Raw genomic sequence first — 98,052 nt, 5'->3', positions numbered from 1 at the left:
GCGTCGTTGGATCTGCCGGGTCTGGTGGCGCGTCCGGTGGACGGGGAGGCGGGTGCGGCCAAGTTCGACCTCGGCTTCAACTTCGTCGAACGCACCGACCTCGACGGTTCCCCGGCCGGCATCGACATCACGCTGGACTACAGCGCCGATCTGTTCGACGAGGACACGGCCCGGCGGATCGGCGAGCGGCTCGTGCGCTTCCTCGGCGCGGGCGTCGCCGACCCCCAGGCGCCGCTCAGCGGGATCGACCTGCTCGACCCCGCCGAACGCGACCGGTTGCTGACCGGGTGGAACGACACGGCGCGGGTGCTGGAACTGCCCTCGTCGCCGGGGGAGGGTCCTGCCGGGGAGACGATTCCGGCGTTGTTCGCCGCGCAGGCGGCCCGGACGCCGCAGGCGCTCGCGCTGGTCGCGGAGGACGGCCGGTTCACCTACGCCGAGGTGGAGGCCCGGTCCGCCCGGCTCGCCGCCCGCCTCGTGGACCACGGGGTACGCCCCGGAGACGTCGTCGCCGTCGCCGTGCCCCGCTCCGCCGCCCTCACGGTCACGCTGCTGGCCGTGGTCCGGGCCGGTGCGGCCTACCTGCCGATCGAACTGGACTACCCGGCCGAACGGATCGCCGCCATGCTGGAGGACGCCGCTCCGGCAGCCCTGATCACCACGAGCGAGGCCCGCGGCGGCCTCCCCGCGGGCGGGGAGGACCTCGCCGCGCGGCTGATCGTGCTCGACGGTCCCGGCGCCGACGCGGAGCCGGTGACCCGGCCGGACGCGCCGCCCGGACCGCTGCCGGACTCCCCGGCCTATCTGATCTACACCTCCGGTTCGACCGGCCGCCCCAAGGGCGTTCTCGTGCCGCACCGGGGCATCGTCAACCGGCTGCTGTGGATGCAGCACGCCTACCCGCTCGGCCCGGACGACCGCGTGCTCCAGAAGACGCCTTCCGGCTTCGACGTATCGGTCTGGGAGTTCTTCTGGCCGCTGCTGGCCGGAGCGGTGCAGGTGGCGGCCCGGCCCGGCGGACACCGGGACGCGGGCTACCTCGCCCGGCTGATCCAGGACGAGAAGGTCACCACGGCGCACTTCGTCCCGTCCATGCTGGAGGTGTTCCTCGCCGATCCCGAGGCCGCCCACTGCACCGGACTGCGTCGCGTCCTGTGCAGCGGCGAAGCGCTGCCGTCCGGCCTGCGCGACCGCTTCCGGGCGGCGTTGCCGGCCGAGCTGCACAACCTCTACGGGCCGACCGAGGCGTCGGTGGACGTCACCGCCTGGGACTGCTCCGCCGAGTCCGACGCGGCGGTGGTCCCGATCGGCAGGCCGATCTGGAACACCCGGACCTATGTCCTGGACACCGCGCTCGCCCCCGCACCGGTCGGCAGCAGCGGTGAACTGTATCTGGGCGGTGTCCAGTTGGCGTACGGGTACCGGGGCAGGGCAGGTCTGACCGCCGAGCGGTTCGTGGCCGACCCGTACGGGCCGCCCGGGTCCCGGCTCTACCGGACCGGCGACCTGGCCCGGGTCACCCGCGACGGCGTGATCGAGTTCCTCGGCCGCACCGACGACCAGGTGAAGATCCGCGGCCAGCGGGTCGAACCGGGCGAGATCGAGCACGCCCTCGCCCAGCACGCCCTGGTGGGCAGCGCGATCGTGACGGTGTACGCGGCATCCACGGGCGACGCTCGCCTCGCCGCCTACGTCACGCCCGCGCGGCCGGAGGACCTTCCGGACCCGGCCGTCCTGCGCGACCACCTGGCCGGAACACTGCCCGCGCACATGGTGCCCGCCTCCTACACGGTGATCGACGCCGTGCCCGTCACACCCAACGGAAAGGTCGACAAGAAGGCGCTGCCCGCGCCACGGCAACTGGAGCGGCAGCCGGTCCGTGCTCCGCGCGACGGGGCCGAGGCGGAGCTCTGCGCGATCTTCGCGGAACTCCTCGGGCACGACACGGTCGGCGTCGACGACAACTTCTTCGAACTCGGCGGCCACTCGCTGCTCGCCACGAGACTCATCAGCCTGGTACGGGACCGGCTGGGCGCCGAGATGTCGGTGGTGGCGATCTTCGAGGCGCCGACCGCCGCCGCCCTGGCCGTCCGTCTCGCCGCCGCCGATACGACGGGCCCGCTCAGTAGGCTGCTGCCCCTGAACGCCGGGGGCCCCGGCACGCCGCTGTTCTGCGTGCACCCGCTCGGCGGACTCAGCTGGCCCTACGCCGGACTCGCCGAGCATCTGCCCCCGGGGGTCGGACTGTACGGCCTTCAGGCGGCCGGTCTCGGCGACGACGAGCCGCTGCCGGACACCGTCGAGGAGATGGCGGCCGACTACGTCGAACACATCCGCACCGTGCAGCCCGATGGCCCCTACCGGCTCCTCGGCTGGTCGCTCGGCGGCCGGGTCGCCCACGCCATGGCCGGACGGCTGGAGGCCGCGGGGCAGGAGGTCGAACTGCTCGCCCTGCTGGACGCCTACCCGCGCGCCGCGGCGGACCCGGTCGCGCCCTTCTCCGAGCGGGACTTCCTCGAAGGGATCCTCGTCGCCATCGGCGTGGAGGCATCCGAACTCGGCGGACCCGTGGAGCTCGACCGGGTGGCCGCCGCGATGCGGACATCCGGCAAGGAACTCGCCGGCCTGTCGGTCGCGCAACTGCGGCGCCTTCAGCGCGTGATGGCCAACAGCGTGCGGGTCGAGGCGGGTTCGGCCACCGGCCGTTGCGAGGCCGGAGCCGTGATCTTCACCGCGACCGTCGACCAGGCGGGCGAGCCGGATGCCTGGCTGCCCCACCTGGACGGCGAGCTGGAGGTCCACCACGTGGCCGTGGCGCACAACGACCTGATGGGTCCGCGGCCGTTGGCCGAGATCGGGGCGGTGCTGGCCAAGAAGCTGGCCGGGACCTCCGGCGGAGAAGGCGTCTGACGCCCGTCTCCCGCCACCGAACGCTCAACAGCAGACAGAAGGATGGAACATGCCGAAAACGACGCTTCTCTGTATCCCGTTCGCCGGCGCGGGCGCCTCGGTCTTCCGCCCCTGGGTCCCGCTCTCCCAGGACCGGTTCGAGGTCGCGGCCGTCCAGCTCCCCGGACGCGAACAGCGGTTCGCCGAGGAGCCCTACCGGGACGTGGACGTGGCGGTCGAGGGACTGCTGCCCGAGGTGCTGGAGCGGGTCTCCGGCGTGGGCCCGGTGGTGCTCTTCGGACACAGCCTCGGCGCGGTGCTCGCCTACGAGCTGGCACACCGGCTGGCCGCCACCGACGGCGTCGAGCTCGTCCGGCTCGTCGTGAGCGGTTCGCCGGGCCCCTGGACCCGCCGCGAGAACGGCGCCGCCGGTCTCGACGACGACGGGTTCCTGGAGCGCGTCAAGGAGTTCGCCGGCTATCGGCACGACGCCCTGGAGGACCCGGAGATGCGCGAGCTGCTCCTGCCCTCGCTGCGCGCCGACGTCGAGATGCACGAGAGCTACCTCGCGGCCTCCCCCGAGCCGGTGCCCGTACCGATCACCTCGGTGCGCGGAGCCGCCGACGCTCTCGTCACCCCCGACCAGGCCATGGAGTGGTCCAAGGCCACCAGCGGGGAGTTCGATCTCGTCCAGGTCGAGGGAGGCCACATGTATCTGGTCGACAACGCCGAGGCCCTGATCCGGGTCCTCGCGGACGTCTGCCCCGGCTGAGCGACCAGGACGAGTCGGCCGGCCGCCCCCAACCCGAGGAGACTTGGTGCGTCTGCAAGGAAAGACCGTCATCGTGACGGGAGCCGCACGCGGCGTCGGCCGGGCCTGTGCGCTCGCCTTCAGCCGGGAGGGCGCCGATCTGGTGCTGCTCGACGTCTGCGGCGACATCGAGGGGGTTCCCTACCCGCTGGGGACCCCGAGCCAGCTCGCGCACACCGCCGAGCGGTGCCGCCAGGAGGGGGCCGCCGTGCTCGTCGCGGAGGCCGACCTCCGCGACCGCGCCGCGCTGCGGACCGTCGTGGACCGGACCGTGGAGCGCTTCGGCCGCGTCGACGTGCTCGTCAACAACGCCGGAATCGCCGGGCCTTCGGGGAAGTCCGCCCATGACTTCACCGAGGACGAGTGGCAGGTGATGATCGACGTCAACCTGTCCGGCGCCTGGCGGCTCACCTCACTCGTCGGCCCCCTGATGACCGCCCAGCGCTCCGGCAGCGTGATCAACGTCGCCTCCACCGCGGGACTGGTCGGCTACCGGGGCTTCGCCGGCTACGCGGCGTCCAAGCACGGGCTGATCGGCCTGACCAAGGCCACCGCGCTGGACTACGCGCCGATGAAGGTCCGGGTCAACGCCCTGTGCCCCGGGTCGATCCGGGACGACAGCCAGGTCGAGGGGAGGATGCTCTCCGAGATCGCCCGCTCGCTGGACCTCCCGGTCGCCGAGCACGAGGAGACCTTCGTCCAGTCCCAGCCGATGAACGCACTGATCGAGCCGGAGGACGTCGCCGGCGCAGCCCTGTGGCTGGCGTCGGACGAGTCCCGGCAGGTGACCGGCTCCGTGCTCACCGTCGACGGTGGCTTCACCGCCCGGTGAGGCACCGCAACCATGCCAAGGGAACCAGTCGTGTCGCTCTCTGAACAGGATGCCGCAGCCGCTCTCACACCGGCCCGGCGCACTCTCGTCCACCCCCGTGACCGGGTCGTGGACCATGGCCCGGGAACGCCTGGCGCGGTATGCCACGCACTGTGCGTACGGCTGACCGGTGACCTCTCCCCGGGGCGGCGGAAGGAGACGGCCGAGAGGTTCGCCGCCCTGGCCGCCGGGCTCCGGGACGGCACGGCGACGGCCGCGGTCCTCCCCGGGACCGCGCGGTGGTGGCACGAGCCGGTGCCCTGCCGCTCCGACGCGCCCGACGCCGGACTCCGCCGGGACCGGGAGCTGGCCCGGCCACTGGTCGCCCACCGGGACGCGGGGGTGCGGGCGGTGCTGCTGGAGTACGCCGACGGCGTGGGCGAACTCGTGGTGGTCGCGCACCGGGCGGTCCTCGGGGCCGCCGCGCTGCACGACTTCGCCGCCGCGGTGCTGGGCCGGGAGCCCGCGGCCGACGGTTCCACCGTCGTACCCCCCGGCCCGGCCGGTGGGAGCGATGCCTCCGGGCGGGCCGACGCCTTCGCCGGCGCCCGGTTCGACGCCCAGCTGGACTGGGGGCTGGGCCGGCCGTACGGCCCGGAACCGGAGCGGACCCGGGTGCTGCGGCTGCCCGCGGACCATCCGGCGGGCGACACCGCGAGCTGGACCACCGCGCTCGGTCTTGTCCTCGCCCGCTACGAGGGCACGCACCGGCCCGTGCTCGCCGCCGTCGTGCCGGACCCCCTCGACCCGCACGGGGTCGAGGGCATCGCGCTGGTCCCCGTCGACGCCGACCCGGCGAGCACGCTCGGCACCGCCGACAAACGCGTCCGCGCGACCCTGGCGGAACCGGCCTGGCACACCGAGGAGCTCCGGCGACAACTGGAACCGGTGACCGGCGACATCGCGGCCGGGCCCGTCGTCGGGATCACTGTTCACGACGGGGCGGTGGCCGGGCTTCCCGGCGCCGTGCCGGTGACCTACCGGCCGTTCCAGCGCCCACCGTTCCCCCTGACCGTCTCGGTGGTCCGTGACGACGCGGGCCGCCGGGAAGTGCGGTGCGACGTCTCGGAGCGCCGGGTGCTCGCCGACGCCGCCGACCGGTTCCTGCACCATGTGGCCCGGGCCCACCGGATGCTTGCCGCATCGCCCGATCTTCCGTTCACCGAGCTGGAGTTGATGGACAAGGGCGAGCTGCGGCAGCTCGCCGCCCTCGGCCGGCCCGCCCCGCTTCCCGACGTCGAGCACCGACGCGTCGACGCCGCCGTCGCCGCCGTCGCGGCGGCCCGGCCCGACGCGATCGCCGTCTCCTTCGAGGGCGAGCACCTCACCTACCGCGAACTCGTCGGCCGTGCGGACAGGCTGGCGCACGCCCTGCGCTCGCTGGGGGTGGCCGAGGGGGATCGGGTCGGGGTGTGCCTGGAGCGCTCCGCCGAGCTCGTCGTCACCCTGCTCGCCGTGCTCCGGGCCGGTGCCGTCTACGTACCGATGGACCCGGCCCACCCCCGGGAACGGCTGGCGCACACCGCGACCGACGCCCGTCTCGGTACCGTCGTCACCGACCACGCGGAATTCCCGGCCGCCGACGGGGACATGACGGTGATCACGCCGACCGCGCTCGCGGACCTCGCCCCCGAGGCGTGCGACGGGCCCCCGCCCACCACGTCCGGAGCGCGGGACCCGGCGTACGTGATCTACACCTCCGGGTCCACCGGCCGCCCCAAGGGAGTCGTCGTTCCGCACGGGAACGTGCTCAGCCTGATGGCCGCCACGACCGAGGACTTCGGGCTCGGCCCGGACGACACCTGGACCCTGTTCCACTCCAGCGCCTTCGACTTCTCGGTGTGGGAGATCTGGGGGTGCCTGCTCACCGGTGGGCGGCTGGTCGTCGTGCCCTACTGGGTCTCCCGTTCCGCGGAGGACTTCCACCGGCTGCTCCTGGAGGAGCGGGTCTCCGTGCTCAGCCAGACGCCGTCGGCCTTCGCCCAGCTGCTGGAGGTCGAGCGCGACGGCGCCGGACCCGTACCCGTACGGCTGGTGGTCTTCGGCGGTGAGGGCCTCGAACCGCGCGTCCTGCTGCCCTGGTTCGACCGGCATCCGGAGACCGCGTGCCGGGTGGTCAACATGTACGGCATCACCGAGACCACCGTGCACGTGACCGCGCAGACCGTGACCCGGGCCGAGGCGCTCTCCGGATCACGGTCGGTGGGACCCGCTCTGCCCGGCTGGTGGGTGAAGGTCGCCGACCCCGAGGGGAGGCCGCTGCCGCTCGGCGTCGCCGGGGAGATCCTCGTCGGCGGCGCCGGCGTCGCCTCGCACTACCTGAACCGGCCGGACCTCACCGAGCAGCGCTTCCTGCTCGACCCGGGCACCGGAGAACGCGTCTACCGCAGCGGCGACAAGGGGCGGATGCTGCCCGACGGGCGACTGGAGCACCTCGGCCGGCTGGACAACCAGATCAAGCTGCGCGGATTCCGCATCGAGCTGGACGAGATCCGCGCCGTGCTCCTGGACGATCCGCTGGTCGCCGCCGCCGCCGTCGTGCTCAACCGGACCGACCCGCAGGACCCGGCGACGGCCCAACTGGACGCGTTCGTGGTGCTGGAGGGCGAGGACACCGCCGCCGTGCGGCAGCGTGCCGCCCGGTACCTGCCGACGTACATGGTGCCCTCCACGATCACCCCGGTCGACCGGATGCCGCTGACCGCCAACGGCAAGCTCGACGCCCGCCGGCTGCCCGCCCCCGCTCCGGCGGCGAGGACCGCACCGGTCCCGGCGGCCGGTCCCCCGGCGGCCGTCGCACCCAGTGCGGACCGGGCCGGGGACACCGGGGGCGTGGAGCCGGTGAACGCCTTCGCCGCCGTGCTGCTCGACGTCTGGCAGGACGTGCTGGGCACGTCCGTCGGGCCGGACGACAACTTCTTCGACCTCGGCGGCAACTCGCTGCTGGCCATGCGGGTCGGTGCCGCGCTGCGGCGACGCGGCGGCACGACGGTCTCCATGCGGGACCTGTACCTGTTCCCCACGGTCCGCCGGCTGGCCGCGGAGCGTGCCGAGTGACCCCCCTGCCCCTGAGCACGAAGCGTCCTGTTCGAGTGGATGGAAGACATGATGGCTGACCCGCTGCTGCCCGAACTCTTTCAGCGACAGGCGGCACGCACTCCGCACGCCGTCGCCGTCCGCTCCGGCGGGCAGGAGCTGACCTACGCCGAACTGAACACCCGGGCCAACCGGTTGGCCCACCACCTGACCGGCCGGGGCATCGGCCCGGAACACCTGGTCGGGGTCCGGCTGCCCCGGTCGGCCGACCTGGTGGTGGCGCTGCTCGGCATCCTCAAGTCCGGTGCTGCGTACGTTCCGATGGACAGCGACGCACCGGCCGAGCGCATCGCGTTCATCGTCGGGGACACCGGGCTGGACCTGGTGATCGCGGAGGCCCCCGCGCCGCCCGGCCCGGCGGGCGGGCCCGGGACGACCACGGTCACGGTGGCCCTCGCCGACGCCGCGACCGCCGGGCTGCCGCACCACGACCCCTCCGACGCCGACCGGACCGCCCCGCTCACCGCGGAGAATCTCGCCTACGTCATCTACACCTCCGGCTCGACCGGCCGTCCCAAGGGGGTCGCCGTCCAGCACGACACCCTGGCGGCCTACCTCTACTTCGCCCTCGCGGAGTACCCGGGGCTGGCGGACGGGGCGCTGCTGCACTCCCCGGTCGCCTTCGATCTCACCGTCACCGCGCTGTACGGCCCGCTGCTGCTGGGCGGCTGCCTGCGGGTCGCCTCCCTGGACCGCGAACCCGAGGACACGGCGGAGGAGCGGCCGGGCTTCGTCAAGGCGACCCCGTCGCACCTGCCGCTGCTCACCGTGCTCCCCGACACGCTCTCGCCCACCCGTGAACTCGTGGTGGGCGGCGAGATGCTGCGCGGCGACGTCGTCGAGCAGTGGCGCCGTGCCCATCCCGGTGCGGCGGTGATCAACGAGTACGGCCCCACGGAGGCGACGGTCGGGTGCTGCACCTTCCGGATCGCACCGGACGACGAGATCGCTCCGGGAGCCGCCCCCATCGGCGTCCCCACGCCGGGCACGGTCCTGCACGTGCTCGACGAGCGGCTGGCGCCTGTCGGTCCCGGCACCGCCGGCGAGCTGTACATCGCGGGTGTCCAGGTCGCCCGTGGCTATCTCTCCCGGCCCGGACTCACGGCCGAGCGGTTCGTGGCCGACCCCTTCGACGACGGCCGGATGTACCGCACCGGGGACATCGCCCGGGTCCGGCCGGACGGGGTGTTCGAGTACCTCGGCCGCACCGACGACCAGGTGAAGATCCGTGGCTACCGGATCGAACTCGGCGAGGTCGCCTCGGTGCTGGGATCCCGGCCCGGCGTGCGGCAGGCCGCGGCCGTCGCGCGCGAGGACCGCACCGGCGACCGCTATCTCGCCGGCTATGTGGTGCCGGAGGACGATGCGGCGGTGGATCCCGACGAACTGCGCGACGCCCTGGCGCGGTTGCTGCCCGCGTACATGGTGCCGTCCAGGATCATGGCCCTCGACGCACTGCCGCTGACCGCGAACGGCAAGCTCGACCAGGCCGCGCTGCCGGAACCCCCGGCCGCGGAAGCGGTGGTGGCGGACACCGGACCGGGCACCCCTGCCGAGACGCGGATGTGCGCCCTGTTCGCCGAGGTTCTGGACGTGCCGGCGGTCCATCCGGACGACGACTTCTTCCACCGGGGCGGCAACAGCCTGCGGGCCGCGCGGCTCGCCGGGAAGGCCCGTACGGAGGGCTGGCGCCTCGGACTGCGCGACGTGCTCGAGCTGCGCACCCCGCGGGCCCTGACCGCCCACGTCCAGGAGGCGGAGTCCGCCACCACCGCCGGACCGACGTCATGAGCGTCGACCGCGTGGTGATCGTGGGGGCCTCGGTCGGGGGCAGCAGGGTCGCGGCCGGACTGCGGGACGCGGGCCACACCGGCTCCCTCGCCCTCGTCGACCCCGACCCGGACGCCCCCTACGACCGGCCCCCGCTGTCCAAGCAGGTCCTCGCCGGCGACTGGGACCCCGCGCGGATCTCCCTGGGGAGCCCGGAGCAGTGGGAGGCCCGGCGCCATGTCGCCGCCGCCACGTCCCTGGACCCGGCCGGCCGGGTCCTGCGGCTGGACTCCGGGGAAGAACTCCCGTATGACCGGCTGGTGCTGGCCTGCGGGGCGCTGCCTCGTACCCTGCCCGGCATGCCGCGCCCGGGTGTTCACGTGGTGCGGACGCTGGCCGACTCCCTCCGGCTGCGCGACGACCTGGACCGCATCGGATCCGGGAAGCTGGTGATCGTCGGCGGCGGATTCGTCGGCGCCGAGGTGGCCTCGACCGCCCGCGCGCGCGGTATCGGAGTGACCCTGGTGGAGGCGGCGGCCGTCCCGCTGTCCGGGCTGCTCGGAGAGGCCGCGGCGGCCGAACTGGCGCTGCTGCACGCGGACAACGGCGTACGGCTGCTGGGCGGCGCCCCGGTCGCCGGACTGGTCGGCGACCGGGAGGTCACCGGGGTGCGGCTCCAGGACGGCACCACGCTGCCGGCCGACGCCGTCGTCGTCGGTGTCGGCGTCCGGCCCGCGACGGACTGGCTGACCGGCTCCGGTCTACCGCTGGACGCCGACGGCGGGGTGCTCTGCGACGAGCACTGCGCCGTCGGCGCCGACCGGTCGGTGTACGCGATCGGGGACGTCGCCCGCTGCCACGACCCGCGGCTCGGCCGGCACGTCCGGGTCGAGCACTGGACCAACGCCGTGGAGCAGGCGGACGTCGTCGTCGCCGACATCGTCGGGCCGGAGCGGGGGGTCCACCGGCACGAGCGCTTCGTCTGGTCCGACCTGTACGGCGGGAAGGTCGCGCTGCTGGGACGTCCGGAGCCGGACGACGAGGTCAGTGTGGTGCGCCGCGACGGTCCGCGCAGGCGTTTCGCCGTGGCGTACCACCGCGGCTCCCGGCTGTGCGCCGCGCTGACCGTGAACTGGCCGAAAGCCCTGATGGCGGCCCGCCGTGCGATGGCCGGACCGGCCGGCGCGGACGATGTCGTGAGCGCTTGGAAAGAGCTGTAGTCGCAGCTTGCTGAAACGGCCCTGTCGGATCGCGGGGATTCTCCGGCACGATCGGATCAGCGCCGCGGGAGAACCGGTGACCGCCTGGCAGGAATGGTCGCCCGTGCTTTTTCGGTGCTGCGTCGCCCCGACGCGGTACGGCCCTGATCGCGTTTCCCAAGAGCCTCCCGCACCCGGGAATTCGGCTGTCGAGCAGCACGGCGTCAGCGGACGCCGGCCGGAACGGACGTGGTTCCGTTCGCTGTCCCCCTGGTCCATTTCTCCTCCCCGTTCCCCATTTCCCTCGAAAGGGTTCCCGTGTTCCCGAACAGCGATGTCGAGCCGCTCGTGGTCCGACAGCGAGGTAGGTCCGCGCGAGCGGGCCACCGAGCCCTGCTGTTGCACGGCCTCGGCAGCAGCGAGAGCTGCTGGGACTCCTTCGTCGCCCACCGGCCGCCGGAGCTCGACCTGTGGACGGCGGGACTGCCCTGGCGGTCCGGCGGCCCGTACGCGGTGGCCGGGCGCGCCGAGAGCGGGTGGATCGATGCGGCGGTCCGGCAGGTCCCCGGCGGCGCCGACGTGGTGATCGCGCACTCCTACGCGACGATCCTGCTGCTGGAGCTGCTGTCGGACCTGGCGGTCGCCGGAGTGCATCCGCGGGAGGAGCTCGGGATCCGTGCCGTGGTCCTGGTCTCGCCGTTCTACCGGAAGCACCCCAACGACTTCACCTGGGCCGAACTGCCGGGGAACCTCACGGCGATGCGGCGCAGCGCGGAGGACCACATCGAGCTGATGTCCCGCAACGGCCTGGCCCCCGGCGTTCGGGCCGACATGGCCGAACTCGCCTGCGCGCGGCTGGGTCCGTACTGGGCGGTCCGCTACCTCGACGCCTATCTGCGGACCCCCTTCCTGGCCCTCGAACGGATCGACCTGCCCGTCCACCTCGTGGTGGGCGACGACGACCCGGTCGCCCCGCCCGCCGAGGCCGAGGCGCTGGCCGTCGGACTCGGCGGCCACGCGTCGATCGAGCGGATCGACGGCTGCGGGCACACCCCGATGGCCGAGCGGCCCGAACGGTTCTCGCTCGCCGTCCAGCAATTCCTCGCCACCCTGTCCGCCGGGCACACCCCGGCGGCGGCCAACTGAGTACGGGAGCACACGATGACCACCCTGTCCGACGTCGAGCTCAAGAAGCTGCTGAACGAGCCGAGTTCCGTGACGATGCGCCCGCCCTACGAGGGCGGCAACATCAACACCGCCATCGGCTTCAAGTGCGTCAACTACCTGCTCGAGGCAGCCGTCCTCGACCACTTCCGGGCCGTCGGCCTCGGCGCCACCGAGCTGTTCCTCGTACACGGCGTGAACTTCGACGTCACCGGGGTCGACACCCGGCTGCACACGGTCCTCACCCTCGACGACGACGTGCTGCTGGAGGTCACGCCGAAGACGAAGGACACCGACGCCGCGATGGTCTTCGCGGTGACCGCGACCGTCCAGCGCGACGGTGCGCCGAAGAAGGCCGTCAGCTCCAAGCTGCGCGTGCTGCTGCGCCGCGACACCAACGTCGAGGCCACCGCGCCGCTCCCCGCCGAACTGGAGCGCTTCGTCGTCGACCGCCTCGCCACCGCGGAGCCCACCGAGCTCGCCGCCACCCCGGTCGACGACTTCGCCGGCGCCGTGCACCGCGGTGAGGGCAGCGACAGCGACCCGGTGCTCGCCGAGATCATCGGCGACGAGAACGCGGTCGGCTGGAAGTGGAAGGTGCCGTACTACTACTGCCACTTCACCGAGCGTATGCAGATGTCGGGCTACCTCCGCCAGATGGAGGAGGCCAAGCACGTCTTCGTCGCCTCGCGCGGCATCAGCATCAAGCGGATGCTCAACGAGCGCGGCTGGATCCCCGTCGTGACGCAGTGCAAGCTGCACTTCACCGACGAGACGATCATGGAGGAGAACCTCTACACCGTCTACACGGTCGAGTCCGTCTTCAAGGACATGCTCTACACCTCCCGCGTCGACTTCTACGTCGTGCGCGACGGCAAGCTCGTCCAGACCGCCACCGGTTCGATCACCCACGGCTACTGCCACAAGGAATCGCCGGACGCCGAATGGCAGATGACGGTCTTCGACGACGAGGTCCTCCGCGCTCTGCGCGGCGCGTGACCCACGACGATCCCAGTCCCGGAGGACCCATGGCTCCCAAGCGCCCGCCGCGCTGGTACTTCTCCCTGCGCAGCCCCTACTCCTGGTTCGCCTACCGCGACCTGATGTCCGACCATCCCGAGGTGCTCGGCGCCATCGACTGGCTGCCGTTCTGGGAGCCGGACGAGTGGACCGCGAAGCTGCTGGCACAGGAGGGGGTCACCCTTCCGATCGTCGCCATGAGCCGAGCGAAGAACTTCTACATCCTGCAGGACACCCGCAGGCTCGCGACCGACCGCGGGCTGGACCGGATCAGCTGGCCGATCGACCGGGACCCCTGCTGGGAGGTCTCCCACCTCGCGTGGATCGCCGCCGAGGACGAGGGCCGGGGCAAGGACTTCGTCGCGGCGGCGTACCGGGCCCGCTGGCAGGACGGGAAGAACATCTCCGAGCCCGCCGTGATCGCGGACATCGCGACCGAACTGGGCCTGGATCCGCAGCGGTTGTCGACCGCGGCCGACGACGCGGACCTGCGCGGGCGGGGTGCGGAACTGCTCGCGGAGTCGGCGCACGACGGACTCTTCGGGGTGCCGTTCTTCATCAACGGCAGGGACAAGTACTGGGGTCTCGACCGGGTCGAGCCCTTCGTCGAGGCCGTCCGCGGCAGCGAGCGGCCCGCCGCGCGCACCGTGGAGGCGCCCGACCCGGCCACCCACGCCGAGCTGCTCGCGGCCGGCGGGGACCAGGGACACGCCGGCGGCTGCGGCTGAGACCGGCCGGCGGTCGCGGCACGGAACGCGACCGACGGCCTCATCCGAGCGACGAACGACCACTGCGGCAAGCGACGAGGAGACGACTGTGGACAGCAACCCCGACGACACCGGGCGCGGAGCCGTGCGGCGCTCGGCGGGCGGCGACCACTGGGACGCCGTGGTGGTGGGCGCCGGCCTGGGCGGACTGACCGCCGCGGCCTATCTGGCCACCGCGGGCCGTCGCGTCCTGGTGCTGGAGCAGTTCTCGGTGGTCGGCGGCAACAGCCATGTCTTCCGCCGCCGCCGCAGCTACGAGTTCGACGTCGGCGTCCACTATCTCGGCGACTGCGCGTCCGGTGGTGTCATCCCGTCCATCCTGAACGGGGTGGGGCTGGGCGGCCGGATCGAATTCCTGGAGATGGACCAGAACGGGTTCGACCTGATCAGGGTGCCGGGCGCTTCGGTGGACATGCCCGCGGGCTGGTCCGCCTACCGGGACCGGCTCATCGCCGCGATGCCGGACGAGGCCGCCGGGCTGCGGACCTTCACCGACATCTGCTCGGCCGTCGGCGCGGAGCAGCGCTCGGCCCTGTTCGAGGCCCACGACTGGTCCGCCCAGGACATCGCGGACGGCACCGTGACCGTACGGGAGTGGGGCAGGCGGACGCTGGACGAACTGTTCCAGCACTGCGGGCTCTCGTCCCGGGCCCGCACCGTACTCGCGGCGCAGGCCCCGAACTACGGCCTGACGCCGCGCCAGGCCACGGTCGCCCGGCACACCAGCGTCACCGACCACTATCTGCGCGGGGCCTACTTCCCGGCCGGCGGCGGTCAGACTCTCGCGGCGGGCCTGGTCGAGGTGATCGAGGCGCACGGCGGCGAGGTCCGTACCCGCAGCAGGGTGGCGCGCATCCTGGTCGAGGACCGCAAGGTCACCGGCGTCGCCCTGGAGGGCGGTGGGACGGTCACCGCCGACCTGGTGGTGTCCAACGCCGACTACCGGCGGACCGTGCTCGACCTGGTCGGGCCCGAGCACTTCTCGAAGCCGCTGGTCAACCGCACCCGCAACGCCCGGATGGGTATGCCGTGGCTGGTGCTCTACCTCGGCCTCGACACCGATCTGCGGGAGCGCCCGAACGCCAACCTGTGGTGGTACGACACCGACGACATCGACGGCTACTTCGAGCGGGCGCGGACAGGTGACATCGACGAAGTCCCTTTCCTGTTCTGCTCGTTCGCCTCGCTCAAGGACCCCGGCAACACCACGCTCTGCCCGCCGGGGCACGCCAACCTCCAGGTCATGACCCTGTGCCCGCCCGACTACGCGTGGTGGGGCGTCGAGGACGGAGCCGGCGGGGACGGCGGAGGCTACCGCCGCAACGCCCAGTACCTCCGGCGCAAGCAGGAGCTGACCGAGGCGACGCTGCGCGCGGCCGAGAAGGCCCTCGGGCCGCTGCGCGGCCACATCACCCACCTGGAGGCGGCGACCCCGCTCACCCATGAGCGGTACACGCTGTCCTCCGGCGGCACCCCGTTCGGCATGGCCGAGTGGGGCGGCACCGCCCGCCCCGGCACGGCGACCCACATCGCCGGGCTGCACGTGGTCGGAGCCAGCACGCAGGCGGGCAACGGTGTCGCGGGCGTCATGCTCGGCGGCATCTCGTGCGCCTCCCAGATCCTCGGTACGCCCCTGCTCGCCCGGGCCCGGGAGGGAGCGGTGTTCGGCGACCCCGACCTGCTCCCGGACCGGCCGGACGGCTGGGACCCGAGGGAGATCTGCCGGGGTGTCTCCCGGCGTACGCGTTCGGGTCCCCCGGCAGCGGCCCGGGACCTGGCCGGCACGTCCGGCTGAGAACGGGCGGTCCTCCGACCTGCAGGCGGACCGTCGAGCAGTAACCGACCGATCGAAGAACCGATCGAAGAACCGATCGCCGAACAGAGAGTGATTCGCCATGACCACGACCATCACCACCGAGCACCAGGCCCGCATCAAGGAGATCGTCTGCGACATCCTCGAGCTCGAGGAGGACGAGGTGACCGACGGCGGCCTCTTCAAGGAGGAGTACGGAGCGGACTCGCTGCGCGCCATCGAGATCCTCGCCGGCCTGGAGAAGGAGTTCAAGGTCACCATCGACCAGGCCGAGCTGGAGCGCATGGTCAACCTCGACGGCGTCTACGCCGTCGTCGGCGAGTCCATCGACGCCAAGTAGGCACGGCCTCGTCCCGAAGCGAGCAGGGAGAGCCGGCGGCGGCGGCGCCGGCTCTCCGGCCCGGCGGTCGTCCCCGACCGCCGCGCCGGAGCTCCGTCCCCGACCCCCTTTCCGTGGTGAACCAGGCCGTACCGAGGGAGATTGATGTCTGAGAGCCTTTCCGACGCGATGCGCGACGACGCGGCGTCCCGGGTGGTGCTGACCGGGTTCGGCGTGTTCTCCAGCATCGGTGTCGGCGCCGATGAATTCGCCGAGGGCCTGCGCGCGGGCCGCAGCGGCGCGAAGCCGATCACCGTGTTCGACACCGAGGGTTTCGCCCACGCCAACGGGTGCGAGATCGACGGGTCCGAGCCGGAGCGCTGGATTCACCACCTGCCCGTGGAGACTCTGGGCAGGGCGACGAAGTTCTCCGTCGCCGCAGCCCGGATGGCCGTCGAGGCCGCCGGGATCGATCTGGAGACGCTGCGCGCACAGCGCGGCATGATCTCCATCGGCACCACCGACGGCGAGTCCTACGACCTGGACCACCTGGTGGAGACCGAGATCGACTCGGGCTCCGCCGCCATGGAACCGACCGTGGCCCGCCGGATCTCACCGAACCGGCTCTCCATCGCCGCCGCCCAGGAACTCGGCCTGTCCAACGTCGACGCGGTGACCATCGCCACCGCCTGCTCGGCCGGCAACTACGCGATCGGCCAGGGCTTCGACGCCATCCGCTCCGGCGCGGTCGACTACGCGCTCTGCGGCGGCGCGGACGCCATGTGCCGCAAGACGTTCACCGGCTTCTACCGGCTCGGCACCATCGCCCCGGACGTCTGCCGCCCCTTCGACTCCGAGCGCAAGGGCATCCTGACCGGCGAGGGCGCGGGTGTGCTGATGCTGGAGAGCCTGGCCTCCGCACGGGCCCGCGGCGCACGTATCTACGCCGAGGTCCTCGGGTACGGCATGAACTGCGACGCCTACCACCAGGTCGCGCCCAACCAGGCGAGCGTCGCCCGGTGCATGGAGATAGCCCTGGAGAACGCCGGTGTGAAGGCGCAGGAGGTCGACCTGGTCTCCGCCCACGGAACCGGCACCAAGGCCAACGACGTCACCGAGTCGCGGGCCATCCACGATGTGTACGGCGACACCCCGCCGCGCACCGTCTCGCTGAAGTCGATGCTCGGCCACACGATGGGCGCCGCCAGCGCCCTGGCCGCGATCGCGTGCGCCCTCTCGGCGTACCACGGCTTCATCCCCCCGACCATCAACCACCGCGAGACCGATCCCGAGTGCGAGATCGACTGCGTGCCCAACCGGTCCGTCGAGGCGGACCTGCGCATCGTGCAGAACAACGGGCTCGCCTTCGGCGGCAACAACGCCATCGTGATCCTCGGCAAGTACGAGGACGGTGAGCGGTGAAGCTGCCCATCACCGGTTTCGGTGCGGTCGCGAGCATCGGCCGGGACGCCGACGAGATCTTCGGCAGTCTCTGCGCCGGGCGCGGCGGACTGGGACCGATGCGCGGATTCGACCACGGGCTCTACGAGGGCACCGAGCTGTTCGAGATCGACGACCGGCCGGAGCCGGGAGCCGACCGGACCCTGCGGGCCACCGGATTCCTCCTGGACGCCGTCGCGCAGGCCGCGCGGGCGGCCGGACTCGGCGACGACCTGTCCGACTGCCCGGTTCTCGTGGGCACCGGGCTGCGCGAACTGCGCTCGGCCGAGCTGTGGTGGCGCGACAAGGCGCCCTTCGGACCGGAACAGCTGCACTTCGGTACCGCCCTGCGCGAGCGCTTCGGCACCGCGGACACCCACACCTTCTCCAACGCCTGCTCCGCGTCGCTGTACACGCTGGCGCTCGGCGCGGACATGCTGATGCTCGGCGAGGCGGACACCGTGATCGTCGCGGGCGTCGACTCGATCACCGAGAGCATGTTCGGCCTCGCCGACCGCGTCCAGCCGGAACCGCCCGGCGCGCTGCGGACACTCGACGTCAACCGCAAGGGCACGATCCTCGGCGACGGAGCCGCGGCCGTCGTGCTGCGCCGCGAGGACGTCGCCGGCCCGGTCGGCCGGCTGTGGGGGAGGCTGCGCGGGGTCGGGATGACGTGCGACGCCAAGCACCCCACCGCCCCCGACCAGAAGCAGGTCGCCGAAGCGATCCGGCAGGCGCACCGTCACGCGGGCACCCGGCCCGCCGACATCGACCTGCTGATGCTGCACGGCACCGGGACGCCGTTGAACGACCTGGTCGAGGCCTCGGCGTACGGCGAGGTCTTCGGCGAGGACGCCGGCGGTCCCGTGGTGACCGGCATCAAGCCGATGACCGGGCACACCAGCGGGTCGGCGGGGCTGCTCAGCCTGGTCGTCGCCCTGCAGGTGATGGACAGCGGCCGGGTTCCGCCGCTGGTCGGACTGGAGCAGCCGATCGAGGAGGCCGCGGGCCTCCGGCTGGTCCGCCACGAGGAGGCCAAGCACGAGGTCTCGCTCGCTCAGGTACACGGGTTCGGATTCGGCGGGATCAACGCCGTGGCGATTGTCGAGGCACCATGAAGATCTGTGTCACAGGCGTGGGTGTGGCGCTTCCGGGCGCCGACTCGGCCGCCGCGCTCGCGGCGGCCCGGCAGCCCTCGGACCCGGTCGATCCGGCCGCCGTCCTGGGGAAGAAGGGGCTGCGGTACAAGGACCGCTCGACCCAGCTCGGGCTGGTCGCCGCCCAGCGGGTGCTGAGCGACGCGGGCATGCTGCGCGAGGGCGGACTCGCCGTCGACGGGACCCGGGTGGCGGTGCTCGTCAGCTCCAACCTGGGCAACCTGGACACCGTCTGCCGGGTGGCCAGGACCATCGCCGACGAGGGCACCCGCGGGCTGAGCCCGATGGACACCCCGAACGCCTCCAGCAACATCATCGCCTCCGAGATCGCGATCAGGTTCCGTCTGCACGGCCCCAACCTGATGGTGTGCAACGGCCCGGCCTCCGGGCTCGACGCCGTCCGCTGGGGCATCGCCCTGCTGCGCGCGGGCCGTGCCGATCAGGCGGTCGTGGTCGGGGTCGAGCCGGACAACGAGATCGTCCGCGAGCTGGTCGGCGGCCCGGTCGCCGACGGCGGTGCGGCGCTGGTGCTCGAACGGTCCGAGGCCGCCGAGGCACGCGGAGCGACCGTCCGCGCCGAGGTCGGTGGTCACACCCGCGGCGCGAGCGTGGCCGAGAACTTCGCCCGGCTCGCCGCCGAGGAACCGGCCTCCCTGGGCGGCTGGTTCGCCTCCGGCAGCGCCGCCGCCGCTCTGCCGTCCGAGCTGCCCGGTCACGATCTCGCCGCCACCTGGGGCGAGTTGTCCGGTGCGCTGGGACTCGTGCAGTGCGCGGCGGCGATAGCCGGGTTCGCCTCCGGACCGGGCGGCCCGGTGTACCTGGCCGCCGGCGGGGACGACGACGACGGCAGTGCGGCCCTGGTGCTGCGGCCGCCCGCCCCGACGGCTTCCGAGCCGGTCGCGGTCTGAGAGACGCATCGGCCTTGACCCCTCTTGAGCAGGACGGAATGTGACCATGACCTTTTCGGCGAGCGCGTCCGCGACCCTGAACCGGCCGGTGATCACCGCGTGGTCCGCGGTGTCACCGCACGGGATCGGCAAGGACGAGTTTGTGACCGGCACGCTGGCCGGTACGAGTGCCTCGGCGCCCCTGGACGCCGAGGAGTGGGCGACCCCGGACGGCCGGGCCTGCCTGGTGCCCGGCTTCGAGCTGCGCGAGGTCCTCGGCAAGAAGGGCACCCGGTCGATGGACCGGGTGACGGGCCTGGCCGTCACCGCCGTCCGTGACCTGCTGCGCGACGGCGAGGGCCGGCGGCGGGGCGGCGACGAGGAGACCGCCCTGGTGCTGGGCACGACCACCGGCAGCGCGCAGAGCATGATGGACTTCACCCGCGCCTCCCTCGTGGGCGACCGCCCCTACTACGTCGACCCGTCGCTGATGCCGAACGCGGTGATGAACTGCGCCGCCGGCCAGTGCGCGATCTGGTACCGGCTGAAGGGCCCGAACACCACGATCGCCGGCGGCCGGGTCGCGGGGCTGTCCGCGCTGAGCTACGCGAGCGGGCTGCTCGGCTCCGGCCGGGCCGAGACCGTGCTGTGCGGCGCGGTCGAGGAGTTCTCCAACGCGCGGGCCTGGCTGGACCACCACCGGCGGCGCGAGGACGCGACGGGCGCCCTGCTGGGCGAAGGATGCGCGATGTTCCAGCTGGAGTCCTCGGCCGGGCAGGACACCCCGCCGCTGGCCGAGGTGCTGGCGGTGGAGTCACGCGTCTACTTCGGCACCGAGGTCGGTCCGGTCCTCGACGCCTGCGTCGACGGGGTCCTGACGCGCTCCGAGGTGAACGCCGAGGACGTCCGGGCGGTCTCCGCCTCCGAACTCGCCGGCACCGTGGGCGACCAGGAGCGCGCGGTGCTGACCGCCCGCTTCGGAGCGGCAGCCCTGGACCGGGCGCCGTCACTCGCTCCGATCGGGGACACCTCGGGCGCCTCGGCCGCGTTCCAGATCGGCTCCCTGCTGAGCCTGGCCGAGCAGGGCGGCGTGCCCGCCGGAAGCGTCGTCCTCGTCTCCTCGGTGGACGACGACGGCATCGTCGCCTGCGCGGCGCTGCGCCTGCGCGGCCACTGAACGGCCGCACGCACCGACCCGCACCACTGATCCGCATTCACCCCTGACCGGCACTCACCGGGCGACACGAAGGAAGCACATGTCCATCGACGCGAGGGCCCGGCTCGACCGGGAAGAGCTGCGCACGCTGCTGGCGGAGACCATCGACACCGACACGAGCGAGGTCGGCGACGACACGGACTTCGTCGAGGAGCTCGGGGTCGACTCCCTGATGGCCCTGGAGGTCGTCGTGGTCCTGGAGCGCGCGTACGGCGTCAAGTTCGGCGAGCAGGAGATGCGTTCGGTGAGGACGCTGCGCAGCGCCTACGACGAGGTGCTCCGCAAGCTGGAGGAGCGTTCGTGACCAGCCCGGTGCTGGCTGTTCCGACCCCGGTGGGGGAGCCGGGACCCGACGCGGTGACCGGGAGGTGGACGGGTCTGTTCTCGGTTCCGGTGACCGACGACGAACCGGTCTTCGCCGGGCACTACCCGCACTTCCCGATCTTCCCCGGTGTCTGCGTGCTGGAGTGCGCGCGTGCCGCGGCCGAGGCCGCGACCCCGCCGGAGGCCGGCGAACTGCGCCTGGCGGCGGTGGAGTCCAGCCGTTTCCTGGCCGCCGTCCGCCCCGGTGACGTACTGGAGATCGAGGTGACCTGGACCCCGCGCGAGCCGGGCTGGCGGTGCAACGCCAAGGTGGCCACCGCCGCCGGCCCGGCCGCGTCGGCGCGCTTCCACTACCGGCGGGAGGCGGTCTCGTGATCACCCCGGCGGGCATCCGCGCCCTGCTGCCGCACCGGTATCCGATGCTGCTGGTCGACCGGGTCCTCTCGGTGGACGACGACGGCATCCGGTCGGTCAAGGCCGTCACGCTCAACGAACCCTGGTATGCGCGGCTCGGTCCGTCGCCGGCCGCGGCGGACTTCGCCTATCCGGACTTCCTGCTGATCGAATCGTGGACGCAGACGGCCGGGCTCCTGGCCCTGCACCAGGACGCCGGCCGGGCCGACGGCCGCACCATGCTGTTCGGTTCCCTGCGCGACGTGCAGTTCCACCGGCAGGTGTTCCCCGGCGAGGTGGTCGAGCACCATGCCCGGCTGCGGCGCGCGGTGGACGAGACGGTGATCTTCGAGGGCGGCAGCCGGGTCGGCGACGACCCGGTGCTGACCGTCGGCGCCATCACCGTGGCCTTCCGCCCGCAGGAGCGGCTCGACCCCCGACACGCCGGAGCAGCGTCCGGCTGATCAGCAGCCAGCAAGGAGAGAAGTCATGACAGAGAAGCGAGTACCGGTCGCCCTGGTCAGCGGAGGATCGCGCGGCATCGGCCGGGCCGTCGTGCTGCGGCTGGCGGCCGAGGGCCACGACGTCGGTTTCTGCTACCAGTCCAACGAGCAGGCGGCACGTGAGCTGGAGAAGGAGGCGGGCGAGGCCGGCGTACGCGTGCTCGCCGTACGCGCCGACGTGACCGACGCGGCATCGGTCAAGGAGTGGATCGCCCGTACGGAGTCCGAACTCGGCCCGATCGACACGGTGGTCTGCTCCGCCGGCATCACCCGCGACAATCCGCTGCTGCTCATGTCCGACGAGGAGTGGCACAGCGTCCTGGACACCAATCTCGACGGCGTCTACAACGTCTGCCGCTCCGTCATCTTCGAGATGATGAAGCGCAAGTCGGGCTCGATCATCAACATCTCCTCGGTCGCGGGTGTTCACGGCAACCCGACCCAGTCCAACTACTCCGCCTCCAAGGCCGGGATCATCGGCTTCTCCAAGGCGCTCGCCAAGGAGGTCGGCCGCTACGGCATCCGCGCGAACGTGGTGGCCCCCGGCTTCATCGAGACCGACATGACCGGCGCCCTGACTGACAAGGTCAAGAAGGACGCGGCGAAGCAGATCCCGCTGCGGCGCTTCGGACAGGCCGAGGAGGTCGCCGACCTGGTGGCCTACCTGGCGAGCGACCGGGCCGGGTACATCACCGGTTCCGTACTCCAGATCGACGGCGGCATCACCATATGAGAGCCGACGGGATCTGACATGGCGCCGAACGGGGACCGCCCCGAACCCGTGGGCGTGCCGGAGGCCGCCCTTCGTCTGCGGCGGCTGGCGGACCACCACGGCGCCGCCTACCGGATGATCGCCCACGCTCCGGAAGGGCGTACGCGGGAGGCGAGCGCCCTGCGCGGACACGATCTCGCGCAGAGCGCCAAGTGCCTGGTGGTCGCGGCGCGTCCGACCAAGCGGACCTGCCGGTACATCCTGGCCGTCGTGCCGGGGGACCGGCGCGTCGACCTCGACCGGATCGGTGAGCTGACCGGGTGCCGCAGGACGGGATTCGCGGCCCGGGACACGGCGGAACGGCTCGCCGGTTCGGTCAGCGGCTCCATCATCCCGTTCTCCTTCCATCCGGACCTCGAACTGATCGTCGACGAGGAACTGCTCCGCCACGACACGCTGTACTTCAACGCCGCCCGGCTCGACCTGTCGATGGCGCTGCCCACCGCGGACTACCTCCGCATGGCCAGTCCGCGAACCGCCCGCATCAGCACACCGCCCGCGGACTCGACGGCGGAGGCCGCGCTTTCCGCGACGGCCGTCCCGTAATGCCTTCTCCGGCCGGTGGTCCGGTGCGGCCCGGCGGTGCTTCCGCAACCTGCAGCGCCCCGTTCTCGGACGTCGCGCGCTTTTACGATGGCCACCCGGCGCCGGTGGCTGTTCCCAGCCCATATCCGAACCGGGGCCTGCCACCGGGCCACCGGAAAGAGCAACGGAGGCCCAGAACGTGGCCACACCCATGATCGAGGCAATCGACGTAGTGAAGTCGTTCGGTGACGTGAAGGCACTGGGCGGGGTGAACCTTTCCGTTCCCGAAGGTTCGATCCACGGTCTGCTCGGCCACAACGGAGCCGGCAAGACCACGCTGGTGCACATTCTGTCCACCCTCCTGCCGTCGACCAGCGGCACCGCTCGGATCTGCGGCTTCGACGTGGCGGCCCAGCCCCGGGAGGTCCGCAGGAGCATCGGGCTCACGGGCCAGTTCGCGTCGGTCGACGAGCAGCTCAACGGGCGGGAGAACCTGGCCCTGGTGGCCCGGCTGCTGGGCGCGAACCGTCGGCAGGCGGTCGCCCGCGCCGATGAGCTCCTGGACACCTTCGAGCTGACCGATGCGGCGACCAGGCCGGTGCTCCAGTATTCGGGTGGCATGCGCCGGCGGCTGGACATCGCGGCGAGCCTCGTCGGCGGTCCCCGGGTCATCTTCCTCGACGAACCGACGACCGGGCTGGACCCGACCGCCCGGATCGGTGTCTGGGAGACCATCGAGCGGCTGGCCAAGGACGGTACGTCGGTCCTGCTCACCACCCAGTACCTGGAGGAGGCGGACCGCCTCTGCGAGCAGATCACCGTGCTGTCCGCGGGCCGTGTCGTCGCGGGCGGCAACCCCGCCGAACTCAAGGCCGAGGTCGGCCAGCGCATGGTCACCGTGACCCTGACGGAGCGGTCCGACGTGCCCGTCGCCGTGAACGCCCTCGAAGGCGTCGGCATCCGGGCGACCCCGCAGGATTCGGGGGCCGCCATCAGCGCCCCGGTCGCCGCCGCCGCCGACCTCGCGGTCGTCGTACGCACCCTGAGCGACGCCGACACCGAGATCGCCGAACTCGCCTTCACCGAGCCGACCCTGGACGACGTCTATCTGACGCTGACCCGCGAGACCGCCTCTCAGCCGGTGTCCGCGTGACCGTCCTGACCACTCCCACCGACGAAGGAGCGCACCGATGACGGTCATCGACGCGGACATCGCACCCCGGCCGAAGGACCGTGCCCCGGCGGGCACGGCCGAACAGTGGGGCGGCAGCAGCCTGTTCACCCAGACCCTCGCGCTCACCGGGCGGTCCGTGCGGCCGTACCTCCAGGCCGGGGTGCTCGTCGTGACGTTCATCGAGCCCCTGGTCATGCTGCTGATGTTCGGCGGCGTGCTGCGGGTGCTCGGCGACACGGCCCTGCCCGGCGGCAGCACCGACATGTCCTACATCGCCAACCTGGTTCCGGCGATCATGATCATCACGTCCGTCGCGGCCGGCGCCCAGGCGGGCAACGGACTGATCAACGACCTGCGCAACGACGTGATCACCCGCTTCCACACGATGCCGATCTCCCGGTTCAGCGTGCTGCTGGCCAGGAGTCTCGCGGACGCCGCCCGGTCGCTCTACCAGCTGATCGCCGTGGCCGTCCTGGCGGCGCTGATCTTCGGTTTCGACCCGCCGGGCGGGCTGCTGGGCATCCTGGGCTCGATCCTGCTCAGCCTGTTCGTCGGCTGGTCCATGAGCTGGATCTTCATCGCGCTGGCCGCGGTGCTGCGCAACGGCGACGTGCTCCGCATGATCACCACACTGTGCACGTTCCCGCTGCTGTTCGCCTCCAACGCGTTCGTCGACCCGAAGTCGATGCCGGTCTGGCTGCGGGTGGTCGCCGAGGCGAACCCGATCTCGTACGCCAACGACGCGATGCGCGGCATGGTCGCCGGGCAGGCCACCCTCGGGGAGCTCGCCGCCACCCTGGCCGTCTCCTGTGTCCTGGTGGCGGTCTGCGCGCCCATCGCGAACCGTTCCTTCCGGGTGCTGTGACGTCCGGACGGAGTACGGCGGGACCTGTGCGTCCCGCACACCGCGGCCGGGAGACGAGCACGCTTCGTCTCCCGGCCGCGGTGCGTTCTCAACTCCGGCCGCGGGAGATCGAGAAGATGACCCGGAGCACCAGGATGCAGCTGATCGCCAGCAGGTTGTAGCCGATCAGCTGGCTCAGCGAGACGGAGCCGATGATCGTCGGTTTCCCGTCGATGCTCAGCAGCACGGCGCCCACCAGCGCGATGATCCCTCCGATGAAGGACAGCAGCACATCGTGGACCAGGCCTTTCACGAACCGCCGGTCGCGTTCGTCGGCGAGCAGTCTGATCCTGACTCCCAGCCTGCCGTCCTCCAGCGCGCCGGTGATCCGGTCCACCCGCCGGGGCAGCCGACGCAGTACGGACGTCAGCGCGATCGCCTCGTCGATCAGCGACTCCTTGACCCGCTCGTAGGTCATCTCCTCACGCACCCGTACCGCCGCGAACCTGCGGGCCTCCGCCACGATGTCGAAGTCCGGCACGAGCCGTTCGACGGTGCCCTCCACGGTGGCCAGCGCCCGGAAGGTGGCCGCCACCTCCGGCGGGACGGTCAGGTCGTGCTGGGCGACGAGCAGGAACAGTTCGGAGAAGACCTCCCGGTTCGGCCTGCTCCCCGGGCCCAGATGCCGTGCCATGAACCGCCCGAGGGACCGCTCCAGCTTCCGCTCGTCGATCTGCTCCGGACGTTCGACGATCTCCAGCATGGCGTCGCTGAGCGCCGTCGGATCGCTGCGGTGGAACGCCAGCAGCAGATCGCGCAGCGCGGATCGCATCGTGCGGTCGAGCCGGCCCACCGATCCGAAGTCGATCAGGCCGAGTTCACCGGTGTCCAGCAGCAGGACGTTCCCCGGATGCGGGTCGGCGTGGAACACCCCGCCGAGCATGATCTGTTCGAGTACGCAGTCCAGCAACTGCCGGGCGAGCTCCGCCCCGTCCAGGCCGCGCTCGGCGACGGACGCGCCGACGGAGGTGAGCGGGACTCCGTCCAGCCACTCCAGGGTGAGCACCCGCTGGGTGCTGTACTCCTCGTGCACCCGCGGTGTGCGGAGCGCGTCGCCGGCCCCCGACGCCGACGACGCCGCCGTGACGGCGGCCATGTTGCGGGCCTCCGTCCGGAAGTCCAGCTCTTCGTGGAGTGATACGGCGAACCCGTTGATCAGCTCGCACAGCCCCAGGCTCCGGGCCCAGTGCGCGTGCTCCTCCAGCTTGCGGCCGAGCCGGTGCAGTATGTCCAGGTCGCGCTCGACCACGGGCTCGGCCCCGGGCCGTTGGACCTTCACCGCGACCGCCTGCCCGTCCGCCAGCCGGGCCCGGTGCACCTGGGCCATCGACCCGGCGGCCAGCGGCACCGGGTCGAAGGAGGCGAACACATCGTCGGGGTCCCGGCCCAACTCCACGGTGAGCGCCTTCCGTACCCGCTCCCACGGTTCCGGCGCGGCCTGGTGGTGCAGCCGGGAGAACTCCTCCACATACTCGGTCGGGAGCAGGTCGTAGCGGGTGGACAGCATCTGTCCGAGCTTGACGAACGTCGACCCCGCCTCTTCGAGGGCCAGCCTCACCTGCCGTGCCGAGTGGCGACGGGCGGCGACCGTTCCCTTCGGCGAACCCGCCCGTGCGAGACCGCGCAGCGAGGGCGAGAGACCGTTGCGCATGGCGATCGCGCTGAGCTCCGCGTACCGCCGGGTGCGTGCCACACGGCGGCGCAGCGCTCCGGGCAGCCGGACGATGTCGGACAGCACGCTGCTCGGCAGCAGCACTTCCGAGAACGCCAGGAAGAGCATGGTGACGAGGATGCCGGAGAGCACTTGTACGGAGGTCATCGCCGGGCGATGACTGCTCGGGCCCATGGCCGAGATGATCTGCATCGTGGCCAGGACGCCGACGGTGCCGGCGATGGCGGCCCGGATGTTGCCGATTCTGATACCGAGCAGGCGTCGGGCGCCCATGGACAGCCCGACCAGGGTGAAGACGAACAGAACAGGTATGAGAATCAGGAACGCTGTGTGCAGCATGGGCGGTGCCTTCCCGGACCGGAGTCCGCGTGCGGTTGCGTGTCCGCGGCCGTGTGCCGACGGCGGGTCGGGACCGCCGCGGCGGCCGTGTGCTGCCCCTCCGGGCCCGGCCATTCTCTGCGCCCCGGCGTAAGCGCTCCACCGGGCTCTCCTGCAGGAAGTTGCAGCGACGTGGCGGCGTCGCGGAGCGGGGGAGCGGAGGGGGCGGGGCGTTGCCGGACGGGCGAAACACATCCGGTGGTTGGCCTGTTGTTCGCCCTACCCGGACAAGTACCGGCGGAAACCGGAGTGGCTATGGCACCAAGCTGTCGAAATCGATCCGCCGATCCGTCAACGGACAGTCCAGCGCCCTAGTTTGAGATTCACGAAGCGGGCTGGATCCAGCCTGTACGGGGAACTGCCGAGAGGTTGACGTGGCGGACACGGGGATCGGTTTGGACGCGAGGTCGGAGCTCCTTTATCGAAAGCTGCTCCTGAGGTCGGCATGGCGTACGCAGGACCTGGCACGGGAGCTGATGTGGTCGGCGGACCAGGTGCTGCAAGGGCTGGAGGCGCTGAAGTCCGAAGGTCTGGCCAGCGTCTCCGGCGGCGACGGCGGTTCCTTCCGCGCCGTCGAGCCGTGCATCGCACTGCCGGCGCTGCTGTCCTGGCGGATGCGGGAGGGGCGCTCTCCGCAACCCAGCCCGGTCCAGATCGGCCGGTTCATTACCCTGCACGAACAGGCGGAACGGTTCGGGGACCCGGCCGAGGGGAACGACGGCCGGCATGACGTCTCGGCCATGATCGAGCGCATGGTCGCCAAGGTCGAGCGTGAGGTGACTCTCCTTGCCCCCGGATACCGGGAGGGCGGATTCGAGTTCTCCCGGCCGGTCGCCGACATGGTGTTGCGGCGGGGCGCGCGGCTGAGATCGGTGTGGGCGGCCTCGGTGCTCCAGGCGCCGAACGCCATGGCGCACGCCCAGTGGCTGACACAGGAGGGTGCGGCGCTGCGTTCGGTCGGTACGGTGCCGCCGCGCGCGGTGATCATGGACGGTGCGGTCGCCGTCGTCGTCGACGAGACCGAGGGCGCCCGCATCGTGCGTTCCCCCGCGGAGCTGGAGCGGCTGTCCGCCCTGGCCGACCGGTTCTGGGACCGGGGGGCGACCGTGCGGCAGACCGGCCGGCAGCCCGTGGCCACGACGCGCCGCCCGCGCTCGGAAGTCGTCCTGCGCCTGCTGTCCGAAGGCCTCACCGACGACGCGATCGCCCGCCGCCTGGGGTGCAGCGTCCGCACGGTGCGCAACGACGTCGCCTCCGCGATGGTGGCCCTCGACGCCCGCAGCCGCTTCCAGGCGGGGGCCCGCGCCATGCAGGTGGGCCTGATCTGACAGCCCTCCGACAGCCCAGTGACAGCCCTCTGGCAGCCCGGTGAACGGGGAGCCCGGAGCCCTACCGGCCCTCGGCGACGGTGAGCCTCTCCACCGCTCCCGAAAGCCGCTCCAGCACCCGCACTGTCTCCGCCACCCCCTCCGCCCCCAGCTCCCCCGCCAGCCGCGCGGCGAACTCCGCGTGGGACGGGCCGATCCGGGACACCGCGTCGCGCCCCGCCTCCGTCGGCCGCAACAGCTTCGCGCGGCGGTGGGCCGGGTTCTCCGCGTACTCCGCGAGCCCCCGCTCGACCAGCAGGTCCGCGATCCGCTGCACGCTCTGCCGGGTGATCCCCATCGCCCGGGCGATCCCCGCCACCGGCAACGGCTCCGGCAGCACCGCCCCCAGCACCTGCCACCACGCCGCCGTCAGACCGCCCGGCCGCGCCAGTTCCTCGGCCACCCCGAGGAACTGCCCGTTCAGCCGGAACACCGTCAACGCCGTCCGGCTCAGCAGGTCCTGCTGGTCCCGCAGGCTCTCCGCCCCCTCATTACTCACCCTGCAACACCTCGTACGCGCTCGCGTCCGAGTCATGGAACAGCCGGTACCACGCGTCCAGCTTCTTCGCGTCGTACACCCCGAGCCGCGCGAAGACCTCCCGCGCGAACGCCACCGGCTCCGTCGGCCCGGCCGTGATCAGCCCGCCGTCCGTGACCGCGTCCGTGTCCACGTACCGCGCGCCGCCCGCGTACCCCGTCGCCGCGAGGTAGAAGGAGACCGCGCTCGTGTGCGCCCGGTCGTCCAGGAGCCCTTCCCGGGCCAGTCCGGCCGTCGCCCCGCAGATCGCCGCGACCGGCACGCCCGCGTCCAGGAAGCCCCGGGCCGCCCGTGCGAACGGGGCCAGCCCGTCCCCCGTGTCCCACTCGGCCGCACCGGTCAGGATGAGCAACGCGCTGTCCTGTGCCCGCAGTTCGTCCAGGGACAGATCGGGCTGGATGCGCAGGCCGCCCATGGTCGTGACCGGCTCCCGGGAAAGACCCACGGTCCGCACGGTGTAGCCGTTCTGTGCGAGATGGGCGGTGGTGTGCCCGGTCTCCCAGTCGGCGAAGGTGTCGTAAACGGCGAGATGCACGGTTCCGGCGCTGCTGGTCATGGCGGCCTCCTCGGCTAGATGACAGAAGACTGTCATATGGACAGCATGCTGTCAATGAGTGAGGAGCCCCCAGCCCTCGGCCCCCGACACCTTGCCGATCCATCCGCCCCAGTCCGTACAAGGTGGCCATGGAGACGCGCCCCACCAGCGCCTACGCTCGCCGCATGACCCCTCATGCCCCTCATGCCCCGTACGCCGACCCCGCGGCCGGTGCGGCCGTGAAGGCCGCGGACCGCGCGCACGTGTTCCACTCCTGGTCCGCCCAGGGCCTCATCGACCCGCTCGCCGTCGCCGGCGCCGAGGGGTCCTACTTCTGGGACTACGACGGCAACCGCTACCTCGACTTCACCAGCGGGCTCGTCTACACCAACATCGGCTACCAGCACCCCACCGTGATCGCCGCGATCCAGGAGCAGGCGGGCAAACTCGCCACGTTCGCGCCCGCGTTCGCGATCGAGGCGCGCTCCGAGGCCGCACGCCTCATCGCCGAGCGCACCCCCGGCGACCTGGACAAGATCTTCTTCACCAACGGCGGCGCCGAGGCCGTCGAGAACGCCATCCGCATGGCCCGGCTGCACACCGGCCGCACGAAGGTGCTCTCCGCCTACCGCTCGTACCACGGCGCCACCTCCACCGCGATCAACCTCACCGGCGACCCGCGCCGCTGGCCCTCCGACAACGGCTCGGCGGGCGTCGTCCGCTTCTGGGCCCCGTTCCTCTACCGCTCGCCGTTCCACGCCGCCAACGAGGCCGAGGAGTGCGCCCGCGCCCTCCAGCACCTGGAGGACACCCTCGCCTACGAGGGCCCGGCCACCATCGCCGCGATCATCCTGGAGACGATCCCGGGCACGGCCGGGATCATGACGCCGCCGCCGGGCTACCTCGCCGGCGTACGCGAGATCTGCGACCGGTACGGGATCGTCTTCGTGCTCGACGAGGTGATGGCCGGATTCGGCCGCACCGGCGCCTGGTTCGCCGCCGACCACTTCGACGTCGTGCCGGACCTGCTGACCTTCGCCAAGGGCGTCAACTCCGGTTACGTGCCGCTCGGCGGCGTCGCCATCAACGCCGAGATCGCCGCCACCTTCGAGACCCGCCCCTACCCCGGCGGCCTCACCTACTCCGGGCACCCGCTGGCCTGCGCCGCCGCCGTCGCCACCATCGGCGTGATGGAGGACGAGAAGGTCGTCGAGCACGCGGCCCGGATCGGCGAGACCGTCCTCGGCCCCGGCCTGCGCGAACTCGCCGAACGGCACCCCTCGGTCGGCGAGGTCCGCGGCCTCGGCGCGTTCTGGGCGCTGGAGCTGGTCCGCGACCGGGAGACCCGCGAGCCGCTCGTCCCGTACAACGCCTCCGGCGAGGCCGCCGCCCCGATGGCGGCGTTCGGCGCGGCGGCGAAGAAGCAGGGGCTGTGGCCGTTCATCAACATGAACCGGACCCACGCCGTCCCCGCCTGCAACGTCTCCGAGGCCGAGGCCAAGGAGGGGCTCGCGGCCCTGGACGTCGCGCTCTCCGTCGCCGACGCGTACACGGTGCGGGGCGCGTAGAGCGACCCATGTCCGCTTCCGGCCCGTACGCGGAGTAACCGGACGACTTGATTCCGTATGTGATCGACCCCGTACGTCTCCCCGCCGTGCCCGGAATCGGGCACGGCGGCGGCCCTGGCTTAAGGTGACCCGAACCAGAGAGCGGACGGAAGGGGTCGGCATGGGTCCGAGCGGAGGTGTGACGCGCAACACCCTGCGCCAGCAGATCGCCGACGCGCTGCGCGACGAGGTGCTCGCGGGGCGTCTTCCGCCGGGCCGGGAGTTCACCGTCAAGCAGATCGCCGAACAGTACGGGGTCTCCGCGACACCCGTCCGCGAGGCGCTCTTCGACCTCTCCGCACAGGGGCTCCTCGCCTCCGACCAGCACCGCGGCTTCCAGGTGCGCGAGTTCACCGTCGCCGACTACCGGGCGATGGCCGAGGCCCGCGTGCTCGTCGTCGAGGGCCTCTTCCGCAACCCCGCCGAACGGGTCGCGGTCCGGCCCGAGGCCCTCGCCTCCATCCGCCGGCGGGCGGCGGAGGCGGTCCGCGCCGCGAAGGGCGGCGACCTCGACGTACTGATCGGGTACGACCTGCGGTTCTGGCGGGAGCTCGGGCAGTTCGTCCTCAACCCATACATCGCGGACTTCCTCACCAAGCTCCGCGTCCAGGCCTGGGTCTTCGCCGTGCACCGGCTGCGCCGCGACGGCATGGACGAGAACCTGCTGTGGTTCGGCCATGAAGAGCTGGTCGAGGCCATCGGCCGGGGCGACCACGAGCAGGTCCACGCCGCCATGCACTCCTACTACGCGCACGCCCTCGCCTGGGCGGACCGCCTGGAGGCGCGGGAGGCCGCGGAAGGCGCCCCCGGGTCTCCGGAGGCGCCGGGGCACTGTGCGTGAGGTTCGCCCCGCATTACGCTGTCCCGACGATCGCCCGAACCTTCCGAGAGCGAGACTTCGTGGCCTGTGACCTGTGGCTGGTCCCCCTCGTCGATGTGCTGTGCCACAGCGCCGACAATCCGTTCGCCGAAGAGATCGCCGTCTACGACAAGGCGCTGAACGACGCCGGGCTGCCGCCCGTCCCCGTCTACGCGTACATGCCGGGCCTCACCGGGGACGTCGCCCCCGTGGCCGGCTTCGACTACGACGCCCTGCACTTCCTGCGCCGCGCCTACCTGCTGCAGCTGAGCGGCCTCGCGGTCACCCCCGTCGCCGGTCTCGACGGCGACTACGAGCAGCTCCTGGAGATGTTCGAACAGGGCGCGCAGCAGTCGCACCTGGTCTGGCACTACGACCACGCCGGGGCGTACGTCCCGGTGGACTTCCCGGCCCCGCTCTCCGACGACGCGCTCCTGTCGGGCGGCGGACCGCTGGGCTCCGCCCACGGGCTGCTGCGGGAGCTGGAGTTCGTGGCCCCGTCCATCGGCATCGACCCGGCCAACCCGCCGGCCGCGCCACAACCGCCCTCCGGCCCCACCACCCTGGAACAACCGGCGGACTCGATCCCCTACGACGACAGCCCGTTCGCCCGGGAGCGCCACGTCTGGCTCGGCCTCCACGCCGCAGCGACCCGCAGCCTGGCGCAGGGCTCAATGATCATCTTCAGCTGAACGAAGCCCAGCCCGCCAACTCAAGCCCGTCCGGCGATTGAGGACCGGGGGTCCGGGGGCAGCGCCCCCGAAGCCTCACCCCGTACCCCCGGCACCCACCGCCCCGGAATCTTTCACCGCGGCGGCGACTCCGGCGGCCGCTGCCGCGGCATGTTCGGCCGGGCCGCCACCGACGGCATCGAGTACCGCCCCGGCAGAGCCCCCGGCTCCCCCCGCCCCCCGGCGCTCCCCGACGCCAGGGCCTGCATGCCCATCGGCGCGGGCCCCGCCCGGAACTCCACCATCCAGTCCGCCGTCTCCGACCGCACCAGCTCGGTGACGTCCTCGGAGAACCTCCGCAGCACCCCCAGGCACCGCTCGGCCGCCTCGCTGGCCGTGCCCTCGGTCGGCCCGAGCATCTCCCGTACGCACTCCGAGGCCCAGTCGAACTGGAGCACCTGGAGCCGCCGCTGCACGGCCTGCGCCGTGGCGAGGTTCCTTATCCACCCGGAGGTGAGGCCGAAATACCGGTCGCAGGCCATGCAGGCGGCCCCCAGCAGCAGCGACAGATAGCCCCAGCCCGCCGAGCCGCTCAGCGTGCCGGTCAGATCGAGCAGCGGCAGCGCGGCCCCGGCGACCACCCCGGCGGCGGTGCCCATCCGCAGCCCCCTGGCGGCCCGGCGCTTCCAGATCCGGTCGTTCAGATACCAGTCGGCGGTGTCCAGGGCGCCGGACTCGACCCAGCGGTAGAGCTCGTCGAGCCGCTCGGCCGGCTCGCCCCAGTCGCCGAGCGGGAACGGGCGCCCGGTCAGATCGCGCCCGGCGGGGCGTTCCCTGCCCGGACCGGAAGCGGAATGCTCAGCTCCGGTCTCACCGGATCCCGCATCGGACTCCTTGCGGGGCGGCCCCTCGGGCTGCATCTCCGGCTGACTCACCGGGGCACTCCTCTGCACTCTGACGGACGGGGGCGGACGGGAACGTACGCATAGGGGGTAACTCTGCGTCACCGCACATGCACGCTCGTGTGCCGATGCGCATGCCCTTCCTACCGCCGAATGGTGGGCCGTGGGGTCGAAATCGCGGGATTCCCGCCTGGGCAGGGCCGCTGGTCAGGTATAGGAGCACTCACGCCGGTTCCGGAATCTCACCCGAAAGAGTTGGTCCCCGGCGGGTGAAGCGCGGTGACCGGGGAGCACGTAGGCTCGGCTTACCGAAACATTTGTCGTCGAAATGCCAGGAGTGACCGTGATTCCCGGTGGTGGCCAGCCCAATATGCAGCAGTTGCTCCAGCAGGCCCAGAAGATGCAGCAGGACCTCGCCGCGGCCCAGGAGGAACTGGCCAGGACCGAGGTCGACGGACAGGCGGGCGGCGGTCTCGTGAGGGCCACCGTGACCGGCTCCGGCGAGCTGCGCGCCCTGGTGATCGACCCGAAGGCGGTGGACCCGGAGGACACCGAGACGCTCGCCGATCTCGTCGTCGCGGCCGTCCAGGCGGCCAACGAGAACGCGCAGGCGCTCCAGCAGGAGAAGCTCGGCCCGCTGGCGCAGGGCCTGGGCGGCGGCGGGGGCATCCCCGGCCTGCCGTTCTGACCGGACCGGATGGAGCCGGCCCCACGGGGCCTACTGGTACCGACCCGTACCCACTACGGTACGGAGCAGGAAGCAAAGAAAGGCGTTCCGTTGTACGAAGGCGTTGTTCAGGACCTCATCGACGAACTGGGCAGGCTGCCCGGCGTCGGTCCCAAGAGCGCGCAGCGGATCGCCTTCCACATCCTGCAGGCCGAGCCCACGGATGTACGCCGGCTCGCGCACTCCCTCCTGGAGGTCAAGGACAAGGTCCGGTTCTGCGAGGTGTGCGGCAATGTCGCGCAGCAGGAGCAGTGCGGGATCTGCCGGGACACGCGCCGCGACCGCAGCGTCATCTGCGTGGTCGAGGAGCCCAAGGACGTCGTCGCGATCGAGCGGACGCGTGAGTTCCGCGGCCGCTACCACGTCCTGGGCGGGGCGATCAGCCCCATCGAGGGCGTCGGCCCGGACGACCTGCGCATCCGTGAGCTGCTGGCGCGGCTCGCGGACGGCTCCATCACGGAGCTGATCCTCGCGACCGACCCCAATCTGGAGGGCGAGGCCACCGCGACGTACCTGGCGCGGATGGTCAAGCCGATGGGCCTCAGGGTGACCCGGCTGGCCAGCGGTCTGCCGGTCGGCGGCGACCTGGAGTACGCCGACGAGGTCACCCTGGGCCGCGCCTTCGAGGGGAGGCGGCTGCTGGATGTCTGACACCACGGCGGCCGGCCCCCGCCCTTCTCGCACACTGCCGTCCGCTTCACCGTCTGTGACCGCGCCCACGGGAGGTCCCCTCGATGTCTGACGCCACGCTGAACTCCGTCACGCAGGACCCGGGCGACTTCGCCGTCCAGATCGCCGACCAGATCAAGACGTTCATCGTCGCGGTCACCGAGGTGTCCAAGGTCGACGAGCCGGAAGAGGCCGTCCCGGTCCTGCTCCTCCAGGTCTCGCAGCTCCTGCTCGCGGGCGGCCGCCTCGGCGCGTACGAGGACGTCCTGCCCGACGAGCGGTACGAACCGGACCTCGGCCCCGAGCCGGACGCGGACGGCCTGCGCGAGCGGTTCGCCGCGCTCCTGGAGCCGATCGACGTCTACTCCGAGGTCTTCGACCCGTACGAGCCCCGCAAGGCCCCGGTCCCGCACCGGATCTCCGACGACCTGGCCGACCTGGTCACCGACCTCGGCCACGGCCTCGCTCACTACGACGCCGAGCGCACCGCCGAGGCGCTGTGGTGGTGGCAGTTCTCGTACTTCTCCAACTGGGGCTCCACCGCGTCCGCCACCCTCCGCGCCCTCCAGTCCCTGGTCGCCCACATCCGCCTCGGCCAGCCCCTGGAGGAGCTGGACGGCCTGGACACCGACCAGGACCCGGGCGAGGAGGACCTCGCCGAGGAGGCGGGCCGCGTGATGCTCCAGGAGATCGCGGCCCCGCTGGGCCTGCGCCCGGTGAAGTAACCGGCGGCGACGCCCGGTCTCCGGTCTCACCGGAACGCGTCGGCGTTCTCCTCGGCCCAGCGCCGGTAGGGGCGCGCGGGCGAGCCGGTGACCCGGGCCACGGTGTCGTGCACGGCCAGCAGCGCGTCGTTGACGTCGCCGCCCATCAGGTCGAGGACGCTGTCCGCGACCTCGGCGCCCATCATCGCGGCCATCGGCCCGTACGCCTCCTCCCGCCCGATCCCGACGCAGGCCACCTCCTGGCCCAGCACCCGCCCCAGCTCACCGGCCTGCTGCCGCGGGGCGATCCGCTCCGGCCCGGTGAGCGGGTACGTCCGCCCCCGGTGCCCCGGCCCGGTCAGCGCGGCACGGGCCACCGATGCGATGTCGGCGGGGTGGACGGCCGGCAGCCCGACGTCCGCGTACGGCACGCGCACCACGGAGTCCTCGCGCACGGACCGCGCCCACCAGAGGGTGTTGGAGGCGAACTGCGTCGGCCGCAGCACGGTCCACTCCATGCCGCTCTCCCGCAGCCGGCGCTCGACGGCGAGATTCGCCTGCGCCGGGCCGAGGTGCGGATGGGTCTCGACGGTGATGGAGGAGACCAGCACCACGTGCTCCACCCCCGCGTCCCGGGCGGCGTCCAGGATGCCGGCGTCATCGCCGACCCCCGAGATCAGGAACAGCGAACGAACGCCGTCCAGCGCGGACTTCAACGACCCGGCCCGCTCCAGATCGCCTTCCACCACTTCGGCCCCACCGGGCACCAGGGTCCCGGCCCGTGCCGCGTCGCGGGTCAGCGCCCGGACGCCGGCCCCGCGGCCGTCCTCGCAGAGCTGCCGCAACAGCTCCCTGCCGATGTTCCCGGTCGCACCGGTCACCAAAATCATCGCTGAGCGCTCCTCTGTCCGGTCACGGCCTGTCCGACACCGGGAACGCTAGAACCTCAACCAACCTTGACATCAAGCTGGTTGGCAGAGATTCGTCAGCCCTTGACCTCAACCACGGTCGAGGACGGAGGCTCTGGACGAACGGCCGACGCAACGGCCGCATCCCACAAGGAGATTCCCCCATGAGCACCACGTCCCCCGCCGCCGCACCCACCGTCATCGGAGTACCCGCTCCGCAGGAGGACGCCGACGCCATCGTCGCGCTCGTCGCCGGTGTGCAGGAGGCCCAGTTGAACGCGGATCCCGACGCGTTCCTCGACGCCTTCCGCGAGGACGCCATCTGGACCACGGCCCACGGCAAGCGGCTGACCGGCCTGCCGGAGATCAGCGCCTTCACCCGCAAGGTGCTGCCCCCGCAGGCGGACGCCCCGGTGACGGCCACGTACACGGTGGATCTGATCCTCTTCATCCGCCCCGACATCGCAGCGGTCAAGATCCGCCAGCGCCCGACCGCCCGCGACGGAGGCCGGTTCCTGGACCAGATCTTCCACGGCCAGGAGGACCCCTCCGAGCTCATGGCCGCCCACCCCGAGGCGGTTCCCGGCACCCCGACCTACGTCCTGGCGAAGGACGACGGGGTCTGGCGCATCGCGGCCGCGCAGAACACCCAGGTCTTCGACGTGGAGACGCTGGCGGCCGGCTGAGCCGCCCGCCAGCCGATATTCCGGGGCGGTCGTCCCACCCGCTTGTTAACCTCCCCCAGCCCTTGATCTTCGATCAGGGGCCTGACCAGGGAGGGGTGCACGCGTGAGCGTGACAGGACGAAGACGTACAGGACAGGGACGAGCGAGACGGGCGGCCGTGGCGGCGGTGATCGCCGCCGGGACGGTGCTGGCGACGCCCGGCACCGTACTGGCGGCGGCCGGCGGGCTCCCGCCGAAGCAGCCGCAGACCGCCGACCTGACGATGGGCGGCGCGGGATGCGTCACCGGCGAGGATCGGCCGTATGTGCGGACCGTTCCGAAGGTGACGGCGCGGCTGTACGGTCCCGGCGGCGGGCAGCCGGGCGAAGTGAGCCGTGTACAGGGCGAGTTCGAGGCCTGGTGGCAGACCGAGGGCGGCGCCGAGCAGCGCGTGTCCATGACCACCGGCATGAAGGGCGACACCGCGCCGTTCAGCTGGCAGTTGCCGGACACCATCCCCGACGAGACCGTCGTGTCCTGGCGGGTGCGGGCCGTCAACGACGACGGGGCCTCCGCGTGGAGCAGCGAAGGGGCGGGCGCGCCCTGCGAGTTCGTCTACGACCGCACCCAGCCCGACGCCCCGGTCGTCACCTCCACCGACTACCCGGACGACAACACCTGGACGCCCGGAGCCGGTGTCCGGGGGACCTTCCGCTTCACGGCGCAGGCCGAGGACATCGTCGCCTACGCCTACTCCTTCATCGGTGAGCCGCCGAGGACGGCCGAGGCCCGCCCCGACCGTTCGGCCGAGATCAGCTTTGTGCCGAAGGGGTCCGGCGTCCAGATCCTCTCCGTACAGGCGCAGGACCGGGCCGGCAACCGCGGCCTGCCCACCAACTACACCTTCCGGATCGGGGAAGGGCCCGCCCCGGTCGCGCGGTGGAAGCTCGCCGACGCGGAGGGCTCCCGCTCGGCCGCCGCCGAGAACGGCACCGCGGCCCGGGCCGGCAAGGGGGTCGCGTTCGGCGCGCCCGCGCCGTCCGGCACCCCGCTCACCTCCACCGCCTCGCTCGACGGAACGGGCCACGGCTTCCTGACCCCGGGCGCCCCGGTCGTCGCCGGCACCGCGAAGGACTTCGCCGTCGGCGGCTGGGTACGTCCGGCGCGCGTGGACGGCACCCGTACGGTCCTCTCGCAGGACGCGGGCACGGCACGCGCCTTCACACTGGGGCTGACGCAGGCCGGCTCCGCCCCCGCCTGGTCGTTCGCCATCGGCGGGGCGCGGGTCACGGGCGGCCTGCCCGAGACCGGCGACTGGGCGTATGTGCTCGGCCAGTACGACGCGGAGACCGGCACGGCCCGGCTGTACGTCAACGGCCGCGCCGTCGGCGAGGAGACCGCCGCCACCCCCGTGGCGGGCGAGGGCGACTTCCAGATCGGCCGCGCGCGCGGGGCGCAGGGTTACCGCGACCGCTGGCAGGGCGAGATCGGTGACGTACGGGCGTACGACCGGATCGTCGTGCCGGACGAGCTGACGGCCCTCGCCACCCGTGCCGCGCAGCGGACCGGCCACTGGGCGCTCGACACCGCGCCGGACGGCCTCGCCCCGGAGACGGACGGGGGCGCACCGCTGAAGCTGGGCGCCGGCGCCTCGATCTTCCGGCTCGACACCCCCTGCGACCCGCTGGACCAGGTCTGCGCCCAGGACTGGCCGCTGGAGGGTGACGGACACCTGCGCCTCGACGGAGTCTCGGGCCACGCGGCCACGGACGCCCCGGTGGTCGACACCTCCGGGAGCTTCACCGTCAGCGCCCGCGTCCGGCTCACCGACGACGCCCCGGCGACGCCGATGACGGCGATCTCCCAGGGCGGCGAGCACGGCGACGCCTTCAAGGTGCGCTTCGACCCGGAGAACTCCAGCTGGGACCTGGTGCTGGCGCACGCCGACGAGCCGGGTGCGCCGGAGACCGTGCTCCGCCGGATCGAATGGCCCGACGGCGACTTCGGGGTGGGCCACCGGGTCACCGTCGTGTACGACGCCTCGGCGAACGAGGTGTCCTTCTACGTGGACGGGTGGGCGGAGTCCGACGGCGGCACCGCGGCCTTCGACGCCGCCTGGAAGAGCACCGGCGGGCTCCAGCTCGGCCGGGGCCGCACCGCCGACGGCTGGGGCGAGCAGCTGAAGGGCGTGGTGGACAGCGTGTACGCCTACCAGGGCGTGCTGTCCGAGACGGAGATCAGGCAGCTGCCGTAGCGGGAAGCGTCCCAGCTCGCACTTTCCGTACGGAGGGTGTGGGCTGGGACACAAACGGGAGTGCTCCCGGGCTGGGTGGGCAACAGCCTCGTACGAGCAGTTCGGGGCGACACGCCGTACCGGGTGATGAGCGGGACATCTCACCATCCGGTATGGACGGGTCGATTCCGGACTGCTCGTTAAACTGAGCCGACCGCAGTAATGACTGAGCGAGGAGCGCACGTGGGCCTTGTCGTGCAGAAGTACGGAGGCTCCTCCGTAGCCGATGCCGAGGGCATCAAGCGGGTCGCCAAGCGAATCGTCGACGCCAAGAGGAACGGCAACCAGGTGGTTGTCGTGGTGTCCGCGATGGGTGACACGACGGACGAGTTGATAGACCTCGCCGAGCAGGTATCGCCGATCCCTGCCGGCCGTGAGTTCGACATGCTGCTGACCGCCGGCGAGCGGATCTCCATGGCCCTGCTGGCGATGGCGATCAAGAACCTGGGCCACGAGGCCCAGTCGTTCACGGGCAGCCAGGCCGGTGTCATCACCGACTCGGTCCACAACAAAGCGCGCATCATCGACGTCACGCCGGGCCGCATCCGGACCTCGATCGACGAGGGCAACATCGCCATCGTCGCCGGGTTCCAGGGCGTGAGCCAGGAGGGCAAGAACATCACCACCCTCGGTCGCGGCGGGTCGGACACGACCGCTGTCGCGCTGGCCGCCGCGCTGAACGCCGAGGTCTGTGAGATCTACACCGACGTCGACGGCGTCTTCACCGCGGACCCCCGGGTCGTGAAGAAGGCGAAGAAGATCGAGTGGATCTCCTTCGAGGACATGCTGGAGCTGGCCGCGTCCGGCTCCAAGGTGCTGCTGCACCGCTGCGTGGAGTACGCACGCCGTTACAACATTCCGATCCACGTCCGCTCGTCCTTCTCCGGACTGCGCGGCACCTGGGTCAGCAACGAGCCGCAAGGGGACCAGCAGGTGGAGCACGCGATCATCTCCGGAGTCGCCCATGACGTCTCGGAGGCCAAGGTCACCGTCGTCGGCGTCCCGGACAAGCCGGGCGAGGCGGCCGCGATCTTCCGCGCCATCGCCAACGCCGAGGTCAACATCGACATGGTGGTGCAGAACGTCTCCGCCGCGTCGACCGGACTGACGGACATCTCCTTCACCCTGCCCAAGGCCGAGGGCCGCAAGGCCATCGACGCCCTGGAGCGGACCAAGGGCTCCATCGGCTTCGACTCGCTCCGTTACGACGACCAGATCGCGAAGATCTCCCTGGTCGGCGCCGGTATGAAGACGAACCCGGGCGTCACGGCCGGATTCTTCGAGGCGCTGTCCGACGCGGGCGTGAACATCGAGCTGATCTCGACCTCCGAGATCCGCATCTCGGTGGTCACCCGCGCCGACGACGTCAACGAGGCCGTGCGCGCCGTGCACACCGCCTTCGGTCTCGACAGCGACTCCGACGAGGCCGTCGTCTACGGAGGCACCGGCCGATGACCGCACACCGCCCTTCGCTCGCGGTCGTCGGTGCGACCGGGGCGATCGGCGGTGTCATGCTCCGGATCCTCTCGCAGCACGCGGATGTCTGGGGCGAGGTCAGACTCGTCGCCTCGCCGCGCTCGGCCGGCCGCAAGCTGGTCGTGCGCGGTGAGGAGAGCGAGGTCCTCCCGCTCACCGAGGACGTGTTCGACGGCGTCGACGTGGCCCTCTTCCTGGTGCCGGACGAGGTGTCCGCCCACTGGGCCCCGATCGCCGCAGCCAAGGGCGTCGTCGTCATCGACGACTCGGCGGCCTTCCGGCTGGACGACGACGTACCGCTGGTCGTCCCGGAGATCAACCCCCATGCCGCGCGGCTCCGCCCGCGCGGCATCGTCGCGTCCCCGAACTGCACCACGCTGTCGCTGATCGTCGCGGTCGGCGCGCTGCACGCCGAGTTCGGGCTGCGCGAGCTGATCGTCTCCTCCTACCAGGCGGTCAGCGGCGCGGGCCGGGACGGTGTCGCCGCCCTGCGCGAGCAGCTGGCGCTGGTGGCCGGCACGGAGCTGGGCACCCACCCCGGGGACGTACGCCGGGCTCTGGGGGACGGTCCGGAGGCGACGGCGAGCCCGTTCGCCGCGCCCGTCGCCCTGAACGTCGTTCCCTGGGCGGGTACGGACGCCGGGGACGGCTGGTCCTCCGAGGAGATCTCCATCCGCGAGGAGTGCCGCAAGGTGCTGGGCCTGCCGGCCCTCAAGGCCACCGCGACCTGTGTGTACGTCCCCGTCGTCGCGACGCACTCGATGTCCGTCCACGCCCGCTTCGAGAACGAGGTCGCCGTCGGCAAGGCGCACGAGATCCTGGCGACCGCCCCCGGCGTGGTGCTGTTCGACAGTCCGGAGTCCGGAGATTTCCCCACTCCGTCCGATGTGGTCGGCACCGATCCCACCTGGGTGGGCCGCGTCCGCCGGTCGATGGACGATCCGCACGCCCTGGAAATGTTCCTTTGCGGTGACAATCTCCGAAAAGGTGCGGCTTTGAACGTGGCCCAGATCGCCGAATCGGTCGCCGCCGAATTCCCTCGGGGATGATCGAACTTGTTTTGTAGGATCTGTGAACGCCCTATGAGGAATTTGCTGGTCTGAACCTCTTGAGCTGGGGCGTTGTCGTATCCGACGATGATCTCCCGGCCTTCTGCAACCGCACCTCGGCCGGGCTGCGTCTATGCGGTCACTTCTTGCGTGGCCAGACGCTATGACGGGGCATTTGGGGAAGAGCAGGTACGTATGAGGGCATGTCGCACAGTGCTGAACGTGGCACCGTCCGCGTACAACCCTGACGGGGGGCAGCGTGTCCAACAGGCGTGGCAGAGGTTCTCGACATCACAGTGGTGGGCCCGTTGCGAGGCGCGTCGGCGCGTCCGCTCCGGCGGCCCCGCGCGCCCGGCGGCATGCCGGTGATCGCGCCCATGCCCGCCGCACGCCCGGCCCAGCTGCCCGCGCAGCGCGGGGGTGCTGACGAGACGGTGGCAGCTGGAACCACGGTCGACCATCTCACCGAGACCTATCGCGCCCACTACCGCTCCCTGCTCGGTCTCGCGGCCCTGCTGCTGGACGACACCGCGTCCTGCGAGGACGTGGTGCAGGAGGCGTTCATCCGCGTGCACTCCGCGCGCAACCGGGTCCGCGAACCGGAGAAGACCCTCGCGTATCTCCGCCAGACCGTGGTCAACCTCTCGCGCTCCGCACTGCGCCGCCGCATCCTCGGGCTGAAGCTGCTCTCCAAGCCGATGCCGGACATGGCGAGCGCGGAGGAGGGCGCCTACGACCAGCTGGAGCGGGACGCGCTGATCAAGGCGATGAAGGGGCTGCAGCGACGCCAGCGCGAGGTGCTGGTGCTGCGCTACTTCGCGGACATGACGGAGGCCCAGGTCGCCGAGACGCTGGGGGTCTCCCTGGGCTCGGTCAAGGCGTACGGTTCCCGGGGTATCGCGGCGCTGCGCGTCGTGATGGAGGCCCAGGCATGAGCGGGCCCGAGCAGCGCCCCGCACAGGGCCCCGAGCACAGGAACGAGAATGACCCGACGGGAAGCGGAATGGTGAACCACGGGCCGGAGAAGACTCCGCACACCGATCCGGACCGCCGGCACGACGGGAGCGCGGGACCCGAGCCGGGCGAGAGCCCGGAACCCGCGCCGCCCGCGCCGGTGGACAACGAGGCCGGCGAGGACCCCGACGAGCCGAACGAGCTGGACGAGGTGGCCCTGCGCCGCATGCTGCAGGGTGCGGTGCGCGAGCTCGCCCCCTCCGACGGCACCCTCGACCATCTCCACCGCGCCGTCCCCGCCCGCCGGGCCAGGCGTCGGCAGGCCGTCGTCGGCGCGGCCGCCGCGGCCCTGCTGATCGGCACCGCCGTCCCCGCCTTCGTCCATGTCGCGACCTCGGACGGCCCGTCCACCGCCCGCCCCGCCATCGCCGGACACGGCGAGCAGGCCCAGGGCGGCAACGGGGACGACACCGGCCCCGAGCGGACCGGCCCTCGGACCGTGGAGCCCACCGAGCGCGAGGGCGGGGGCGGCGTCGGCGAGGCCGACCCGGACCCCAGCCCCACCGAAGGCGAGGGCCGCGACCCCGACGGGGCGGTGACGGGCGAGGCGTCCGACTCCCCGAGCGTGGATTTCGCGTCCCTGCCGGTCTGCGACCCGAGCCAGCTCGGCGTCGCCTCCGCGGGCACCGACGCACCGGGGGCCGACGGCACGGTCTACGGCAGCTTCAAGATCGCCAATGTGTCCGGCAAGGGCTGCACGGTCAGCAGCAACGGCACGGTGGGCTTCACCGCCATCGGCGCGGCCGACCCGCTCAAGATCGGCGTCGTCCAGCACACGGCGGGCGACGCGGCCCCCGGGCTGCCGGACCCCTCGCAGGAGCCGGGCACGGTGCTGCTGAAGCCGGCCATGGCGTACGAGGTGCGGTTCGCCTGGGTGCCGGCCGACACCTGTCCGGCCGTGGGCCCCTCACCGAGCCCGACCCCGTCGGCGGACGGCGCGGGCGGATCGGTCGGCGAGGGCAGCGACCAGTCCGGCGTCGAGGCGCAGACGCTGCGCGAGGACGGGGGCACGGCGGAGGGCAGCGTCGCGGTGACGCACACCCCGGAGACGGGAGCGCCCACCGCGGAGACGAAGATCCCCAACGCCTGCTCGGGCACGATCTACCGCACGGGCGTACTCGCCACGTCGTAGTCCGGCGAGGACGGGTCGCCCTGCGGCGAGTCCGGCGAGTCCGGCGATTCCGGCGCGGCAGGGGCCTGCGCGTCTTCCGGTACGAGGCCGAGCGCGAGGTCGCGTGCGGCCTCGGCCTCCCGGCGCACCAGCCGGAACCACATGAAGAGCACGAAGCCGGCGAAGACGAACCACTCGCCCGTGTACCCCAGGTTCTGGAACGCCTTCAGATCGAGACCGCTGCCCTGCGGGGCCGCCGCGGGCACGGGCTTCATCGCACCGCCCGCACCGCCCGCACCGCCCGCACTGCCCGCACCGCCCGCCCCGCCCGCACCGGATTCGGGAAGCGTCACCCAGGCGTCGTACACGTCGTACGGGACGAGGTTCACCAGGGTCGCGGCGCTGATCATGCCGACCTGGCCCCCGGGGAGCCCGCCCCGGACGTTCACGCCGTCGCTGTTGGTGTTCTCGGAGGCCTGGAGGTCGCCGGTCACCGTGACCTCGCCCTCCGGCGCGGCGGGCACCCGGGCGTCGCTCGGGGTCCCGGGCAGCCAGCCCCGTACCACCGGCAGGGCCTTGCCGCTGTCCGTACGCAGCAGACTCAGGACGTAGAAGCCCGCCCGGCCGTCCAGTTCACGGCCGGGCACCAGGAACTGGTCGGCGTACGTGCCGGTGGCGACGGCCGGGCGGCCGGACGTCACCTTGTCGACGGGCAGCAGCTCGTCCAGGGGTTTCGCGGCCCGGGTGCTGGGATCGGGCTGCTTCTCCGCCTGTTCGTGCGACTGCACACGGTCCTCGAAGCGGCCGAGCTGCCAGGTGCCCATGAACACGCAGAACGGGATGGCCAGCACGACGAAGAGGTTGATCCCCCACCATCGCGGGGTCAGCAGGAACCGGTACACCCCTCAAAGGTACGGTTCCCCGCCCCGGGCTCCCGGAGCGGGGTCCGTAATTTATCCGGTTCTTACGCTCCTCGGACGCTGCCCGCGCCCAGGTGCTTCAGGGCGAACTCCAGCTCCAGCCGCACCTGCTTGATCCGCTCCTCCACCACGAGCGAGCCGTGCCCGGCGTCGTACCGGTACACCTCGTGGACCGCGCCGCGCGCCGCCAGCCGGTCCACGTAGTTCTCCACCTGACGGATGGGGCAGCGTGGATCGTTGACGCCCGCCGAGATGTAGAGGGGGGCGCGCACCGCGTCGACGTACGTCAGCGGGGACGAGGCCTCGAAGCGCTCGGGAACCTCCTCCGGCGTGCCGCCCAGCAGCGTGCGGTCCATCGCCTTCAGGGCCTCCATCTCGTCGTGGTACGCCGTGACGTAGTCCGCGACGGGCACGGCCGCCAGCCCCAGCGCCCAGGAGTCGGGCTGGGTGCCGAGGCCGAGCAGGGTCAGATAGCCGCCCCACGAACCGCCGGCCAGGACCAGCCGCTCCGGGTCCGCGAGCCCGGACGCCACCGACCACTCCCGCACGGCCGCGATGTCCTCCAGCTCGATCAGGCCGACCCGGTGCTTCAGCGCGTCCGTCCAGGCGCGGCCGTAGCCGGTGGAGCCCCGGTAGTTGACCCGGACGACCGCGAAGCCGTGGTCCACCCAGGCGGCGGGACCGGAGGCGAACGCGTCGCTGTCGTGCCAGGTCGGCCCGCCGTGGATCTCGAAGACCGTGGGGAAGGGCCCGTCCCCGGTGGCGGGCTTCTGCACGAGGGCGTGGATCCGGCCGCCCGGACCCTCCACCCACGCGTCCTCGACGGCCACCGACGGCGGGGCCTTCGCACCCGGCGGGTCCAGGACCACCGCGCCGCTCGTGGAGCGCACCACGGGCGGCTGCGCGGCCGAGGACCACAGATACTCCACGGTGCCGTCCGGGCGGGCCGTGGCGCCCGACACCGTGCCGGCGGGGGTCTCCACGCGGACGGGCCCCGGGGCTCCCGGCTCATACCGCCACAGCTCGCTGCGGGCCTCGAAGCTGTGTTCGATGAGGAGCGCGGAGCCGTCCGGATACCACTCTGCCCCCACATCGCCCGGCAGATCGACCGGCAGCGCGGTCTCCGTGCCCGTGACCGGGTCCCAGATCATCGGCTCCCAGCGGCCCCGGCGCTGGTGCCCGACGAGGAGCCGGGAGTCCCCGGCCACCGGTGCGAAGCCCAGCACGGCGAGCCCCAGCTCCTTCGTGCCGCCCTCGGTGTCGTCGAGCTCGGCCACCGTGGAGCCGTCCGGGCGCACCACGCGCAGCGCGGAGTGCATCGCGTCGCCGTGCTCGGTGTGCTCCAGCGCGATCAGGGTCCCGTCGTGGGAGAGGTCCCCGACCCCCGCGGACTCCCGGTGCCGGTAGATCTCCACGGGCTCGCTGCCCGGCTTCCGCACCAGGTGGACCGTCGTGCCGTCCTCGTCGGTCGAGCGGCCGACCACCGCCGAACCGTCCCGCCCGATGGCCAGGCCCGCCGGGTAGGAGGGGGCGAGACCCGGGACGGCCGGCACGTCCTCGCCACCGTCGAACGGCTGGCGCATCCACACCCCGAACTCGTCGCCGTCGGTGTCGCTGAACCACCAGACCGCTTCGCCGTCCGGCGTCAGCACCCCGTCCGTCGTGCCGTTCGGCCGGTCGGTGACCTGGCGCTGCCGCCCGCTCGCCCGGTCCCACGCGTACAGCTCGTAGGTGCCGGTGGCGTTGGAGACGAACAGAGAGCGGTCAGGCGCGTCCTCGGCCCAGTCGGGAAGGGACACCCGGGGCGCGCGGAACCGCTGCTCCCACTCGGGCGCGGTCGCGGCCTCAGGCGCGGTCGAGGCGTTCTGTGATTCGCTCATGCCCTCCATCCAACCCGATCGGCCGCTGTGCCGGGGACCCTGTGGACAACCTGCCCGCCGGCCCTGCCGATCTCCCTCGCCCTGTGGATAACCGGTCGCGTTCCCCCCGGCCCGTGGGTAGCTTCCCGGGCATGTACTCACCGACCCCGGACGACTGGCGCGACGCCAACCGCGCGCGCTGGGACGAGCGCGTGCCGATCCATGTGGCGAGCGACTACTACGACCTGGACGCGTTCCGGGCGGGCAAGGACGCGCTGCGCGCCTTCGAGCTGGCCGAGGTCGGCGACGTCACCGGGAAGACGCTGCTGCACCTCCAGTGCCATATCGGCCTGGACACCCTGTCCTGGGCGCGGCACGGCGCCGCACAGGTCGTGGGCCTCGACTTCTCCGAGCCCGCCGTCGAGACCGCCCGGGGCCTGGCCGGGTCGCTGGGGCTGGGCCCGGACCGGGCGGCGTTCGTCGCGGCCGACGTGTATGACGCTCCGGCCGCCGTTCCCGACTCCGCGTACGACATCGTCTATACGGGGGTCGGCGCGCTGAACTGGCTGCCCGACGTCGACCGCTGGGCCGAGACCGCGGCCTCGCTGGTCGCTCCCGGCGGATTCCTCTACCTGGCGGAGTTCCATCCGATGACCGACGCGATGGACACCGAGACCGGCTCGGTGGTCACCGACGACTACTTCAGCCGTGACGCCTGGGTGGACGAGCTGCCGGGCACGTACGCCGACTTCGACGCGCCGACGGTGCACAACCGCAGCGTCGAGTGGCAGCACCCGTTGGGCCGGGTGGTGACGGCGCTCGCCGCGACGGGTCTGCGGATCGAGTTCCTCCACGAGCACGATTCCTCGCTCTTCCAGCGGTTCGGCGCGCTGGAGCGCCACGCGGACGGCCACTACCGCTTCCCGGCGGGCCGGCCGAGGATCCCGCTGATGTACTCGATCAAGGCGTCGCGCCCCGCGGACCATCGGGGATAACCGCAGGTCCGGGCGATTGTCAGTGGTGGGGGTCACACTCGTTTCCATGACCGACATGAGAGACGGATCGGCGGGCGGAGCCACGCCCGGGACGACGTCCGGCACCACGACCGGGACGACGACGGCCGCGCTGCGCGGGGCGGTGGAGACGTACTGGACGGCGGCCGAGGCGCGCGACTGGAGCGCGTTCGCGGCGACCCTCGCCGAGGACGTGGTGTACGACCTGCCGCAGACCCGGGAGCGGATCCTCGGCAAGGAGCGGTATCTCCGGTTCAACCAGGAGTATCCGGGCGACTGGCACGTCCGGGTCGAGCGGATCGTCGCCGACGCGGAGGGCCGCCAGGCCGCCGCCCGGACCGGGTGCACCGTGGCGGGGACGGCGGGGGAGCGGCCGGAGGAGATGGACGCCATCCACTTCTTCACGTTCGACGAGGAGGGGCGGATCACCGCGGTGACGGACTTCTGGCCCGAGTCGTACGAGCCTCCGGCCGGCCGTGAGCATCTGGTCGAGCGCTACTGAGCGCGGCGGCCCACCGGTCGCCCGGTGAACCGCCGCTCGTGCCCACGAGGTCCTGCGGCTGGTGCTACACCACGGAGCGGAAGGCGGGCAGATAGCCGCCCGACTGCCCCGCCGCCTTGGGGTGGTACGAGTTGTAGATCGGGACCGTGACGCTGTGGAGCCAGGCGTCGCCGGAGCACAGTTCGTGTCCGGTGAATTCGTCCACCACGCTGGAGAAGGTGAACCCGGCGTTGGCGGACCGCTTGGCCAGGACGTCGTTCAGCACGTCCGATGCGTTGTTGATCGCGGCCCGTTCGGCCTCGGTGAGTCCGGCGATGCAGCTGCCGGACAGCTGGTAGAAGCGCGGGTAGCCGAGGACCACGACCTGGGCCTGCGGGGCGCCGGCCCGGATGGCGCCGTAGAGCGAATCGAGGCTCCCGGGCAGGGAGTTGTTCATCTGCGCGATGGCGTTGTTCACGCTGGCGATGCAGGTGGCCTCGCTGGAGAGCACGCAGTCCTGCATGACGTCGGCGAACCCGACGTCATTGCCTCCGGCGGTGACGCTGACCAGCGAGGTGGACGCGTTGAGCACGCCGAGCTGACCGCTCGCCACGGACGAGGTGGTCGCCCCCGAGCAGGCGACGAAGTCGAACGAGGCGGGGGAGTTCGCGGCCTGCCACAGATACGGGTAGGCGTTGGTGCTGCGCCGGCAGTCGCCGCTGTCGGGGAGATAGCTTCCGGCGCCGACTCCCGAGGAGTAGGAGTCGCCGAGCGCGACATAGCCGCCCGCGGCGGCGGAGTCGGCCGCGGAAGCCGGTCCGGCGACGCCGAGAGCGGCCGCGGCGGCGAGCGCCAGGGTGAGGAGGGATGCCCGAATTCTTCGTACTGACATGGCTGCCAGCCTTTCGAAGTGTGGGGGGAGAGGCGGGGAGTTGGGGGAGCGATGCAGTTTCTAGCAGCTCGCGGTACCCGCCGGTAATGCCCGTGCGAGAAGTCGTCTGATATGCCCGAATGATCGTTCGGTGGGCCATGCTCCGCGCGTAGATAAACCCTCAACTCCGTGCCGGTACCGGCAAGTTCAAGGGAATCCTGTGCGTCCGGGCGGGGGTGCGAGAGGCCGGGCGGGCGGTGATTCATGGCGCGGCGGGGCCGGGTCGGGCACCCGGCGCACCGGAAAGTTCATCCGGTCGGCTCAAGCCCGGGGGGGGGCAAGGTGGCGTGCCGGGTGGCGCGCCGGGCGTATGGCCGGCCTCTAGCCCTCGGCGTACGCGGGGAGATGGGCGGCTCCGACCCAGACGCGGGTGATGGAGCTGACGTAGCGGGCCCCGCACCGGTCCCTCGGCACCACCAGTTGGCTGCCGTCCGGCTCCAGCGCCCGGCCGTCCATGCGGGTGGCGAGCAGGACGGGCGCATCGCCGAAGTCCGCGTCGATCTCCGCCCAGGACAGCACCGCGTGGTGCCCGTCCCCACCGGTGACGGCCAGCAGGAAACGCGAACGGTCCTTGCGCCGGCGGGCATCGAAGGCGGGGCCCGCGTCCGAGACGACCTCCCGCAGCAACGGCCCCTCGAACGTGTGGTGCTGCGGCCCCTCCTTCGCGCAGTCGAACGTCACCTCGGCGCGGTGCTGCTCCCATCCCCCGCGCAGATCGGTGACCGTGAGCGTCACGGGCCGGTGCACCTCGCCGACCAGGGCGAACGCCCGTACCGCCGTGTCCCGTGTTCCGAGCCGGTCCACCGGCATGGGCTGCCCCCTGGAGTCTCCGTGAGCGATCGAGGTCGTCGCGAACGATCCGCCGCGATCCCTGCCCTACGTGATGCCCGCAAGCGTGCCCGGGAAATCTCGGCTCCCCTCAATAGCTAGGCAAAGTCCCCGATCTCCATCGCAAACAACAACACACACCCGCCGATCTCATCGCACCTGTGACTTCCGTTCGGCCGCGTCGAGTGCCAGCCACACCCGGTCGCGGGTCAGCGGCAGCTCGGTGAACCGGATGCCCGTGGCATCGCGCAGCGCGTTCGCGAAGGCCGGGGCGACCGGGTTGAACGGGCTCTCGCTCATCGACTTCGCGCCCAGCGGCCCGATCGCGTCCGAGGTCTCCATGAAGTGCACCTCGGTGCGCGGCACATCGGCGTACTGCGGAAGCCGGTAGCGGCGGAACGCGGCCGTGGTCACCTCGCCGCGCTCGTCGAGCCTCACGGTCTCGAAGAGCGTCGCGCCGAGCGCCTGCGCCACCCCGCCCTCGACCTGGCCCCGGCACTGCATCGGGTTCATCACCTTGCCCGCGTCGGCGGCGTGGACACTGCGCAGGATGCGGATCTCACCGGTGCCCGGGTCCACGGCGAGCCGGAACCACTGGGCGTTGAAGGCCACCGAGCGCGGCGAACCGCCCCAGTGCCCGTCGGCCGACAACTCCCGCCCCGCCGCGCGGGCGGCCTGGAACAGTTCCTTGAGGCTGATCGCGCGCCCGGCGTACTCCACCGCGTCCACCGTCAGCCGGCAGTCGCCCGGAGCCGCCCCCAACTGCCCGGCCGCGAAGTCCAGGAGCTGTCCGGCCAGGGCGTCGGCGGCCTTCATCACGGCCTTGCCCGCGACCACGGTCCCGGCCGAACCGAAGGCGCCCGTGTCGTGCCGGACGACATCGGTGTCCGACTGCCGGATCACGATCCGGTCCACCGTCGTGGACAGCGCCCCGGCGGTGATCTGCTGGTGGACGGTCGTGGTGCCGTTGCCGAACTCGGCGGTCCCGACGGCGATGTCGTACGTGCCGTCCTGGAGGAGCTTCACGGTGGCGTCCGCGAAATGGCCGCCGGGCGGGCCGGTGGCGATCATCGACATCCCGGTGCCCTGACCGACGAGCCACCCCTCGGGCACATCGTCGTCGCCGCCACCGCCACCGCCACCGTCGCCGCCACCGTCGCCGCTCCCGTACCGCTGGATGGCGTCCCGGACGACCTGGAGGCACTGGTCGAGTCCGTAGCTGGCGATCTCCAGGTCCTCCTCCTCGCCGCCGGGGCTGAGCATGGCCTCGCCGGGCCCGATGATGTTCCGCTCCCGGAAGACCAGGGGGTCGACGCCCGTGCGGCGGGCCAGCTCGTCCATCACGGACTCGACCGCGAAGACGACCTGCCCGAGCCCGTAGCCCCGGAAGGCGCCCGCCGGAACGGAGTTGGTGTACACGGAGAAGGCGTCGACCTTCTTGTGCGGGGCGCGGTAGACGGCCATCGACTCGCCGACGCTGTGGAACATCACCGCCGGACCGTGATTGCCGTACGCCCCGGTGTTCGACACCACGCGCAGTTGCAGCGCGGTCAGCGTGCCGTCCGCCCGCGCCCCCGCCCGTACCCGGATGGTGAACGGATGGCGGGTGGTCGCCCCGTAGAACTGCTCGGGGCGCGTGTACTCCAGCTTCACCGGTCGCCGCAGCCGCATCACGGCGAGCGCCACGATGTCCTCGACGATCATCTCCTGCTTTCCGCCGAAGCCGCCGCCGACCCGGCCCGCCAGCACCCGTACCTGCTTCAGCTCCAGGTCGAACAGCGCGCACAGCGCCCGCCGGGTGAGGAAGGGCGTCTGGGTGCTGGAGCGCACGGTCAGCCGCTCCTGCCCGTCCTCGCCCTCCTCGTACCAGGCCACCGCGCCGTGCGTCTCCAGGCTGGCGTGCTGGACGCGCTGGGTGCGGAAGGACTCCTCGTACACGACGTCCGCCTCGGCGAACCCCTCCTCCACCGACCCGATCTCGCCGTGGACCTCACCCACGACGTTGTTCTCGGGGCGGGCGATGCGCGACTCGGGCCCCTTGTCGTGGATGACGGGTGCGCCCGGTGCCATGGCCTCCTCCGGGTCGACGACGTACGGCAGTTGCTCGTACTCCACCTCGATGCGGCGGCAGCCCTCCTCGGCCGCGCCCTCGCTGTCCGCCACGACGGCGGCGACGCGCTGGCCGACGTAACGGACGGTGTCGTCGAGCAGCCGGGTGTCGTCGGGGTCCTCGGTGGGGTGCTCGTGCCGGGCGGTGGAGTAGAGGCGCTCGGGGGCGTCGTGATGGGTGAGGACCAGGTGCACGCCGGGAACGCGGAGCGCGGCGGCGGTGTCGAGGGAGACGATGCGGGCGTGCGGGTGCGGGGAGCGCAGGAGTTTCATGTGGAGGAGGCCGGGAACGTCGACGTCGAAGGTGTAGCGCGCGGTGCCGGTGACCACCAGCGGCCCGGCGGGCGCCCCCGGATTCCGCCCGACGGCCTGCCCGGCCCCGGGATCCTCGGTGTGCCGGACGCCGCGCACCGCGTCCTCGATGGCCCGGTAGCCGGTGCAGCGGCAGATGTTCCCCTTGAACGCCCGGGGCAGGTCGTCGAGCTGCTCCTCGTCGAGCGCGGCCGTCGTCATCAGATACCCGGCGGTGCAGAACCCGCACTGGAAACCCTGCGCGTCGAGGAACTTCCGCTGTACGGGGTGGAGTTCGCCGTCCACGTCGGCCAGCCCCTCGACCGTGGTGACGGTGCGCCCCTCCGCGCGTACGGCGGGGTAGATGCAGCTGTGCACCGGCTCGCCGTCGACGTGCACCGTGCAGGCGCCGCAGTCCCCGGCGTCGCAGCCCTTCTTGACGCCGAACCAGCCGCGCTCGCGGAGGTAGGTGCGCAGACACTGGCCGGGGCGCGGCTCGTCCTCGAAGGGCTGCCCGTTGACCTGGATCGCGTAACTCATCGAACCCCTCCGGGGAATGGCTTTTCGGGGGCCGGGGCCGGGGCAGGGACCGGGGCAGGGGCAGGGGCAGGGTCCGGATCCGGGGCCGGAGCCGGACCGGTCAGCTCCCGGCGGATCTCCTCGGCGAAGCGGAGGGCCATGTGCCGCCGCCACGCGGGCAGTCCGTGGATGTCGTCGAACCAGTCGTCGGCCCCGACCGCCGCGTCGATCACCTCGCGCAGCGCCTCCCGGTCCGGCGGCAGCGGGAACCAGAAGCGGAACGGCCGGACCGTCGCCGCGCTCACCGTCACGGCCAGCGACCCGTCCACCGGATCGAGCACCCCGATGACCAGGGCCCCCGAGCGCCCGAGCCCGTACAGGGACGCCTGGCGGAACGCGGTACGGGAGGCCGGGGCGCGGGCGGGCAGGGTGATGGAGCGCAGCAGTTCCCCTTCGGTCAGGTCCTTGCGCCCGGCCCCGACGACGAAGTCCGCGACCCGCACCCGGCGCAGCGAACCGTCCTGGCCCCGCAGCAGACACTCCCCGTCGAGCGCGGCGGTCAGCGAGATCATCGGACCGGCGGGCAGGGCGTTGCAGAGGTTCCCGCCGACGGTCGCCATGTTCCAGATCTTGAACGAGGCGAGGAAGGCGCGGCAGCACTGCTCGACGAGGGGAGCCGCCGGTGCGCGCCAGCTCCTCCCGAACCGGGAGAGCTGCGCGATCGTGCAGGTCGCCGCGATCTCCAGCGAACCGTCCGGCAGCTCCCGCACCGGTTCCCAGCCCATCCGGCTCAGGTCCACGAGCCGGCGCAGATGCGGCTGCGGCTCGGAGAGCAGATAGGTGCCCCCGCCGAGCCAGGCATCGCCCGGCCGCCAAGGAACGGGGCTGCGGGCGTCCCGTACGTCGAGCACGGTGTTGAGGTCCATGCCGCCAGTGAAGCCCCGCGAAGCGGGCCCGCACGACTGGTTCACCGTACGGAAATACACGAGGGCCGGGCCGTAACACTGGAGGAACAACCAAGAGGTCTTTGCGCTCTCTGACCTTGCATTTACGATGCAGTGACTCGCATTGGCCTCGTGAATGTGAGATGTCGGGTGTGGTGCCCGGCAGCCCCGCAAGGAGACCGCCCATGCACGTCGAAGACCTCCTCCGACTGGAGTCCCTGGACCTGACCCTGCTCTGGGGCGACGGCCCGCAGCTCACCCGGGAGATCAGCGGGGTGACCGCGACCGACCTGGAGGACCCGGGTCGCTTCCTCCAGCGGGACGAGCTCGTCCTCAGCGGTCTGGTGTGGTGGGCCCCGGTGGACGACGAGGCGAAAGCGGAACGGTTCGTCGCCGCTCTGCACGGGGCGGGCGCGGCCGCGCTGCTGGCCGGCGAGGAGACGCACGGGGGTGTGCCGGAGGTGCTCGTCGACGCGTGCCGCCGGCACGGCATCGCGATCCTCTCGGTGCCGGTGCACACGTCCTTCCGGGCCGTCACCGACACGGTGTACCTACGGCAGTGGGGCGACCTCAGCAGACGGCCCGCCGCCCCCTACGCGCTGCCCGAGAACGTACGGGCGGAGCTGAGCCGACTCCTCGCGGACGGCGCGGACCCGGACACGCTGCTCACCCGCGCGGTCGCGCACCTGGGCACCCCGCCCGCCTACGTGCTCAGTGCCACGGGCCGCACGGTCGCCCGCACCCCGACGGCCCCGCGGCTGTCCGTCCGCCGGGCGGCGACGGCCCGCACGGCGCCCACGAGCCTGAGCGTCGACCCGGACGCGACCCCGTACGGCCAGTGGCAGCTGCACCTGCCCGAGCCGGTCGATGTGCCGCCGCGCATGCTGCACGAGATAGCCGAGGTGCTCGCCCAGCACCGCCAGGAGGCGATCCGCCGCGAGCGGACCACCCGCGGCCTCGCGACGGACCTCCTCGCCCTGATCGACACCCCGTCGCCCACCGCTTCCGCCCCCGCCCCGCTCCGGACGGCGCTGCACGCCTGCGGCCTCCCGGACCAGGGCCCGTACACCGTGATCACGTCGGCGGGCCCGGACGGGGACGACGCCCTCGACGCCCTGACCGAGGCGCTGCACCACCTCACGGACCGCGCGTTCGCGGTGGGCCGCCTGCCGACGGGGGAACCGGCAGCGGTGATCGGCCCCGGCACCGGCGCGGACACGACCCCGGCCCCGGCCACGGACACGATCGCCACCCTCAAGAACCTCTGGCCGACGCTCCAGTCCCGTAACCCGGACGTCCCCCTCCACGGCGGCATCAGCACCCCGGTCGCCACCCCGCAGAACCTCAAGGGCGCGCTGACGCAGGCACGTTACGCACTGACGGCGGCGCGCGCGACGAAGGGGCCGGGTGCGCCGGGCGGGACGGGGGCATCGGACGGTACGGGGGCGTCGGCCGGGACGAAGGCCCCTGCACCCGCACCCGCCGCCCGGCTCACGGCGATCGATGAGCTCACCACCCTCGACGCCCTCCTCACCGGCATCCCCGCCGACGTCCGCACCGCCTTCGGCATCCACGCGCTGGGCCGGCTCGCCGACGACACGAACCCGTCCCACCGGATGCTCCTGGAGACCCTGGACGTCTTCCTCGCGCACAACGGCTCCTGGGCCCGCACGGCCGAGGCCCTGCACCTGCACGTCAACACCGTGCACTACCGCATCCAGCGCGTGGAGCTCCTGACCGGCCGGGACCTGGCCCGCCTGGACCACAAACTGGACCTGAAGGCGGCCCTGCTCTGCCGCTGACGTGCGGCTAGGGCCGGTCGATATGGACGTTGGTCGACTTCACCCGGGCCGTGGCGGTCACCCCGACCTCGATGCCCAGCTCGTCGACCGCCTCACGGCTCACCAGGGAGACGAGCCGGTGCGGCCCGGACTGGATCTCCACCTGGGCCACGATGTCGTCGACGGTGACCGCGGTGACGATCCCGGCGAACGCATTGCGCACCGAGGTCCGCGTCTCCCCGGGCACGGGATGCAGCCCGGCGGCCCGGTCCTTGGCGAACGCGGCGAGCCCGACCCCGTCGATCACCCGGTTCCCGGCCCCGTCCCGCTCCATGGCGAGCTGCCCCCCGTCGGCCCACCGGCGGACGGTCTCCGAACTGACGCCGAGCAGCTCCGCGGCCCGGCCGATGCTGTACGTCGGCACGGGGGGAACTCTAGGCGGTGTCGGCCGGGGGCCGCGCTGCACGACCCGTGCCCGTGGCCTCTACAGCCCGCGCAGCCCTTCGTACAAGTCGTCGTAGGCGGACCAGCAGTCGATGCTGCCGTCGTCGTAGAGGCTGCCCATGTACCAGTCGTCATCGTCGACAGGCTTCACGAGGCACAGGCTGTGGAAGCCGAGAACGATCTCCGGCTGTATGGCCTCGTCGGCTCCGGCGACGCCGGCGACCCACTTCACCGTGCGGTTCGCGTCCAGGACGACGGCTTCCCGGTCCCCGGACACGTCGCGGATCCGCTGAAGTGTCCACCCCGGAGGGAGCTGTGCGTCTGCCATCCCAGGATGATCCCACCCGCCAGGTGACGGATGTGAACCCACGGCTTCCTCGCTCCGAGGAGGGGCGGCTGGATCCTGACCCTGCTCCGGACGCCGGTCGTACGGTCACGTCATGACCACAGTCGATGAGACCCCTTACGAACTCCGTACCGCCCGCCCCGAGGACGCCGAGTCCGTCGAAGCCCTGGACGGCTCCTTCACCACGGCCACCGTCTTCCGCGTGGAGATCGCCGAGAACGGGTTCACCCTGCGGGAGACCCCGGTGGATCAGCCGCTGACCAAGGTGTTCCCCGAGGACGAGTCCGACGGGGACGACGACGAGGACGACGGCTCGGAGGACCCGGACAGCCCCACCTTCCTCGCCCTCGGCGCCGACGGGTCCCTGGCGGGCTTCGTCTCCGTCTCGTACGGGGCGTGGAACCGCCGCCTCACCATCGAGGACATCGAGGTCGCCCCCGGGCACCGGGGGCGCGGCGTCGGCAGGACGCTGATGGCCCGGGCGGAGGAGTTCGCCCGGGAGCGCGGCGCCGGGCAGATCTGGCTGGAGGTCACCAACATCAACGCACCCGCCATCCACGCCTACCGGCGGATGGGCTTCTCCCTCTGCGGCCTCGACACCTCGCTCTACGCGTTCACCTCCTCGGCCGGGGAGTACGCCCTCTACATGAGCAAGCCCTGTCCCTGAGCCGACAGCAGCCGATGAACGACGCGGGCGGAGCCGTCCCCCGGAGCGACCGTGACGGTCAGCAGCCATGCGGCCCCGTCCGCCTCCGGGGTGTACCACTCCACCCGGGCGTCCAGCAGCCGGTCGCCCGCTTCCGTGCGCTCCGCGTACCAGGCGCGGAAGGGCTCCGAGCGCCAGACCGTGAGGGGCACCGACCGCTCCCCGCCCGTACGCGGTGACCCCGGGCCCACCGCTCGCAGGGCCGCGCCCGCCGCCCCCGCGATCGACCGCTCCACCGGCACCGCGAGGGTCTCGGCGAAGTGCAGCAGATACGCCATGCGTTCGGCCTCCGGCGGCGCGCCCAGCACCGCCCGGCCCGAGTCGCACCAGGCCCCCCACTTGATGTTGGAGACCAGGCCCGGCAGCCGCTCCATGTCGCGGGGGATCCAGAACAGGATCACGTCGGAGCGGCGCATCGTGTCCTCCTCCCACGCGATCTGGTCCGCGTACGCCGGGTAGGAGCCGCCCGGTGCGGGTTCGGGCAGGAAGACGGCCAGCGTCCCCGCGCCCCGCCAGGCGGCCCGCAGGGCGGCGACGGCCTCCGGGCGCCAGGACGGCTCGGCCGGGTCGGCGGGCGTGGGGCCGCACAGATAGACGGCGGCCGCCCAGCTCGCGGGAGCCTTCTCGTCGACATGGACGACGTGCACGGTGCCGGTCGCGGCGACGGGAGAGCCGTGGGGTACGAGGGAGTCGGGGGACAGGGGGGACACGGGGGATGCAGGGGGATCAAGGGGCACAAGGAGCTCCGGGTTCGGTCGGGGACAGGGTGGCGAGGAAGTCCAGCAGGACGGTGTGGAAGGCGTCGGGCCGCTCCAGGAAGCCGAGATGGCCGGTGTCCGCCAGCTCCGCGTACCGGGCGCCGGGCACCGCCCGGGCCACCTCGCGCCCGAGCGGGGCGGGTGCCAGGACGTCGTCGGCGAAGCCGACCACCAGCAGGGGGGTGGTGATCCGGCCGAGTTCGGCCAGCCGGTTCGGGACGGATCGACGCGGGGGCCGGGCTGCCGATTCTCCGGTGAGCGCGGCCAGTTCGAAGATGTCCAGCCATTCCGTGACCGCCCGGTCGTCCGCCAGGGTCCGCGGCGAGAGGTTCTGCGCCAGCCGGACGGACGCCTCGTACTCCGGCGGAAGCCGGATGCCCGCCCGGGCGCAGGCGTCCTCGGCCCGGGCCAGCGCCTCGCCGGCCGGGTCGGGACGGCCCCGGGTCGCGACGAGTACCGCCCCGCCCGCCGGACGCGGATCGGACAGCAGCAGCTCCTGGACCGCGAGCGCGCCGAGGGAGTGGCCGACGAGCGGGCAGGACGTCAGCTCCAAAGAGGTGAGCAATTCGCTTATGGTGTGGGCGAGTTCTGTGCCGTCGGCCGCCTCGTGGTCGAAAGTGACGGCGAGGCGGCCCGCGGCCGTCAGGGCCGGGACGGTGTGGTGCTCCCAGATCCCGCCCGTGCCGCCCGCGCCCGCCACGAGGACGACGGGCTCCCCGGAGCCGTGCAGGGCGTACGGCGTCCCGCCGGGCGTCGTCCCCGTCTCCCGTACGGCCCGTCGGGCGCCCCAACGGCCGGTGCCGGCCGCGCCGCTCGCGCCGGTCACCGGGCGACCCTCGACAGGGCGAGCTCGACCCACGCCGGGCGCCCGGTGTCCAGGCCGCGCAGCGCCACATGGATCCACAGGAACGAGGCCCGGGCCAGGACGTGCGCGCGCAGGCTGTCGCGGACCTCGCCGCCCGCCGCCCGGTAGGCGTCCAGCAGGCCGTCGAGAACGGGCTCGCCCCCGGCGTAGAGCATGTCGGCGAAGTCGGCCGCCGGGTCCCCGGCGCCCGCGTTCGCCCAGTCCAGCAGGCCCGACAGGGCCGGTGCTCCGTGCCGCGGCCGGGTCACGAGCGTGTGCCCGGGGTGGATGTCCCCGTGCACGAGGGTCAGTTGCCCGGGCCACATCCGGTCGTCGCCCACCCACCGCTGCCAGCGGGCCAGCCGGGCCTGGCTCAGGCCGAGTTCGGTGTGCGCGCGGTCGAGCTTCGCCGCGATCTCGGCGCGTACGGTCTCCGGGGTGGCCGGCGGGCGGCCCGCGGTGTTCCACGGGCCGTCGGGGGGCAGGGAGTGCACCGCCGCCAACGAGCGTGCCAGCGGCTCCAGATAGCGGTCCGGGTGGGCCAGCGGGTCCATCGACCAGCCGTAGACCAGCGTGACGGGGTCCTCCTGCCCCGCCGCCTCGCCGGGGAGGCTCGGATAGGCGACCAGCCCGGGGGTGTGCAGCCGCCAGTCCGGCACGGGCACCGGGACCCGGTCGCGCACGGCGGCCAGGACAGCGCCCTCGACGTCGAGTCGCTCCGAGACGTCGGTCCTTCGGGGCTGCCGCAGGATCCACGGGGTGCCGTCGGCGGCGCGGGCGTGGGTGACCCGGAAGTCCCAGCCCGAGTCGTCGGACCGCGCCGACGCCGGGTCGAGTTCGATCCCCAGCTCCCCCGAGGCGTACGCGATCAGCTCACGGGACCCGGCCCCGCCGTGCGGGGCGCTCATCGGGGGGCCGCCGAGGTGTCCAGGTGCCGGTCCCGGGTCGCGTCGCGGTCCACCTTGCCGGTGTGGGTCCGCTCCAGCTCCCCCACCGGCACGATCAGGCTCGGCACCAGGTGCGGGGGAGCGGTCCGCGCCAGCCGCGCGCGGACGCCCGCCGCGATCTCGCCCGGACCGTGGTCCGGCAGCGGGACGACGAAGGCGGCCAGCGTGCTGTGCCCTGCCCGCTCCACACGGCACGCGGCCACCGCCGCCACCCCCTCGCAGCGCCCGATCAGCTCCTCCACGTCGAGCAGGTCCACCCGGTGGCCCCGGATCTTGACCTGGTGGTCCGAGCGGCCCCGGAACACCAGCGCACCGTCCCCGGCCGCCTCCACCAGGTCGCCGGTGCGGTACCAGCGGAGGCCGTCCTTCTCCATGAAGCGGGCCGCGGTCGTCTCCGGCGCGCGGTGGTAGCCGAGCGCCAGGTTCGGGCCGGAGACGTACAACTCGCCGTCCTGGCCGACCTGTTGGCCGACGTGTGGCAGCGGGTGGCCGATGGGCGGGTCGCCGCCGGTCTCCGGCGGCGGGGGAGCGCCCGGCCCGGCGAGGAGGACCGCGTGGGTGACGAGCGCGGTCTCGGTGGAGCCGTAGGTGTTGAGCAGCCGTACGTCGTCGGCGCCCAGCAGCCGCCAGCGCTCCAGCATGTCCGCGCGGACCGCCTCCCCCCCGATCACCACCGTCCGCAGCGACGCGGGAAGCCGGGCGCCCTGGTGGAGCAGGTCGCCGGTCAGGGTGTTCCAGAACCCGGTCGGCAGCACCGCGACCGAGACCCCCTGCTCCTCCACGACCCGCCCGAACCCCTCCCGGGCCGCGTCGTCCAGGACGAGGGTGGCGCCACCGGTCAGGGCCGGCAGGATCTCCTCCAGGCTGGTGTCGCCGCCCGCGCCGTGGAAGTGCAGCACGCACGCGTCCGGACCGACGCCGTACAGGGTGCGCAGCGTCGGCACGACCGCCGCCGGGGCCCGGTGCGGGACCACGACGCCCTTGGGGTCACCGGTCGAGCCGGAGGTGAACAGGACGTACGCCGGGTCCTCGGGTCCGGGCGCCACGGGCAGCCCGTCCCCGGCGGCGGGCGGCGCGTCCGTGAGCGCCCAGCGGGGACGGATCACGCTCTCCACCGGAGGCTGCCAGCCGGAATCGGCGGTCGCCACCGCTTCCCGGCAGCCGAGCCGGGTCAGGATCGCCTCCAGCCGGGCCTCGGGGTGGCCTGCCTCCAGCGGAACGTACGCCCGGCCGGCCGCCAGCACCCCGAGGATCGCCGCCACATCACGGGCCGAGTGGTGCGTGACGATGCCCACGGGCGGCTGCGGCTCCGCCGTGCGCGGGGCGACGGACCGGGCCACCGACCGCGCCCAGCCGGCCAGGGCGCCGTATCCGACGACGAGTCCGTTGTCGACGACGGCAGGGCGGTCCGGATCGTCGCGCGCCATTTTGAAGAACGGTTCAAGAAAGGAGACTTCGGCGGACTGCATGGTGAATTCCCTTGCCGTGATGGAATACTGGGGCTCATGCGTATGGTGATGGAATGTGATGTGAAAATACCCGCGCGGGACGGCTGTTTATTGAATGGAGACCTCTATCGCCCGGATATCCCGGGGCCCGTCCCGGTGCTCGTCCGGCGCACCCCCTACGGGACGTCGGGCAGGCCGGGCGGGGCCTCCGTCGACGGGCTGCGGCTGGTGCGCGAGGGGTACGCCCTGCTGGTGCAGGACGTGCGGGGGCGGTTCGGGTCGGGCGGTGTCTTCGAGCCGTACGTGAACGAGGCGGCCGACGGCGCCGACACCGTCGCCTGGGCGGTACGGCAGCCGTGGTGCGACGGCACGGCGGGGATGTTCGGCCGCTCCTACGAGGCCATGGCCGCGCTGCTCGCCGCCGCCGAACGGCCCCCGGGCCTGCGGGCTCTCGCCCCGCACGTGGCCGCGTCCCGCTTCGACGAGGGGTGGACCCGTCAGGGCGGCGCCCTCCAGCTCGGCTTCCTCCTCCACTGGGTCCTCGGCGATCTGCTGCTCGACGGGGCCGGGCTGACCGGCGCCGAACGCGCCGGGATCGAGGAGGCGGTGGACCGGATCGACGACCTCTACCGGGACCCGGGGGCCGCCGACGGCCTCCTCGACCGGCTCGCCCCGTACTACCGGCGGTGGCGCGACACCCCCACGGATGCCCCGTACTGGCGCCGGGTCGCACCCCGCGAGTCGTATCCCGCGATCCAGGCCCCCGCCCTCCATCTGACGGGCTGGTACGACATCTTTCTCGCCGGGGCCCTGGAGAATTACCGGGGAATGCGCGAACAGGGCGTGGAATCGCGTCTCGTGGTCGGCCCCTGGTCCCATTGCGTCACCGGCGGGATATTCCCGCAGCGGCGCTATGGAATTTCCGCCGACGAACAGCATCTCGACGTCACCCGACTCCACCTGGACCATTTCGACCGCCATCTGCGCGGGCGGGAGCCCCGTACGGAACAGGACCCCGTACGTCTCTTTCTCACCGGCTCCGACACCTGGCGCTCCTTCCCCGACTGGCCCGTCCCCGGGACCGAGGAGTACGCCCTCCACCTGGACGGGCAGGCGCTCGTGCCCGGACCCGGCCCGGCGGAGCCCGGAAGCCGCCCCCTCCGCCACGACCCGGCCGACCCCGTGCCCACCACGGGCGGGGCCACCGCGCTGCCCGGCCAGTTCACCGGCGGCGACTGCGGACCGCTCGACCAGCGCGAGGTCGAGCGGCGCGCCGACGTCCTCTGCTTCACCGGCCCCCCGCTCACCGCCCCGCTGACCGTCGTCGGCGACACCGCCCTGACGGTCTTCGTCACCCCGGACGCGGCGGGCGCCGACATCACCGGCAAGCTCGTCGACGTCGACCCGGACGGCCGGGCCGAACTGCTCTGCGACGGCGTCCACCGGCTGGCGGCCGGGGCGGCGCCCGGGGACGGCGGGCCGGTCGAGGTCACCGTCCGTACGGGCGCCGTCGGGCACGTCTTCCGCCCCGGCCACCGGGTCCGCCTGGAGATCGCGGCGAGCAACGCGCCGCGCTTCGACGTGCACCCCCCGGTGGTCGCGCACCACACGGTCCACTACGGCGGCGACCACCGCTCACGCCTGCTGCTGCCGCGCCTCGCCGACGGCTGAGGACGCCTCCGGGCCGGCGGCGTCCGGGTGGAAGACCGACAGGTCACGCACCCGCTCGATCCGCCGGCCCGCCTCCCAGTGCGCCCGCCGCAGCCGCCGCTGCTGCGGACCGGTCAGCCGGGTGCTGTGCTGCGGGATGGAGCGCACCATCCGGGCCCGCTTGGCCGAGGCCGGATAGCGGTCCCGCACCCGGTAGGGGTCGTTGAGCAGATGGTGCGCGGTGCCGGTGTGGAAGGCCGCCTTCAGCAGCGCGTAGTACGCCGCCGCGCCCGGGCCCTTGTCCCGGGCGCAGTGCACCAGGGTCCGTGCCGCCTCGAACAGCCGCCACACCACCGGGATCGCCGGGGTCGTGAACACCCCGGTCTCCTGCGCGACGCCCTCCCCGACGCCGTAGCGGAAGTAGCTGCGCATGTTGGCGAAGCCGTGCTGGGCGTCGTGGAAGATCCGGGCCTCGGGCAGATACGTCACCGGAATCCCGGCGAGCTGGAGCCGGAAGTCGAACTCCCGGTCCTCGCACCAGTGGATCAGCTCGTCGAAGTGGTAGCCGCCGATGTGGTCCACGATCGCCCGGTTGTAGATCAGCGGCGGCGAGAGCGCGCTGACGTAGTCGCCCTCGTCGAACTCCCGCACCCGGGCGGTGAGCCGGCTCAGCAGCCCCGCCGACTCCCCGTACACCACCTGTCCCTTGACCACCGGCTCGGTGAGTACGGAGCGGACCATGGACCGCACCACGCCGGGGGCGAAGGTGCAGTCGGAGTCCATCAGCAGCAGGTACTGCCGGTCGGTGGCGGCGGCCCCCGCGTTGTAGGCCGCGCCGAGGTTGCCGACATCCTCGATCTCGGTCACCGTCAGCGCCCTCGGGTGGTCCGCGATCAGCTTGAGGACCGCGTCGCTGGGCCCGTTGAGCGCGAGGACGATCTCCACGTCCTCGTCGATCGAGGCGATGCAGTCCGCGATCCGCAGGTCGTCGCGGAGCGCGATCACCACCGCGGTCCGGGCGATGCCCCGGTCGACCGCGGCCTCGTCCATGGGGTCGGTGGCCATCCTGTTCTTCCTTGTCGTCGTGGTGGGAGGGGCCCCGGCGGCGGTCATCCGGCCGCGTCCTTGAACCGCAGGGGCAGCGCGCGCAGGGTGCGCGCCGCGACGGCCTCGGCCGCGGCCACGTCGTCGGCGTGGGCGATCACACCGGCCAGGGCGTCGGCCCCGCCCCGGTAGGGCGGTACGACCGTGCCGGGGGCCAGCTCCATGCCCCAGAACACGTCGTGCACCCCCGCCCGGCGGGTCACGTCCCTGGGGTCGCCCACCCACTCGACGACCCCGCCGTCGGCGGGCTGGAACCGCTGGACGACCGCCCGGTCCCGCGTCGGCTCCAGCTCGGCCGGGTCCAGCGGGCGGCCGAGTGCCAGGCGCACCACGTTGGGCAGCGGGTCCACCCCGGTCGCCAGCCGCATCACCTCGGTGGCGATCCGGGCGCCGGTGATCCGGCAGGTGATCTCCAGGAGCACCACCCGCCCGTCGTGGGTGCGCAGGATGTCGGTGTTGATCACCGCCGGGTCCAGCCGCAGGGCCCGCGCCCCGCGCCGGACCGTCTCGGTGACCTCGTCGATCTGCTCGGCGGTGAGCCGGCTGGGCAGCGTGTCACCGCCCTCGAAGAAGTACGGGGCGAACTCCTCCTTGCGCCCGTACTCCCGGTCGGCGAAACCGAACCGGTGCAGCGCGCCGTCGACCATGAAGCCCGCCAGGGTGTGCTCTGTACCGCGCAGGAACTCCTCCACGACGATCCGGCCGCCGCCGGCCCGGAGCGCCTCGGCGGCCCGGGGGCGTATCTGCTCGGCCGACTCCACCTTCATCACGCCCAGCGAACCGGTCCGGTCGGAGGGCTTGAGCACGACCGGCAGCCCGATCTCCGCGACAGCCCGTACCGTCTCCGCCACGCTCGCGGCCGTCGCGAAGCGGGGCAGGTCCAGCCCGGCCCGGCGCAGGATCTCCAGCCTCCGGTCCTTGAGCGTGCAGTTCAGCGTGGTCTCCAGCGGCAGCCCCGGGCAGCCGAACCGGTGCGCCACCGCGCTGATCACCGGAGGGTTGTCGGCGCCCAGCGAGAAGACCCCGTCCAGCCGGTCGATCCCGGCCGCCGAGAGCGCCGCGAGCACGGCCGTGGTGTCGTAGGGGTCGCAGAGCACCAGGGTGTCCGCGGCCGCCCGGGCCCGGTCCCCGGGGGTGTCGGTGGCCACCACCAACTCCAGCTTCGGAGAACGCAGTTCGGCGAGCGACCGGTCCATCCCCGAGCCGAGCCCGCAGACCAGGATGCGGTCAGTCACGGCCACCTCCGGGGGCGGGAGCCACCGGGGCGCGCAGACTCAGCACCTGGAAGACCTCCGCATGGCCGGAGCCGGAGGCCAGCACGCCCCGGTAGCGGGCCAGCCCCCGGATGCCCTCGTCCCAGGCGGCGTGGCGCAACTGCGAGGCGTACGCCCGCATCGCCTCGACCTTGGTCTCGATCTGGCCGTCGATGTCCTCGGCGTACTGGAACCGGGACATCGGCGCCCACACCTCGTAGCCGAGGACCAGCCGGGGCGCGGGCATCGGCTCCCCGCCCGTCTCGTGGAAGAACTCCGACCCCGCCATCCACAGCGCCTCGGTGGCCAGTTGGTGCACCATCCGGTGCTCCACGTCGTCGTCGTCATCGTGCGGCAGGTAGATCACCTGCGGCCGGACCTCGCGCAGCACCCGGACCAGCTCCAGATGGACCCGGCGGGAGAGCGCGAAATCCCGGGACGGCTCGTCGAGACGGATGCAGCGGTGCACCCCCATGGCCTTGGCGGCGGCCGCCGTCTCCGCGGCGAAGTCCGCGTCGTTGACCCCGTCATCCAGGGCGCTGCGCTCGCGCCCGATGACCACGACCACCGTCACCCGGGCGCCGCCCAGGACGTGCTTGGCGATGGAGCCGCCGCACCCGATGACGTCGTCGTCGGGGTGCGGGGCCACCACCAGGACGTCACGGACGCCGGTCATGCCCCCGCCTCCGCGATCTCCCCGGCCCATGCGGCCCACAGGTCGGTCGCCGCGACACCTTCCGCGAACGAGGTGCGGGCCCGGAAGCCGAGCAGCCGGTGGGCCTTGTCGTAACGGGCCCGGGCCCGGGAGCGGTACAGGTCCAGCTCCCAGTCCGGAACCGGCTCGCCGGCCTGGTCGGCCGCCTGCTCCGCCGGGCCGCGCAGGGAGCGGATCGCGTCGAAGAAGGCGCCCCAGCGCAGTTCCTCGTCGTGGCCGACGAGGAAGCGTTCACCGGCCGCGGCGGGGGCGTCGACGGCCAGCAGCACCGCGTCCACGAGGTCGTCGACGTGCACGGCGTTGCACACGCCACCGCCGTCGCCGGACGGGAGCACCGCGAAGTCGCTCTCGGGTCGCCGCAGTTGGGTGATGGTCCACTGTCCGCCCCAAGGGCCGTAGACCACGCCCGGCTGGAGCACGACGGTCTCCAGGTCCGGTCCATGGGCGTCCAGCACCAGCTGCTCGGCGGCGAGCTTCTGCTGCTCGTACTCACGGTCGGCGGGGTCGGCCGGGCGGGCCGGGGACTCCTCCGTCAGATCGCCGGAGGCGGTGGGGTCGTACACGTCGATCGTGCTCAGGTGCACCACCCGGCGGACCCCCGCGGCGCGCGCCGCGGCCAGGACGCGGGCGGTGCCGTCGACCGATGCCGCCCAGCGTTCGGCCTCATCGCCGGAGCTGCCGAAGGCGGTGTGCACGACGGTGTCGCACCCTTCGAAAGCGGCCCGCAGCGCTGCGGCGTCCGTCAGGTCGGCCCGCCGGAAGTCGAGCTGGTCCTGCGGCAGCACCGACAGCCGTGCGACCCGGCCGAAGCCGCGGACAACCGGCCGGACCTTCGCCCGGCTGCCCAGGATCAGCCGCTCGACCAGCCGGCCCCCGATGAAGCCGCCCGCGCCGGTCACCGCGACCGTGCTGCCGTCGAGTGCGGGTACGCCCCCGGTGCCGCGGGTGGTCCAGGGCTGCGGCGTCCGCTCGCGCGCGGGACCCTCGTAGCACTCCTGGATCAGCTCCACGACCCGGACGCCGTCCTCGGCGCCGGAGTGCACGGTGGCCGAACCACGGGTGGCGGCAGCGAAGTTGGCGAGCTGCTCGGTGAAGAGGGCCTCCCACTCGCCCTGCGCGGGGGCGACGGCCTCGACGTCGCCCCGGTGCAGCTCCTCGCCGTCCGCCGTGGTCAGCACGCACTCCCCGGCGGGGAAGTCGGTGCCGATGGTGACGCGGGCGCGGGTGCCCGTGACGGTGCACGTGATGCCGAGGTCGCGCAGACGGCTGAAGTCGGCGTGCACGTCGACCGCGCCGAAGCGCAGGTGGACACGGGAGTCCGTCTCGACCCCGCCCAGCGCGTTGTCCTGGTGGCGGACCACCTCGACGTGGGGGCCGAGCCACCACAGCAGGGTGTCGAAGACATGCGAGCCGGTGTCGGTGAGCACACCGCCGCCGGCGAGCTTCCGGTCGAACATCGACCAGGAGACCGGCTCCCAGGCGTACGGGTGGCCCTCGGACCAGTCCACGCGTACGACCTCGCCGAGGTCGCCCGCGTCGATGAGGCGCTTGACCCAGGCGTAGGCCGGGAACAGGCGGCGCGGATGGGCCATCGCGAGGACCGGCGACGCGGGGTCCGCGGCGCGGGCGGCCAGCCGCCGCGCGTCCTCGACCGAGGTCGTCATCGGCTTCTCCAGCAGGACGTGCTTGCCCGCGTCGAGCAGCCCCTCCACGGTCCGGGCGTGGAGGGTGTGCGGGACGACGACCACGGCGGCGTCGAAGGCGTCGGCGGCCTCGGACGGGTCGGTGGCGATCACCACGTCGTCGGCGTCGGCGCCGCCCAGCTCGCGGTAGAGGGCGAGGGCGGCCCGGGCCTGCCCGGGGTCGCGGTCGACGAGCGCGGTGAGCCGCACGTCTCCCTTCAGCGCGGGGAGCGCCGGGATGTGGCAGCCGCGGGCGGCTGCGCCACAGCCGACGATGGCGAGGCGTACGGGGGTGGTCACGGTGTCTCCAAGGTGTCGGGGTACGGGGGTGCGGGGGTACGCGGGCGCGGAGGTGCGGGGGCGTCGCGCGGTGGCGTTGGTGTTACGGGGCCGGGCACGGGGCGGTCCGGGCTTCGGGCCGGTCAGGGTCCCGGGGCGGCCGTGTGGTGGACCCAGACGTTCGGCTCGGTGTACGTCCCGTGGCCGTCATCGCCGACCCGCAGCGGCACCAGCCCGCCGGGCAGCGGGTGGTCGCCAGGACCGGGGAGCGGGTGGCCCAGCTCCGCCTCCCACCGCTGGACCGGCTGACGGATCACCAGGGAGCTTTTGGCGATGCCGAGTTGGCGGGCGCCGAGCTCGAAGTGGGTACGCAGCCAGGGGTCGAAGCAGTGGCCGTCCGGGCCGCGCCAGGCGGCGTACGTCTCGATCGGGATCAGCGGGTAGCGCGGCTTGCGGGTGGGCCGGACCGGAATGATCACGCCGCGCGGACCGTGCTCGACGGCCCGGTGGCGGGCCTCGGTGAGCAGCCGTTCGGCGTGCCCGGCCGCCCGGTGCGCGGGTGCGACGGAGACCGAGAGCATGCACAGCGCGTCGGGGCGGGCCGGGGGGCCGTGGTCGACGGCCTCCACCAGCACCTCGTCGCTGCCCGAGGGCAGCGACGAGGCGGTGCCGTCCCACCGGACCGGCAGTCCGTTGGCCGCGGCCACCAGCCGCCCGTCCCGGCCCACCAGACAGAGCTGGTGGGCCGGATAGCGGTCGTACATCCCGTGCCAGCGCCAGTTGCCGGGAGACTCCCAGCTCATGAACGCGGGCATGTTGGCGCCGACCAGGGCGTCCAGCTGCGGCAGCAGCCACGGGTCCCGGGCGAGGTCGGTGAGAGCGAGGTCCACCGGGGCGCTCAGCCGAGCAGCCGGGTCTCGGTCGTCGCCCGCATCTCGCGGGAACGCCGCAGATCGGCGGTGACGCACACCCGCTTGAGCCAGCGGTCGGTACCGTCGTAGCGCGCCCGGAACGGCAGCCTCCCGTGTACGGCACGGTGGTTGTCGATGAAAAGCACGTCGCCCTCGTCCGCGACCACCTCCCGCATGCCGGCGTCGACCACCTTGAACAGCGCGTCGTAGGCGCGCCGGGCGTCGGTGTCGTCCTCGGGGACGGAGGTGAAGTACGGGTCGAGCCGCATGTACGGGTCGAGGCGCGAGCCGTAGAGCAGGGGTACGAGGGGCCGCTCGTCGATCATCCGCTGGATGGTGGCGAACCGGGCCGCCTCCTCCTCGGTGGTGATCGTGTTGTTCTTCGGCAGATGGGACTCGTCCGGGGCGATGTGGAACCGCGGCTCGAAGAGGATGCCGACGTCCTCGGCCGAGAGCGAGGAGAGGTCCAGCTCGCCGACGGTGGTGGGGACGCGGTCGGGGTTGCGCAGCGCCCCGAGGATCAGATAGTCGCTGCGGTACGGGTGGAACGCGTCCTCGGTGTGCCAGGTCAGCAACTCCGCGCTGCCCATGCCGAGCTGGTCGTTCTCGTGCCGGCGGATCGGGAAGATGTCGTGGACGAGGTGACCGTTCTGCTGGGTGGCCCAGCCGAACGGCTCGCCGAGCAGGGCCCCGTAGAGCATGAGCAGCAGCTCCTCGGGGAACTCCGGCCCCGGCCGGTCGCGCCCGCGCCAGTGCTCGGGCGTCGGGCCTATGCGGTCCTGGTCGAAGACGTGCCCGCGGATCACCGCGTGGCCGCGGCGGTCGGAGAGCTGGAACTCGCGGAGGAACCGCTGCGCGCCCGGCGGCAGCGACGCGGCGAGCCGCGGCAGGTCCCGCAGCAGCTCGGGATCGTCGAAGGACGGGTAGGCGGAGGCCAGGTGGATGCTGAGCTCCGCGGTCGCGGCGGCCTCTTCGGGCGTCAGGGTGTAGCCGGGCGTGGACGGGTCGGTGAGGTTCGACATGCCAACTCTCGCTAAGGGGTCGGGAAGGGGTGCTGCCCACGGATGGCCGGAGCCGGGCCGTGGGCCCTCGGGGTGGTGCGTTGGGGCGCCGAAGCGGTGCGTTACGGAGCCGGGCGCCGGGCGGAGCCGCTCCCGTACGGGGTGTTCGGGCGGGGCCTGAGGTGCGCGGACTGTTCGGGGCCGGGTGGTCAGGTGCGGGCGGTCAGGTGCGGGCGCTCTTCCGCTCGTCGAGCGCCGCCGCCGTCAGCCGGGGCGTCGGAGAGGCGAACAGCGCGCTCGCCCGCAGCCCCTCCGCCGCCGGGAAGGAGTCCCGCAGCCGGGCGAGCAGCCGCATGGCCAGCAGGGACTGCCCGCCGTGGGCGAAGAAGTCGTCGTCGGGGCCGAGCCCGGGCGCCCCCAGGACCTCGCGGAAGGCGGTCAGGACGGTGGCCAGGGGCTCGTCCGTCGGCACGGGCGTGGCCCCGGTGGGGCACGGCCCCGCCCCGCCCGCCGGGGCCGTACGGTCCGCGTCCGCCGCCCAGGCGGCGAGCAGCCTCTTGTCGATCTTGCCGTGCGGGTTCTTCGGCAGGACGGCCACCCGGTAGTGCACCCGGGGCACGGCCCACTCCGGCAGCGCCCGCGCCAACGGCCGTACCAACGCGTCCCGTTCGTCCGTCGCCGGGCGGACCGCCGTTCCGGGGAGCGGGGCGCGGCGCGGGTCGGCCGGGACGGTGAACGCCCACAGCGCGGTCCCGGTCTCCGGGTCGGGGAAGACCACGGCCTGGTCCACCTCCGGGTTCTCGCACAGGGCGCGCTCCACCCGGGCCGGCTCCAGCCGGTGGCCCCGGATCTTCACCTGGTCGTCGACCCGGCCGAGGAACACCAGGTGGCCGTCGGCGTCGATCCGTCCCAGGTCGCCCGTGACGTACACGCGTGCGCCGGGAACGGAGGCCGAAGGGTCGGGGACGAACCGGCGGGCGGTGGCGGCCTCGTCGCCGAGGAAGCCCCGGGCCAGCAGCGGTCCGCCGATGTGGATCTCGCCCGTCTCGCCGTCCGGCACCGGGTGCCCGTCCTGCCGGACGCTGATCTCCACGTCCCGCAGCGGTGTGCCGAGCGGGACCTCCTCGGCCCCCTCGGGGAGGAGCCCGGTGTAGAAGGCCGAGCTGACGGTGCACTCGGTGAGCCCGTAGACATGGGCCAGGGCGGCCGGCTGACGGGCCTGCCACGCACGGTAGGGAGCCGGGTCCATCCGCTCGCCGCCGACCACCACCGTGCGCAGCTCCGGCGGGGTCGTCAGGTCGGCGGTGGTCAGCCACCGCGCGTACTCCAGCCAGTACTGCGTGGACAGCTCCACCACGGTGGTCCGGGTCCGGGCCATCGTGGTGTGCAGCTCCTCCGCGTCCAGCGCCCGGGTGTCGGCCCGGCACACCACCGCCGCGCCCACGGCGAGGGCGGGGAAGACCTCCTCGATGACGACGTCGAAGCCGAGCGAGGCCACCTGGAGCCAGCGGTCCCCGGACGTCAGCTCCAGCCGTTCGGCGACCCCGGCGGCGAACCGGCCGAGCGCGTCGCGCTCCACGACCGTGCCCTTGGGCTCCCCGGTGGAGCCGGAGGTGAACAGGACGTAGGCCGGATCGTCGGGCCGGTGCCGTACCGGAGGACGTACGGCGTCCAGGTCGACGGGGACGTACGCCCCGTCCGGGGCGTGCCCGCCGTCGCCCAGGCACACGGCCGCGTCGGTGCGCCGCACCAGCGCGGCGCGTGCGGCGGCGGGCAGCCGGTCGTCCAGGACGGTGAACCCGGCCCCCGCCTTGAGCGCGGCGACCATGCCCAGGACCGTACGGGCCGGGTCGGGGAAGGCGAGGCCCACCAGCCGGCCGGGGCCCGCGCCCCGCCCGGCCAGGGAGCCGGCCCAGGCGTCGGTCAGCCGGTCCGCCGCCTCGTACGTCCACACCCGGCGGGGGGCCACCAGGGCGGGGGCCCCGGGGTGCGCGCGGACGGAGCGGTCCCACTGGGCGAGCACGTCGGGTGCGGTCGCGGCGGTCATCGGGCGGCCCCGGTGGCGGCGCGCTCGCGCAGGAAGGCCGAGAGGCCCGCGAGCCCGGCGCGGAAGCTCTCCTCGGGGCCGCCGAACCCGAGCCGGGCGCCGTGCGGCGCGCCGAAGGCGGTGCCCGGCACCAGCAGCGTGCGGTGCCGGTCGAGCAGCTCCAGGCAGAAGCGTTCCACCGCCTCCGGTGGAGCGTCGGCGTCCGCCAGCTCCCGGAAGACGGGCAGTGCGCACACCCCGCCCTCCGGCGGGGCGCAGCGCACCAGATCGGCATGGTCGGCCGCCCAGTCGGTCAGCCGGGCGAGGTTCCGCCGGGCCTCGGCCGCCCGCGCGCCGATCAGCGTGTCCGCGTGGCGCATGGCCCGCTCGGCGATCAGCTCCACCAGCGGCGAGAGGAAGAGCGTGGTGCGGTCGCGCAGCGGGAAGGACGCCCGGATCAGCTCCGGCGGCGCCACCGCCCAGCCCACCCGGAGCCCGGGCAGGCCGAAGGTCTTGGAGAACGTGCCGTACGAGACGGTGTTCCCGCCCGCCGCGCCCGGGTCCGGCAGGGCCTCCCAGCGGTGGGTGATCTCGGCGGTCGCCGCGTCCCACACCAGGGTCGCGCCGGCCGCCTCGACGTGCTCGGTCAGCTTCCGGAGGCCCTCGGGCGAGAGGGTCGCCCCGGAGGGGTTGTGCGGGAAGTTGACGATCACCGCCCGGGTCCCCGGCGTGACCAGCCGCTCCAGCGCGTCGGGGTCGATCTCGCCCTCGCGCACGGCGGAGGCCGGGAGTCCGACGGTCTCGCACCCCGCCGCCGAGGGGTAGTGGGCGAGCGAGTGGTAGATGCCCTCCTGCACGACCACCCGGTCGCCGGGGCGCAGCAGGGCGTGCAGGGTGAGCGCGATGGCCTCGCTGGAACCGTGGGTGACCAGCACCCGGTCGGCGTCGCCCGCCGCGTAGCGGTCCGCGATCGCCTGCCGGACGCCCGCCCCGCCCTGCGAGACGCTGTCGTCCATCACGACGGTGTCCAGGTCCTCGGCCCGGATGCCGCACCGTTCGCGTATCTCGGCGAAGGAGTACGGATGGACGCCGCTGGAGCTGATGTCGTGGATGTCGGGGGCCAGATGGCGGCGGTACCACTCCTCCAGCACCGGAGGATCCTCGTGCCGCGGACGCGGGCTGCTCATGGCTGTTGCACCTGTCCCTTCTATCCCTGGCGGGAGTCCCGCCACCACCGCTGACCGGAGAGCGGGAGCGTGTCGATGGGGTCGTAGTAGTGGTAGGAGCCGGTGCGGGCCTCGGGGTCCGCCGCCTCCAGCGGGGTGAGGTAGCTCTTGCTCCAGTGCGAGACGCCGAGGTCGCGGTCGTAGGAGTCGGCCTGGTCCACCCAGCGCTTCCCGGCCATCGGTACGTCGCACACGATGCGGGGGGTGGCGAACCCGGGGAGGTAGCCCATGATCTGATGCTGGATCAGCTGAGCCCGGTGCAGTGGCACCCGCCAGTGCTCGGCGTTCGGGATCATGTCGCACATGTAGAAGTAGTACGGCGTGATGCCGGCGTGGTCGGCGAGCGCGAAGCACAGGTCGAGCAGCTCGTGCGCGCTGTCGTTGACCCCGCGCATCAGCACGCCCTGGTTCCGTACGTCGTGCAGCCCCGCGTCGAGCAGCGCCCGGGCCGCGTCCGCCACCGAGGGCGTCACCTGCTGGGCCGCGTTGGCGTGGGTGTGCAGCGCGATCCGGGCCCCGCGGGCCCTGGCCTTCGCCGAGACCCGCGCGACGCCCTCCAGGATCGGGCCGGAGCGCCAGTGCTGGGGCAGCCCGATCAGGCCCTTGCTGGCCAGCCGGACGTCCCGGATCGAGTCGATGTCCAGGAGCTGGTCGAGGAAACGCTCCAGCCGGGGCCAGGGCATGTTCGCCAGGTCGCCGCCGGAGACCACCACGTCCCGGATGCCGGGGGAGGACCGCAGGTGCGTGAGGATGAGATCGGCCCGGTCGGCCGGTTTCAGCGTGAGCTTCGTCTTGGCCACCTGGGGCGTGGAGTTGCCCACCAGGTCCATGCGCGTGCAGTGCCCGCAGTACTGGGGGCACGTCGACAGCAGCTCGGCGAGCACCTTCGTGGGATAGCGGTGCGTCAGCCCCTCCACCACCCACATGTCCTGTTCGTGCAGCGAGTCCCGGCCGGCCATCGGGTGCGAGGGCCACTCGGGGTGCCGGTCGGAGAGGACCGGCAGCATGTAGCGCCGCACCGGGTCGTCGTAGAACGCCTTGGTCAGCTCACCCGGGCGGGCGCCCGCCGATTCCGGGGCCATGGTGTTGATCATCTGGGGCGGCAGCAGGACCGACATGGTGGCGCGCTCCTGCCGGTCGCGCTCCAGGTCCGCGTAGAAGCCCTCGTCCAGCAGCGTGCCCATGACGGCGCGCAGCCCCTTGGCGTCCTTCACGCAGTGCGCTCGCTGCCACTGCGGGTCCGCCCACTCGGCCGCGGTGACCTCGCGCCACCCCGGGAAACGTCGCCAGTCCGGCTCCACGAGCGGACGGCTCCGGTACTCGTAGGCGCCTTCCAGTGCCGCGGTCTCCGTCTGGCTGCGTGCTGTGTCCACCAACCCGCCACCTGTTCTCGTCGGTTCGGCCGTGTCGCCTGTCACCACTGATCCTGCAGAGGGCCGAGGTTGTACACGAGGGAGGATTGGCGGGGGTTGTTGTATGGGGCTCCTGATACGAGAGACCCGTACAACTCCGCCCGGTCGGGCCGGAAGCGGAAGGCGTCGGCGTGCCGTCGGCCACAGCACCGTGCCGGTGCGCCGAAATCGGGACGATCACCTTCCGAAGTGGCTGGAACCGACAGACGGTCGCTTGATCGGTGTGTCGGTGGCATGTACCAATATTCAAGAGATCCGGCGCGGAGGATTCCTGTCGGCCCGGCAGTCTCCGCCCGGCCGTACAACCGCCGACCACGGTTGTGCGGTTCGGCGACGCATGTGCGCTTCGTTCGGGACACCACCCATGAGCAGGGGGATATATGGCCAGGCCAGAGCGGTTATTGGATCCCACGGCCGGACCGCTGGAGGCGTTCGCGCATGACCTGCGCGGGCTGCGCCGAAAGGCCGGGAACCCTTCGTATCGCGCCATGGCGAAGAGCGCCCACTACTCGGTGGCGACGCTCGCGGAAGCGGCCAGGGGACTGCACAAACCCTCGTTGAAGGTGACCCTCGCCTATGTGGCCGCATGTGGCGGCGACGTGCCGACGTGGGCGCGCCGCTGGCACGATGTCAGCGAGGAACTGGAAGCCGAACAGTCCGAGGCCCGCCGCGAAACGGAGCCGGTGGCCAGAGAGCCCACGCGCCCCGGCCGGCCCGCCGTCGCACCGTACGGATCGGAGCCGTACGACTCCGATCCGTACGGCAACGAGCGTGTCCCGCGCCAGGAGTCCGGCCCGCCGGCCCCACGTGCCGCATCCGCCCCACGGGCCGCGGGGCGCGGCGAGGACGCGCTGACCGCCGACGAGCGCGACGAGCTGCGCCGCCTGCGCGGCGAGGTCGCGGAGCTGCGGCGGGCCAACGAGGTGCTCAAGGCGGCCTCCGCGATCTTCGCGGCGGATCTCCGCACAACGGCACAGGTCGTGTACAACCCGGCGGGCCGCCAGGATCGGTCGGCGTGACCGGCATGCCGCGCGCCTTCGGGCCCGGGGCACAGCCGAACGATCCCGACCGACCTTTGGGGACTGACCATGCGTGTGCTCGGAGTCAACGGCTGGCCCGGGGCCAGCCACGACGGTGCTGCCTGCCTCGTCGTGGACGGAGACGTCATCGCCCTGGCCGAGGAGGAACGCTTCACCCGCGACAAGCACGCCTACGGGCAGGCGCCCCTCCACGCCGCGGCCCACTGCCTCGCCGAGAGCGGTCTCACCCTGGACGACATAGACGTCGTCGCTCATGGGTGGGACCTCCCCACCCTCTTCCGGGACCGCGGGCTCGACTGGTTCGCCGACGACGCCGAGGCGCTGGAACACCTGCTGCCCAAGGCGCTGTTCCCCCGCTCCCGCGACCCCCGGCTGACCTTCGTCGACCACCACCTCGCCCACGCGGCCAGCGCCTGTCTCCTCTCCGGGCGCGACCGGGGCGCCATCCTCGTCCTGGACGGCCAGGGCGAGAACGAGAGCACCACGCTCGCCGTCGCCGTCGACGGCGAGATCAAGACCCTGCGGTCGTACACACCGGGCTGGTCGCTGGGGTACTTCTACGCCGCCGTCTGCGAGTACGCCGGGCTCGGCGCCGACGCCGCGGGCAAGATGATGGGCCTCGCCTCCTACGGCACGCCCCAGGACCTCACCTTCGGCGGTGCCCTCGGCTTCACCGACGAGGACTTCACGGTCGGCGTGGTGCCCCCCGGCCTGCGCTCCACCGGTGGCACCGACGAGGAGGACGCCACCATCCGGCACTGGACGGCGCACCTGGAGAAGACCCTCCAGCAGGCCCCGAACCGCTCCGTGCGCCGCTTCGACCCGCGCACCGGCCGCTACGCACGCGTCACCGCCCACGACCCCTTCGACTACCGCGACCTCGCCGCCACCGCCCAGGCCGCCCTGGAACGCGCGGTCATGGGGCTGGTGCGCGGGCTGCTGAGGGAGACCGGCGAGACCACGCTCATGGTCGCGGGCGGCGTCGGCTTCAACGCCACTCTCAACGGCAAGCTCATGCGGATGCCCGAGGTCGAGGACCTCTTCGTCCAGCCCCTCGCGGGCGACCAGGGGGTCTCGCTCGGCGCGGCGGTCTGGGTCGCCGCCCAGGGCGGCGACCGGATCCGGCCGATGAACGGCTCCGTCGCCTGGGGGCCGCAGTGGACCCCGGAGCGGATACGCCAGGTCCTCGACGCCTCGGGCGTCGCCTACACCGAGCCCGGGGACATCGCCGCCGCGACCGCCGGAGTGCTGGCGCGCGGGGGCGTCGCCGGATGGTTCCAGGGCCGCGCCGAGGGCGGGCCCCGCGCGCTCGGCCACCGCAGCATGGTCGCCGTGCCCGCCCCCGAGTCCACCCGTGACCGGGTCAACATCCGGATCAAGGACCGCGAGGCGTGGCGCCCCTTCGCCCCCAGCATGCGGGAGGAGGCGGCCGAGTCCCTGATCGGGACCACCACCCCGCTCCCGTACATGATCGTCACCACCCCGGTCACCGACGCGGGCGCCGAGGCCATGCCCGCCGTGGTCCACCGCGACCGCACCACCCGGCCGCAGACCGTCTCGGCCGCCGTCGATCCGCTCTACCACCGGCTCATCGGCGCGGTCGGCGAGTACACCGGCACCCCGGTCGTCCTCAACACCTCCTTCAACGGCCGCGACGAACCGGTCGTGTGCAGCCCGCAGGACGCGCTCGCCACCTTCCACCGCGTCCCGCTGGACGCCCTGGCGCTCGGGCCGTTCCTGGTGCGCCGCCCCACCGGGGGAGCGGGCGCATGACCGCCCCGTACCACGAGGAGACCCCGGTCAGCGGCGCACCGGAGCCCGACGAGATCCGCGCCAAGGTCGTGGAGTGGATCGCGGAAGCGGTGCTCACCCCCGAGACGGACCCGGTCGCCCCGCTGCGCGACCTCGGCGTGGACTCCCTCGACCTCATCCGCACCGCCCGCCGCGTCGAGGCCGTCTTCGGCGTGCGGTTGCAACTGCGCGAACTGTTCGGCCCGGAGACGACCACGGAGCGGCTGGCCGCGCTGATCTCCGAACGGGCTGCCCGGCGCGGCGCCCCCGAGTCGGTCCCGCCCGGCGCCGAGCACGGCCCGGTCGTGCTCACCCCGGCACAGGAGCAGGCGTGGGAGGAGCAGACCGGCGACCGGGGCCACTGGAGCCAGGCGCTGCTCCTCACCACCCGGCCCGGCATCGCCCCGGACGCCTTCGAGGAGGCCGTACGCCGCCTGGTCGCCGGGCACGCCTCCCTGCGCCTGGCCGTCGAGGCGCCCCCGGCCAAGCGGCCCCGGCAGCGGGCCGTCGCCGTCACGGTCGACGGTCCCCCCGCCGACGCCCTCGCCGGAATCCTGGACACCGTCGACCTCTCCACGCTCTCCTACGCGGAACTGTCGGCCGAGGTCACCCGGCGCTGCGCCGCCGAACAGGGCGCTCTCGATCCCGGCACCGGGCGGGTGGCCCGCTTCATCCGGTTCGACGCGGGCCCGGAGCGGCCCGGCCGGCTGCTCGTCGCCGTCCACCAGCTGGCGATCGACATGGTGTCCTGGTCCGTCCTCCTCGAAGACCTCCAGGAGCTGTACGAGGCGCTCGCCGCCGGCCGCCGGGACGTGTGGTGCGCCGAGGGCACCTCCTACCCGGAGTGGGCCCGCGCCCTCGCGGACCACGCCCGGACACCCGAGGCGGAGGCCGAGGCGGAGTGGTGGACGGAGGTGGTCCGCACCCCCGCGGGCATCCCGGTCGACCACGACGTCCCCGACCCCCGGGCCGCGAACACCGCCGCCACCGCCGTCACCCACCGCGAGGAGCTGCCCGAGGAGCTGACCGGCCGGCTCCACGCGGCCGCCCGCGCCCACCGCGCCCACCCCGGCGACCTCGTCCTGCATGCCCTGGGCGAGGCGCTGTCCGGCTGGCTCGACGAGCCGGCCGTCCGCGTCGACGTCCTGCGGCACGGGCGCGAGGAGAGCGTGGGCGACAGCCATCTGACCCGTACCACCGGCTGGTTCACCACCACCGTCCCGGTCCGGCTCGACCTCGCCACCGGCACCCCGGCCGGGCGGCTCGCCCGGACCGTCGGCCACCTCGCGGCGATGCCCGGCGGGGGAGTGGGCCACGGCGCGCTCGGCCGCCACGGCCGCCCCCGGATCGCGGCCGCGCTGCGCTCCGCCCCGCCCAGCGACATCTCCTTCGACTTCGAGGGCGACGACGCGGACGCACTGCCGCTCGGCGGGCTCCTGACGGATGTGGCGCCCGAGCCGGCCGGGGAGATCACCGCCCCGCACTGGGTGCGCCCCCACCTCATCGAGGTGATCGCCACCACCGACGACGGAGTGCTCCGCGTCGAGTGGTGGTACTCCACGGCTCTGCACGACAGGACGACCGTACGCCGGCTCGCTGCCCGCCACCGGACGGCCCTGGTCGCCCTCCTCGCGGCATGCGAGGCCAATGGCTCCACGCCCGGCGCCACCTGACGAAGCGCCGGTGAAGCACCCGCTCGAACGAGGGCTGACGGTTCGTCGCCGACCGCACCCCGCCCCTCTCCCCCCCACGGACGGACCAGTGGAGACGCCTGCCATGACCCTGCCCAGCGTGCTCGACCCCTTCTTCGCCCTCGCCCGATCGCAGCCCGACCGGCCCGCCGTCGTCGACAACGGAGTCACCGTCACGTACGGCCGGCTGGCCGGCTGGGCGGAGGCGGTGGCCGATCTGGTCGCCGCCCGCGCCCCGGGTCCGCAACCGCCCGTGGGCGTCGCGGTCCACCACAGCGTCCGCGACATCGCCGCCGTCCTCGGCATCCTCGCGGCCGGGCGCGCCTTCGTCCCCGTGGGCGAGGGCCCCGACGGCCACCCCGACGAGGCGCTGCGCGCCCTCGGCTGCGAGGAGCTGGTCGCCACCGCCGACAGCGGGCGACTGCCGGCCGTACCGCGCGTCCTGCGCCCCAACTGGGGCCGCCCGCGACCTCTTTCGCGGCAGAGCGGGGAACCCGTCCGGGCCGAGGACCCTGCCTACGTGCTGTTCACCTCGGGCTCCACCGGGGCCCCCAAGGCCGCCGCGATCCCGCACGGCGCACTGCACGCCGTCCTTCCCCACCTGATCGAGCGGTACGGCGCGGGTCCGGCCACCGTCGCCCTCAACTTCCACCGGGCGGACGGCGACACCTGCCTGGAGGAGATCCTGCCCACCCTGCTCGCGGGCGGGATCGTCGTCCTCGACGAGGAGGCCGAGACCGACCTCGACCGGGTCCTCACCGACCACGAGGTCACCCTCGTCAACCTGCCCGTCGACTACTGGCACATCTACACCGGCCACCTGCTGGAGACAGGTCGCAAACTCCCCGACCGCGTCGAGACCGTGGTCATCGGCGGCGAGGGCGTCCGCCCGGACATGCTGGAGCGCTGGGACCGGCTCGGCGCCGGTCACGTCCGGCTGCTCAACACCTACGGCTCCACCGAGACTGCCCTCGTCACCCACAGCGCCGTCCTCGCCGGGCCGGACAGCGCGGGCCCGTTCCCCGAGGGCGTGCCGATCGGACGCCCGCTGCCGTCCGTGCGCCAGGCCGTCGTACCCCGTCCGGAGGCGCCCGACGGCCCCGGTGAACTGTGGGTGGCCGGCCCGCAGCTCGCCATCGGATACCTCGACGACCCCGAGCGCACCGCCGCCTGCTTCACGGAGGCCGATCTCGGCGACGGCCCGGCCCGCTGGTACCGCACCGGCGACCTCGTCCACGAGGCCGCCGACGGCGGTCTGGTCTTCCACGGCCGCCTCGACCACCAGGTCAAGATCCGCAGCCACCGGGTGGACCTGCTGGACGTCGAGGAGGCGCTCGGGCGGCTCCCCGGCGTGAGCGCGGTGGCCGCCGCCCCGCACATCAAGGGCGAACACACGGTGCTGGTCGCCTTCGTGGTCCTGGGCCCGGGCACCACGACTCCGCTCCCCACCGCCACCGCCACCGAAGCCCATGCCACCGCCACCGCCACCGCCGACACGTTGCGGGAGCGGCTGCGGGCCGTCCTCCCCGACCACTGTGTTCCCGACCGGATCATCGTGGTCCCGGCTCTCGCCCACACCCGCACCGGCAAGGTCGACCGCACGGCCACCCGGGACCGGTACCTGTGACGAACCGGCTCTTCGACCCCTCGGTCGCCCCGGCCGCCGTACCCGAGGTGAACGTCCGGGGCCCCTGGTCCTTCCTCTGGTGGCTGGTCCGTGTCCGCCCCTGGCCGCTGGTGCTCAGCGCGCTGCTCGGCACGGTCTGGATGGTGCCGCTCGCCCTGACCCCGCTGGTCGTCGGGCAGGCCATCGACGGGGCCGGGCAGGGCGGTGGCGCGGGTGACGTGGTGCTGTGGGCCCTGGTGGCGCTCGGCCTCGGCGTCGTCCAGGCCCTCGCGGGCGCGGGCCTGATCCAGGCCGCCGTCGGAGCCGAGGCGCACGCCGTGTCGTACAGCCACCGGGTGCTGATGAGCCAGGTGGTCCGGCTCGGCGCCACGCTGCGCGCCAAGGCCCGCTCCGGGGACGTGGCGGCCTCGGCCGCCGCCGACGTCGAGAGCATCGGCCAGGCGTTCGAGGTCGTGGGCCGTACGGTCGGGGCGGTGATCGCCGCCGCCCTCGTGACCGTCGCGCTCACGGTCACCTCCCCGCTGCTCGGCCTCGCCGTCCTCATCGGCGTGCCCGCCGCCGTACTCAGCATCGGACCCCTGCTCCGCCCGCTCCAGGCGCGCGACGAGGCCCAGCGCGAGCAGATGGGCATCGCCACCTCCCAGGCGGGGGACATCGTCGCGGGCCTGCGCATCCTGCGCGGCATCGGCGGCGAGACACGCTTCGCCGAGCGTTTCCGCCGCACCAGCCAACAGGTGCGCAGGGCGGGCGAGTCGGCCGGACGGATGGAGGCATGGCTCCAGGCGGCGGGCGTCCTGCTGCCCGGCCTCGTCACCGTCGGCATCGTCTGGTTCGGCGCCCGCCTCGCCCTCGACGGCACCATCACCGCCGGTGAACTCATCGCGTTCTACGGTGCTTCGGCCTTCCTCACCCTGCCCGTCAGCACCGCGACCGAGGCCGCCGAGACGGTGAGCCTGGCCCGGGTCGCCGCGGGCCGGATCTGCACCCTGCTGCAACTGGAACCCGACACCGTCGCGCCCGCGCACCCCGAACCGCTGCCCCCCGGACCGCTCTCCCTCACCGATCCGGAGACCGGCATCACCGCCCGGGCCGGGCGGCTGACCGTGGTCGTGGCGCCCACCGACCGGACCGGCGACCTCGCCGACCGCCTCACCCGGCCCGTACGGTCGGACGGCGCCCCGCCCGTGCTGCTCGGCGGCGTACCGCTCGACCGTGTGGACCTCGCCGAACTGCGTGCCAGAACGCTGCGCTCCGGCCCCGGCGACCCGCTGTTCACCGGCACCGTACGGGAGGAGCTGACCGCCGCGACGCCCTCCCGTTCCCCGGAGTCGCTGGACCGGGCGCTACGCGCCGCCGACGCCACCGACGTGATCGACGCGCTCCCCGGCGGGCTCGACGCCCGGGTGGACGAGGGAGGCCGGGCACTGTCCGGAGGTCAGCGCCAACGCCTGGTGCTGGCACGCGCGTTGCTCGCATCCCCCGATGTGCTGGTCCTGGAGGACCCCACCGCCTCCGTCGACGCCCACACCGAGGCCCGGGTGGCGGAGCGGGTGGCCGCGCTCCGCACGGGACGGACCACCCTCGTGTTCAGCGACAGCCCGCTGTGGCGCGGGGTCGCCGACCACGAGATCCGCCTGGACGCGGACCCCGCCCCCGCAGGCCCCGACCGCCCCGCAGGAGAGCCCTCGTGACGATCACTCCCACCCGGGCGAGCGCCGGGCCCGACCCCGCCGGAGAGGTCGCGGCACTCGGGCGGCTGCCGCTGGCCGGCCGGGCCGACGTACGCGCCTGGGTCGGCGCGTTCCTGCGCCGCGAGGCCCGCCGACTGGCCCTCACCTTCGGTCTGTTCGCCGCCGCGCTGCTCGCCGGGCTGGTGGGCCCCCGGCTGCTCGGCCGGCTGGTCGAGTCTGTCAAGGACGGCACCGGCACGGGCCGGGTCGACCTGTTCGCCCTGGTCTTCTTCGGCGTCCTGGTCGGTCACGCGCTGCTCGCCCGCGCGGCCCGCACGCAGGCCACCCTGCTCGGCGAACGCGTCCTGGCCCGCACCCGCGAGCACTTCGTCCACCGGGTCCTCGGGCTGCCGCTGGCCCAGGTCGAGAGCGTCGGCACCGGCGACCTCCTCAGCCGCGCCACGACCGACGCCGACCGGCTCAACGAGAGCATCCGGCAGGCCGTGCCACGGATCGCGCTCGCGGCCGTCACCCTGGTGTTCACGGTCGCCGCGATCGTGCTGACCTCGCCGCTGCTCTCACTCGCGCTGCTGGCGGGGCTGCCGTTCGCGGTGCTGTCGACGTGGTGGTACCGGCCGCGCGCGACCCGGGCGTACGAGCGGCTGCTCGCCCAGGAGGCCGACGTCCTGGCCGCGGTGCACGAGACCGCGCGGGGCGCCGCGACCGTCGAGTCCCTCGGGCTGGGGACGCGGCAGCGCGCACGGCACGGCCGGGCGGTCGACGCCGTGGTCCGCACGCGGCAGCGCACCACCTGGCTGCAGACCGTCTGGTTCCCCAGCCTGGACCTCGCCACCATGGTCCCGATGGCCCTGACCCTGCTGATCGGCGGCCTCGCCTACCAGCGGGGCGAGGTGGGCCTGGCCGAGGTCACCGCGGTGGTCCTCTACGTACAGGCCCTCGGTGAACCCCTCGACGACCTGCTGACCTGGACGGACGAACTCCAGATCGGCAACGCGGCGTTGCGCCGCATCCTGGGCGTGGACCTGCTCCCGAGCGAGGAGAAGCGCCCGCCCGCGCCCACCGAGGGCCACGCGATCCGCCTCGAAGGGGTCGCCTTCGGGTACGGGCCGGACCGGGTGGTCCTGACCGGGATCGACCTCGACATCGCGCCCGGTGAACGCCTCGTCGTGGTGGGCGCATCGGGCGCGGGCAAGTCCACGCTCGGCAAGCTGCTGGCCGGTGTGCACCACCCGGACCGGGGAACCGTGCGCATCGGCGGAGCCGAGGTGTCCGGCCTTCCGGTCGAGCAGCTGCGCCGCGAGATCGTGCTGGTGACGCAGGAGCAGTACGTCTTCAGCGGCACGCTGCGGGACAACCTCACCCTGACCGGCGGGGGAGAAGAACCGGAAGCGGAGGACGGGCCGCTGTGGGAGGCGCTGGAGACGGTCCTCCTCGCGGACTGGGCACGGACGCTGCCCGACGGCCTGGACAGCGAGATCGGACCGGGCGCCGCCCCGGTCCCCCCGTCCACCGCCCAGCAGCTCGCCCTGGCCCGCCTGCTGATCTGCGACCCGCACACCCTGGTCCTCGACGAGGCCACCGCCCTGCTGGACTCCACCGCGTCGCGCCGGGTGGAACGCTCGCTCGCGGCCCTGATCGAGGGCCGGACGGTGATCTCGATCGTGCACCGCCTGGACTCCGTCCGGGACGCCGACCGCATCGCGGTCATGGACCACGGCCGGATCGTCGAACTCGGCAGCCACGACAAACTCCTCGCGGCGCAGGGAGCGTACGCCTCCCTCTGGCACTCCTGGGAGTCCGCCCGCGGCAACGAACCCCCGGCCAAGGACCTCCCGGCCTGACGGGCACGGGAACTTGCGCCTGCGCCTGCGCCTGCGCGAGGGGCCGGACCACGGGAAGCCGGGGCCGGCCTTCTCGGCGGCCATGACCCCAGGAATAGGTCAAGGGCCTGATCCACTCAGTGGATCAGGCCCTTGACCTGGTGTTTCAGCTGTCGGGGTGGCGGGATTTGAACCCACGACATCTTCGTTCCGAACGAGGTTCGATCAAGAACGACACCGAGCAGTTTAGTGTTTTGCCTGCTCAGGAGGTTGGATTGGAATGGTCTCGGGCTGTCTGGAAGAGGCTTCGGGAGCGGGCTGGCTCCCAGATGGCTCCCAGCGGGCAGCGTCTGTTGTCGTGCTTGCGCATCAGGTCGGTGACCAGCGCTTGATCGCGAGCAGCGTCGGAGCACCCGGACGGATCCCGCAGGATCTGGCGTTTCTGGAGCCATGTGTTCCGTTCAGCTTCCCGGAGCGCGAACACGCGCTCGGCTCTGCCGTACAGTCCCGGCCGCGCGGGAAGATCTCCAGCGGGATGACAGGGAGATTGCTGAACGACTCTCGGCAGACCACCTAGAAGTCATGGTCCGGCAGCCTCCCCAACTCAAAAGAGCCCATGTCAGATTCGCCTGTGAATGCCGCCGCCGACCTCGATTCTCCGGCTACTCCAGCACGGAGAGGAGTCCGCCCCACTTGCCCATATCTGGGGCAGGGAGCCCCCAGACAAGGTACGGGCACCCGTCGCCGCCGCACGTGCCCCCGAGGAGAGGTTGGACTCCGGCGGCAAGGAGCTCGGCCGCCAAGCCCTGGGGCGGGAGCAGGGCCATAGGGGGCCCGGCGAGCTCCGCACGTTCCAAGACAAGCCGGTCACGGGTGAGGAAAACGTGAGCGCCAACGGCCTGAGCCTCAAGTACCAAGTCGCGGTCAGCGCCATCAGGAAGGCCGGTCACTTCACCGACGGGAGTGGGCGACGGTCCCTGTGACGGCGCAGGCACAGACCAGTTTCCCACCTGGAATGCCAAGCTGTCCGCTAACGCGTTGATCGACGGAAGCCTGTGTTCCAGGAAGCGCTCGGTGACCTTCTTGGCGTCGGTCTTTGAGCGGGGGGTTACCACGAATCGAATGTCGCGCAACAGCCACAGGTTGAGAAGGTCCGCGAGGCCGTACAGCTCGTCGGTGTAGGCGATGTCCGCCGCAACTCGATCGGGCAGCGACTCGTCGTTCATGAGCGCGGCCCCATGCTGCTGAAGGTCGATCAGGACGTTCGAGTCGACGGCGACGACCAACGGACCGTGGTAGCCGGGCGGCAGCAGACCCGGGAGGACGTGATGGCAGAAGCCCAGCCCTCCATCCTCGGTGACTTCGTGGAGCACCTTCGCAGACTACGCCGGTGCGGGAAAGTGATGTAGACCAGCCGAGGCACCGACCTTGCTGGCCAGGCTCAACTACCATCCTGCGTAGGTGGGGATTTGGCCCGGGGGATGAGGACAGAGCTACTTACGAGACGTCCAGAGGAACGTCTCGGTTCTCAGCTCCACGGATCGCTCGGACACCAGGCGTCGGCAAGGGGTTGCAACGGGAGCAGGGCTGGAACTGGGCATGAAATACGACATCGCAGCCCCTGAACCTGCAGGCATGGTCGCATCGCTCAGCTCTCTCGGCTATTCACTGCCCGCCGCCATCGCGGATCTCGTGGACAACAGCATCTCCGCGAAGGCAGCCAACATCGACATCGAGTTCACATGGGCTGGACAGGACTCGTGGATCGCTGTCGTCGACAACGGCGAAGGGATGAGCGCGGACGATCTCGTGACCGCCATGACCGTGGCTGCGCGCGGTCCCGCCACACCGCGTACCGCCACGGACCTGGGGCGCTTCGGCGTCGGACTCAAGTCCGCGTCGTTCTCCCAGGCCCGTCAGCTCACCGTCGCGACCGCTGTCTCCGGAGAGTGGCACGTACGTACGTGGGATCTCGACGTCGTTGAGAAGTTCGGTGAGTGGAGGCTGCTGCACGGCGCGGACGAGGCGACGGCGGACCTGCTCGACAGGATCCGCGGTAGGGCTGATCATGGCACGGTCGTTTTGTGGCGGCGGCTAAACGGATACCACGTCGACGGCGTGACCGAGGACGACGAGCGGACCCAGAAGCAGTTCTACGCAGAGGCCGCCCGCGCGGAGTCGCACTTGGGCATGGTCTTCGCCCGGTTCCTGACGGGCAGTCGTCGCCGTACCATGCGTGTCTCCGGTAGCCCGGTCGAGCCCTGGGACCCCTTCCTCTCCGGTCACCCTTCTGTTCAGCCCCTCCCTGTGGAGCAACTTCCGCTCGGCACCGGCTTCGTACGAGTGGAGGCGTTCGTCCTCCCCAGCGCGCAGCGGCTCACGCCTGCCGAGTACGACAAGGCCAGCGGCCCACGCGGTTGGCTCGACCAGCAGGGGTTCTACGTGTACCGGCGGGACCGTCTGATCCTGGCCGGCGACTGGCTTGGCCAGCGCGGTGTACGCCGCGAGGAGAAGTACAACCTGGCACGGATCGCCGTGGACATCCCCGCCGGGACGGACGTCGAGTGGGGCGTCGACGTCCGCAAGTCCAGCGTTGTGCCGCCCGTCGGCCTGCGTCCCCACCTCCGCCGGATCGCTCTGCAGGCTCGGAGGAGGGCTGCCGACGTGCTGCGCCACCGCGGGCAGATCGCGGCGCGAACGCACGGTGACCCACTCCTCTACGCGTGGAACGTCCGCCGTGCGAGTGACCAGGTCACCTGCAGGATCAACCGTGGTCACCCCTTGGTGAGGGCGGCGCTACGCCCCGGCGGCGCCAGTACAGACGACGTGCGAGCCCTCATCCGCCTGTTGGAGGAGACCGTGCCGGTTACGGCCCTCCGTGTGATGCATGAGACGGACACCAGTGACGACCCCGAGCCCTTTGGCGGTCCGGGACCTGCCGACGCCGGCGCGACGGAGGTCGCACAACGGATCTACGAGGCGATGGTCACCGACGGTCGTTCGCCCGCAGCTGCCCGGGAGCGACTCCGGACCATGCCCCCCTTCGATCAAATGCAGGGCTTCTGGAGTGGGTGAGCCCGTTGTCAGTAGTCGCCCCTACCCAGCCCGATACCGTCCCCGTTCAGCTGGAGGTCAGCTGTGAGTTCCACCCCTGAGGACTCCTTCGAGTCCCTTGCCAAAGCCAGGCGCCTGGTTCTCGCACTGCTGTCCCAGGACCGTCAGCCGACTCCGGAAGAGGTGCAGAACGCCGTCACCGTCATCTTCGGGATGTTGGCCGGCCAAGGGGAGGTTGTCGATCGAGACCAGCTGGCCAAGGAGATCGAGGCAATAACCGCCGTTTTCCAGGAGGGCTCCTCCGGTCTGGAGAGCGACAGGGGCCACGAGCCGTGGCTGCCGGAGGCGAAGAACGACCGCGAATGGGACTTCTGGGAGCGCTACCGTCGCTACCTCGAGGACGTCCGTAGCCTGCCCCCGGTAGTCGTGCGTCGGCTGGACCAGAGCACGGACGAGGTCCTGAGCCAGCTGGAGGACCCGCGCCGCATCGGCTCCTGGCGCCGTACCGGCCTTGTGATCGGTCAGGTTCAGTCGGGCAAGACAGGGCAGTACATCGGGCTCGCCGCGAAGGCCGTGGACGCGGGATACCAGTTCGTGGTGGTCTTGGCCGGAATCCACAACGACCTCCGCAGCCAGACGCAGCTGCGTGTCGACGAGGGCCTCCTGGGTTTCGACACACAGCACCAGCAGCGGTCCAACCAGAACGGGAAGTCCCGTCTCATGGGTGCTGGGCGGATGCCCGGCGCCAAGAGGCTCGACATCGCGTCGCCCACTAACAGTTCCGAGAAGGGCGACTTCGGTCGTCAGGCGGCCAACGCGGTCAACTTCCCCCTCGGCCGGTTCCCGGTCGTCCTCGTCGTGAAGAAGCACTGGAAGATCCTCGAGTACCTCCGTACGTGGGTGACGGAGGTACAAGGCGCCGAGGATGAGACCGGCCGCAAGGTCGTGCGCGACATCCCGCTCTTCGTCATCGACGACGAGGCCGACAACGCCTCCATCAACACCAAGCGGGACCCTGACGCGGATCCGACGAAGACCAACGCCGCGATCCGAGACCTCATGCAGAGTTTCGAGAAGTCGGCCTACGTCGGGTACACCGCGACGCCGTACGCCAACATCTACATCGATCCCGATGTGGACCACGCCGCCCTCGGCGCCGATCTTTTCCCCGACAGCTTCATCCGGACGCTGCCCTCACCGTCCAACTACCTGGGCCCAGAGCGGGTCTTCGGACTCCAGGTCGACAACGACGACGAGGACGACGTGCCCCCGTTGCCGCTCGTGCGTCCCGTGGACGACGCCGAGTGCTGGGTTCCGAGCAAGCACAAGTCCGCCTTCGTCCCGTCCGACGACCTACCCCGGTCTCTGCGTGAGGCGATCGCCTCGTTCGTGCTCTCGTGTGCCGCTCGCAGGGCGCGGGGGCAGACGAAGGTGCACAACTCCATGCTGGTGCATGTCACCCGCTTCACCGCGGTCCAGGGGATCGTTCGTGACCAAGTGGCCGACCATCTGGGCCTTCTCGTGGACTCGCTCCGTGACCGGTACGGACAGGCACCGGAGCGGATGACAGAGCTCCAAGCCCTGTGGGAGCGCGACTTCGTCCCCACCACGGACCACTTCCCCGCGGACGAGGCCGAGCCATTGACCTGGGAGGAGGTGGCCCCACAGGTCATGCCGGCCCTGCGCAAGATCGTGGTCAAGACGGTGAACGGCGCCTCACATGACGCGCTCGACTACTTCGAGCACCGTAGGACCGGTCTCTCCGTCATCGCCATCGGAGGTCAGAAACTCTCCCGAGGACTCACCCTGGAAGGGCTGACCGTCAGCTACTACCTGCGTACGTCCAACACCTACGACACCCTGCTGCAGATGGGCCGGTGGTTCGGATTCCGCCCGGGGTACGAGGACCTGTGCCGTCTCTACACGACGTCCGACCTCCGGGCCAAGTACGTCGAGGTGACCGCCGCGACCGACGAACTTCGCCGTGAGGTGGAGGAAATGGCCGCGTTCAACCTCACCCCAAGGAACTTCGGGCTGAAGGTACGTGCCTCCTCGCTCGGCCTCGCGATCACAGCCACCAACAAGATGCGCCAGGGTACGAAGGTCATGCTCAGTTACTCCGGCGAGGGTCCGGAGACCGTGATCTTCAACCTTGCTCAGAAGACCGTTGACCAAAACCTCAAGGCACTTGAGGACTTCGTCCAGCGGCTCGACGGCGTCGCGGCGGCCGAGTCGAAGGTTCCGGGCGGCAATGTCGCGTGGAAGTCGGTGCCTTCCGAGGTGATCGCCGACTTCCTCTCCAGCTACGAGACCGACCGCATGGCGCAGCGCGTCCGTCCCAGGTTCATCGCGAAGTACATCGACCAGTGCGTGGCGGTGGGCGAACTGCCTGAGTGGACGGTGCACCTGGTCGGCAAGTCCGCGGCACAGGATCCGCAGAACGTCGCCGGACACACCATCGGGCCGGTGACCCGCGCGGCGATCAATCCCGGTTTCAGGACGGAGGGGCGCTACACGATCCGCCGGGTGCTCAGCCCGCCTGACGAGTACCTCGACCTCGAACCGGCACAGGTGAAGGCCGCTCTCGACGCCACGCAGATGGCCGCGACGATGAAGAAGAAGGAGAAGGTTCCCCAGACCCCCTCGGGCGAGCACCTGCGCTGGCAGAGGAGGCGCGACCAGGCCCTGCTGCTGATCTACCTGATCGAGCGGCCGGCGGCCTCTCCGGACGGTGAGGCAGAGCCGCCTCTGGTGGGCTTCAAGGTGAGCTTCCCCCGCTCCGAGCATCAGTCCGACACGGAGTACGTCGTGAACACCATCTGGCAGCAGGAGGGCCTCGACGCCTTCGACGACGAGGAGGGCGGGGAGTGACCGTCACCGAGGCCGAGTGGCGTGGCCTGGAGACCCCCCAGAGCACGCCCGGTAGGTCCTGGCTTCGGCTACACCCGAACGCTCCTCTGGACGTCTTCCTGTCCGTCACCCACCCTGGTCGCCAACGCATGTTGGTCCTCAGGGCCGACGCCCGCTCCGCGGACCACATCGTGCGCTCGGTGGGGCGGCTGCCGCGTGCGGCCGGACTGGAGATGAACCTGAGCGCGGTGTCGCGGCTCGAGTACGAACTCCAGGTGGTCCTGACCGCGAACGAACTGCGTGAGGTTTTCAACCCGCTCGTCACCGACGTTGCCGACACCGTCAGGGACGCCCCCGAGGCCGCTGCCGCCCTGACCGCCGCCGTGGACAGGTTCGAGCGGTGGCAGGACCTCCTTCGCTCCGTAAGTAGGGACGGCCTGGCTCCCGAGGCGCGCCGCGGCCTCGTGGGCGAGCTCCTCGTACTCCGAGAGCACGTCCTGCCCGCCGTCGACCCGGCTGATGCCGTGGAGGCGTGGACTGGTCCGAGCGGAGCCAACCAGGACTTCCAGCTATCCGAGGTGGCGATCGAGGCGAAGGCCAGCACCGCCAGGCGTCCGCGTAGCATCCGTATCGCCAGCGAGCGGCAGCTGGACGGCACCGGCACGCCCGCGCTGCTGCTGGCACTGGCGATGCTCGACGAGCGGCGTGGTGGATCGGGCGAGAGTCTGAACCGGCTGGTCGAACGCATACGCGAGCGGCTCACCAGCTCCGCTGACCGGGCTCAGTTCGATGGGCGTCTCATCCAAGCCGGATACCTTCCCGGACAGCGCGACATGTACGACGAGCCCCGCTACACCCTTCGCGACCTGCACTTCTGGCATGTGCGGGGGGATTTTCCGAGAATTGTTGAATCGGATCTCGCCGCAGGTGTCGGCGACTGCACTTACCACGTGAGTACCTCGGGGCTGGATCAGTACCGCGCCACGGCCGACGAGGTGACCGAACTGATCGGGGGCTTGCATGCCTGAGCTCGACCTGTCCGAGTACTCCCGCGATCTCGTGGCAGATGTCCAGGCGACCGCCGACGCTGAGGGAACCAACCCCCCGGAGGCGTTCACCCGACGGGTCTTCGAAGACCTGGAGCAGGCGGGCATCGCTTCCAACACCTTCACCGCTTACCACAAGGCGCAAGGGCATCTGGTCCACGGATATGGCATCGGGGAGTCCGGGGAGTGCCTCGACCTGTTCGTCACGGACTTCACCCTGGGCCCCTTGGAGTCCAAGCTCACGAAGAGCCAGACCGAGACGGCCTTCAAGCGGCTGCTGACGTTCGTAAAACGGTGCCGGGACGGGCTGCGTCAGCACATCGACGAGTCGTTCGACGTCTACGACATGTGCGCGGCGGTCGAGAAGGCCCTCACCGAGGTACAGAGGATCCGGCTCTTCCTCCTCAGCAACCGTGTCGGCACCAGCACCGTGGTTTCGCCCACCGACTTCGACGGTCTCCCCGTGACCCACGAGGTGTGGGACCTGGCGCGGCTGCACCGCCATGCGACGTCCGGCAGCATCAGCGAGCCCATCGTGGTCTCCTTCGAACCTCCGCTGCCGTGCGTCTCCGCGCCCAGCAGCGAGTCGGACCACTCGGTGGCCATGGCGGTCATCCCGGGGCGGAGACTGGCCGAGCTGTACGGGGAGTACGGCACCCGACTCCTCGAACTCAACGTCCGCTCGTTCCTGCAGGCCCGTGGCTCGGTGAACCGGGGAATCAGGGAGACGCTCCTGAGTGCGCCCGGCAGGTTCCTGGCGTACAACAACGGCATCACGGCGACCGCCTCGCAGGTCGACTTCGTGCACGGCCCGGACGGACAGCCGACAGGCATTTCCCGTGTTCACGGACTCCAAGTGGTGAACGGTGGCCAGACGACGGCGTCACTGCACTACGCGCAGAGCCGCGACAAGGCGGATCTCTCGCATGTGTCGGTTCAGATGAAACTGACGGAGGTGTCCCCCGAGCGGCTCGCGGAGATCGTCCCGATGATCTCCGAGTACTCGAACACACAGAACCGGGTGACGCTGGTCGACTTCAGTTCGAACCACGAGTACCACGTGGCCGTCCAGCGGATCACGCGATCCCTTTGGGCGTCGGCGACCGACGGGAGCGGTCAGGAGACTCACTGGTTTTACGAGCGTGCACGCGGCCAGTACACCGACGAGGTGGCCAAGGCCCGGACCCCTGCGAAGCAGCGCACCTTCAAGAAGCTCAACCCTACGAGGCAGAAGTTCACGAAGGCGGACCTCGCCAAGTACGTCAACTCTTGGAACCACCTTCCGTTCCAGGTCAGTCGTGGAGCGCAGAAGAATTTTGCGGCGTTCATGGTCCGCATCGACGAGGCGCCCCCTCACGTCGACGTGCAGTACTGCCAACGCGTGATCGCGATGGCTGTTCTGTTCAAAGCGGTCGACCGCATCGCGGCGACCCACGAGGCAGGCAGTTACAAGAGCATGATCACGACCTACACGGTGGCACGCCTGTCCCTCGCCACGGACCGGCGCATCGACCTCGACCGGATCTGGCGTGAACAGCGGATCTCGCCGGCTCTCGAAGACGCGATCGACGATCTGTGTCCCCGGGTCATGTCGGTGGTGACCAATCCACGCGAAGGTAACCACGTCGGCGAATGGGCCAAGAAGCCCAGCTGTTGGGACGCGGTCTCCAGGGTTCGCTGGACCGTCCCCCGCGACCTGCAGTCGGAGCTCCGCGAGCATCCCTTGGACGAGGGGGCGCTGGCGGGCGGCACCGAGGGAGACGAGGGGGCCAGGGATGAGGTGACGATGGTCCCCGCGGACGAGTGGTACGCGCTCGAGCAGTGGGCCAAGGAGACCCACAACCTCGTACCCGCACAGCGTCAGCTGGCCCAGTACGTCGGAAGGCGTCTCGAACTCGACCAAGAGGTCCCCGAGCCGCAGGCGGTGCAGGCCCTGCACGCTCGCAACGAGGCCCTGTCCCTCGGGTTCACCCCCGGGGCGTAGACGACACCCCACCGACGGTCAGAGCTGCCCCCGCTCGATCAGGTCCCTCATCGCGTCCTCGGCGCGGCGGAGCACGATCCGTCCGTCTCCGTCACTGAACGCGATGAGCGCGGCCTCCGGCGCGATGCCCGCCTCCGCGAGCAGGCTCATGGGGAGTTCGATCCGGCCCTGGCTGTCGATCCGGAGTTCAGATGGTTCCCTAAGCATGGGAAGAGTGTGGCACCCCTCCCTTCGCCCAGATTGGCCGACGGCGGGACATCGAACACGGCAACGGGAGACGACACGGCGGGCACCGGTTGGGTCAGTACCGAGAAGAGCGGTCACCTGCGCGGGCGGCGCGTACGTGACACCGCTCCGGAGGTCGCTCTGCGCCGCGCTGTGCATCGGCTCGGGCTGAGGTTCCGACTTCAGCGCCGGGTGGCGGCCCGCTGCAGAGCGGACTTCGTCCTGCCCAGGTACCGCGTCGCCGTCTTCGTCGACGGGTGCTTCTGGCACGGCTGCCCTGTACACGGGCCCAAGGACTTCCGAGGCCCGAACGCCTCGCTGTGGAGGGAGAAGATCGAGATCAACAGAGGGCGGGACCGCCGCAACACAATGGCGGCCGAGTCAGAGGAGTGGACCGTCGTCCGCGTCTGGGAGTGCGAGATCCGCACCGATGTCGAGCAGGCCGCGCGCAGGGTGTACACAGCTTGCGTCGGGCAGTCCTCCTGAACACCCTCTTCCAGCGTGCCCCCTACGCCGAAGGGCGCTTCCTATCTCCGCGTTCCTTGACCTCTGATGCCCTGTTGCCGTTCGTGGTCACTGAGACGTCTGAGGCATCGGACTTCCGCTTGCAGTGTTTACTCAGCGGGCATTCGGCGCACATCGGTTCACGCGCGCTGCAGACGGTGCTGCTGATGAGACGCAACGCAGCCATGCGGAGCGGCGCATCCTCGCCCCCGGCGCCCACGAGCCTCACCAGGTTGACCCGGCCGTCACTGAGTCTGTTCGTACGGTCCGCGTCGCTGTCGTTCAGACGCGCGGCAACCCGCAGCGCCCCTTGGCCCACCCAGAGGAGGTCCTCGCCCACCAGCAGGCGATAGAGAGATGCTTCCGCCGGCTTGAGAGCGAGGCGCTTGGGAATCTCAAGACGCCTGCTCTCCTGCCAGGCAGCTGTGTCATCGACGAGGGGAGCAAGCCGTTCCAGTCGTGTCCTGACCTTCTCGGAGGGGGCTGCTTCCAAAAGGTTATGGAACGCCTTGGACGTGAGGGTCTTGCGCCATCTCACGTCCTTCAGGATCTCGTCCAGTTGGGCTGCCGACGGTTTGGCGCCGGACAGAAGCGCAATCACGGCCGCCGAGAGCTGTGACATCTGCTCGCCGGGGAGGTGGCACCAGTCGTCGCCGTTCCGCCTCTCCCGGGCCCAGGCCACTAGCTCCTCTCTGACCTGCCGCCAATGCGGCTGTAGTCCTCCGAGCTGTGCCTGTACGCCTTCCACGGGTGCCAGTGCTTCGGCTGCCGCCTTGCCCAACAGTGGTGGTACCGCGTTCCCGATCTGCCGAAAGGCGTCGCTACGGGTGCCGGCGAACCGGAACCAGTCTGGGAAGGTCTGCACCCTGGCCGCCTCACGCACAGTGAGTGTTCGGGGTTCGTCCGGATGGATGTACCAGTAGCCGTCCTTGGCGATATGCGCAGTGATGGAACGGCTGCGCTCGCCCCAGGCCAGCTTCTTGTACTTGTCCGTGAAGTTCTCGGCACTGTAGCGACGGAACTCCTCCGGAATATCCGAGTACAGGGTCTTGGAGTCCATGTGCTCGGAGAAGATCTTCCAGTCGTCGTCTCGGACCCGGCGCGTCATGTGGTCCCAGACAAGCCCCTCCGGGGCGCCCTTACGCATCATCTCCACGAAGGCTGAGGGAGCCTCTGGCATGCGGTAGGCCATCTCTCGTTCGCCGACGCGTTTCCTGGGTTGCGGATCGAGGCCGGGAAGGTCGCCGATCGCTTCACGGAGGTTGGTGAAGCCGTCCTGCTTCGGCTGCCAGTCGAAGCGCTCGACGTCGTTCCTCGCGAGCAGGATCAGGCGCTTCCGGTGCTGGGGAACACCGTAGTGCCAGGCGTCGACAAGGCGGACCTGCGTGGCGTACCCAAGATCCTCCAGGTGCTGCTCGATTGTGCGCACCACGAAGAAGTCGTCTCCAAGCCCCATGTCTGGCACGTTCTCCATGAGGATGGCCCGGGGCCTGACACGCGTGACAACGTCCACGTAGGCGCGCCACAGTTCCTTGCGAAGATCCTCCGGGTCCCGCTTGTGGTTCGTCACAAGATCCCGGATCTTGCTGCGTCCGGCGCGGCTGAAGGGCTGGCAGGGAGGCCCGCCTGCGATCAGGTCGATGTCAGCAGTCTTCAGGAGCTCAACCAAGTGGTCACGCTCGTCAGGGTTACCGAGGTCCATGTGGAGACTCATGCCGGGAAAGTTCGCCGCATGGGTCTCCAGAGCGCGCTCGTCGAAGTCGACGGCAGCCGCGACCGTCCAACCCGCCTGCTTCACGCCGTAGCTCAGACCACCGGCTCCGGAGAATAGGTCGACGGCGAGCCGCTGGCCCTTACCGTGGGTCTTCAGCCATTTGCGGAAGTCCTCCGGAGAGCAGCTCTCCTCGTGCCGTTCGAGCGGAAGGTAGTCGCTCCGCTCCAGGGGTACGCCGTACTTCCCCTTCTCCACAGCACAACCTCCAACAGGCACGAGACGAACGAGCACCAGGAGATCACGGACACGCTCGCGGAAGCAACAACTTCGACGAGGTCGAGCCACCCGAACACCCGGCATCCACCTGGCTTGATTCACCAGTGGGCTTCATGATCGGTGAGCCCCGCACTCTGTGTCTTCGAGGTGATGTTCCTGGGACACCCCTCGAAATGATCGATCGTACGGGATGCCACCGACAGCTCGATCACGGGCCTCGCGGACAAGCGCCCCGTTCCACCCCCTACGCCTCAACGGGTCGGCTCACCAGAAGGAACATCCGAGTGACCTTCTTCCTGGTCGGCGCCACTAAGGGGCGGTATTCGGCCACTTCCCGAGCAACGGGCCCTCGGCCGCACGGCCACACGCGGGGGGCATCCGCAACGTCGATACAATCTACCTCTCTGGCTACGCTGAGGCTGGACCGTGACGGACCGAAAGTGAGGCCCAGTTGGATTCGGAGGGTACGGAAGCGTATCTCCGGCCGCGCGCGCGGCTGATGAGCACCTTGGGTGAGGAGCTGATCAGCAACGAGCGGGTGGCACTCACCGAACTTGTGAAGAACTCCTACGACGCCGATGCCAGCCTCGTGCTGATCCGCTTCAACCCGCCGCTCGTGGAGGGGCATGGCTCGATCGAAGTATGGGACGACGGGCACGGCATGTCCCCGGACACAGTGCGTGGCACCTGGATGGAGATCGCTACTCCGCATAGGCACCGGAACCGCCGCAGCGAGTCGGGTGTGCGGCGTGTGCTCGGGGCCAAGGGCATCGGTCGGTTCGCAGCCGCCCGCTTGGCCAACGTCACCACCATCACGACGCGACGGGTCAGCGACCCAGAAGTCACCCTCCGTATCAACTGGGGAAACTTCACGCAGGGTGACGCCTACCTGGACGAGGTTCCGGTCACTTGGTCCACAGCCTCGCCGTCCGTCTTCGCGGTGGGTGGCGAGGCGGCGCGGAACTTCGCTGACGTGGTCACGGGGTTCCAGACCGCATCGATCGACGCGTCGGTTGGCCACGGAACCGTAGTCCGACTTGAGAAGCTGCGGATGCCTTGGGGGCCTGACGCCGTTGAGGCCCTCAAGCGCTCCCTGTCACGGCTCCTGCCTCCGCCGCCTCCCGCTGAGTTGTCGGTGCCGGACCAGCCTGAGTTTGCCATCTACATAGACACCCCTGATGGTCCCCTTCGTCACCACCATGGCTTTGTCGCCGCGAGCGAAACGCTGGCCCACCCGCTCTATCGGCTCGTCGGCACAGTGGATGCCGACGGTAATGCCCACTTGGCCATCTACTCCAGCGGGAGCGAACCCGCAGTGGTCGTCGAGGAGAACATCCGGAAGGATTCGGACAGACCGTCCTGCGGACCACTGAAGCTGGACTTTCGCGTATGGGACCTAGAGAAGTCGGCGCTGGACCCGCTCTTCCATATTGATACCGGGTCGAAGAACCTCACCGAGGTGCGGAAACTGATCCGGGACAACAGCGGCGTAGCGCTGTACCGGGACGGGTTCCGAGTCCAGCCTTTCGGCGAGCCGGGCTACGACTGGCTTGGATTCGACCAGCGACGCGTCAATAACCCGACCATGCGGCTGTCCAATAACCAGGTTGCCGGATTCGTCTATATCTCGGCGGACGAGAACCCGGGCCTCCAGGACCGGTCGCACCGGGAAGGGCTGATTGATAGTCCGGAGTACGAGGAACTGAAGATGGTGATAGTGCAGGCGATCTCGAAACTCGAGATCCTGCGCTACAAGTTGCGCCGTCCGGAGTCCACCGTGGAAGTGGCCGACGAACCCCTGGTCAGTCCTCCCGAAGGGCGAGGTCACGGAGTCTTCCGGAGTTTCAACCTGGATCCTCTTCGGCAAGTCGCCAGCGAGCGGTATCCAGATGATGTCGTCCTGGGGCGAGCCATCGAGGAAGCCACGGAGACGATCAACGAAGGTGTGCGCAAAGTCCAGGAGATCATCTCCCAGTTCTCCCGGCTCGCGACACTAGGCACCCTTGTCGACGTTGTCCTCCACGAGGGTAGGACCGCCCTGGCCCGCATCGCATTCGACCTTCGTCGACTTAGGAAGATCACGGGAAAGGTCGAGGTCCATGACACCGACCTTTCCGACGCGCTCGGGGAACTGCACACGGATTTCACCGCG

The 98,052-nt window shown here is 71.8% G+C and carries 80 protein-coding genes and 1 pseudogene (1 of these 81 cut by a window edge); 52 read left to right on the top strand and 29 right to left on the bottom strand.

The window, feature by feature from the left end:
* The 22 genes from ACIQPT_RS24605 to ACIQPT_RS24500 form a co-directional block, all read left to right on the top strand.
* Positions 1 to 2,910: amino acid adenylation domain-containing protein (locus ACIQPT_RS24605; RefSeq protein ID WP_401158490.1), on the top strand; the 2,910-nt coding region annotated here is incomplete at its 5' end.
* Between the two features lie 49 nt (positions 2,911 to 2,959).
* The gene (locus ACIQPT_RS24600) at positions 2,960 to 3,661 is read left to right on the top strand and encodes a thioesterase II family protein (protein WP_401158488.1); all 702 of its coding nucleotides are present in this window, start codon (positions 2,960 to 2,962) and stop codon (positions 3,659 to 3,661) included.
* 46 nt (positions 3,662 to 3,707) lie between these two features.
* Positions 3,708 to 4,532: a mycofactocin-coupled SDR family oxidoreductase gene (locus ACIQPT_RS24595; RefSeq protein ID WP_401158486.1), complete on the top strand. Its 825-nt coding sequence runs from the start codon at positions 3,708 to 3,710 to the stop codon at positions 4,530 to 4,532.
* A 30-nt stretch (positions 4,533 to 4,562) separates the two neighbouring features.
* The gene (locus ACIQPT_RS24590) at positions 4,563 to 7,628 is read left to right on the top strand and encodes an amino acid adenylation domain-containing protein (protein WP_401158483.1); all 3,066 of its coding nucleotides are present in this window, start codon (positions 4,563 to 4,565) and stop codon (positions 7,626 to 7,628) included.
* A gap of 51 nt (positions 7,629 to 7,679) precedes the next feature.
* A complete protein-coding gene (locus ACIQPT_RS24585; RefSeq protein ID WP_401158481.1) occupies positions 7,680 to 9,458 on the top strand; it encodes an amino acid adenylation domain-containing protein in 1,779 nt (592 codons plus the stop codon).
* Entirely contained in the window at positions 9,455 to 10,657 is a 1,203-nt protein-coding gene (locus ACIQPT_RS24580; protein ID WP_401158480.1) for an NAD(P)/FAD-dependent oxidoreductase, read from the top strand. Before ACIQPT_RS24585 ends, ACIQPT_RS24580 begins: the two co-directional genes overlap by 4 nt.
* 297 nt (positions 10,658 to 10,954) lie before the next feature.
* Entirely contained in the window at positions 10,955 to 11,782 is an 828-nt protein-coding gene (locus tag ACIQPT_RS24575; RefSeq protein WP_401158479.1) for an alpha/beta fold hydrolase, read from the top strand.
* A 15-nt stretch (positions 11,783 to 11,797) separates the two neighbouring features.
* Positions 11,798 to 12,799: a hypothetical protein gene (locus ACIQPT_RS24570; protein WP_401158477.1), complete on the top strand. Its 1,002-nt coding sequence runs from the start codon at positions 11,798 to 11,800 to the stop codon at positions 12,797 to 12,799.
* A 29-nt stretch (positions 12,800 to 12,828) separates the two neighbouring features.
* Positions 12,829 to 13,548, top strand: a complete 720-nt coding sequence (locus ACIQPT_RS24565; RefSeq protein WP_401158474.1) for a 2-hydroxychromene-2-carboxylate isomerase — start codon at positions 12,829 to 12,831, stop codon at positions 13,546 to 13,548.
* Between the two features lie 88 nt (positions 13,549 to 13,636).
* The gene (locus tag ACIQPT_RS24560; protein ID WP_401158472.1) at positions 13,637 to 15,382 is read left to right on the top strand and encodes a phytoene desaturase family protein; all 1,746 of its coding nucleotides are present in this window, start codon (positions 13,637 to 13,639) and stop codon (positions 15,380 to 15,382) included.
* 100 nt (positions 15,383 to 15,482) lie between these two features.
* Positions 15,483 to 15,740: an acyl carrier protein gene (locus tag ACIQPT_RS24555; RefSeq protein WP_387997790.1), complete on the top strand. Its 258-nt coding sequence runs from the start codon at positions 15,483 to 15,485 to the stop codon at positions 15,738 to 15,740.
* Between the two features lie 144 nt (positions 15,741 to 15,884).
* Positions 15,885 to 17,141, top strand: coding sequence for a beta-ketoacyl-[acyl-carrier-protein] synthase family protein (locus ACIQPT_RS24550; protein WP_401158471.1), 1,257 nt, complete (start codon positions 15,885 to 15,887; stop codon positions 17,139 to 17,141).
* A complete protein-coding gene (locus ACIQPT_RS24545) occupies positions 17,138 to 18,277 on the top strand; it encodes a beta-ketoacyl-[acyl-carrier-protein] synthase family protein (protein ID WP_401158470.1) in 1,140 nt (379 codons plus the stop codon). The genes ACIQPT_RS24550 and ACIQPT_RS24545 overlap by 4 nt, the downstream gene beginning before the upstream one ends.
* Positions 18,274 to 19,224 (top strand): beta-ketoacyl synthase N-terminal-like domain-containing protein, encoded by a 951-nt coding sequence (locus tag ACIQPT_RS24540; protein WP_401158468.1) that lies wholly within the window; start codon positions 18,274 to 18,276, stop codon positions 19,222 to 19,224. Before ACIQPT_RS24545 ends, ACIQPT_RS24540 begins: the two co-directional genes overlap by 4 nt.
* Before the next feature lie 46 nt (positions 19,225 to 19,270).
* A complete protein-coding gene (locus ACIQPT_RS24535; RefSeq protein ID WP_401158466.1) occupies positions 19,271 to 20,380 on the top strand; it encodes a beta-ketoacyl synthase N-terminal-like domain-containing protein in 1,110 nt (369 codons plus the stop codon).
* 79 nt (positions 20,381 to 20,459) lie between these two features.
* Positions 20,460 to 20,723, top strand: a complete 264-nt coding sequence (locus ACIQPT_RS24530; protein WP_401158465.1) for an acyl carrier protein — start codon at positions 20,460 to 20,462, stop codon at positions 20,721 to 20,723.
* Positions 20,720 to 21,118, top strand: a complete 399-nt coding sequence (locus ACIQPT_RS24525; protein ID WP_401158463.1) for a 3-hydroxyacyl-ACP dehydratase FabZ family protein — start codon at positions 20,720 to 20,722, stop codon at positions 21,116 to 21,118. Before ACIQPT_RS24530 ends, ACIQPT_RS24525 begins: the two co-directional genes overlap by 4 nt.
* Complete coding sequence (locus ACIQPT_RS24520) at positions 21,115 to 21,600, top strand: 3-hydroxyacyl-ACP dehydratase FabZ family protein (RefSeq protein WP_401158461.1); 486 nt, start codon at positions 21,115 to 21,117, stop codon at positions 21,598 to 21,600. Before ACIQPT_RS24525 ends, ACIQPT_RS24520 begins: the two co-directional genes overlap by 4 nt.
* A gap of 25 nt (positions 21,601 to 21,625) precedes the next feature.
* Positions 21,626 to 22,372 (top strand): 3-oxoacyl-[acyl-carrier-protein] reductase, encoded by a 747-nt coding sequence (fabG, locus tag ACIQPT_RS24515; RefSeq protein WP_401158460.1) that lies wholly within the window; start codon positions 21,626 to 21,628, stop codon positions 22,370 to 22,372.
* Positions 22,373 to 22,390: 18 nt separating this feature from the next.
* Positions 22,391 to 22,957, top strand: a complete 567-nt coding sequence (locus ACIQPT_RS24510; protein ID WP_401158459.1) for a YbaK/EbsC family protein — start codon at positions 22,391 to 22,393, stop codon at positions 22,955 to 22,957.
* Between the two features lie 190 nt (positions 22,958 to 23,147).
* Entirely contained in the window at positions 23,148 to 24,089 is a 942-nt protein-coding gene (locus ACIQPT_RS24505) for an ATP-binding cassette domain-containing protein (RefSeq protein WP_401158457.1), read from the top strand.
* 37 nt (positions 24,090 to 24,126) lie between these two features.
* Entirely contained in the window at positions 24,127 to 24,975 is an 849-nt protein-coding gene (locus ACIQPT_RS24500; RefSeq protein ID WP_401158455.1) for an ABC transporter permease, read from the top strand.
* An 88-nt stretch (positions 24,976 to 25,063) separates the two neighbouring features.
* On the opposite strand, the gene ACIQPT_RS24495 is transcribed toward ACIQPT_RS24500, so the two are convergent.
* Positions 25,064 to 27,025, bottom strand: coding sequence for an ABC1 kinase family protein (locus ACIQPT_RS24495; protein WP_401158453.1), 1,962 nt, complete (start codon positions 27,023 to 27,025; stop codon positions 25,064 to 25,066).
* 434 nt (positions 27,026 to 27,459) lie between these two features.
* On the opposite strand from ACIQPT_RS24495, the gene ACIQPT_RS24490 reads away from it, so the two are divergent.
* Positions 27,460 to 28,392: a helix-turn-helix domain-containing protein gene (locus ACIQPT_RS24490; protein WP_401158451.1), complete on the top strand. Its 933-nt coding sequence runs from the start codon at positions 27,460 to 27,462 to the stop codon at positions 28,390 to 28,392.
* A gap of 61 nt (positions 28,393 to 28,453) precedes the next feature.
* Here ACIQPT_RS24490 and ACIQPT_RS24485 read toward each other — a convergent pair whose 3' ends face one another.
* Both ACIQPT_RS24485 and ACIQPT_RS24480 read right to left on the bottom strand, forming a co-directional pair.
* Positions 28,454 to 28,930 carry a MarR family winged helix-turn-helix transcriptional regulator gene (locus ACIQPT_RS24485; protein ID WP_401158449.1) on the bottom strand — a complete coding sequence of 159 codons (477 nt, stop codon included), beginning with the start codon at positions 28,928 to 28,930 and terminating at the stop codon, positions 28,454 to 28,456.
* Positions 28,923 to 29,525 carry a DJ-1/PfpI family protein gene (locus ACIQPT_RS24480; RefSeq protein WP_401158447.1) on the bottom strand — a complete coding sequence of 201 codons (603 nt, stop codon included), beginning with the start codon at positions 29,523 to 29,525 and terminating at the stop codon, positions 28,923 to 28,925. The genes ACIQPT_RS24485 and ACIQPT_RS24480 overlap by 8 nt, the downstream gene beginning before the upstream one ends.
* Positions 29,526 to 29,689: 164 nt before the next feature.
* On the opposite strand from ACIQPT_RS24480, the gene ACIQPT_RS24475 reads away from it, so the two are divergent.
* The 3 genes from ACIQPT_RS24475 to ACIQPT_RS24465 all read left to right on the top strand — a co-directional run bounded on the left by ACIQPT_RS24475 (position 29,690) and on the right by ACIQPT_RS24465 (position 32,662).
* Positions 29,690 to 31,072, top strand: coding sequence for an aspartate aminotransferase family protein (locus tag ACIQPT_RS24475; protein ID WP_401158446.1), 1,383 nt, complete (start codon positions 29,690 to 29,692; stop codon positions 31,070 to 31,072).
* A 160-nt stretch (positions 31,073 to 31,232) separates the two neighbouring features.
* The gene (locus ACIQPT_RS24470; RefSeq protein ID WP_401158444.1) at positions 31,233 to 31,952 is read left to right on the top strand and encodes a GntR family transcriptional regulator; all 720 of its coding nucleotides are present in this window, start codon (positions 31,233 to 31,235) and stop codon (positions 31,950 to 31,952) included.
* Between the two features lie 59 nt (positions 31,953 to 32,011).
* The gene (locus ACIQPT_RS24465; RefSeq protein ID WP_401158442.1) at positions 32,012 to 32,662 is read left to right on the top strand and encodes a hypothetical protein; all 651 of its coding nucleotides are present in this window, start codon (positions 32,012 to 32,014) and stop codon (positions 32,660 to 32,662) included.
* Positions 32,663 to 32,775: 113 nt separating this feature from the next.
* On the opposite strand, the gene ACIQPT_RS24460 is transcribed toward ACIQPT_RS24465, so the two are convergent.
* Positions 32,776 to 33,576 (bottom strand): SLATT domain-containing protein, encoded by an 801-nt coding sequence (locus tag ACIQPT_RS24460; protein ID WP_401158440.1) that lies wholly within the window; start codon positions 33,574 to 33,576, stop codon positions 32,776 to 32,778.
* Between the two features lie 310 nt (positions 33,577 to 33,886).
* On the opposite strand from ACIQPT_RS24460, the gene ACIQPT_RS24455 reads away from it, so the two are divergent.
* From ACIQPT_RS24455 to ACIQPT_RS24445, 3 genes are all read left to right on the top strand, one after another.
* A complete protein-coding gene (locus ACIQPT_RS24455) occupies positions 33,887 to 34,231 on the top strand; it encodes a YbaB/EbfC family nucleoid-associated protein (RefSeq protein ID WP_401158505.1) in 345 nt (114 codons plus the stop codon).
* Positions 34,232 to 34,321: 90 nt separating this feature from the next.
* A complete protein-coding gene (gene recR, locus ACIQPT_RS24450) occupies positions 34,322 to 34,921 on the top strand; it encodes a recombination mediator RecR (RefSeq protein ID WP_401158438.1) in 600 nt (199 codons plus the stop codon).
* An 83-nt stretch (positions 34,922 to 35,004) separates the two neighbouring features.
* Complete coding sequence (locus tag ACIQPT_RS24445; RefSeq protein ID WP_401158437.1) at positions 35,005 to 35,664, top strand: DUF5063 domain-containing protein; 660 nt, start codon at positions 35,005 to 35,007, stop codon at positions 35,662 to 35,664.
* 26 nt (positions 35,665 to 35,690) lie between these two features.
* On the opposite strand, the gene ACIQPT_RS24440 is transcribed toward ACIQPT_RS24445, so the two are convergent.
* Positions 35,691 to 36,533 (bottom strand): SDR family oxidoreductase, encoded by an 843-nt coding sequence (locus tag ACIQPT_RS24440; protein ID WP_401158435.1) that lies wholly within the window; start codon positions 36,531 to 36,533, stop codon positions 35,691 to 35,693.
* 182 nt (positions 36,534 to 36,715) lie between these two features.
* Between ACIQPT_RS24440 and ACIQPT_RS24435 the strand changes: the two genes are divergently transcribed.
* The 6 genes from ACIQPT_RS24435 to ACIQPT_RS24410 all read left to right on the top strand — a co-directional run bounded on the left by ACIQPT_RS24435 (position 36,716) and on the right by ACIQPT_RS24410 (position 44,180).
* Positions 36,716 to 37,237 (top strand): SgcJ/EcaC family oxidoreductase, encoded by a 522-nt coding sequence (locus ACIQPT_RS24435; RefSeq protein ID WP_401158433.1) that lies wholly within the window; start codon positions 36,716 to 36,718, stop codon positions 37,235 to 37,237.
* Between the two features lie 166 nt (positions 37,238 to 37,403).
* The gene (locus tag ACIQPT_RS24430; RefSeq protein WP_401158503.1) at positions 37,404 to 39,470 is read left to right on the top strand and encodes a LamG-like jellyroll fold domain-containing protein; all 2,067 of its coding nucleotides are present in this window, start codon (positions 37,404 to 37,406) and stop codon (positions 39,468 to 39,470) included.
* 222 nt (positions 39,471 to 39,692) lie between these two features.
* Positions 39,693 to 40,964, top strand: coding sequence for an aspartate kinase (locus tag ACIQPT_RS24425; protein WP_401158431.1), 1,272 nt, complete (start codon positions 39,693 to 39,695; stop codon positions 40,962 to 40,964).
* The gene (locus ACIQPT_RS24420) at positions 40,961 to 42,034 is read left to right on the top strand and encodes an aspartate-semialdehyde dehydrogenase (protein ID WP_401158429.1); all 1,074 of its coding nucleotides are present in this window, start codon (positions 40,961 to 40,963) and stop codon (positions 42,032 to 42,034) included. The genes ACIQPT_RS24425 and ACIQPT_RS24420 overlap by 4 nt, the downstream gene beginning before the upstream one ends.
* A 272-nt stretch (positions 42,035 to 42,306) precedes the next feature.
* Positions 42,307 to 42,969: a SigE family RNA polymerase sigma factor gene (locus tag ACIQPT_RS24415; RefSeq protein ID WP_401158427.1), complete on the top strand. Its 663-nt coding sequence runs from the start codon at positions 42,307 to 42,309 to the stop codon at positions 42,967 to 42,969.
* Positions 42,966 to 44,180, top strand: a complete 1,215-nt coding sequence (locus ACIQPT_RS24410) for a hypothetical protein (protein WP_401158425.1) — start codon at positions 42,966 to 42,968, stop codon at positions 44,178 to 44,180. Before ACIQPT_RS24415 ends, ACIQPT_RS24410 begins: the two co-directional genes overlap by 4 nt.
* On the opposite strand, the gene ACIQPT_RS24405 is transcribed toward ACIQPT_RS24410, so the two are convergent.
* Both ACIQPT_RS24405 and ACIQPT_RS24400 read right to left on the bottom strand, forming a co-directional pair.
* Positions 44,150 to 45,061, bottom strand: coding sequence for an SURF1 family protein (locus ACIQPT_RS24405; protein ID WP_401158423.1), 912 nt, complete (start codon positions 45,059 to 45,061; stop codon positions 44,150 to 44,152). The two genes, ACIQPT_RS24410 and ACIQPT_RS24405, sit on opposite strands and share 31 nt — an antisense overlap.
* A gap of 62 nt (positions 45,062 to 45,123) precedes the next feature.
* Entirely contained in the window at positions 45,124 to 46,968 is a 1,845-nt protein-coding gene (locus ACIQPT_RS24400; protein ID WP_401158421.1) for a prolyl oligopeptidase family serine peptidase, read from the bottom strand.
* A gap of 122 nt (positions 46,969 to 47,090) precedes the next feature.
* Between ACIQPT_RS24400 and ACIQPT_RS24395 the strand changes: the two genes are divergently transcribed.
* Complete coding sequence (locus tag ACIQPT_RS24395; RefSeq protein WP_401158419.1) at positions 47,091 to 47,933, top strand: class I SAM-dependent methyltransferase; 843 nt, start codon at positions 47,091 to 47,093, stop codon at positions 47,931 to 47,933.
* 142 nt (positions 47,934 to 48,075) lie between these two features.
* The gene (locus ACIQPT_RS24390) at positions 48,076 to 48,453 is read left to right on the top strand and encodes a nuclear transport factor 2 family protein (protein WP_401158501.1); all 378 of its coding nucleotides are present in this window, start codon (positions 48,076 to 48,078) and stop codon (positions 48,451 to 48,453) included.
* Positions 48,454 to 48,517: 64 nt separating this feature from the next.
* Here ACIQPT_RS24390 and ACIQPT_RS24385 read toward each other — a convergent pair whose 3' ends face one another.
* The 4 genes from ACIQPT_RS24385 to ACIQPT_RS24370 form a co-directional block, all read right to left on the bottom strand.
* A complete protein-coding gene (locus ACIQPT_RS24385) occupies positions 48,518 to 49,324 on the bottom strand; it encodes an SGNH/GDSL hydrolase family protein (RefSeq protein WP_401158417.1) in 807 nt (268 codons plus the stop codon).
* 360 nt (positions 49,325 to 49,684) lie between these two features.
* Positions 49,685 to 50,173 (bottom strand): molybdopterin-dependent oxidoreductase, encoded by a 489-nt coding sequence (locus tag ACIQPT_RS24380; protein WP_401158415.1) that lies wholly within the window; start codon positions 50,171 to 50,173, stop codon positions 49,685 to 49,687.
* Positions 50,174 to 50,341: 168 nt separating this feature from the next.
* On the bottom strand, positions 50,342 to 53,131 hold the full coding sequence (locus tag ACIQPT_RS24375) for a molybdopterin-dependent oxidoreductase (protein WP_401158413.1): 2,790 nt from the start codon (positions 53,129 to 53,131) through the stop codon (positions 50,342 to 50,344).
* Positions 53,128 to 54,036, bottom strand: coding sequence for an FAD binding domain-containing protein (locus tag ACIQPT_RS24370; RefSeq protein ID WP_401158411.1), 909 nt, complete (start codon positions 54,034 to 54,036; stop codon positions 53,128 to 53,130). Before ACIQPT_RS24370 ends, ACIQPT_RS24375 begins: the two co-directional genes overlap by 4 nt.
* A gap of 203 nt (positions 54,037 to 54,239) precedes the next feature.
* On the opposite strand from ACIQPT_RS24370, the gene ACIQPT_RS24365 reads away from it, so the two are divergent.
* Positions 54,240 to 55,856, top strand: a complete 1,617-nt coding sequence (locus ACIQPT_RS24365) for a helix-turn-helix domain-containing protein (RefSeq protein ID WP_401158409.1) — start codon at positions 54,240 to 54,242, stop codon at positions 55,854 to 55,856.
* Between the two features lie 7 nt (positions 55,857 to 55,863).
* Here ACIQPT_RS24365 and ACIQPT_RS24360 read toward each other — a convergent pair whose 3' ends face one another.
* Both ACIQPT_RS24360 and ACIQPT_RS24355 read right to left on the bottom strand, forming a co-directional pair.
* Positions 55,864 to 56,259, bottom strand: coding sequence for a molybdopterin-binding protein (locus ACIQPT_RS24360; RefSeq protein WP_401158407.1), 396 nt, complete (start codon positions 56,257 to 56,259; stop codon positions 55,864 to 55,866).
* Positions 56,260 to 56,319: 60 nt separating this feature from the next.
* Entirely contained in the window at positions 56,320 to 56,607 is a 288-nt protein-coding gene (locus ACIQPT_RS24355; RefSeq protein ID WP_401158405.1) for a hypothetical protein, read from the bottom strand.
* Between the two features lie 112 nt (positions 56,608 to 56,719).
* Between ACIQPT_RS24355 and ACIQPT_RS24350 the strand changes: the two genes are divergently transcribed.
* Positions 56,720 to 57,292, top strand: coding sequence for a GNAT family N-acetyltransferase (locus ACIQPT_RS24350; protein ID WP_401158404.1), 573 nt, complete (start codon positions 56,720 to 56,722; stop codon positions 57,290 to 57,292).
* On the opposite strand, the gene ACIQPT_RS24345 is transcribed toward ACIQPT_RS24350, so the two are convergent.
* Genes ACIQPT_RS24345 through ACIQPT_RS24330 form a run of 4 tightly spaced genes read right to left on the bottom strand, consistent with a single transcriptional unit; the run spans position 57,268 to position 61,349 of the window.
* The gene (locus ACIQPT_RS24345) at positions 57,268 to 58,041 is read right to left on the bottom strand and encodes a nucleoside 2-deoxyribosyltransferase domain-containing protein (RefSeq protein WP_401158402.1); all 774 of its coding nucleotides are present in this window, start codon (positions 58,039 to 58,041) and stop codon (positions 57,268 to 57,270) included. The two genes, ACIQPT_RS24350 and ACIQPT_RS24345, sit on opposite strands and share 25 nt — an antisense overlap.
* A 16-nt stretch (positions 58,042 to 58,057) precedes the next feature.
* Entirely contained in the window at positions 58,058 to 58,915 is an 858-nt protein-coding gene (locus tag ACIQPT_RS24340; RefSeq protein WP_401158399.1) for an alpha/beta fold hydrolase, read from the bottom strand.
* Positions 58,912 to 59,841 (bottom strand): macrolide 2'-phosphotransferase, encoded by a 930-nt coding sequence (locus tag ACIQPT_RS24335; RefSeq protein ID WP_401158397.1) that lies wholly within the window; start codon positions 59,839 to 59,841, stop codon positions 58,912 to 58,914. The genes ACIQPT_RS24340 and ACIQPT_RS24335 overlap by 4 nt, the downstream gene beginning before the upstream one ends.
* A complete protein-coding gene (locus ACIQPT_RS24330) occupies positions 59,838 to 61,349 on the bottom strand; it encodes an AMP-binding protein (protein ID WP_401158396.1) in 1,512 nt (503 codons plus the stop codon). The genes ACIQPT_RS24335 and ACIQPT_RS24330 overlap by 4 nt, the downstream gene beginning before the upstream one ends.
* 60 nt (positions 61,350 to 61,409) lie before the next feature.
* Here ACIQPT_RS24330 and ACIQPT_RS24325 point away from each other — a divergent pair, with 60 nt between their 5' ends.
* Positions 61,410 to 62,999 carry a CocE/NonD family hydrolase gene (locus ACIQPT_RS24325; protein WP_401158394.1) on the top strand — a complete coding sequence of 530 codons (1,590 nt, stop codon included), beginning with the start codon at positions 61,410 to 61,412 and terminating at the stop codon, positions 62,997 to 62,999.
* Here the strand turns inward: ACIQPT_RS24325 and ACIQPT_RS24320 are convergent.
* The 9 genes from ACIQPT_RS24320 to ACIQPT_RS24280 form a co-directional block, all read right to left on the bottom strand.
* The gene (locus ACIQPT_RS24320) at positions 62,964 to 64,043 is read right to left on the bottom strand and encodes a glycosyltransferase (RefSeq protein WP_401158392.1); all 1,080 of its coding nucleotides are present in this window, start codon (positions 64,041 to 64,043) and stop codon (positions 62,964 to 62,966) included. The two genes, ACIQPT_RS24325 and ACIQPT_RS24320, sit on opposite strands and share 36 nt — an antisense overlap.
* Positions 64,044 to 64,087: 44 nt before the next feature.
* On the bottom strand, positions 64,088 to 65,317 hold the full coding sequence (locus ACIQPT_RS24315) for an acetyl-CoA carboxylase biotin carboxylase subunit family protein (RefSeq protein ID WP_401158390.1): 1,230 nt from the start codon (positions 65,315 to 65,317) through the stop codon (positions 64,088 to 64,090).
* Positions 65,310 to 66,011, bottom strand: coding sequence for a PIG-L deacetylase family protein (locus tag ACIQPT_RS24310; RefSeq protein ID WP_401158388.1), 702 nt, complete (start codon positions 66,009 to 66,011; stop codon positions 65,310 to 65,312). The genes ACIQPT_RS24315 and ACIQPT_RS24310 overlap by 8 nt, the downstream gene beginning before the upstream one ends.
* Positions 66,008 to 68,032 carry an NAD-dependent epimerase/dehydratase family protein gene (locus ACIQPT_RS24305; RefSeq protein WP_401158386.1) on the bottom strand — a complete coding sequence of 675 codons (2,025 nt, stop codon included), beginning with the start codon at positions 68,030 to 68,032 and terminating at the stop codon, positions 66,008 to 66,010. The genes ACIQPT_RS24310 and ACIQPT_RS24305 overlap by 4 nt, the downstream gene beginning before the upstream one ends.
* A gap of 122 nt (positions 68,033 to 68,154) precedes the next feature.
* A complete protein-coding gene (locus ACIQPT_RS24300) occupies positions 68,155 to 68,901 on the bottom strand; it encodes a GNAT family N-acetyltransferase (protein ID WP_401158385.1) in 747 nt (248 codons plus the stop codon).
* Between the two features lie 8 nt (positions 68,902 to 68,909).
* Positions 68,910 to 69,944, bottom strand: a complete 1,035-nt coding sequence (vioC, locus tag ACIQPT_RS24295; protein ID WP_401158383.1) for an arginine beta-hydroxylase, Fe(II)/alpha-ketoglutarate-dependent — start codon at positions 69,942 to 69,944, stop codon at positions 68,910 to 68,912.
* Positions 69,945 to 70,146: 202 nt separating this feature from the next.
* Positions 70,147 to 71,970 (bottom strand): amino acid adenylation domain-containing protein, encoded by a 1,824-nt coding sequence (locus ACIQPT_RS24290; protein WP_401158381.1) that lies wholly within the window; start codon positions 71,968 to 71,970, stop codon positions 70,147 to 70,149.
* The gene (gene vioD, locus ACIQPT_RS24285; protein WP_401158379.1) at positions 71,967 to 73,136 is read right to left on the bottom strand and encodes a capreomycidine synthase; all 1,170 of its coding nucleotides are present in this window, start codon (positions 73,134 to 73,136) and stop codon (positions 71,967 to 71,969) included. Before vioD ends, ACIQPT_RS24290 begins: the two co-directional genes overlap by 4 nt.
* Positions 73,137 to 73,156: 20 nt before the next feature.
* Positions 73,157 to 74,548, bottom strand: a complete 1,392-nt coding sequence (locus ACIQPT_RS24280) for a KamA family radical SAM protein (protein WP_401158378.1) — start codon at positions 74,546 to 74,548, stop codon at positions 73,157 to 73,159.
* An 890-nt stretch (positions 74,549 to 75,438) separates the two neighbouring features.
* Between ACIQPT_RS24280 and ACIQPT_RS24275 the strand changes: the two are divergent.
* The 6 genes and pseudogenes from ACIQPT_RS24275 to ACIQPT_RS24250 all read left to right on the top strand — a co-directional run.
* Positions 75,439 to 75,537: pseudogene (locus ACIQPT_RS24275) on the top strand (XRE family transcriptional regulator); the annotation flags it as partial.
* Positions 75,538 to 75,675: 138 nt separating this feature from the next.
* Positions 75,676 to 77,400 carry a carbamoyltransferase gene (locus ACIQPT_RS24270; RefSeq protein ID WP_401158377.1) on the top strand — a complete coding sequence of 575 codons (1,725 nt, stop codon included), beginning with the start codon at positions 75,676 to 75,678 and terminating at the stop codon, positions 77,398 to 77,400.
* Positions 77,397 to 79,091, top strand: coding sequence for a condensation domain-containing protein (locus ACIQPT_RS24265; RefSeq protein ID WP_401158375.1), 1,695 nt, complete (start codon positions 77,397 to 77,399; stop codon positions 79,089 to 79,091). The genes ACIQPT_RS24270 and ACIQPT_RS24265 overlap by 4 nt, the downstream gene beginning before the upstream one ends.
* A gap of 103 nt (positions 79,092 to 79,194) precedes the next feature.
* On the top strand, positions 79,195 to 80,736 hold the full coding sequence (locus ACIQPT_RS24260) for an AMP-binding protein (RefSeq protein WP_401158373.1): 1,542 nt from the start codon (positions 79,195 to 79,197) through the stop codon (positions 80,734 to 80,736).
* Positions 80,733 to 82,427, top strand: coding sequence for an ABC transporter ATP-binding protein (locus ACIQPT_RS24255; protein ID WP_401158371.1), 1,695 nt, complete (start codon positions 80,733 to 80,735; stop codon positions 82,425 to 82,427). Before ACIQPT_RS24260 ends, ACIQPT_RS24255 begins: the two co-directional genes overlap by 4 nt.
* Positions 82,424 to 84,268 (top strand): ABC transporter ATP-binding protein, encoded by a 1,845-nt coding sequence (locus ACIQPT_RS24250; RefSeq protein WP_401158369.1) that lies wholly within the window; start codon positions 82,424 to 82,426, stop codon positions 84,266 to 84,268. Before ACIQPT_RS24255 ends, ACIQPT_RS24250 begins: the two co-directional genes overlap by 4 nt.
* A gap of 641 nt (positions 84,269 to 84,909) precedes the next feature.
* Here ACIQPT_RS24250 and ACIQPT_RS24245 read toward each other — a convergent pair.
* Positions 84,910 to 85,620 (bottom strand): hypothetical protein, encoded by a 711-nt coding sequence (locus ACIQPT_RS24245; RefSeq protein WP_401158368.1) that lies wholly within the window; start codon positions 85,618 to 85,620, stop codon positions 84,910 to 84,912.
* Positions 85,621 to 85,846: 226 nt separating this feature from the next.
* Here ACIQPT_RS24245 and ACIQPT_RS24240 point away from each other — a divergent pair, with 226 nt between their 5' ends.
* The 4 genes from ACIQPT_RS24240 to ACIQPT_RS24225 all read left to right on the top strand — a co-directional run bounded on the left by ACIQPT_RS24240 (position 85,847) and on the right by ACIQPT_RS24225 (position 93,181).
* Positions 85,847 to 87,322 (top strand): ATP-binding protein, encoded by a 1,476-nt coding sequence (locus tag ACIQPT_RS24240; protein WP_032776858.1) that lies wholly within the window; start codon positions 85,847 to 85,849, stop codon positions 87,320 to 87,322.
* 63 nt (positions 87,323 to 87,385) lie between these two features.
* A complete protein-coding gene (locus ACIQPT_RS24235; RefSeq protein ID WP_401158366.1) occupies positions 87,386 to 90,172 on the top strand; it encodes a Z1 domain-containing protein in 2,787 nt (928 codons plus the stop codon).
* Entirely contained in the window at positions 90,169 to 91,179 is a 1,011-nt protein-coding gene (locus tag ACIQPT_RS24230) for a PD-(D/E)XK motif protein (RefSeq protein ID WP_401158364.1), read from the top strand. The genes ACIQPT_RS24235 and ACIQPT_RS24230 overlap by 4 nt, the downstream gene beginning before the upstream one ends.
* Entirely contained in the window at positions 91,172 to 93,181 is a 2,010-nt protein-coding gene (locus ACIQPT_RS24225) for an AIPR family protein (RefSeq protein ID WP_321014387.1), read from the top strand. The genes ACIQPT_RS24230 and ACIQPT_RS24225 overlap by 8 nt, the downstream gene beginning before the upstream one ends.
* A gap of 18 nt (positions 93,182 to 93,199) precedes the next feature.
* Here the strand turns inward: ACIQPT_RS24225 and ACIQPT_RS24220 are convergent, their stop codons facing one another.
* Positions 93,200 to 93,388: a hypothetical protein gene (locus ACIQPT_RS24220; protein ID WP_145809442.1), complete on the bottom strand. Its 189-nt coding sequence runs from the start codon at positions 93,386 to 93,388 to the stop codon at positions 93,200 to 93,202.
* 9 nt (positions 93,389 to 93,397) lie between these two features.
* Between ACIQPT_RS24220 and ACIQPT_RS24215 the strand changes: the two genes are divergently transcribed.
* A complete protein-coding gene (locus ACIQPT_RS24215; RefSeq protein WP_401158362.1) occupies positions 93,398 to 93,892 on the top strand; it encodes a very short patch repair endonuclease in 495 nt (164 codons plus the stop codon).
* A 22-nt stretch (positions 93,893 to 93,914) separates the two neighbouring features.
* On the opposite strand, the gene dcm is transcribed toward ACIQPT_RS24215, so the two are convergent.
* Positions 93,915 to 95,879 carry a DNA (cytosine-5-)-methyltransferase gene (gene dcm / locus ACIQPT_RS24210; protein WP_401158360.1) on the bottom strand — a complete coding sequence of 655 codons (1,965 nt, stop codon included), beginning with the start codon at positions 95,877 to 95,879 and terminating at the stop codon, positions 93,915 to 93,917.
* A gap of 520 nt (positions 95,880 to 96,399) precedes the next feature.
* Between dcm and ACIQPT_RS24205 the strand changes: the two genes are divergently transcribed.
* Positions 96,400 to 98,052, top strand: the 5' portion of a protein-coding gene (locus ACIQPT_RS24205) for an ATP-binding protein (RefSeq protein ID WP_234309067.1). Its footprint extends 540 nt past the window's final position; the window shows 1,653 of its 2,193 coding nt (coding positions 1–1,653); the start codon lies at positions 96,400 to 96,402; the stop codon falls past the right edge of the window.

It is taken from the genome of Streptomyces sp. NPDC091289 (assembly GCF_044757365.1).
Taxonomy (GTDB): Bacteria; Actinomycetota; Actinomycetes; order Streptomycetales; family Streptomycetaceae; genus Streptomyces.
The sequence above is the reverse complement of the archived record's forward strand: the minus strand, read 5'-3'. Positions and strand labels throughout refer to the sequence as shown.

Bases quoted from the DNA above. Each gene is read 5' to 3' on its own strand.
- ACIQPT_RS24600 (WP_401158488.1), top strand. From the start codon at position 2,960: ATGCCGAAAACGACGCTTCTCTGTATCCCGTTCGCCGGCGCGGGCGCC.
- ACIQPT_RS24585 (WP_401158481.1), top strand. From the start codon at position 7,680: ATGGCTGACCCGCTGCTGCCCGAACTCTTTCAGCGACAGGCGGCACGC.
- ACIQPT_RS24580 (WP_401158480.1), top strand. From the start codon at position 9,455: ATGAGCGTCGACCGCGTGGTGATCGTGGGGGCCTCGGTCGGGGGCAGC.
- ACIQPT_RS24570 (WP_401158477.1), top strand. From the start codon at position 11,798: ATGACCACCCTGTCCGACGTCGAGCTCAAGAAGCTGCTGAACGAGCCG.
- ACIQPT_RS24565 (WP_401158474.1), top strand. From the start codon at position 12,829: ATGGCTCCCAAGCGCCCGCCGCGCTGGTACTTCTCCCTGCGCAGCCCC.
- ACIQPT_RS24555 (WP_387997790.1), top strand. From the start codon at position 15,483: ATGACCACGACCATCACCACCGAGCACCAGGCCCGCATCAAGGAGATC.
- ACIQPT_RS24550 (WP_401158471.1), top strand. From the start codon at position 15,885: ATGTCTGAGAGCCTTTCCGACGCGATGCGCGACGACGCGGCGTCCCGG.
- ACIQPT_RS24540 (WP_401158468.1), top strand. From the start codon at position 18,274: ATGAAGATCTGTGTCACAGGCGTGGGTGTGGCGCTTCCGGGCGCCGAC.
- ACIQPT_RS24535 (WP_401158466.1), top strand. From the start codon at position 19,271: ATGACCTTTTCGGCGAGCGCGTCCGCGACCCTGAACCGGCCGGTGATC.
- ACIQPT_RS24530 (WP_401158465.1), top strand. From the start codon at position 20,460: ATGTCCATCGACGCGAGGGCCCGGCTCGACCGGGAAGAGCTGCGCACG.
- fabG (WP_401158460.1), top strand. From the start codon at position 21,626: ATGACAGAGAAGCGAGTACCGGTCGCCCTGGTCAGCGGAGGATCGCGC.
- ACIQPT_RS24510 (WP_401158459.1), top strand. From the start codon at position 22,391: ATGGCGCCGAACGGGGACCGCCCCGAACCCGTGGGCGTGCCGGAGGCC.
- ACIQPT_RS24505 (WP_401158457.1), top strand. From the start codon at position 23,148: ATGATCGAGGCAATCGACGTAGTGAAGTCGTTCGGTGACGTGAAGGCA.
- ACIQPT_RS24500 (WP_401158455.1), top strand. From the start codon at position 24,127: ATGACGGTCATCGACGCGGACATCGCACCCCGGCCGAAGGACCGTGCC.
- ACIQPT_RS24495 (WP_401158453.1), bottom strand. From the start codon at position 27,025: ATGCTGCACACAGCGTTCCTGATTCTCATACCTGTTCTGTTCGTCTTC.
- ACIQPT_RS24480 (WP_401158447.1), bottom strand. From the start codon at position 29,525: ATGACCAGCAGCGCCGGAACCGTGCATCTCGCCGTTTACGACACCTTC.
- ACIQPT_RS24475 (WP_401158446.1), top strand. From the start codon at position 29,690: ATGACCCCTCATGCCCCTCATGCCCCGTACGCCGACCCCGCGGCCGGT.
- ACIQPT_RS24470 (WP_401158444.1), top strand. From the start codon at position 31,233: ATGGGTCCGAGCGGAGGTGTGACGCGCAACACCCTGCGCCAGCAGATC.
- ACIQPT_RS24445 (WP_401158437.1), top strand. From the start codon at position 35,005: ATGTCTGACGCCACGCTGAACTCCGTCACGCAGGACCCGGGCGACTTC.
- ACIQPT_RS24440 (WP_401158435.1), bottom strand. From the start codon at position 36,533: ATGATTTTGGTGACCGGTGCGACCGGGAACATCGGCAGGGAGCTGTTG.
- ACIQPT_RS24435 (WP_401158433.1), top strand. From the start codon at position 36,716: ATGAGCACCACGTCCCCCGCCGCCGCACCCACCGTCATCGGAGTACCC.
- ACIQPT_RS24420 (WP_401158429.1), top strand. From the start codon at position 40,961: ATGACCGCACACCGCCCTTCGCTCGCGGTCGTCGGTGCGACCGGGGCG.
- ACIQPT_RS24410 (WP_401158425.1), top strand. From the start codon at position 42,966: ATGAGCGGGCCCGAGCAGCGCCCCGCACAGGGCCCCGAGCACAGGAAC.
- ACIQPT_RS24400 (WP_401158421.1), bottom strand. From the start codon at position 46,968: ATGGAGGGCATGAGCGAATCACAGAACGCCTCGACCGCGCCTGAGGCC.
- ACIQPT_RS24395 (WP_401158419.1), top strand. From the start codon at position 47,091: ATGTACTCACCGACCCCGGACGACTGGCGCGACGCCAACCGCGCGCGC.
- ACIQPT_RS24385 (WP_401158417.1), bottom strand. From the start codon at position 49,324: ATGTCAGTACGAAGAATTCGGGCATCCCTCCTCACCCTGGCGCTCGCC.
- ACIQPT_RS24380 (WP_401158415.1), bottom strand. From the start codon at position 50,173: ATGCCGGTGGACCGGCTCGGAACACGGGACACGGCGGTACGGGCGTTC.
- ACIQPT_RS24375 (WP_401158413.1), bottom strand. From the start codon at position 53,131: ATGAGTTACGCGATCCAGGTCAACGGGCAGCCCTTCGAGGACGAGCCG.
- ACIQPT_RS24370 (WP_401158411.1), bottom strand. From the start codon at position 54,036: ATGGACCTCAACACCGTGCTCGACGTACGGGACGCCCGCAGCCCCGTT.
- ACIQPT_RS24365 (WP_401158409.1), top strand. From the start codon at position 54,240: ATGCACGTCGAAGACCTCCTCCGACTGGAGTCCCTGGACCTGACCCTG.
- ACIQPT_RS24355 (WP_401158405.1), bottom strand. From the start codon at position 56,607: ATGGCAGACGCACAGCTCCCTCCGGGGTGGACACTTCAGCGGATCCGC.
- ACIQPT_RS24350 (WP_401158404.1), top strand. From the start codon at position 56,720: ATGACCACAGTCGATGAGACCCCTTACGAACTCCGTACCGCCCGCCCC.
- ACIQPT_RS24335 (WP_401158397.1), bottom strand. From the start codon at position 59,841: ATGAGCGCCCCGCACGGCGGGGCCGGGTCCCGTGAGCTGATCGCGTAC.
- ACIQPT_RS24330 (WP_401158396.1), bottom strand. From the start codon at position 61,349: ATGCAGTCCGCCGAAGTCTCCTTTCTTGAACCGTTCTTCAAAATGGCG.
- ACIQPT_RS24320 (WP_401158392.1), bottom strand. From the start codon at position 64,043: ATGGCCACCGACCCCATGGACGAGGCCGCGGTCGACCGGGGCATCGCC.
- ACIQPT_RS24310 (WP_401158388.1), bottom strand. From the start codon at position 66,011: ATGACCGGCGTCCGTGACGTCCTGGTGGTGGCCCCGCACCCCGACGAC.
- vioC (WP_401158383.1), bottom strand. From the start codon at position 69,944: ATGTCGAACCTCACCGACCCGTCCACGCCCGGCTACACCCTGACGCCC.
- ACIQPT_RS24290 (WP_401158381.1), bottom strand. From the start codon at position 71,970: ATGACCGCCGCGACCGCACCCGACGTGCTCGCCCAGTGGGACCGCTCC.
- vioD (WP_401158379.1), bottom strand. From the start codon at position 73,136: ATGAGCAGCCCGCGTCCGCGGCACGAGGATCCTCCGGTGCTGGAGGAG.
- ACIQPT_RS24270 (WP_401158377.1), top strand. From the start codon at position 75,676: ATGCGTGTGCTCGGAGTCAACGGCTGGCCCGGGGCCAGCCACGACGGT.
- ACIQPT_RS24265 (WP_401158375.1), top strand. From the start codon at position 77,397: ATGACCGCCCCGTACCACGAGGAGACCCCGGTCAGCGGCGCACCGGAG.
- ACIQPT_RS24260 (WP_401158373.1), top strand. From the start codon at position 79,195: ATGACCCTGCCCAGCGTGCTCGACCCCTTCTTCGCCCTCGCCCGATCG.
- ACIQPT_RS24240 (WP_032776858.1), top strand. From the start codon at position 85,847: ATGAAATACGACATCGCAGCCCCTGAACCTGCAGGCATGGTCGCATCG.
- ACIQPT_RS24225 (WP_321014387.1), top strand. From the start codon at position 91,172: ATGCCTGAGCTCGACCTGTCCGAGTACTCCCGCGATCTCGTGGCAGAT.
- ACIQPT_RS24220 (WP_145809442.1), bottom strand. From the start codon at position 93,388: ATGCTTAGGGAACCATCTGAACTCCGGATCGACAGCCAGGGCCGGATC.